The sequence below is a fragment of the Pantoea sp. Acro-807 genome (genome assembly GCF_011752675.1).
Classification (GTDB): domain Bacteria; phylum Pseudomonadota; class Gammaproteobacteria; order Enterobacterales; family Enterobacteriaceae; genus Pantoea; species Pantoea eucrina.
Genome location: NZ_VWXE01000004.1, coordinates 283,615 through 398,957, shown reverse-complemented (window position 1 = coordinate 398,957; position 115,343 = coordinate 283,615). Strand labels below are relative to the sequence as shown.

General features: G+C 53.5%; 106 protein-coding genes and 2 pseudogenes (2 of these 108 only partly in view). 49 read left to right on the top strand and 59 right to left on the bottom strand.

Annotation, left to right across the window (positions count from 1 at the left end; translation table 11 throughout):
• Together fhuE (F3J39_RS12635) and F3J39_RS12630 are read right to left on the bottom strand one after the other, a co-directional pair.
• A protein-coding gene (gene fhuE, locus F3J39_RS12635; RefSeq protein ID WP_166714285.1) for a ferric-rhodotorulic acid/ferric-coprogen receptor FhuE crosses the window boundary here: on the bottom strand, positions 1-24 show its 5' end (the start). It extends 2,133 nt beyond the left edge of the window; the window shows 24 of its 2,157 coding nt (coding positions 1-24); its start codon is at positions 22-24; the stop codon falls past the left edge of the window.
• 369 nt (positions 25-393) lie between these two features.
• Positions 394-1,134, bottom strand: coding sequence for a sulfite exporter TauE/SafE family protein (locus F3J39_RS12630; protein WP_166714264.1), 741 nt, complete (start codon positions 1,132-1,134; stop codon positions 394-396).
• Between the two features lie 112 nt (positions 1,135-1,246).
• Here F3J39_RS12630 and F3J39_RS12625 point away from each other — a divergent pair, with 112 nt between their 5' ends.
• Positions 1,247-2,137: a LysR family transcriptional regulator gene (locus tag F3J39_RS12625; RefSeq protein WP_166714263.1), complete on the top strand. Its 891-nt coding sequence runs from the start codon at positions 1,247-1,249 to the stop codon at positions 2,135-2,137.
• A gap of 240 nt (positions 2,138-2,377) precedes the next feature.
• Entirely contained in the window at positions 2,378-2,617 is a 240-nt protein-coding gene (locus tag F3J39_RS12620; RefSeq protein WP_233499571.1) for a hypothetical protein, read from the top strand.
• A gap of 234 nt (positions 2,618-2,851) precedes the next feature.
• Here the strand turns inward: F3J39_RS12620 and F3J39_RS12615 are convergent, their stop codons facing one another.
• The gene (locus F3J39_RS12615) at positions 2,852-3,232 is read right to left on the bottom strand and encodes a helix-turn-helix domain-containing protein (protein WP_166714261.1); all 381 of its coding nucleotides are present in this window, start codon (positions 3,230-3,232) and stop codon (positions 2,852-2,854) included.
• Positions 3,233-3,404: 172 nt separating this feature from the next.
• Here F3J39_RS12615 and F3J39_RS12610 point away from each other — a divergent pair, with 172 nt between their 5' ends.
• The gene (locus tag F3J39_RS12610; protein ID WP_108569756.1) at positions 3,405-3,869 is read left to right on the top strand and encodes an ester cyclase; all 465 of its coding nucleotides are present in this window, start codon (positions 3,405-3,407) and stop codon (positions 3,867-3,869) included.
• Positions 3,870-3,989: 120 nt separating this feature from the next.
• Here F3J39_RS12610 and F3J39_RS12605 read toward each other — a convergent pair whose 3' ends face one another.
• Positions 3,990-5,222 carry an MFS transporter gene (locus F3J39_RS12605; protein WP_166714260.1) on the bottom strand — a complete coding sequence of 411 codons (1,233 nt, stop codon included), beginning with the start codon at positions 5,220-5,222 and terminating at the stop codon, positions 3,990-3,992.
• A gap of 133 nt (positions 5,223-5,355) precedes the next feature.
• Here F3J39_RS12605 and F3J39_RS12600 point away from each other — a divergent pair, with 133 nt between their 5' ends.
• Entirely contained in the window at positions 5,356-6,129 is a 774-nt protein-coding gene (locus F3J39_RS12600; protein ID WP_166714259.1) for a helix-turn-helix transcriptional regulator, read from the top strand.
• A 37-nt stretch (positions 6,130-6,166) separates the two neighbouring features.
• On the opposite strand, the gene F3J39_RS12595 is transcribed toward F3J39_RS12600, so the two are convergent.
• Complete coding sequence (locus tag F3J39_RS12595) at positions 6,167-7,096, bottom strand: LysR family transcriptional regulator (RefSeq protein WP_104085703.1); 930 nt, start codon at positions 7,094-7,096, stop codon at positions 6,167-6,169.
• 66 nt (positions 7,097-7,162) lie between these two features.
• On the opposite strand from F3J39_RS12595, the gene F3J39_RS12590 reads away from it, so the two are divergent.
• Positions 7,163-7,780, top strand: a complete 618-nt coding sequence (locus F3J39_RS12590; protein ID WP_104085704.1) for a LysE family transporter — start codon at positions 7,163-7,165, stop codon at positions 7,778-7,780.
• Between the two features lie 153 nt (positions 7,781-7,933).
• Here the strand turns inward: F3J39_RS12590 and F3J39_RS12585 are convergent, their stop codons facing one another.
• From F3J39_RS12585 to F3J39_RS12565, 5 genes and pseudogenes are all read right to left on the bottom strand, one after another.
• A complete protein-coding gene (locus F3J39_RS12585; protein WP_247648264.1) occupies positions 7,934-8,185 on the bottom strand; it encodes an NIPSNAP family protein in 252 nt (83 codons plus the stop codon).
• Between the two features lie 305 nt (positions 8,186-8,490).
• Positions 8,491-9,006, bottom strand: a pseudogene (locus F3J39_RS18990) (cupin domain-containing protein).
• A 580-nt stretch (positions 9,007-9,586) separates the two neighbouring features.
• On the bottom strand, positions 9,587-10,468 hold the full coding sequence (locus F3J39_RS12575; protein ID WP_108569758.1) for a permease: 882 nt from the start codon (positions 10,466-10,468) through the stop codon (positions 9,587-9,589).
• Positions 10,465-11,913 carry an FAD/NAD(P)-binding protein gene (locus F3J39_RS12570; RefSeq protein WP_108569759.1) on the bottom strand — a complete coding sequence of 483 codons (1,449 nt, stop codon included), beginning with the start codon at positions 11,911-11,913 and terminating at the stop codon, positions 10,465-10,467. Before F3J39_RS12570 ends, F3J39_RS12575 begins: the two co-directional genes overlap by 4 nt.
• A gap of 241 nt (positions 11,914-12,154) precedes the next feature.
• On the bottom strand, positions 12,155-13,000 hold the full coding sequence (locus F3J39_RS12565) for an MBL fold metallo-hydrolase (RefSeq protein ID WP_166714258.1): 846 nt from the start codon (positions 12,998-13,000) through the stop codon (positions 12,155-12,157).
• 154 nt (positions 13,001-13,154) lie between these two features.
• Between F3J39_RS12565 and F3J39_RS12560 the strand changes: the two genes are divergently transcribed.
• Positions 13,155-14,045 (top strand): LysR substrate-binding domain-containing protein, encoded by an 891-nt coding sequence (locus F3J39_RS12560; RefSeq protein WP_166714257.1) that lies wholly within the window; start codon positions 13,155-13,157, stop codon positions 14,043-14,045.
• Positions 14,046-14,234: 189 nt separating this feature from the next.
• Here the strand turns inward: F3J39_RS12560 and arsC are convergent, their stop codons facing one another.
• The 3 genes from arsC to F3J39_RS12545 all read right to left on the bottom strand — a co-directional run bounded on the left by arsC (position 14,235) and on the right by F3J39_RS12545 (position 16,430).
• Positions 14,235-14,663, bottom strand: coding sequence for a glutaredoxin-dependent arsenate reductase (arsC, locus tag F3J39_RS12555; protein WP_166714256.1), 429 nt, complete (start codon positions 14,661-14,663; stop codon positions 14,235-14,237).
• A 47-nt stretch (positions 14,664-14,710) separates the two neighbouring features.
• On the bottom strand, positions 14,711-15,994 hold the full coding sequence (locus F3J39_RS12550; protein ID WP_104085710.1) for an arsenic transporter: 1,284 nt from the start codon (positions 15,992-15,994) through the stop codon (positions 14,711-14,713).
• An 82-nt stretch (positions 15,995-16,076) separates the two neighbouring features.
• Entirely contained in the window at positions 16,077-16,430 is a 354-nt protein-coding gene (locus F3J39_RS12545) for a metalloregulator ArsR/SmtB family transcription factor (protein WP_065647628.1), read from the bottom strand.
• Between the two features lie 482 nt (positions 16,431-16,912).
• On the opposite strand from F3J39_RS12545, the gene F3J39_RS12540 reads away from it, so the two are divergent.
• The 3 genes from F3J39_RS12540 to F3J39_RS12530 all read left to right on the top strand — a co-directional run bounded on the left by F3J39_RS12540 (position 16,913) and on the right by F3J39_RS12530 (position 20,564).
• Positions 16,913-18,391 carry a SulP family inorganic anion transporter gene (locus F3J39_RS12540; protein WP_186368991.1) on the top strand — a complete coding sequence of 493 codons (1,479 nt, stop codon included), beginning with the start codon at positions 16,913-16,915 and terminating at the stop codon, positions 18,389-18,391.
• 18 nt (positions 18,392-18,409) lie between these two features.
• Positions 18,410-19,237 carry a universal stress protein gene (locus F3J39_RS12535; RefSeq protein WP_166714255.1) on the top strand — a complete coding sequence of 276 codons (828 nt, stop codon included), beginning with the start codon at positions 18,410-18,412 and terminating at the stop codon, positions 19,235-19,237.
• Between the two features lie 109 nt (positions 19,238-19,346).
• Entirely contained in the window at positions 19,347-20,564 is a 1,218-nt protein-coding gene (locus tag F3J39_RS12530) for an MFS transporter (RefSeq protein WP_166714254.1), read from the top strand.
• Positions 20,565-20,666: 102 nt separating this feature from the next.
• Here the strand turns inward: F3J39_RS12530 and F3J39_RS12525 are convergent, their stop codons facing one another.
• From F3J39_RS12525 to F3J39_RS12515, 3 genes are read right to left on the bottom strand one after another with little or no spacing between them, the layout of a single operon-like run.
• Complete coding sequence (locus F3J39_RS12525; RefSeq protein WP_104085712.1) at positions 20,667-21,527, bottom strand: SMP-30/gluconolactonase/LRE family protein; 861 nt, start codon at positions 21,525-21,527, stop codon at positions 20,667-20,669.
• Between the two features lie 57 nt (positions 21,528-21,584).
• The gene (locus F3J39_RS12520) at positions 21,585-22,052 is read right to left on the bottom strand and encodes a DMT family transporter (protein WP_199181696.1); all 468 of its coding nucleotides are present in this window, start codon (positions 22,050-22,052) and stop codon (positions 21,585-21,587) included.
• A 5-nt stretch (positions 22,053-22,057) separates the two neighbouring features.
• Positions 22,058-23,464: an amidohydrolase family protein gene (locus tag F3J39_RS12515; RefSeq protein ID WP_166714253.1), complete on the bottom strand. Its 1,407-nt coding sequence runs from the start codon at positions 23,462-23,464 to the stop codon at positions 22,058-22,060.
• Positions 23,465-23,593: 129 nt separating this feature from the next.
• On the opposite strand from F3J39_RS12515, the gene F3J39_RS12510 reads away from it, so the two are divergent.
• Positions 23,594-24,511, top strand: coding sequence for a LysR family transcriptional regulator (locus F3J39_RS12510; RefSeq protein ID WP_166714252.1), 918 nt, complete (start codon positions 23,594-23,596; stop codon positions 24,509-24,511).
• A 93-nt stretch (positions 24,512-24,604) separates the two neighbouring features.
• On the opposite strand, the gene F3J39_RS12505 is transcribed toward F3J39_RS12510, so the two are convergent.
• Entirely contained in the window at positions 24,605-25,795 is a 1,191-nt protein-coding gene (locus F3J39_RS12505) for an MFS transporter (RefSeq protein WP_104085716.1), read from the bottom strand.
• An 86-nt stretch (positions 25,796-25,881) separates the two neighbouring features.
• On the opposite strand from F3J39_RS12505, the gene F3J39_RS12500 reads away from it, so the two are divergent.
• From F3J39_RS12500 to F3J39_RS12480, 5 genes are all read left to right on the top strand, one after another.
• Positions 25,882-26,676, top strand: a complete 795-nt coding sequence (locus F3J39_RS12500; protein WP_104085717.1) for a helix-turn-helix transcriptional regulator — start codon at positions 25,882-25,884, stop codon at positions 26,674-26,676.
• A 174-nt stretch (positions 26,677-26,850) separates the two neighbouring features.
• Positions 26,851-27,156, top strand: a complete 306-nt coding sequence (locus F3J39_RS12495) for a YciI family protein (RefSeq protein ID WP_166714251.1) — start codon at positions 26,851-26,853, stop codon at positions 27,154-27,156.
• A 63-nt stretch (positions 27,157-27,219) separates the two neighbouring features.
• Positions 27,220-27,822 carry a tyrosine-type recombinase/integrase gene (locus F3J39_RS12490; protein WP_104085719.1) on the top strand — a complete coding sequence of 201 codons (603 nt, stop codon included), beginning with the start codon at positions 27,220-27,222 and terminating at the stop codon, positions 27,820-27,822.
• Positions 27,823-28,186: 364 nt separating this feature from the next.
• A complete protein-coding gene (locus tag F3J39_RS12485) occupies positions 28,187-29,161 on the top strand; it encodes an alpha/beta hydrolase (RefSeq protein WP_199181700.1) in 975 nt (324 codons plus the stop codon).
• 331 nt (positions 29,162-29,492) lie between these two features.
• Complete coding sequence (locus F3J39_RS12480) at positions 29,493-29,783, top strand: hypothetical protein (RefSeq protein ID WP_104085721.1); 291 nt, start codon at positions 29,493-29,495, stop codon at positions 29,781-29,783.
• Between the two features lie 105 nt (positions 29,784-29,888).
• Here the strand turns inward: F3J39_RS12480 and F3J39_RS12475 are convergent, their stop codons facing one another.
• Positions 29,889-30,326: a VOC family protein gene (locus tag F3J39_RS12475; protein WP_108569767.1), complete on the bottom strand. Its 438-nt coding sequence runs from the start codon at positions 30,324-30,326 to the stop codon at positions 29,889-29,891.
• A 570-nt stretch (positions 30,327-30,896) separates the two neighbouring features.
• Positions 30,897-31,454: a histidine phosphatase family protein gene (locus tag F3J39_RS12470; protein ID WP_233207435.1), complete on the bottom strand. Its 558-nt coding sequence runs from the start codon at positions 31,452-31,454 to the stop codon at positions 30,897-30,899.
• A gap of 638 nt (positions 31,455-32,092) precedes the next feature.
• Here F3J39_RS12470 and F3J39_RS12465 point away from each other — a divergent pair.
• The 6 genes from F3J39_RS12465 (at position 32,093) to F3J39_RS12440 (ending at position 39,061) form a co-directional block, all read left to right on the top strand.
• Positions 32,093-33,079, top strand: coding sequence for an autoinducer 2 ABC transporter substrate-binding protein (locus F3J39_RS12465; protein ID WP_065647618.1), 987 nt, complete (start codon positions 32,093-32,095; stop codon positions 33,077-33,079).
• 249 nt (positions 33,080-33,328) lie between these two features.
• Positions 33,329-34,849: a sugar ABC transporter ATP-binding protein gene (locus F3J39_RS12460; RefSeq protein WP_104085722.1), complete on the top strand. Its 1,521-nt coding sequence runs from the start codon at positions 33,329-33,331 to the stop codon at positions 34,847-34,849.
• Positions 34,842-35,831, top strand: coding sequence for an ABC transporter permease (locus tag F3J39_RS12455; RefSeq protein WP_104085723.1), 990 nt, complete (start codon positions 34,842-34,844; stop codon positions 35,829-35,831). The genes F3J39_RS12460 and F3J39_RS12455 overlap by 8 nt, the downstream gene beginning before the upstream one ends.
• A gap of 1 nt (position 35,832) precedes the next feature.
• Positions 35,833-36,786, top strand: a complete 954-nt coding sequence (locus F3J39_RS12450; RefSeq protein ID WP_071668180.1) for an ABC transporter permease — start codon at positions 35,833-35,835, stop codon at positions 36,784-36,786.
• Positions 36,787-36,815: 29 nt separating this feature from the next.
• Positions 36,816-38,456, top strand: coding sequence for an FGGY-family carbohydrate kinase (locus tag F3J39_RS12445; protein WP_071668179.1), 1,641 nt, complete (start codon positions 36,816-36,818; stop codon positions 38,454-38,456).
• Positions 38,453-39,061, top strand: a complete 609-nt coding sequence (locus F3J39_RS12440) for an SIS domain-containing protein (RefSeq protein WP_071668178.1) — start codon at positions 38,453-38,455, stop codon at positions 39,059-39,061. Before F3J39_RS12445 ends, F3J39_RS12440 begins: the two co-directional genes overlap by 4 nt.
• Positions 39,062-39,202: 141 nt before the next feature.
• On the opposite strand, the pseudogene F3J39_RS18985 reads toward F3J39_RS12440, so the two are convergent.
• The 3 genes and pseudogenes from F3J39_RS18985 to F3J39_RS12425 all read right to left on the bottom strand — a co-directional run.
• A pseudogene (locus F3J39_RS18985) lies at positions 39,203-39,444 on the bottom strand (MFS transporter); the annotation flags it as partial.
• A 157-nt stretch (positions 39,445-39,601) separates the two neighbouring features.
• Positions 39,602-40,180, bottom strand: a complete 579-nt coding sequence (locus F3J39_RS12430) for a DUF4142 domain-containing protein (RefSeq protein ID WP_071668176.1) — start codon at positions 40,178-40,180, stop codon at positions 39,602-39,604.
• A 429-nt stretch (positions 40,181-40,609) separates the two neighbouring features.
• Positions 40,610-41,704 (bottom strand): NADH:flavin oxidoreductase, encoded by a 1,095-nt coding sequence (locus F3J39_RS12425; RefSeq protein WP_104085724.1) that lies wholly within the window; start codon positions 41,702-41,704, stop codon positions 40,610-40,612.
• A gap of 102 nt (positions 41,705-41,806) precedes the next feature.
• Between F3J39_RS12425 and F3J39_RS12420 the strand changes: the two genes are divergently transcribed.
• Together F3J39_RS12420 and F3J39_RS12415 are read left to right on the top strand one after the other, a co-directional pair.
• Positions 41,807-42,691: a LysR family transcriptional regulator gene (locus F3J39_RS12420; protein ID WP_071668195.1), complete on the top strand. Its 885-nt coding sequence runs from the start codon at positions 41,807-41,809 to the stop codon at positions 42,689-42,691.
• A 303-nt stretch (positions 42,692-42,994) separates the two neighbouring features.
• Entirely contained in the window at positions 42,995-43,927 is a 933-nt protein-coding gene (locus tag F3J39_RS12415; protein WP_247648256.1) for a sugar phosphate isomerase/epimerase, read from the top strand.
• Between the two features lie 6 nt (positions 43,928-43,933).
• Here the strand turns inward: F3J39_RS12415 and F3J39_RS12410 are convergent, their stop codons facing one another.
• The 5 genes from F3J39_RS12410 to zigA form a co-directional block, all read right to left on the bottom strand.
• Positions 43,934-44,914, bottom strand: coding sequence for a LacI family DNA-binding transcriptional regulator (locus F3J39_RS12410; RefSeq protein WP_071668173.1), 981 nt, complete (start codon positions 44,912-44,914; stop codon positions 43,934-43,936).
• Positions 44,915-45,011: 97 nt separating this feature from the next.
• Positions 45,012-46,163, bottom strand: a complete 1,152-nt coding sequence (locus tag F3J39_RS12405; RefSeq protein WP_108569773.1) for a Gfo/Idh/MocA family oxidoreductase — start codon at positions 46,161-46,163, stop codon at positions 45,012-45,014.
• Between the two features lie 12 nt (positions 46,164-46,175).
• Positions 46,176-47,231 (bottom strand): sugar phosphate isomerase/epimerase, encoded by a 1,056-nt coding sequence (locus tag F3J39_RS12400; RefSeq protein ID WP_071668171.1) that lies wholly within the window; start codon positions 47,229-47,231, stop codon positions 46,176-46,178.
• Positions 47,232-47,247: 16 nt separating this feature from the next.
• A complete protein-coding gene (locus F3J39_RS12395) occupies positions 47,248-48,486 on the bottom strand; it encodes an MFS transporter (RefSeq protein WP_104085728.1) in 1,239 nt (412 codons plus the stop codon).
• A 335-nt stretch (positions 48,487-48,821) separates the two neighbouring features.
• Positions 48,822-50,042 carry a zinc metallochaperone GTPase ZigA gene (gene zigA / locus F3J39_RS12390; protein ID WP_071668169.1) on the bottom strand — a complete coding sequence of 407 codons (1,221 nt, stop codon included), beginning with the start codon at positions 50,040-50,042 and terminating at the stop codon, positions 48,822-48,824.
• A 277-nt stretch (positions 50,043-50,319) separates the two neighbouring features.
• Here zigA and F3J39_RS12385 point away from each other — a divergent pair, with 277 nt between their 5' ends.
• The 4 genes from F3J39_RS12385 to F3J39_RS12370 all read left to right on the top strand — a co-directional run bounded on the left by F3J39_RS12385 (position 50,320) and on the right by F3J39_RS12370 (position 53,391).
• Entirely contained in the window at positions 50,320-51,348 is a 1,029-nt protein-coding gene (locus F3J39_RS12385; RefSeq protein ID WP_104085730.1) for an ABC transporter substrate-binding protein, read from the top strand.
• A complete protein-coding gene (locus F3J39_RS12380) occupies positions 51,338-52,372 on the top strand; it encodes an iron chelate uptake ABC transporter family permease subunit (RefSeq protein WP_083429487.1) in 1,035 nt (344 codons plus the stop codon). Before F3J39_RS12385 ends, F3J39_RS12380 begins: the two co-directional genes overlap by 11 nt.
• A complete protein-coding gene (locus F3J39_RS12375; protein WP_094110827.1) occupies positions 52,369-53,124 on the top strand; it encodes an ABC transporter ATP-binding protein in 756 nt (251 codons plus the stop codon). Before F3J39_RS12380 ends, F3J39_RS12375 begins: the two co-directional genes overlap by 4 nt.
• Positions 53,125-53,214: 90 nt before the next feature.
• Positions 53,215-53,391 (top strand): DUF1289 domain-containing protein, encoded by a 177-nt coding sequence (locus tag F3J39_RS12370; RefSeq protein WP_094110826.1) that lies wholly within the window; start codon positions 53,215-53,217, stop codon positions 53,389-53,391.
• A 192-nt stretch (positions 53,392-53,583) separates the two neighbouring features.
• Here F3J39_RS12370 and F3J39_RS12365 read toward each other — a convergent pair whose 3' ends face one another.
• The 4 genes from F3J39_RS12365 to F3J39_RS12350 are packed head-to-tail and all read right to left on the bottom strand — an operon-like array spanning position 53,584 to position 57,463.
• Positions 53,584-54,525 carry a sugar phosphate isomerase/epimerase gene (locus F3J39_RS12365; protein ID WP_071668165.1) on the bottom strand — a complete coding sequence of 314 codons (942 nt, stop codon included), beginning with the start codon at positions 54,523-54,525 and terminating at the stop codon, positions 53,584-53,586.
• A 27-nt stretch (positions 54,526-54,552) separates the two neighbouring features.
• Positions 54,553-54,981: a PTS sugar transporter subunit IIA gene (locus tag F3J39_RS12360; protein ID WP_145339733.1), complete on the bottom strand. Its 429-nt coding sequence runs from the start codon at positions 54,979-54,981 to the stop codon at positions 54,553-54,555.
• A 36-nt stretch (positions 54,982-55,017) separates the two neighbouring features.
• Positions 55,018-56,028 (bottom strand): Gfo/Idh/MocA family oxidoreductase, encoded by a 1,011-nt coding sequence (locus tag F3J39_RS12355; protein ID WP_166714250.1) that lies wholly within the window; start codon positions 56,026-56,028, stop codon positions 55,018-55,020.
• 25 nt (positions 56,029-56,053) lie between these two features.
• Complete coding sequence (locus tag F3J39_RS12350; protein ID WP_145339731.1) at positions 56,054-57,463, bottom strand: sugar porter family MFS transporter; 1,410 nt, start codon at positions 57,461-57,463, stop codon at positions 56,054-56,056.
• 663 nt (positions 57,464-58,126) lie between these two features.
• Between F3J39_RS12350 and F3J39_RS12345 the strand changes: the two genes are divergently transcribed.
• Both F3J39_RS12345 and F3J39_RS12340 read left to right on the top strand, forming a co-directional pair.
• Positions 58,127-58,996 carry a helix-turn-helix domain-containing protein gene (locus tag F3J39_RS12345; RefSeq protein WP_145339730.1) on the top strand — a complete coding sequence of 290 codons (870 nt, stop codon included), beginning with the start codon at positions 58,127-58,129 and terminating at the stop codon, positions 58,994-58,996.
• Between the two features lie 117 nt (positions 58,997-59,113).
• Positions 59,114-59,998 carry a sugar phosphate isomerase/epimerase family protein gene (locus F3J39_RS12340; protein WP_247648255.1) on the top strand — a complete coding sequence of 295 codons (885 nt, stop codon included), beginning with the start codon at positions 59,114-59,116 and terminating at the stop codon, positions 59,996-59,998.
• Positions 59,999-60,093: 95 nt separating this feature from the next.
• On the opposite strand, the gene F3J39_RS12335 is transcribed toward F3J39_RS12340, so the two are convergent.
• The 5 genes from F3J39_RS12335 to F3J39_RS18945 form a co-directional block, all read right to left on the bottom strand.
• On the bottom strand, positions 60,094-60,651 hold the full coding sequence (locus tag F3J39_RS12335) for a histidine phosphatase family protein (protein ID WP_247648254.1): 558 nt from the start codon (positions 60,649-60,651) through the stop codon (positions 60,094-60,096).
• A gap of 232 nt (positions 60,652-60,883) precedes the next feature.
• Positions 60,884-61,222, bottom strand: a complete 339-nt coding sequence (locus F3J39_RS12330) for a cupin domain-containing protein (protein ID WP_071668158.1) — start codon at positions 61,220-61,222, stop codon at positions 60,884-60,886.
• A gap of 173 nt (positions 61,223-61,395) precedes the next feature.
• A complete protein-coding gene (locus F3J39_RS12325) occupies positions 61,396-61,671 on the bottom strand; it encodes an antibiotic biosynthesis monooxygenase (protein WP_071668157.1) in 276 nt (91 codons plus the stop codon).
• A 165-nt stretch (positions 61,672-61,836) separates the two neighbouring features.
• Entirely contained in the window at positions 61,837-68,799 is a 6,963-nt protein-coding gene (locus tag F3J39_RS12320; protein ID WP_166714249.1) for an autotransporter outer membrane beta-barrel domain-containing protein, read from the bottom strand.
• A 30-nt stretch (positions 68,800-68,829) separates the two neighbouring features.
• Positions 68,830-68,952: a hypothetical protein gene (locus F3J39_RS18945; protein ID WP_282097886.1), complete on the bottom strand. Its 123-nt coding sequence runs from the start codon at positions 68,950-68,952 to the stop codon at positions 68,830-68,832.
• A gap of 277 nt (positions 68,953-69,229) precedes the next feature.
• On the opposite strand from F3J39_RS18945, the gene F3J39_RS12315 reads away from it, so the two are divergent.
• The 3 genes from F3J39_RS12315 (at position 69,230) to F3J39_RS12305 (ending at position 74,005) form a co-directional block, all read left to right on the top strand.
• The gene (locus F3J39_RS12315; RefSeq protein WP_166714248.1) at positions 69,230-69,853 is read left to right on the top strand and encodes a response regulator; all 624 of its coding nucleotides are present in this window, start codon (positions 69,230-69,232) and stop codon (positions 69,851-69,853) included.
• Positions 69,853-73,293, top strand: a complete 3,441-nt coding sequence (locus F3J39_RS12310) for an ATP-binding protein (RefSeq protein WP_166714247.1) — start codon at positions 69,853-69,855, stop codon at positions 73,291-73,293. Before F3J39_RS12315 ends, F3J39_RS12310 begins: the two co-directional genes overlap by 1 nt.
• 97 nt (positions 73,294-73,390) lie before the next feature.
• Complete coding sequence (locus F3J39_RS12305; protein ID WP_166714246.1) at positions 73,391-74,005, top strand: LuxR C-terminal-related transcriptional regulator; 615 nt, start codon at positions 73,391-73,393, stop codon at positions 74,003-74,005.
• 352 nt (positions 74,006-74,357) lie between these two features.
• Here F3J39_RS12305 and F3J39_RS12300 read toward each other — a convergent pair whose 3' ends face one another.
• Positions 74,358-75,383 (bottom strand): NAD(P)-dependent alcohol dehydrogenase, encoded by a 1,026-nt coding sequence (locus F3J39_RS12300; protein WP_071668149.1) that lies wholly within the window; start codon positions 75,381-75,383, stop codon positions 74,358-74,360.
• A gap of 104 nt (positions 75,384-75,487) precedes the next feature.
• On the opposite strand from F3J39_RS12300, the gene F3J39_RS12295 reads away from it, so the two are divergent.
• Positions 75,488-76,408, top strand: a complete 921-nt coding sequence (locus tag F3J39_RS12295; protein WP_166714245.1) for a LysR substrate-binding domain-containing protein — start codon at positions 75,488-75,490, stop codon at positions 76,406-76,408.
• A 668-nt stretch (positions 76,409-77,076) separates the two neighbouring features.
• Here F3J39_RS12295 and F3J39_RS12285 read toward each other — a convergent pair.
• The 3 genes from F3J39_RS12285 to F3J39_RS12275 all read right to left on the bottom strand — a co-directional run bounded on the left by F3J39_RS12285 (position 77,077) and on the right by F3J39_RS12275 (position 79,986).
• Positions 77,077-78,063, bottom strand: a complete 987-nt coding sequence (locus tag F3J39_RS12285; RefSeq protein ID WP_233207439.1) for a LysR family transcriptional regulator — start codon at positions 78,061-78,063, stop codon at positions 77,077-77,079.
• A 175-nt stretch (positions 78,064-78,238) separates the two neighbouring features.
• Complete coding sequence (locus F3J39_RS12280) at positions 78,239-79,042, bottom strand: SDR family NAD(P)-dependent oxidoreductase (RefSeq protein ID WP_071668147.1); 804 nt, start codon at positions 79,040-79,042, stop codon at positions 78,239-78,241.
• Between the two features lie 59 nt (positions 79,043-79,101).
• On the bottom strand, positions 79,102-79,986 hold the full coding sequence (locus F3J39_RS12275; protein ID WP_104085739.1) for an NAD(P)-dependent oxidoreductase: 885 nt from the start codon (positions 79,984-79,986) through the stop codon (positions 79,102-79,104).
• Between the two features lie 380 nt (positions 79,987-80,366).
• On the opposite strand from F3J39_RS12275, the gene F3J39_RS12270 reads away from it, so the two are divergent.
• Complete coding sequence (locus F3J39_RS12270) at positions 80,367-80,633, top strand: hypothetical protein (RefSeq protein ID WP_071668145.1); 267 nt, start codon at positions 80,367-80,369, stop codon at positions 80,631-80,633.
• Positions 80,634-80,833: 200 nt separating this feature from the next.
• Here the strand turns inward: F3J39_RS12270 and F3J39_RS12265 are convergent, their stop codons facing one another.
• The 3 genes from F3J39_RS12265 to F3J39_RS12255 all read right to left on the bottom strand — a co-directional run bounded on the left by F3J39_RS12265 (position 80,834) and on the right by F3J39_RS12255 (position 84,349).
• Positions 80,834-81,307 (bottom strand): hypothetical protein, encoded by a 474-nt coding sequence (locus tag F3J39_RS12265; protein ID WP_094110818.1) that lies wholly within the window; start codon positions 81,305-81,307, stop codon positions 80,834-80,836.
• A gap of 268 nt (positions 81,308-81,575) precedes the next feature.
• Positions 81,576-83,756, bottom strand: coding sequence for a ferric-rhodotorulic acid/ferric-coprogen receptor FhuE (fhuE, locus tag F3J39_RS12260; protein WP_233207440.1), 2,181 nt, complete (start codon positions 83,754-83,756; stop codon positions 81,576-81,578).
• Between the two features lie 326 nt (positions 83,757-84,082).
• Complete coding sequence (locus F3J39_RS12255; protein ID WP_071668142.1) at positions 84,083-84,349, bottom strand: YdgH/BhsA/McbA-like domain containing protein; 267 nt, start codon at positions 84,347-84,349, stop codon at positions 84,083-84,085.
• A gap of 621 nt (positions 84,350-84,970) precedes the next feature.
• On the opposite strand from F3J39_RS12255, the gene F3J39_RS12250 reads away from it, so the two are divergent.
• Entirely contained in the window at positions 84,971-85,591 is a 621-nt protein-coding gene (locus F3J39_RS12250; RefSeq protein ID WP_166714281.1) for a LysE family translocator, read from the top strand.
• 68 nt (positions 85,592-85,659) lie between these two features.
• Here F3J39_RS12250 and F3J39_RS12245 read toward each other — a convergent pair whose 3' ends face one another.
• Both F3J39_RS12245 and F3J39_RS12240 read right to left on the bottom strand, forming a co-directional pair.
• Entirely contained in the window at positions 85,660-91,530 is a 5,871-nt protein-coding gene (locus F3J39_RS12245) for an autotransporter outer membrane beta-barrel domain-containing protein (RefSeq protein ID WP_233207441.1), read from the bottom strand.
• A gap of 585 nt (positions 91,531-92,115) precedes the next feature.
• Positions 92,116-93,366: a sensor domain-containing diguanylate cyclase gene (locus F3J39_RS12240; RefSeq protein ID WP_104085834.1), complete on the bottom strand. Its 1,251-nt coding sequence runs from the start codon at positions 93,364-93,366 to the stop codon at positions 92,116-92,118.
• Positions 93,367-93,789: 423 nt separating this feature from the next.
• Between F3J39_RS12240 and F3J39_RS12235 the strand changes: the two genes are divergently transcribed.
• Both F3J39_RS12235 and F3J39_RS12230 read left to right on the top strand, forming a co-directional pair.
• A complete protein-coding gene (locus F3J39_RS12235) occupies positions 93,790-95,193 on the top strand; it encodes a PLP-dependent aminotransferase family protein (protein WP_040113834.1) in 1,404 nt (467 codons plus the stop codon).
• A gap of 67 nt (positions 95,194-95,260) precedes the next feature.
• A complete protein-coding gene (locus tag F3J39_RS12230; protein ID WP_040113832.1) occupies positions 95,261-95,725 on the top strand; it encodes a YlaC family protein in 465 nt (154 codons plus the stop codon).
• A 68-nt stretch (positions 95,726-95,793) separates the two neighbouring features.
• Here F3J39_RS12230 and F3J39_RS12225 read toward each other — a convergent pair whose 3' ends face one another.
• The 5 genes from F3J39_RS12225 to F3J39_RS12205 all read right to left on the bottom strand — a co-directional run bounded on the left by F3J39_RS12225 (position 95,794) and on the right by F3J39_RS12205 (position 100,307).
• Positions 95,794-96,414, bottom strand: coding sequence for a pyridoxamine 5'-phosphate oxidase family protein (locus tag F3J39_RS12225; RefSeq protein WP_104085741.1), 621 nt, complete (start codon positions 96,412-96,414; stop codon positions 95,794-95,796).
• 241 nt (positions 96,415-96,655) lie between these two features.
• Positions 96,656-97,687 (bottom strand): methionine synthase, encoded by a 1,032-nt coding sequence (locus F3J39_RS12220; RefSeq protein ID WP_071668139.1) that lies wholly within the window; start codon positions 97,685-97,687, stop codon positions 96,656-96,658.
• A 24-nt stretch (positions 97,688-97,711) separates the two neighbouring features.
• Complete coding sequence (locus tag F3J39_RS12215; protein ID WP_040113825.1) at positions 97,712-98,695, bottom strand: DUF1852 domain-containing protein; 984 nt, start codon at positions 98,693-98,695, stop codon at positions 97,712-97,714.
• A 352-nt stretch (positions 98,696-99,047) separates the two neighbouring features.
• Positions 99,048-99,623, bottom strand: a complete 576-nt coding sequence (locus F3J39_RS12210; RefSeq protein WP_071668138.1) for a pyridoxamine 5'-phosphate oxidase family protein — start codon at positions 99,621-99,623, stop codon at positions 99,048-99,050.
• Positions 99,624-99,647: 24 nt separating this feature from the next.
• Positions 99,648-100,307: an NAD(P)-binding oxidoreductase gene (locus F3J39_RS12205; protein WP_104085742.1), complete on the bottom strand. Its 660-nt coding sequence runs from the start codon at positions 100,305-100,307 to the stop codon at positions 99,648-99,650.
• Between the two features lie 143 nt (positions 100,308-100,450).
• On the opposite strand from F3J39_RS12205, the gene F3J39_RS12200 reads away from it, so the two are divergent.
• The 5 genes from F3J39_RS12200 (at position 100,451) to F3J39_RS12180 (ending at position 102,496) form a co-directional block, all read left to right on the top strand.
• A complete protein-coding gene (locus F3J39_RS12200; protein WP_040113820.1) occupies positions 100,451-101,068 on the top strand; it encodes a TetR/AcrR family transcriptional regulator in 618 nt (205 codons plus the stop codon).
• Positions 101,069-101,195: 127 nt separating this feature from the next.
• Positions 101,196-101,399 (top strand): hypothetical protein, encoded by a 204-nt coding sequence (locus F3J39_RS12195; RefSeq protein WP_040113920.1) that lies wholly within the window; start codon positions 101,196-101,198, stop codon positions 101,397-101,399.
• Positions 101,400-101,449: 50 nt separating this feature from the next.
• A complete protein-coding gene (locus F3J39_RS12190; RefSeq protein WP_071668136.1) occupies positions 101,450-101,701 on the top strand; it encodes a hypothetical protein in 252 nt (83 codons plus the stop codon).
• Between the two features lie 314 nt (positions 101,702-102,015).
• A complete protein-coding gene (locus F3J39_RS12185) occupies positions 102,016-102,243 on the top strand; it encodes a YgdI/YgdR family lipoprotein (RefSeq protein ID WP_175540442.1) in 228 nt (75 codons plus the stop codon).
• 22 nt (positions 102,244-102,265) lie between these two features.
• Positions 102,266-102,496 (top strand): YgdI/YgdR family lipoprotein, encoded by a 231-nt coding sequence (locus F3J39_RS12180; protein WP_040113814.1) that lies wholly within the window; start codon positions 102,266-102,268, stop codon positions 102,494-102,496.
• A 54-nt stretch (positions 102,497-102,550) separates the two neighbouring features.
• Here the strand turns inward: F3J39_RS12180 and F3J39_RS12175 are convergent, their stop codons facing one another.
• Positions 102,551-103,315 (bottom strand): SDR family oxidoreductase, encoded by a 765-nt coding sequence (locus F3J39_RS12175; protein WP_104085743.1) that lies wholly within the window; start codon positions 103,313-103,315, stop codon positions 102,551-102,553.
• Between the two features lie 980 nt (positions 103,316-104,295).
• Between F3J39_RS12175 and F3J39_RS12170 the strand changes: the two genes are divergently transcribed.
• From F3J39_RS12170 to ycgZ, 4 genes are all read left to right on the top strand, one after another.
• Positions 104,296-104,556 (top strand): hypothetical protein, encoded by a 261-nt coding sequence (locus F3J39_RS12170; protein WP_071668134.1) that lies wholly within the window; start codon positions 104,296-104,298, stop codon positions 104,554-104,556.
• 234 nt (positions 104,557-104,790) lie between these two features.
• The gene (locus tag F3J39_RS12165) at positions 104,791-105,441 is read left to right on the top strand and encodes a hypothetical protein (RefSeq protein ID WP_040113810.1); all 651 of its coding nucleotides are present in this window, start codon (positions 104,791-104,793) and stop codon (positions 105,439-105,441) included.
• A gap of 520 nt (positions 105,442-105,961) precedes the next feature.
• Entirely contained in the window at positions 105,962-106,270 is a 309-nt protein-coding gene (locus tag F3J39_RS12160; protein ID WP_040113808.1) for a hypothetical protein, read from the top strand.
• 228 nt (positions 106,271-106,498) lie between these two features.
• Positions 106,499-106,741: a regulatory protein YcgZ gene (gene ycgZ, locus F3J39_RS12155; RefSeq protein ID WP_040113806.1), complete on the top strand. Its 243-nt coding sequence runs from the start codon at positions 106,499-106,501 to the stop codon at positions 106,739-106,741.
• 17 nt (positions 106,742-106,758) lie between these two features.
• Here ycgZ and F3J39_RS12150 read toward each other — a convergent pair whose 3' ends face one another.
• The 7 genes from F3J39_RS12150 to F3J39_RS12120 all read right to left on the bottom strand — a co-directional run bounded on the left by F3J39_RS12150 (position 106,759) and on the right by F3J39_RS12120 (position 113,407).
• Positions 106,759-106,956, bottom strand: a complete 198-nt coding sequence (locus F3J39_RS12150) for a hypothetical protein (protein WP_040113804.1) — start codon at positions 106,954-106,956, stop codon at positions 106,759-106,761.
• Between the two features lie 102 nt (positions 106,957-107,058).
• Positions 107,059-107,322, bottom strand: coding sequence for a hypothetical protein (locus F3J39_RS12145; protein WP_040113802.1), 264 nt, complete (start codon positions 107,320-107,322; stop codon positions 107,059-107,061).
• A 242-nt stretch (positions 107,323-107,564) separates the two neighbouring features.
• Positions 107,565-108,725 (bottom strand): diguanylate phosphodiesterase, encoded by a 1,161-nt coding sequence (locus F3J39_RS12140; RefSeq protein WP_071668132.1) that lies wholly within the window; start codon positions 108,723-108,725, stop codon positions 107,565-107,567.
• Between the two features lie 307 nt (positions 108,726-109,032).
• Positions 109,033-110,961 carry a methyl-accepting chemotaxis protein gene (locus tag F3J39_RS12135; protein WP_104085744.1) on the bottom strand — a complete coding sequence of 643 codons (1,929 nt, stop codon included), beginning with the start codon at positions 110,959-110,961 and terminating at the stop codon, positions 109,033-109,035.
• 459 nt (positions 110,962-111,420) lie between these two features.
• The gene (hchA, locus tag F3J39_RS12130; protein ID WP_104085745.1) at positions 111,421-112,269 is read right to left on the bottom strand and encodes a glyoxalase III HchA; all 849 of its coding nucleotides are present in this window, start codon (positions 112,267-112,269) and stop codon (positions 111,421-111,423) included.
• A gap of 121 nt (positions 112,270-112,390) precedes the next feature.
• Complete coding sequence (locus tag F3J39_RS18860) at positions 112,391-112,651, bottom strand: hypothetical protein (protein ID WP_071668189.1); 261 nt, start codon at positions 112,649-112,651, stop codon at positions 112,391-112,393.
• 78 nt (positions 112,652-112,729) lie between these two features.
• Positions 112,730-113,407, bottom strand: a complete 678-nt coding sequence (locus tag F3J39_RS12120) for an SOS response-associated peptidase family protein (RefSeq protein ID WP_104085746.1) — start codon at positions 113,405-113,407, stop codon at positions 112,730-112,732.
• A gap of 163 nt (positions 113,408-113,570) precedes the next feature.
• On the opposite strand from F3J39_RS12120, the gene F3J39_RS12115 reads away from it, so the two are divergent.
• Positions 113,571-114,059, top strand: a complete 489-nt coding sequence (locus F3J39_RS12115) for a MarR family transcriptional regulator (RefSeq protein ID WP_040113792.1) — start codon at positions 113,571-113,573, stop codon at positions 114,057-114,059.
• Positions 114,060-114,381: 322 nt separating this feature from the next.
• On the opposite strand, the gene F3J39_RS12110 is transcribed toward F3J39_RS12115, so the two are convergent.
• A complete protein-coding gene (locus F3J39_RS12110) occupies positions 114,382-114,618 on the bottom strand; it encodes a hypothetical protein (RefSeq protein WP_104085747.1) in 237 nt (78 codons plus the stop codon).
• 349 nt (positions 114,619-114,967) lie between these two features.
• Between F3J39_RS12110 and F3J39_RS12105 the strand changes: the two genes are divergently transcribed.
• Together F3J39_RS12105 and map are read left to right on the top strand one after the other, a co-directional pair.
• A complete protein-coding gene (locus F3J39_RS12105) occupies positions 114,968-115,213 on the top strand; it encodes a ParD-like family protein (protein WP_104085748.1) in 246 nt (81 codons plus the stop codon).
• Positions 115,207-115,343: the 5' portion of a type I methionyl aminopeptidase gene (gene map, locus F3J39_RS12100; RefSeq protein WP_071668125.1), read on the top strand. 649 nt of this gene lie beyond the right edge of the window; the window shows 137 of its 786 coding nt (coding positions 1-137); the start codon lies at positions 115,207-115,209; its stop codon lies beyond the right edge, outside the window. Before F3J39_RS12105 ends, map begins: the two co-directional genes overlap by 7 nt.

Below are 115,343 nucleotides of genomic sequence, written 5' to 3'. Positions count from 1 at the left end.
AAACGTTTTGGTCATGCCTGGCATGGCAATGGCGCGAATAGTAGAAATCTCTTTGAAAGACAATTAAATACCTCATTTATTATAGTTAATGCTTTTGACTTACCAGCCTTATATGCCATTCAGAAAGTGCATATATATGCCAGACACAGGTCATGCACTCGCTATAGTAAATGCAAATGATATTGATTGTCATTTAGTTTATTATCAAAACTCGCCCTCCTCTGCTGCAATGCGCGCATGCTGATGTGCAACTGCAATGACAAACCGGTGACGTTTAAAAATGGATAGCTATCAGAGCCGTTTACCTTAAGTCCCTGCCGGGTGAATGTGACGAGGATGCTGCAAATAGCCGGCGCGTTGTCATCATATTGATGGGGTCTGCTTTGTGGTAAATCAGACCAGGGAACGGGAGATAAGCTCTGCTCCCAACACCATCAGGAGCAGGAGAAAACAGCGTCTGAAAAGCCGCGCGCTGATATGCATCCGCAGTTGCTGTCCCAGCCACATACCCGCCAGCGCAGGTAATACGGACGTCAATGAGAGTGAGAGCTGCTCCGTTGTAAAGGAGCTGTGCAAATAAAGCCCTGCAGAGAGCCCTATCGTCGAAACGGTGAATGAGAGGCCCAGCGCCTGGATAAGCTCATCTTTACTAAAGTGAAGCGACTGAAGAAATGGCACGGCCGGCATAACAAATACGCCTGTTGCGCCGGTAATCACGCCGGTTATGCCACCAATAATGGGTGACAGCCATTTCTCCGTGGTCAGTGAAACCGCAAAAGCAGGTGAAGCCAGTGCAAAGAGAGCATAGATAATTAACATCCCGCCCAGACCACAGGCTGACCAGATGGGATCAACGCTGACAAGCAGCGAAGAAGCTGCGATTGTGCCCGTTAAACTAAGCAGCATCATCAGCCACAGACGGCGGATAATCGGCAGCGCTGAAGGGCCGGTAAAGAGCTGCAGCACATTGGTGACAAAAGAAGGAATAACCAGCAGAGCCGCTGCGGCTGGCGGAGACATAAGCAGGCCAAGTAATCCCATAGCCACCGTTGGTAAGCCCATTCCGGTTACGCCTTTAACAAAGCCGGCGAGTATAAAAATGATAAAAAAAGTGAGATAAAGTTGTTCGCTCATAAAACCGCCCCGCCTGATGATTGCAGTGATTCAACCATCCCGGCGATCGGTGGACAATCTGGTTTAAGCGCATCATGCTTCGGATAATCCGAAGGCTGAAAATGAGGTCACTATGAAGCTGGATTTTTCTGACCTGAAACTTGTCGTCTCCATTGCTGATGCAGGCAGTATTACCCAGGGGGCGCGGCATGCCTGCCTGGCAATCGGCTCAGCCAGTGAAAGACTCAGATCCATAGAAGCCGATATCGGGGCAAAGCTGTTTACCCGCCATCCGAGAGGGATCATTCTTACTGAGGCTGGCGAAATCCTGATCTGTCATGCACGTGAGCTACTCTTCCGCCAGGAGAAGCTGAAAGCTGAGCTGGGCGCTTACATTACTGGCGTAACCGGAAAAATAGGGTTGTATGCCAACACCTCAGCCATGACCGGGTTTCTGCCCGGCAGGCTTGCGCGATGGCTGGCAGAATATCCGGATGTGACTATTGAGCTGGGAGAGCGGAGCAGCGCAGATACCATTAACAGCATACATAATGGCACCGCTGAAGCAGGCCTCGTCTCAGATGCGGTTGATGCGCGCAACCTCACGCTTGAACCCGTAGCAGATGACAATCTTGTTCTGATTGTTCCATCCTCTCATGCGCTTGGTTCGAGAAAGCATGTCTGTCTCGCCGACGTCTATGATGAGGCTTTTATTGGTTTATACCCCGGAAATGCGTTGCAGGATCATATCAGCGGACATGCCAGAGCGTCTGGCCACTCACTGAACTATCGCATCAGAATGAGCGATTTTGAGGGAATGTGCGAAATGGTCAGTAACGGTATCGGCGCAGGCGTTCTTCCTTTATTGACTGCTGAACGTTTCAGTAGCAAATTCCTTTACCGCATAGTGCCTCTCACCGACCCGTGGGCGCAGCGGCGGATCTGCATTTGTTATAAAACGCCGCAATCGCTTAGTCCCGGCATGGCCAGACTGCTCGCTTTTCTCAGAATAAAGGAAATGTAATTCTCTTGTTAAGCCGTTTTGAATTATTCCGTTAGCTTTAAACAGTCTTAAATTCAGCGTGCCAGCGTTAAAAGCATGCGGCAGGCTGAACGCTTTTTATTATCAGAGGTACTGATGAAAACGCTGGTTATGTCTCTGCTCTTCATTCCATTCATATCGGATGCTGCCCTGACCGCACCTGATTATCCTGGCTGCAATGTCAACGTACAGCGTCAGATTACAGGCGAAACGGGAGGATCAATGTCCGACCCGCTGCAGGCTCATATCTCTGTACGCGCTAATATCCTGCAGGCAGATATCGGTACTGCCCGCAAAGCGCGTGTTCTGACTCAGTTGCGCGCCGATAAACTCTGGCAGCGTGTTGAGGTCGTGCGGCGTGATACTGACAGGTTAGTACAGAAACAAGGTTTTCTGAGTGCAGCTGAGCGTGCAAGTTACGATCGTGAACTGGATGATGTGGCCGCAGTGCTCTGTAGATAAATTGCCGGCTGCTTGTCTGGGGAACAGTACCAGGCAAAGTCATACGCGCGTTCAACAGCCAGGAGCCGTTACAACAACAGGGCATGACAGCGGCCGGAAATGACGCTCCATCGGGCGCTCAGGATTCATGCGGCAGACCTTCCCTGCCAGCATTGTGTTGCCAGGGTTTCCTCCCGACACAGATCCTGTTCAGCATACAGATATACCTGAGGTCGCAAACAGGTATGCCTCGTGCTATACCTTACGCTGCCGGTGCATTTTTCGGGATCGACAGATACTGGCGTGGTTTTGTTCTGCCCAGTAAATAAGCTGTTGCATCGGTACCAGAAAAGATCTTCCGAGGTTCGTCAGCGCATACTCAACGCGGGGAGGAATTTCTGCATATACTGTCCGGCTGATATAACCATCTGTTTCGAGACGTTTTAGCGTTCGGGAAAGCATTTGCCGTGAAATATCTTCAATTTCCCGATTCAGCTCATTAAACCGTATTGTACGTTCTGCCAGCGCTTCGAGAATAAGTAAACTCCACTGATCCCCTATCTGATCCAGCACATCGCGTATCGGACAGAGCTGCCCGTATTGAGTGATAATTTCATCATCATTTTCATTTCCCATTTTTTGATATTGCCTCGTATTTGTCAGTCACTTTTCTGTGACCAGGTAAGAAAATTGTGACCTCTTGTTGAGGGCCAGAAAGCAAGGTAACCTGAATTTGTTCTACGGTCTATTTTTGTGACCACCTTTATATATCAATTCATCCAGAAGAGTTTTTGACAGGAGATCAATAATGAAGAAACGTATTCAGGCCGTGGTATTTATTACCGGAATGCTTATGGCCGGTTCTGCCCTGTCGGCTCAGACAGAAGCCGAACGTACAGATGAAGAAGCAAACCGCAGGCTGGTAATAGATTTTTATGATCGGTTTTTTAATCGTCATGAGACCAGGGAAGCAGCCAAAGTCGTGGCTGATAATTACCGTCAGCACAACCCGGAAGTCCCGGACGGGAAAGCACCGTTCGTCGACTATTTTACCGGTTTTTTCAGGGACAATCCGCAGTCGCATGCACGCATTGTACGCAGCGCTGTCGATGGCGACCTGGTATGGTTGCAGGTTCATTCGGTCAATAACAATCACGATCGCGGTCAGGCTGTGCTTGACATATTTCGGGTCAGCGAAGGAAAAATAGTAGAGCACTGGGATATTATTCAGAATGTACCGGAGCAGTCGGCCAACGGTAATACAATGTTTTAATTCTACGGCGGGTTAATTCAGCGCTTCCTCTTTTGATATATCTTCGGGCTTTTCTGACAAACCCGAAGATACACCTTGCCGCAACCACGTTATGTGTTAAACGATATACCGGGATTATGTTTACCGGCGTTGTTTTGTATCTGGCATAAACAGCGTAGCGAAGCCCAGCAGCGGCAGAAAAGCGCACAGGCCATAAACCCACTCAATACCGTATATATCTGCCATCTTGCCAAGACCGGCGGCGGCGAGCCCGCTGACGCCAAACATGGTACCAAACATGATCCCGGCGACCATCCCTGCACGACCCGGGACAATTTCCTGAGCGTAAACCACCAGCGCAGAGAAAGCTGAAGAGAGGATCAGGCCGATAAAGATGGTGAACACAATGGTCCAGACCAGGCCAACGTGTGGCAGTAACAGTGAAAACGGAATAACGCCTAAGAACGAGATCCAGACCACCGCCTTACGACCGATGCGATCGCCTATAGGTCCGCCGGCAAACGTCCCGACCGCCACTGCCGCCAGAAACGCAAACAGGCAGAACTGCGCGTGCTCCAGCGGCATGCTGAAGCGGTGGACGAGATAAAACGTAAAATAGTTACTCAGCGAAGCGATATAAGTAAATTTCGCGAACATCAGAACGCTGACCACAGCCAGCGCCTGAAAAACTTTTGCTCTGGAAAACGTCTGCAGTGGGGTGCTGCCGTGGCGCTTCATGTGCGCCTGACCGTGGCGGGCAGACCACTGGCTAAGCCGGGTCAGAATTACAATCGCGACCAGCGCACACAGCATTAGCCAGGCAACAGAGAGCTGGCCATGAGGAATAATCAGCAGCGCGGCCAGCAGAGGGCCAAACGCCGATCCCGCATTTCCGCCAACCTGAAAAGCGGACTGCGCGGTGCCAAACCGCCCTCCCGACGCCATGCGGGCGATGCGCGAGGCTTCCGGATGAAAGACGGACGATCCAACGCCAATCAGCGCAGCGGCAACTAAAATGACTAAAAAATTGCCGGCAACCGCGAGCAGCCCGATCCCCAGCAAGGTGACGCCCATGCCCGCAGGCAGCAGAAAGGGTCTGGGGTGTTTATCCGTGTAAAGCCCGACCCAGGGCTGAAGCAGGGACGCCGTTATCTGATAGACGAGAGAAATCAGGCCAATCTGCGCGTAGGTAAGCGTAAAGTTCGCCTTAAGCATGGGATAGATTGAAGGCAGTACGGCCTGAATCATATCATTACAGCCGTGCGCGAGCGCGGTAGCGCCTACGATACTGACCAGGAACCCCTGAGCGGGACTGGCTGTTTCCGCGGCAGGGATCGCCGGAGAAGGTTCAGATTCTGTAGAGTGTGAAGCCATAGTCATGTCTCTTTGCGGGTGAAGGTAAGTCGGTTTTAATTGTCTGGTTTTTGCTACAGTTTGCCGTAATAGCGGCGTTTAGCCAGTCAGGATGCCCAGACGGATAATCATACATGCAGGGCTTTAATCTGAAATGCCAGACAATATAGATAAAAAGCCAGGAGACGATAAGACAATCGAATGGTCTGCGCTTGCCAAACGCTGCCAGCGGGGAGATATCGATCCGCCTCATTACCACGTTGAGGGACAGCTGCTGTATGCAACTCAGGGAGTGATGCTGGTTGAGACGGGCGATAAACACTGGGTAATTCCCCCGCAGCGGGCGCTCTGGCTCCCGGCGCTTCAGGAACATAGCTACAGCCTGCTTTCACATACCGAACTCCGCACGCTCTATTTCAGCCGCAGTCTTATTGATGCATGCAGCCGCTTTACCAAAAGTGACGCCGTCCACGTCATCACAGCGACGCCTCTGGTTAAAGAGCTGATAGCCGGACTGTTCAGCACCGGCTACCAGGCGGGCAGCCAGCGGACAATGGCGCTGTTGTTAATGGAAATCCTCAGTGAAGCAGAGCATCAAATGACCGAACTGCCCATGCCGCAGGACGAGCGCCTGTCCCGGGTCGCCACCGAGCTGCTGGTAAACCAGCGCTGGGCAACGTCAATGAGCGACATGGCGGATCTGGCGACGATGTCAGAGCGTACCTTCTCCCGGCTTTTTATCCGTGATACCGGGTTCAGCTTCAGAAACTGGAAGCAGCGGGCGCGGATCTGTATCTCGCTGGATCTGCTCTCAGCGGGTACGCCTGTTAAACAGGTCGCTTATCAGCTCGGATTCTCCTGCCCGGCTGCGTTTACGGCAGCCTTTCGTTCAGTGCTGGGCGTCACTCCGCACGGTTTTTTGACCTGAATGATGTCCTGGCCTGACGCAGGTCGGGTGCCAGCGCTTAAGGGAGAACCAGAGTGCGCAGCCACGCAAGCAAGTCTGCCTGCAGGCTATCAGGCTCAAACGGTTCAGGTGACAGCAGGTAATAGCGGGAACCATCCTCAATAAACCCCTGCGGAGCCGCGAGGACACCGCTTTCGAGATCGTCACAGACCTGATACCAGGAACCAATCGCTACGCCAAGCCCTGCAACAGCGGCCTGCAGGCTGAAGTAAAAGTGGTCGAACGTTTGTCCTTCCGTCGCTGCGGCGGGCATTTCTTTGGCACGGGCCCATTCCTGCCATGCATCAGGGCGGGTGCGGGTGTGCAACCGCTTTGCGTCCCGGGCAGGCAGAAGACCTGCATCTGTGGCGTTAAACCACCGGCTGATCCTGTCAGGGCGGCATACCGGCCCGACCTTTTCCTCAAACAGTAACTCAGCATGATAATTTTCTGGCCAGGCAAAATCATTACGGCGAATAGCCAGGTCGGGGCCGCCGGTGAAGGAGACAGGTCCGCCACCGGCCGCAAGGTGGATCTCTTTACCAGCGTGCATTGCCTGAAAGGCTGGCCAGCGCGGCAATAACCAGCGCATCAGTAACGTCGGCTCACAGGACAGCACCCATCGCTGCTGCTGACGTGCGTCTGAGCGGAGCGAATCGACAGTCTGCCGTATGATATCGAACCCCTCATTTGCCGCACGGGCCAGCGTGCGTCCGGCATCAGTTAGATAGACGCGCTGGCTACGTCGTTCGAAGAGCAGTACGCCCAGATCCTCTTCCAGCAGACGCACAGCCCGGCTGACCGCGCCGTGCGTAATGTGAAGCTCAACCGCCGCTCTGCTGAAATTTTCCAAACGTGCAGCCGCTTCAAAGCTACGGAGCGCAATGAGCGACGGCAATCTTGGTGTAGATAGTGGTGAATCAAACTCACCATTTTTGTCAGAAAACATCGTTATCTGCCCCGCATAAAGAGACGGTAGAGTCTGATTAATAGACTTATTTAACTGGAGATAATTATGACTGAACTGCTAGCTGTAATCACCATCACTATTCTTGCCGTAATCAGCCCGGGTCCCGATTTTGCCATGGTTTCACGCAATAGTCTGATGCTATCCCGTCGGGCAGGCGTGTTCACGGCAATGGGGATCGGGCTGGGCGTACTCATTCACATCTCCTACACACTGCTCGGTCTGGGCCTGTTGATTCAGCAGTCACTCTTGTTATTCAACGCTATCAAACTGGCAGGTGCGGTTTACCTCATCTGGCTGGGCTTAAAAATGGTCCGCACAAAATCCGGTAGTGCAGTCACTGATAATCGGGTCGCTGCCCTGTCCGATCTGGCCGCACTCCGCATCGGTTTTCTGACGAACGCGCTCAATCCTAAAACGACCATTTTTGTTGTTAGCCTGTTTATGCAGCTGGTTAAGCCGGAAACGCCGCTGGCAGTGCAGATTGGCTATGGCCTTTTTATCGCCATAACGCATATCATCTGGTTCAGCCTTGTAGCACTTTGTTTTTCTATAGGAAAGGTGCGCGAACGCTTAATTAATATGCGTCACTGGATAGACAGAACGTTTGGCGCGCTTCTGATGATGTTTGGTGCCCTGCTGGCTGCAGCCAGCCGTATGCGTTAAATATGCTGCGTGCCGGCAAAGCACACCTTTACCGGCAGCAACGATTGTTGCCTTCCGTGTATAACCTGTATCAGGCTGGTCTCCGTCCGCCTTGTATCAGAAGCGGACGGAGACCAGGTAAAGTGATTTATCTGGCTCTGCGCCAGGGTATTTTCAGTGACTTAAAATAATCAGCTGACGTTGTTTACCAGACAGTAATGGCTTCATGAAACTGCGTTCATAGCTAAGGATGAACGTTTTCTGATTAGCTTCATCGAACAATTCAGCACATCCAGCCTTGCTCAAAATGGCTACTCTGTACTCTTCGTACTGCGCCAGACTCTCAAAGCTAAATAAACAGTCGGCTATGTTGTTTGCACCTTCCGATGGAAGGCAGTATCCATGATGAGTGCCCCATCGATTCAACAATTTCTATCCATTTTGAAGCGTAATTCCCGAAATCGGCCAATTGATAGGGGTCAATAATATATCTGACGTGACAAGTGATCATTCTCTTCCCTTAACTGTGCTAACCTATTTTTTGTATCTTACTCAAAGCGACTACCGCAATAACTTGAGCAAATTCTTATTTACCTGTTCTGAATGTCCGCGCCTCGCGCATAACAGACCAAATCTATATGTCAGCCCGCCCTGTGCCAGGAGCGGACTATTCAGTTTTGTCTCAACCGATCGGCGTCTGTAACTGTAATTCAGGCACAACCTTTTTCTGGCTACTTTATCACCGGGGTCTTTTTCAGAGACAGATTGTTCATAAACTCATCATCCAGGTGCAAATGTTGCCGGACACGTTCAGACGGCGTATTGGCCAGATACTGGTTAAGCGAAATATCGGCGTAATAATCGCTTTTAAGCAGCTCAGGAAAATGCAGCGTCCCTTTACCGGTATTTTCAATGTAGTGCCCCATCGCAAAAAGAATATAGCCAGCATCTCCGGCGCGGTAATCAAAACTCCTTGCCTGACCTGAAGAGGCAAATACCGCCCTTCGCCTTCAAGGTAGTATTGCCATTCATCATTATTAGGATGCCAGTGCAGCTCGCGTATACGTTCCGCTATCAGCCTCAGGCGGATTTACGATATCCGGATTCTCTGCTTCGCGGATAGGATCGTGTGGGCCAGGATCCCGCCCGCCGCTGCGGGTACCGGCAGGAAACGTCCTGACACTATTGTTATGCACCATCAACTGACCTGCCGCAAGCGCGACCGTACCGCCCGCTGCATAAGCCATAAAATGTCTTCTTATAAATGTTTTTCTCAGTCATCCCCTCTTCAGAAAGACATGTATCAATAGTCGTCTTTTTTTTACGCCATAAAGTTATAAATGCGCTTTGAAAACAGAGAGCAAAATTTTTGTAAAAAAGCAGACAGCAAAACGATGCCGCAACCTGCCAGAACCAAAGAATGCACCTGAGAAAATAACTTCTGTTTAATTGTCTTACATTTAAAAAGCAGATATCATTTTAATAATCGCACAAATAAACAAACAAAGACCACCCCTTGCCCCTCAATTATGCTGACCACCCGTAACAAAAGAAAATATCCTTACTAATTGTGGTATTCAGCAGCATTTGGTTAATTAAGTTGAGTGGAATCCCCGCTCGCGTTATTTATAGAACCCATACAAAAGAGCGACATGTAGTTCCTGAATGGCTTTAAAGGCCGCTTTCATTGTACATAATAAGTACAAGTGGGAGGTAAAAGAGGGATGAAGCACACTTAGCCAGTAAGATGGCTGGCAGGAAGCAGAAACCGGCTACGATAAGCAGGTATCGATAAGCCTGGCATCCTGTCCTGACAACCCCTCATCGTTAATTTATTGCTGCGCTCCAGGCGTTGAAACCCAGAATAGCCGCCGCGTAGAGACTTATCGCAATAATGCTTACACAAGTCCCGTATGTGATAGGTTTTGCTGAATTGCCAGTTCCCAGGTAGTGCGTTTCCAGCACGATAATATTTGCTGCGGGTGGCAGCAGGCAAAACAGATATAACGTTGCCGGATTATCAGCTATGAGCCTGAAGTTAAGTAATATTGCGAGGATAAACAGTAACGATATCAGCACGGCCATTACGATCGACCTGAGCAGAAACGGCCTGACCTCCTGCAAAACATCGCTGAACGAGAACCTGATTTTTGACAGCCAGAGCCCGAGCACGGCCATACCCAGAAAACTCATCATAAATTTCGCTACGCTATAGAGGTCTGCTCCCCAGCGGTTAACGTCGTGACTTAAGGGAATCAGCGCAGCGCCAATAAATAGCGCCAGCACCGGAGGAGTCTGAGCCAATTGCAGTAGGTTAAACCGGTTTCCTGATAGCATACCGGCCCCCACTGAATTTCCTACGATTGAACTGCCGACGTAGGCTGCAATGATTATGGTCGCTGCGTCATTACCAAACAGTGCGCTGGCAACAGGCAGCCCCAGCCAACCAATATTGAGGTAGCTGAAACAAAGACTTCTTACCGGATCGCGCAAAATTCGCTGGCAAGTAAAGAGCATAAACAGCATAGATACTGCCGCTGCAATGATAATGGTACTCATGCTATCAAATCGGGTAGATATATTAAAAATGATCACAACGGGGATAGCAACACGCGTCAGAATCCACGACGCCGCCGTTTTGAAATCCAGTGCAGTTTGTCCTACAAGCCAGCCGGCTAATAGATAAATCAGGGGAAAGAAAATAGTCACAATGCTTCCTTTGCGTCTGCTGAGCTGAATTCTATAGCCCACTGTTTAGCCCAGGTCTCCGCACAGCGTGCGTTGAACCAAAAGGCATTGGTTGAAAACAAACTTCCTTTATTGAGCGGCCCGATGTTAAACAAGCCAGAGACCTTACGGTTGTTTACCCTGCAATGAAAAGTCAGCGGGTCGATATTAATGCCGCCGCAGGGATGTTCTTCAATTAATGACTGGCTAAGCAGGTCATTCAACAATGGCTGTGTTGTTTGACCAATATCAAGCCTGCCTCCTGTTGCATCCCAAAAATGACGGAATGAAAGCGTTTCTGACCGGGTTTGCAATACATAATGGCTGTCAGTATGTTCCGGAGCAGCAAGCGCCTGATGAAACCTTACCCTCCCATGAGCAGAAGCCTCGATCAGTTCACCAAACACCTCCTGAGGTACCGGATGGCGCCAGGCGGCCCACACCGCACCGTACATTTTCATAAATCGCAGCTTTTGTTCGGATGTGAATGCGTTCCAGAGCTTGTGCATATACGGCCGTGTTGAAACCAGAACATCCTGCCAGGGCAGATCACCATTCTCCGCACGCGTAAGCAGCATGCGGAAATACCCGGTCTGCCGCTCCTCACGTAACAGGTTCATAGCAGGCCGGAATTCCCCTTTTTCTCTTAGAAGGTGAAACTCTTTGCGGAGGAGGCGGGAAAACACGTTCAGCATGTCTTCACTTTCCGCAGTAGCAGACATGATATTACGCCAGGTCAGGTGAACGGGTATGTAGCGAGCACTGCTTGTCAGGCAGGTCGGAACATAGCCGCTGCGTGAAAAGAGATGGATTTTTACCTGACTTTTGCCGAACGCATAGCGAAACGCATCAACAGCCGTGAGACCGCTACCGGCGATGATTAGCGGCGCAGAAGAAGACTGATCAAACTGCGTATAATGCGAAATAAAACCTGGCTTTCCAGCGAACGCCGGAAAGGCGCTTTCAGATAATGCCCCCAGGCACATCACAACGTTACGAGCGAAGAGTGTGTTACCGTTGTCATCGCACAGGGAGAACAATTCTCCCTGCTTCCTGATGCTCACCACGCTGTGGTGGAATTCATCAATTTTCAGTATCCCGGCCTGCTTAACGTCACGGTAAGTCTGGCGGATAAAATCTGAGTATCTGAGGCGCGATGGCCAGCGTTCACGGGAGTTAAAAGTGGTATGTAACCAGTGACCAAACAGTTCCGGTTCAGTTGATGTCACCGACATCAATCCCGGCGGGGTATTGACCTTATGCATGGCATCAGCATCACCAAAGGCTTTTCCTTTTGCAAAGCTGGCTGGGGGATTGAAAACGGCAATTCGCGGTTGAGCCGTTCTGATGTTATAAATTTCATCCTGTAGCTGGCTGAGTAAGCATGTTCCTGTCGCCCCCAACCCTACAATTGCAACGTCATACATGACTAATACGTCCTGTTAATCATTTGAAGTGCTTATATAACAACAAACCCCGGCCAAGGTAAATAAATCTCATTTAATGTAAATTTACGCAAAAACAACATTTAACTTTATGATTTTAATGATAATAATATCAGCATAGAAAGTATCGACTGTAATAATCTGCTATTTCGGAGTTTCGCATTGCACCCATTATTGATAACTTTTTCTTCTTTTATGAGCGCCTCCGTACAAACCTATACTTTTATTCCTGATGTAGCCTGCAAAGCAGATAGGCATCTCCAGACCACTGGAAACAGCAAAATCCTGTCTGGTCCAAATGCATACCGGCAATAACCAGTTTTTCATCCACAGCCTGTTGCAGCACTTTTTTTCGTGTCTCTTCAGCCTGCACAGGATCAACATCAAACATGATTGAAACGGCGGGAAGTGCTGACTGAATATAGGGAAAATGAACGATATCTCCCCATATTAACACCGCTTTTTTATCGGAATGAATATGAAATCCGGTGTGTCCTGGGGTATGGCCTGGCAGCCATACAGGGCGAATGCCCTGCACAACTTCATTTTCATTAAGCAGGCGTATCTTCCCGGCATAGGCGGCCAGGACTTTTCGGAACAGTGCAAAATTATGTTTGCCGCGCTCACTGGCTCTCTGTAGTTTTTCATTATCCTGCCAGTGCGCAATTTCAAGGGGATGAATATAGAGATCGGCTTTTTTATATACCGGCTCTCCGTTTTCATGCAGCAGACCGCCGATATGATCGGGATGACCGTGCGTCAGTAATATCCTGTCTACGTCATCAGGCAGAATGCCGAGCATCGTCAGCTTCTCCTTAAGCCTCCCACCCACGTTGTTTTGCCCGCCAGCGCCCGCATCTACCAGAATAGTGTGTCCATATCCACGGATGAGATAACCGTTAATATGGATATCACCCTGTCTCTCAATCCCGGCAGCGCACTGGATACTTGCAGCCTTTGCGACGTCAATACCTGAAAGAAGATCAAGCGTGGCCGCCATAGTGCCATCGCTCAGCGCAATAACCTGATAACCGCCAACCTGACAGGTCGGGAAACTATCACCGTGCATACATACCTCATAATAGTGCTGGCAGGCACCCGCTTGCCTGATATGTTTTCATCATGCTAAGCAACTGTTTTCCCAATTTAAATCGAAATTAATTCACTGATTAATGATATTTTGTCACTGTAAAGAATTTTGTATCAATAATCAGGCCGTATTAATGCTAAGAAAAATTCCCAGCAGTCGAGCCATGCTTGCCTTTGAAGCCGCAGCAAGGCATGGAAATTTTGCGCGGGCAGCGCAGGAGTTATCACTTACCGAAGGCGCAATCAGTCGACAAATAGCCCGCCTTGAGTCCATGTTAAACTGCAGATTGTTTGATCGCAGCGGAAGTCGCGTTACGCTCAATTCAGTTGGCGCCCGCTATGCAGATCAAATACGCGAATCGCTTGACCGGCTGGAAAGAGATACGCAATCGGTCATAGGTGTGCCAGAAGGCGGTAAGACTCTGGAGATTGCTGCCCTGCCAACGTTTTCATGCCGCTGGCTAATCCCGCGTCTGAAAAGCTTTTATACCCTGTATCCGGAAATTAGTGTGAACATCGCCGCCAGAACAGATCCTTTTATTCTTGCTGGCAGTGGTTTTGACGCGGTAATACATTTCGATCATCCGGCATGGGCAGGTATGTATATGCAGTTTCTTTTTCAGGAAACGCTGCTGCCTGTATGCCATCCGGCACTTCTGAAGAACAAAAAAGAGAGCGTGCCGCTTAATGAGCTGCCTCGCATTCACCGTCTTCAGAATCCGCAGGCATGGCAGTACTATGCGCAGGAAACCGGAATTGAACTTGATAACCCGGCGCAGGGAGTCCGCTATGATCTGCACGAAATGTCTATCGCCGCAGCGCTGTCAGTACAGGGCGTTGCACTGGTGCCGCGGATATATGTCGAAAAAGAGTTAACTAACGGCGAGCTTATTGCTCCCTGGCCTGAGTCTGCTTCACTCAGCAAAAAGTTTCATTTAATAAAACCGGCTTCAACAGGCATAAATGAAACGGCGCTGCATGCTTTTGAGCAATGGCTGATGACGGAAATTAATCCGAAAGCATAACGTCGCCGTTATTGATAAAACCAACTTCTGACGCTGATAACGCTCCGGACACGTCTCCGACCGTTGCAGAACTGCGCGTGCGGGTGCTCTGGTCGGAAGCAAGATGAAGGCACAGACTGACCCCTTCCCGCCGTCGTTTAAGGCCAGCTGTTTTTGCCTCTCCCGCTCTGTTGGCGGAATGCCAGGGTGTCAGTGGCCGATGCGGTTTCCGTGCTCATCGATAATCTGTTCACCATCTTCTTTCATCAATGCCCCTTTCTGTGGATCAGGCAGAATATCCAGAACGGCTTCAGACGGACGACAGAGCGCTGTACCGAGCGGCGTTACCACTACCGGACGGTTAATGAGAATGGGGTGAGCCAGCATAGCATCCAGCAGTTCGTCATCGCTGAACCGATCATCTGCCAGACCCAGCTGCTCAAACGGTTCCGTATTTTTGCGCAGCAGTGCGCGCACGCTGATTCCCATATCTGCAATCAGCGTCTGCAGCTCAGCGCGTGTCGGCGGCGTCTCCAGATATAAAATCACTGCTGGCTCCACGCCACTATTGCGGATAAGCGCCAGGGTGTTACGGGACGTGCCGCAGGCCGGGTTGTGGTAAATAGTAATGTCAGTCATCAGTCATACTCCATACAGGCGCTGCATGCACGCAGCCCGGATCACGTTTAAACAGACAGGCGCAGGGCCAGCGCGGCCAGCGTCACAAAAAGCACCGGCAGGGTCATCACGATGCCAACACGAAAGTAATAGCCCCAGCTAACAGTGATATTTTTTTGCGCCAGAACGTGCAGCCACAGCAGGGTTGCCAGGCTGCCAATCGGGGTAATTTTCGGGCCGAGGTCGCAGCCAATGATGTTCGCGTAAATCATTGCCTCTTTTACCGTGCCCTGAGCGGTACTGCCGTCAATAGAGAGCGCCCCGACCAGCACGGTGGGCATGTTATTCATGACCGATGACAGAAATGCCGTCAGAAAGCCCGTACCCAGCGTTGCCCCCCAGACGCCGTGCTCTGCAAAGCGGTTCAGAATGGCTGAGAGATCATCCGTCAGGCCGGCATTACGCAGACCATATACCACCAGATACATGCCCAGCGAGAAGATAACGATTTGCCAGGGTGCACCTTTCAGCACCTTACGGGTATCGATAACGTGTCCTTTGCGTGCAACCAGCCAGAGAATGAAGGCCGCCGCTGCCGCAACCAGGCTGACCGGTACGCCAAGCGGCTCCAGCGCAAAAAAACCGGCCAGCAGCAGAATCAGCACCAGCCAGCCGGTTTTGAAGGTCCGCCTGTCACGGATAGCGTCACGGGGCATTTTTAGCTTTGTCAGATCATAACCTGCCGGAATATCTTTGCGGAAAAACAGGTGCAGCATTACCAGCGTAGCCACTACGGAAGCCATATTCACCGGCACCATAACGGACGCATATTCGCTAAAGCCCAGTGTAAAGAAATCCGCCGTTACGATGTTGACCAGGTTCGATACGATGAGCGGCAGGCTGGACGTGTCTGCGATAAACCCAGCCGCCATCACAAATGCCAGCGTGGCACCTGGGCTGAAGCCCAGCGCCAGCAGCATGGCGATGACAATCGGCGTGAGGATAAGCGCCGCGCCGTCATTGGCGAACAGCGCCGCCACCGCCGCGCCCAGCAGAACAATATACGTGAACAGCAGCCTGCCTCTGCCGCCTCCCCAGCGGGAAACATGCAGTGCCGCCCACTCAAAAAAGCCGGATGCATCCAGCAGCAGGCTGATGATGATAACCGCGATAAACGTGGCCGTGGCGTTCCAGACAATCTGCCAGACCGCCGGAATATCCCCGATATGCACCACGCCCGTCAGCAGCGCCAGCGCAGCCCCGATAACAGCACTCCAGCCAATACTGAGTCCTTTCGGCTGCCAGATAACCAGCACCAGCGTCAGAACAAAAATTGCACCTGCCAGAAACATAGTCCCTCCTTCACCTCACAGAATAAGCACAGCGCAACCAGAAACGTTAAATATGGAAAAGCATATATGTATAGGTAAATTTTTAAATGCAGACAGGTTTGCCATTGGTCGTAGCGTTGTCCCGCTCAGCCTGCCGGCTAAGATGCTGGATGTCATCCTGCTGACACAGATAAGCCTGTTCAATCACGGCTGCAGCCCAGGCGGGCATGTGAGGGGACAGCCGGTAATGGATCCATTTGCCGTCACGCCTGTCGATAAGCAGGCCGCTGTCTCTGAGTAGCGCAAGATGCCGGGATACTTTGGGCTGGCTCTCTTTCAGTATCAGCGTCAGCTCGCATACACAGAGTTCACCTTTTTCACGCAGAAGCAGGACAAGCTTTAAACGCGTTTCGTCAGACAGCCCCTTGAAAAGCTGAAGAGGAAAAAGCTGAGGCATGATAACTCCGGGTAGCTGGCGTAAAAAGCCAGTGTGACTTTACGCGCAAATGCCGTCAACACATATGCATAAATTCATATATAAATACCAGGCTGATTCCATGTATGTTTCTGCGGTGACATGCGCAGACATGGTTAATATACACGCTGGTACCGCTGTTCGCAGCCCTGTTCCGCTTGCTGAAACGTTGACCTCTCACCGTTTTTGTTTATAGTTTAGTGCCTGTCCTGAGAGGGGCAGGCTTCGCCGTCAGCGCCCCGCCCCGGGTTTCGCTGGCTTATTGCAGTCCTGAAGGCACCCTTTTGCCGTAAAGGAGAACTCAAAAATCATGCGTCTTACGCCACCCTGAGTCGTCACCCTTCCCTGTCGCACTGAGTAGTTTCAGTCGCGCACTCAAAAACATCCCGTCTGCGGATGTGCTTTTTCGTCCCTGAATTTTTTGCCCTCACGGGCTGACTGTATCTAAAATCTGAGAAATTACTATGCTGCTGTCCTCGACGCGTAAGGACTGGCTGGGCAACGTCCGTGGTGACGTGCTCGCCGGTATTGTCGTCGCGCTCGCGCTCATTCCTGAAGCGATCGCGTTTTCCATCATTGCCGGAGTCGACCCGCAGGTCGGCCTCTACTCGGCCTTCTGTATTCCCGTGGTTATGGCCATCTTTGGCGGACGTCCCGCCATGATTTCATCGGCTACCGGCGCCATGGCGCTGCTGATGATAACCCTGGTGAAAGATCACGGCCTGCAGTATCTGCTGGCGGCATCAGTGCTAACCGGCCTGCTGCAGCTGGTCGCCGGCTACCTGAAGCTTGGCAGCCTGATGCGCTACGTGTCGCGCTCGGTCGTGACGGGCTTCGTCAACGCGCTGGCCATTCTGATTTTTATGGCACAGTTGCCGGAGCTGACCAACGTGACCTGGCACGTGTATGCGCTCACCGCCGCAGGCCTGGCAATCATCTACCTCTTTCCGTACCTCAATAAAACTATTCCCTCCCCGCTGGTCTGCATCGTGGTGCTGACCGCCATCTCCATGTGGCTGCATCTGGACGTGCGCACCGTGGGCGACATGGGCAAGCTGCCCGACAGCCTGCCGGTGTTCCTCATTCCGGACATTCCGCTGAACCTGGATACGCTGCTGATTATCCTGCCTTACTCCGCCGGCCTTGCCGTGGTGGGACTGCTGGAGTCGATGATGACCGCCACTATCGTGGACGACATGACCGACACCCCGAGCGATAAAAACCGCGAGTGCAAGGCGCAGGGCATCGCCAACGTCTGCACGGCGTTTATCGGCGGCATGGCGGGCTGCGCCATGATTGGTCAGTCGGTGATTAACGTAAAATCCGGCGGGCGCGGGCGTCTCTCCACCCTGACGGCCGGGCTGGTGCTGCTCTGTCTGATTATTTTCCTCCGCGATCAGGTGTCGCAGATCCCGATGGCGGCGCTGGTCGCGGTGATGATCATGGTCTCCATCGGCACCTTCTCCTGGCGATCCATCACCGACCTGCGCCGCCATCCGCTCTCGACCAGCGTGGTCATGCTGGCAACCGTGGTCGTGGTGGTGGCCACCGACAACCTGGCCTTCGGCGTGCTGACCGGGGTGCTGATTGCTTCGCTGAACTTTGCCACTAAGGTAGCGCGCTTTATGACGGTCAGATCGTCACGGGAGGGTGAGACACGGATCTATACCGTGACCGGCCAGGTCTTTTTTGCCTCCGCCGATCGCTTTATGAGCCACTTTGACTTCAGAGAAGCGGCAGAGCGCGTGGTCATTGACGTCACGCACGCCCACTTCTGGGACATCACCGCCGTTAGCGCACTGGACAGGGCGGTAATTAAGTTCCGCCGCGAAGGCGCTGAGGTAGAAATACCGGGCATGAACGACGCCACCCGTACCCTCGTTGACCGCTTCGGCGTGCATGACAAGCCGGAAGAAGCGGAAAAACTGATGGGCGGTCACTAACTGACAGGAGTTACAGCTATGAACAATACCGTTGTGGCCTGCGTGGATGGTTCGCCGTCAACCGGGCCAGTCTGTGACTACGCGGCGTGGGCCGCCGCCGGCCTTTCCGCGCCGCTGGCCCTGCTGCACGTGCTGGAAAAAGACGGTCATCCGGCCGTCTCTGACCTGAGCGGCAGCATTGGCATCGACAGCAAAGAGCTGCTGACCGAAGCGCTTGTGCGCGTGGAGGGTGAGCGCAGCCGCCTGCTTATGGCGCAGGGGAAAACTATTCTGGCTGGCTGTGCTGAACGGCTGGCCCGGGCGGGACGCCCGGAGGTACGCCAGCTGCAGATGCACGGCGCACTGGACGAAATCCTTGCCGGGCTGGATGACGTCAGGCTGATGGTGCTCGGACGACGGGGCGCAGAACATACGGTGGGCAGCCAGCTGGAAAGCGTCATCCGCCTGCAGAAAGCGCCCGTGCTGGTTGTGCCGGAAACGTTTATTGCGCCATCCCGGGTACTTTTTGCCTGGGATGGCAGCGAGGCCAGCCGCCGAAACCTGACCCGGCTGACCGTGAGCCCGCTGCTTCGCGGCCTGGCCTGCCATGTTGTGATGGTGAACGGCGACGATGCTTCACTCCATGATGCGCAGCACATCCTGCAGGCAGCCGGCATTGATGCAGAGTCACGGCTGATACAGGATGAATCCGTCTCGCGCGGGCTGTGCCGTTACGCGCAGGAGAACGGAACGGACCTGATCATGATGGGGGCCTGGGGACACTCCCGGCTGCGCCGCTTCTTTATCGGCAGTCACACCACGGCGATGCTGGCTGAAAGCCGTTATCCGCTGCTGATGCTGCGGTAAACGTTACGGGCCTGCAATCGCAGACCCTTTTCATAACGAGCCTCCGGAACACAAGTCCCGGAGCAGTTCATTTGTGCGGCGCCTTTGTCAGCCGTGCTCAGGGAATACCATGCGTCAGCTGTTTCGCTTTATGTATCAGCACGGCAGTCATCTCGCCTTTGGCGCGATACTGATGGCCATGTCGAGTTTTGGACAGACTTACTTCGTATCGCTTTACGGGCAGGACCTGCGTCAGGCATTCGGGCTCAGCGACGGCGGACTGGGCGGCCTTTATGCCGCGGGCACCGTGATGAGTGCCGTCACCCTGACATGGGCGGGCCGGCTGATTGACTACACCACTACCCGTCGATTCACCCTGACCGTTACCCTGCTGCTGATAACGGCGTGCCTGCTCGTCTCCGGTGCGCAGGCGGCATGGACGCTCTGTGCAGGCTTTTACCTGCTTCGCCTCGGCGGACAAGGCCTGATGGTGCATACCGCTCTGACGGCGACTGCGCGCCAGTTTCCGCTTGATGCTGGCAAGGCACTGGGTGCTATCGCACTGGGCCTGTCGCTCGCACAGGCGCTGTTTCCGTTGGCTGCCGTGCAGATTAACGCTCTGACGGGATGGCGCACTGCCTGGCTGATAAACGCTGCGGTTCTGGTGGCCGGCGTTGCGCTGGCTGTCAGCTGCCTTTCGCGCGCTGCCGAAAAGCCGCTGCGGACGTTCAGAAAGCGGGGCGCAGAGAAGGTTCGCGAAGCGTCAGTATGGAAGAACCGGAATCTGCTTTTTGCTCTGCCCGCAGTGCTGGCGTCACCTTTCATCACCACAGGGTTCTTTTTCCATCAGGCGCGTCTGGCAGAGGAGAAAGGATGGGCGCTGTCGTGGGTTGCAGGGTGGTTTATTGCTTACGCGATAACGCAGGCGGTTTCCCTGTTATCATTTGGTCCGCTGATAGACCGGCTGACGCCACGCCGTCTGTTGCCGTGGTTTCTGCTGCCGCAGGGCGCTGGCATGCTGACGCTGTGGCTCAGTAACAGCGTGTGGGTCACGCCGTTTTATCTCATCATGACCGGTATATCGTCAGCCATTGCGTCCACACTGGCGACTGCGCTATGGGTACAGCTGTTTGGCCCCGCGCAACTGGCAAAGGTGCGCTCGGCTGTTGAGGCGGGTACCGTGCTTGCCAGTGGTGCCTCTCCGGTCATCATGGGCGTTCTGATTGATAACCATATTGCCCTTCGGGTGCAGGCGCTGTTATGCCTCGTCTTTATACTCGCGGCCAGTCTGGTGGCAACCCGTGTCAGAGCTGGCGTACCGGAAAATGAAACTGATATTTCTGGCTGATCGGAACACGATACGTGAGGCAGGAAACACTGTCCGCTTTGTGCCAGAAGCGGACATTTTCTTTGAGCCTGAACTGGCAAAATTCTGTCAGTATCAAAACCGTTAAACTGGGTGTGCCGCAAAGCGCTTTTCAGGTAAGCCGGGGCTGACATCAGATTCAGCCTTGAGCATTGCACCGTCATATTCAGACAGCGCAGTAAGCCCCACAGAAGCAGTGGTGCAATAGAGACGGGTAAAACCCTCACCGGCAAGTGCCGGACAGGTGCTCTGCATTCCAGGTGATGTCAGAATAGCAGCGATGGTCCCATCCGGGCGGTAACGGACAACACGGCTCCCTCCCCATTCAGCATTCCACAGATATCCCATCGCATCCACGCAGCAGCCGTCAGGCGCGCCGCTGCCTTCGGTTTCTGCGAACACGCGCTGGTTTCGCAGCGAGGGATAATCACAGCACATTATCCGGCCCTGCATCGAGTCACAGTAATAGAGCGAGCCACCATCGGGGCTGAAACAGATGCTGTTCGGGATAGCCACATCGGGCAGTGCAAGCGTCTCAACAGTCAGCGTCGCCGCGTTGAGCCGGTGAAATCTACCGATGACTTTAACGGGATAACCGTCATCCATCGTTCCGAAGACAAAATTACCGGTACGGTCACACCGTCCATCACCTATGCGGGTGCCGGTGTCTCCCGGTGAAGGGGCCACCGGGGTAAGCAACCCGCTGTTGAGATCATAGAAAGCCAGCCTGGATGCAAATCCCATCAGCAGAACGTTGTTTTGTTCAGTCAGGGCAAAAGAGCCGAGACGTTCAGGAAGCGACCAGCGCATCACAGCGCCAGTGCCTTCTTCCAGTGCGAGCAGTTCACTGGCTTCGATGTCAGTCCAGTAGAGCCTGCGGGTTCTTTCACACCACAGCGGGCACTCTCCCAGCGTATTCCTGACATCAGCTGCGATTGATAACATGTTAAGCCTCCGGATTATTTAGGGTTTTACCGTTCGTCGGCAGGGTGGGTAACGCCGTTACTGCAGAAAACGTGCTGAGAGCCGCTCGCCGAAAAGCATGACGGCGAGTCCGGCCAGCATGACAACCAATCCCCCCAGCCTGAGTAACGAAACCGGCCGACGCACAGCCCCCAGCAGGCCAAAATGGTCAATCATCTGCGAGGAAAGTAACTGTCCGACAATAGCCAGCCCGAGCAGGGCTGAAAACCCGATTTTCGGTGCAAGCACGACATAGCTGAACAGAGCACATGCGCCAATCAGACCGCCCGCCAGACTCCATAGAGGCTGCGATGGGATTGCTGCTAACGATGTTATCAGCCCACCCCGCAGCAGGGCGTAAATACCCAGACTGAACGCGCCCGCCGTAAAGGAAAAAAGCGCAGCAGTGACCGGGTCGCCGCCCAGTCCTTTTGCCAGCTGGCTGTTCAGGGTCGTCTGCAGGGTGATCCCCAGACCTGCGGCAAAGGCGATTACGTAATAGATCATGCTTTTCATCCCGGCCAGTCTGACTGCTCCAGCGGCAGGAAGGTGTCAGCAAACATGTCAGGCTGGTAGCCAGAGGCGGTAAACAGGTGCTCACGTGACTCATCAATTGCCGCACGCAGTCGCGAGCTGTCCACGCCCAGCACCTTGCCGTTCTGTTTAAGGATTCGCCCGCCGATCATGACGGTATCGATGTTGCTGCGCTCGGCGGCATGAACCACCGTGCCAAAGGCATTGCCGGACGGGTAAAGGTTGAGGTCACTGGCGTTAATCAATACCAGATCGGCTTGTTTGCCTGGCGTCAGGCTGCCCACTTTGTCCCCTAACCCTGCACAGGCTGCGCCATCGAGAGTCGCGGCTTTAAGGAGTTGCGCCGCCGGAAGTGTTTTCAGCGCATGTTCAGAATCGCAGCAATGCTCCTGATGCATCCCCATCACCCGCTGAAGGTAAAAGGCAACGCGCATCTCCATAAACATGTCGGTGCTGTACGACGTTTCATTGTCTACGCTCAGGCCAGGACTGATGCCATGACGCTGCGCGGCCTCAATGGCGAACATTCCGCTTTCGATGCCATAGTGCGAATCTGAGCGTGGACAGACGTTCACCCGGACACCCGCTTCCCGCAGGATTTCCCATCCACGGTCAGGCAGCGCCGTGCAGTGATTGAAAATATTGTCCGGTCCCAGCAGCCCCTGCTGATGCAGCGACTCAAGTTCAGACCCCATCTCAGCCCCAAAGAACTCCGTGACAATCGGCAGTCCCAGCCTGCGAGCCTCGGCCCACAACGCTGGCTCCAGCTGCGCCATGACGGCGAGGGAGACCAGGCTTTCAGGGTCGCTGGTGAAATACTTCTCCTGCAGGCGCTGCCAGTTTCCCGGCCAGTGCGCTTTATCCCATTCGCCGGCTACCGGTGCGCCGGAAGCATGAATGGCACGAATGCCGGTATCAAGCAGGGCCTCGACGGCGGCATCGGAATGCGCTGCGGTGCGGCTGTTATGTGAATTATCAATCATCGTGGTAATGCCCGCGTCAATCGCACCCAGCGCCGTCAGAAGGTTACCGACATAGATATCTGCAGGGCGGTAATATTTAGCAAACGAGAAGTGCGTGGCGTTGCTGTAGTCGTCCAGACACGTGGCGTTAGGGTTAATGCGGCGCAGCTGACCTTCCCAGGCGTGACGATGAGAATCAACCATCCCCGGCATGGCAATCATATTTTTGGCATCAATGACGTGCGCATCCGGCGCGTCAAGATTCTGGCCCACAGCGGTAATCGTTGAACCGTTGATGAGAATATCACCGCGCTCAATGTTGCCGACGCTCTCGTCCATGCTCAGTATCGTCGCGCCACGAATCAACGTAGCCTGTGAAGTGACATTCTGATTATTAACAATATTTCTGATGTAACCGCTCATTGACTTGTCTCTTTCCTGATTCATGGGCAAACAATACGCCACACCATTAACCTGAAAAAGATGCTTAAAACGTTTTCATAATTCATAATTCGCGAATAATCAGACTCATATTTATTGCGGAACATAACCATGGACAGGATTCAGGCTATGCAGGTTTTCATGCGGGTTGCTGAAGCCGGAAGTTTTGTGCGCGCGGCCGAAACACTATCACTGCCCTCATCCACCGTCACCAGCACGATTAAAAATCTGGAAAAATATCTGCAGGTGCGCCTGCTTAACCGGACGACAAGGCGGGTCAGCCTCACGCCTGAAGGCCTTCAGTATCTGGCGCATTGCCGGGAAATCCTGTCGCTGATTGAACACACTGAATCCAGCCTGACCGACTTCGTACGGCGCCCCCGGGGACGGCTGCGTGTTGATATGCCCGGGGGTATCGCCCATTTTATCGTTATGCCCCGCCTGAAAGATTTTTACCGGCTCTATCCGGAAATTTATCTGATGATTGGGGTCAGCGACCGGCAGGTCGATCTTGTTCAGGAAGGCGTGGATTGCGTTATCAGAACCGGCGAATTAACGGACTCCACGCTGGTTGCGCGTCCGCTTGGCCGGTTTCGCTGGGTGACCTGCGCCTCGCCGGACTATTTAAGGGAATACGGTATTCCTGAGACGCCGGAAGCGTTATCGCAGCACAGAGCGATCCATTATTTTTCCGGTTCGGGAAGACGCACCAATGAACTGCGCTTTACACAAGGCACGGAGGCATTCTCCGTTCAGGTCGGGGGAAATGCGGCCGTTAACGAAACGGGACTTTACATCAGACTGTGTCTGGAGGGCTTTGGGCTGGCGCAGCTTGCTGAAAATGTGATTTCGGCGGACCTGCAGCAAGGCAAACTGACTGAGGTCCTGACGGACTGGCAGCCTCCTTCAGTGCCGGTGACGATGCTCTATCCGCATCAGCGTTTTCTCTCTCCTGCCGTGCGTGCTTTTGCTGACTGGGTCGCCGGGCTTTTTGATGATAGCGCGGCGGAGAATCGGTCTTCCCGGTAAAAGATGGCTCTGATAGCAGGAAGATGCTTCAGCACGATATTTAACCGCACCCACAGCAGAGGAGCCTGTTGTCCCCCTGCTGTGTCAGCAACTTCAGCCCGACTGCTGCGCAGGCTCCAGGTGCGCATTTCGTCCGGCAGCCATTCCGGTGCAGGCACCTGCGACCGCGATTGCTGCGGTCATCAGTAACGGTACCGTCCAGCCTCCGGACAGCTCCTGTACTTTACCCAGCAACAGTGGCCCCATTGCCGCCATCAGATAACCGACACTCTGTGCCATGCCTGACAGCGCGGCAGCATCACCGGCGTTTTTGGTACGCAGCCCGATGAAGGTCAGACCCAGCATCATACTGGCGCCAGAGCCAAAGCCGAGAAGCGCCGCCCACAGCATCGCCAGACTCGGCAAATACAGGATGCCGATACAGGACACTGCGGTTACCAGGCTGACGCCAGCAGCAGCTAATTTCTGATCGTTAAGACAGCGCAGCGTGGCGGCCAGAATCAGGCCGGGAATGGCGGTGGTCAGCTGAAGGATGCCGTGTACCTCACCAGCCTGAGCTGAGGAGAGTCCACTGTCCGTAAGAATGGCTGGCAGCCAGCCGACCGCAACATAAAACGGCATCGCATTCAGGCCCATAAACAGGGTGACCTGCCAGGCCAGAGGCGAGCGCCAGACCGCGACGGTCGCCGCTTTTTTCTCCCCCACAGCTGGAAGCTGATGCTTTTCCTTCAACTGGGGCAACCATAAAAGCAGCGCCAGCAGAGGCGCAATCACCAGCATGGCTAACGCGATGTTCCAGCCCCAGCTCTGCGTCAGAGGAATGACAATGGCTGAACCAATAGCACCAGCCGCGCCCATGGTGATGGAATATGCACCCGTCACGGAAGCCACTTTGCCGGAAAAGTCACGCTTTATAAGGCCAGGCAGAAGGACATTACCTAGGGCAATCCCGATACCTATCAATAGGGTTCCGCCATAAAGCGCCCAGACACTGCCTGTGGATCGAAGCAGAATGCCGGCTGAAATCACGGCGAGTGCACCAAAAAGGGTGCGTTCCAGACCGTACTTCCTGGAGATGGAGGCGCTCAGGGGTGAAAAGGCGGCAAAGGCCAGTAAAGGCAGTGAGTTAAGTAACCCAGCGGCAGTAATACTTAGCCCAAAATCTTGGCGGATGGACTCTAAAACGGGTGCAATAGCGGTAAAAGGAACACGCAGGTTAATAGCGATAAAGAGGATGCCGGTCACAAGTATGACTGAAGACCCCTTGTTCGTAGTGTGGGACATAAACTGTGCTTTCTCTGAAAAAAGAAAGACTTTAAAGTACGCATGAGTCACAGAATACAGATAACCTGACAACATATAACTAAATCATGCCAGCTCATAAGAAACCGGTGACCTCGCCGGAAGAATTTACAGCCGATGCATTCAGTCAGGCTGCTATCGCCCTGCATGTATCTTCGTCTGGCGAGTATGCCGGGCAGGGTCCGCACGCCCATCGTAAAGGCCAGCTTATTCTCTCTTTGCGCGGTGCAGTAAGCTGTGAGGTTAAAGACGCGCTGTGGCTTGTTCCACCGGGACATGCTGTCTGGGTACCGGGTGAAATCCCTCACAGCTGCCGGGTCACAAAGAATGCAGAGACCTGCTTTCTGTTTATCGAACCCGGCGCGGCAGCGATGCCGGAAACCTGCTGTACCCTGGCGATTAGTCCTCTGGTCCGCGAGCTTGTTCTGTATCTGGCAGAGCAGGAACATGCTTATTCGCCTGACAGTAAAACCGCGAGGCTGGCAGCGGTGCTGCTGGAACATATACCGGACGTGCCGGTTAAAGCGCTCCACCTGCCTGTATCCGGCCATCCTAAAATCAGAGCTATGGCTGAGAGACTTTTTAAGGATCCTGATGACCGGAGGACGTTAAAAGAGTGGGCTGTACACCTGGCAACCAGCGAGCGATCGCTGGCCAGGCTGATAAAAAATGCCACAGGACTGAGCTTTGGTCGCTGGCGTCAGCAACTGCATTTAATGGTTGCCCTGAACCATCTGGCTGAAGGGCTGTCTGTGCAGCGCGTAGCCGGTATGCTGGGTTATGATTCGGTTAGTGCGTTTATCACCATGTTCAGAAAAGCGCTGGGGAAGTCACCGACTCAATATTTTTCATCTCTAAACTAATCCAAAACGACACCAACCGGAATTTTATAAACAACGCCAACGTCCGCTTCTCGCTCTTACCGGACGTTCATCTGATTCCGCCCACTTTGTGCCAAAAACGGACGTCAACGCTTGATAAAAAGTCATCTTCAGTGCTTATTAATTTTCAGGAATCGCCATCCAGAATGCTGAAAAATGGGAGAAGGAATGCTTTTCGCAATAAGGTTTACGGATCACCCAAGTGAATACAATGTCAGAAAACAATATCTCAATCCTCATTTGGACTGGTTAAAGCAAAAACGAGGTGTGGTTCTTGCTGCTGGTTCATTACGTGAAAAACATAACGATCAACCTGTCGGAGCTCTATGGGTTGTGAAGGCTGACCATGAAGAAGAAGCCTTATCCATATTTTCCGATGATCCTTTTTGGATCCATGGTTTACGAGCATCGGTTGAGGTTTTATCGTGGAACCTCGCTTTTGAGGACATGCTTAACGGTTAATGTCTGCTTTTCGCTCATATGGGACAACCATAATCACATCTCCTAACCCTAAGGAGATTGAGCATGACAACATCCCCCTGGAACAAGGGCCGTATTATTGGCCAGAAACGGCCTCTTCAGATCTCTCATATCTGGGGAATCCGTATCAGACTTGAGCTGGAAGGAAAAGTACGCGATTTAGCTCTGTTTAACATGGCTCTGGACAGTAAACTTCGGGGCTGTGATCTGGTTAAGCTAAAAGTTTCTGATGTGGCCTATGGGCACTCTGTCTCGGGCAGAGCGACAGTGCTGCAGCAAAAAACGGGAAGCCCCGTTCAGTTTGAACTGACTAAGGGAACCAGAGAGGCTGTGGCAGCGTGGATCAAAATGGCTCATCTACGTAGTAGCGACTATCTGTTCCAGTCCCACGTCGATTCTTCACGACATATCTCAACCAGGCAATATAACCGTATTTTTCATGGATGGATTGATAAGCTGAGTCTCGACGAGACTCTGTACAGTACGCATTCTATGCGAAGAACCAAGCCATATCTGATCTATAAAAAAACGAAGAATCTTCGAGTGATCCAGCTACTGTTAGGTCACAAAAACCTCGAAAGTACAGTCCATTATCTCGGTATTGAAGTGGATGATGCTCTGGAGATAGCTGAGTCTATTGAAGTTTAATTTGTGAGGGCTGCAACAGCAGCCCTGTGCCAGAAGCGGACGTTGACAGCCCGGCACTGCAGTGGCTGCCCTGAAGCTGGACGCAAGTGATTCTTCAGTTTCAGGCCTGACTAAATTTGGCTCCGCAATCCAAAATATATAAAATATTTTCATTTAATTTGTGACGTTCATCCTCTCCATGTTTTCATACCCTCAACAAAAAAACACCTTAAAATCAGGCTCCGTTTAGCATTTAAACTATAATCAGGTTTCATCATCTGGATTCGTACGGATGCTTTTTCACTGACCTGATACAGTTAATGGTTAAGGATATATCATGAATAAAGTGACCTTTGCCCTGATTAGCAGCAGTATTTTTCTGGCGATGAGTGCGGCCGGTGCGGCCTCAAACGATGTTCATCTGGAGCATCACACGCAGTCTTTCGTTGACCAGCTGAACAGCGGTAACGGAAAACCCATCGAGAATCTTTCACCGGAGGAAGCCCGCAAAGTACTGTCCGGGGCGCAGTCTTCAGTTAAGGTAGATCTTTCCGGCGTGGCAACCTCCAGTAAAACCATTCAGGTAGATGGCAAGCCTGTGGAGCTGACCATCGTCAGGCCTGAAAATGCCTCAGGAAAGCTGCCGGCCTTTATGTTTTTCCACGGAGGAGGATGGGTTCTGGGAGATTTCCCGACGCATCAGCGCATGGTCCGGGACCTGGTCCTTGCGTCCGGTGCGGTTGCCGTCTTTGTAAACTATACCCCCAGCCCGGAAGCACACTATCCGGTTGCCATAAACCAGGCCTACGGTGCCACAAAGTGGGTCGCTGAACATGGCGATGAAATCAGTGTCGACGGTAAGCGCCTCGCGGTCGCGGGAAACAGCGTTGGCGGAAACATGGCGGCAGTGGTAAGCCTGATGGCAAAAGAAAAACACGGACCTGACCTGCGTTACCAGGTGTTGTTCTGGCCGGTAACCGATGCCAAATTTGACACAGCCTCCTACGAAAAATATGCGACAAAGCGCTTCCTGACCCGGAATATGATGAAGTGGTTCTGGGATAATTACACAACCAGCGATGCGCAGCGCAATGAAATATACGCTTCACCGCTCCGTGCTTCAGAAACTCAACTGAAAGGCCTCCCGCCAGCGCTTGTACAGACGGCAGAGAATGATGTGCTGCGGGATGAAGGTGAAGCTTACGCCCGTAAGCTTAACGCAGCCGGCGTGGACGTGGTTCAGGTGCGTTATAACGGCATGATACATGATTACGGACTGCTGAATGCTCTCGCCGAAGTTCCTGAAGTTCAGGCCTCACTGACTCAGGCGGGTAGTCTGCTTCGCGAGCATCTGAAATAGTTTTAGCGGGCTGCTCAGAATGCTGACCAGCCCGGTTTTACTCTTCCTGAACCCTTCTTCATGCCGTAGATCAGTGCGATTATGGCAATCACAGATATAACACCAAATCAGACATTTCATCCCGAAAGACTATTACGCCGGAAAATAACGTCTGCTGTTCGCTCTTTGCGGACGTTAAGGTACGCAGCGGGCTGAGTTCTCCCGGAGTTGATCGGGACGGGGCTCAGAACAGTAAGCGCATTTGCTTAGGACATATCTCAATTGCCCGTTATTTGTTCAGAAACACCTATAATTTAAGTTATCTTAAATTACACATCTGTCAGGTATCGCTATGGCCAGTTATACAGTCCGGATTGAGCTAAAGGAGCAGACCGAAAAAGCGCACATTGAGCTGATGTTTGCCATGCTTGAGAACGGTTTTTCACGAAGCGTCGTCTGCAGGCGGGGGTTCACGTATGCCCTGCCGACGGACGAGTTCGTCTACGTGGGTTCTGAAAAGATTACGGATTTAATGAGCCGGGTATGCACCCTGCTGAGCAGCTTCAGTGAGGCGCCCGTCGTGCTGATAACCGGTGCCGGAGAGCGGTGCTGGTCAGGACTGCGTGTGATTGACCTTGAATAGTCCAGCCCTGTTCAGCAGCTCCGGCCGTCGCGCTGCAGAATGATGCCTGGCCCGGCGACCGCCTGCATGTGCGTCATACCAGTACGCGGTGACACGATGTGGACTTTATTGACCCTGCTCCATCAACTCTAGTGTCTGTCCATCGGGGCTTTGTAAATAGATTACTCTGGTTCCCTGCATGGGGCCTGATAAGATTGTCTGAGGTTTACCTGGTGTCTTCCAGCCATACTCAGATGCTTTACTCAAGAGCGTATCAATATCCTCAACTATAAATGCAAGGTGAGCATAGCCAGGGATATAAGGTACTGAAGGTTCTTCTGGCTGTTTGATGTTATCGTATTGCAGTAATTCAATTTTGATGCCAGCCAGTTCAAGCAACGCCATTCGCACATCAGCGCCCCTTGCGCCTGTCACTTCATCAATGATAGGCCCAGACATTTTTCCTTCGCGTAATAACTTTGCGCCAAGAATATCAGTCCAGAAAAATAATGACTCTTCAATGCTTCTGACTGAAAATCCGACGTGATCTGCTTTTTTTATCATACAATTACCTGCTGTGCGCGACTGCATCGTAAACCAATATCAATTATAGAAAACCTGAATGTTCGCTGTGAGCAAACATATCTGAATGGCTTAATTGAACATACTACTGTCCGGACCCGGGTACTGCTGTTGCAGTCAGAAAAGATTCTATTCCTGTATGCTTAGACACCCTGGACGACGTGCTCCGGAGAACAGAAAAACCGTTGAGCTGATTTCTATGTCAGAACTACGCGGTCACGGCCCGGCGTTGGGTAGAGCAGCTCTCACCGGTCCGGCCGTAAAAATGACGATGCAGGTTATCTTTGTGGTTGCGGATTCTGAGCGTGCATATGCAGGTATAGCGCGTGCTAAGGCATCAGGAAGGTGATCCTGACGTAGAGAGCATATGTGTTTCTTAACATTCAGAAGGGGCAGAAAGCATACATGTCCCCAGACAAGCAGCACAACGACTGATAGTATAATTTTCAATCAAAACGAACCGTAGCGGTTGTATCTGTTTGTTGTGTGCCGGAAACGAAACGACTCATTTCCAATGTCTGAACAGGCCAGATATGCCCTTTCCATATTTACTTACTGAAGCCTGTAGCTACTTGCGTTCCAGTAACCACTACCCTGACAACGATATTCTTTAAAACCCAATGACCTCAGTTCCCTTGCAATTAGCCGATTCATTACTCCATGTCCCATAAGCAGCACGGGACCGTCAGATCTTTTTGCAAACGCTGCAAGGATACCCGCAGCCTGAATAGCACGTTTCTTTGCTGTTCCGACGCGCTCTACGTCACGGGATATGCCGCATAACCACATGACGCGGAAAAAAACAGCCCATACGGTCGGTGATAGCCTGAAACCGGGCATAGGAAATACCGGCAGATCTGCTTCCCTGAAAACCTCATCAATGACATCCGGTTCAAGGTCTAATGCTTTCAGGGAAGAAAGTGCTCTGGGAAGAGGGATACTGAGGATTTGCGATGCGCTGAACGCCAATGATTCACTGGACTCAGGCGGTATATCTTCTCCTGTATCAGAACGATCATAATCTGCAATCCAGTTGGACATTTCACGGCTCGTTACTTTCGCAGAGCCTGTAAAAGCGGGCTTTCCATGACGCATTAAAATAATTTCCATACAACGCTTCTTGCTTATGGTCCTTCCAGGCGGTCAGACTAACGCGATAAACATATGACGCACCACTACTTTGTCCAGGATTGATACTGATCGATGAGATGATATGATATGTCAGGTGATAATCACTGTATGAAAAAGTAAATACCTTAATACACACCTCACACCGTCATGATGTCCGCTTCTCGCCCATAGCGGACATCAGCCCGATGTCAGTCCGCTTAGCGCCACAACCGGACGGTTTACGTCGCTTCCCGGTTTGCCGCAAGGCGAAACCGGGGTCTGCCCGCTGCCTTCGTGACCCTGTTCACACTCTGTTCAAATAAAAAGCATAGCCGCTACCAGAATGATGATAAAAACACCGCCGATGGTCCGTTAAGTTAATTTATTGTTAATATATTGATTAATTTATGTTAATAAAATGCAGGTTTTCGGCCCCGTAGAATAGCAACCCGACTCAAAACGGATTTTTATAACTTATTTTTTACATAAAAAACCATTAAATTTAACAAATGTGGGCATTGCTCACATTTCGCTCAAGGGCGAGCGAAAAGCGATACCCCCTTACGTTAATCTCAGAACGTGGATGTGAAAGCTGTCGCCTGTCCCCTTTATCAGAACCTCATAAGAAAGGTACCGAAATGAAATTTAACCTCGCATTAGTCAGTGCATGTGTGGTTTCAGCATGCATGTTATTTACAACACCTTCATTTGCCGCCAAACCTTACGATATCGCCGTCGTTGCCAAAGTTACGGGCATTCCCTGGTTTACCCGTATGGAGGTCGGCGTAAAAGAAGCCGCGCAGAAACTGGATGTCAACGCATACCAGGTCGGTGCGTCTACCCCGGATCCGGCCCAGCAGGTCAAAGTTATTGAAGATTTGATCGCTAAAAAAGTTAACGCAATCATTGTGGTACCCAATGACGCTAAAGTGCTGGAACCGGTGCTGAAAAAAGCCCGCGATCAGGGCATCGTGGTATTAACGCATGAATCGCCGGATCAGCAAATTGGCCAGTGGGATGTCGAAACCATCGACAGCCAGAAATATGCTCAGGCCAACATGGATGAGCTGGCAAAAGATATGGGTGGCAAAGGGGGTTACGCCATTTATGTCGGCTCTCTGACCGTGCCATTGCACAATGCGTGGGCGGATGCTGCGATTAAATATCAGAAAGAGAAGTATCCGGACATGCATGAAGTGACTTCACGTCTGCCGGTGGCCGAAAATATTGATAAGTCATACTCCACCACGCTGGATTTAATGAAAACCTACCCTGACCTGAAGGGGATTATCGGTTTCGGCTCGCTCGGTCCTATCGGTGCCGGTCAGGCTGTTCAGCAGAAACGTGCAAAAAACAAAATTGCAGTTGTCGGTATCGCTATGCCAGGCCAGGCGGCTCCTTACCTGATGCGCGGTGATATTAAGAAAGTTCTGCTGTGGGATCCGAAAGATGCCGGTTACGCCCTGGTGACAGTTGCCGATCAGCTGCTTCAGGGTAAAGAGGTGACTAAAGAGCTGAGTATTGAAAAATTGGGCAAAGCCGATGTAGATATGGACAAAAAAGTGATCCGCTTTAATAAAATTCTTGAAGTCACACCAGAGAATGCGAAATCACTTGGCTTCTGATGGGCCATTTTAATTATTTTATTTTCCGGAGATATATTATCTCCCGCGCTACACCAGGCAAATAGAAACAGATACGGCGTTGTATGCTGTGCTGTATCTGAATTTCTACTGAGAGATTGAAAACCTATATCCTGTATAACCCGGATTGGGTGTGCATTAATTCCTGCGATCACATCCGTCAGTGATCCGCAGGAGTAAGTGCAGCCAAAGCCCCAGCCCGAATATAACCGGTATGCTTAAGGACCTGTGATGGATATGCTCAACGCGCCCCCTGCCCCTGCTGAAGCCTTTATCAGCCTTGAGAAGATCAGTAAAAAATTCCCCGGCGTATTAGCACTGGATAATGTCAGCCTGACGCTTAATAAAGGCGAAGTACATTGTCTGGCCGGTCAGAATGGCTGTGGTAAAAGCACGATAATTAAAGTTATTTCCGGCGTCTATCAGCCGGAAAAAGGTGCGACGATTACGCTGGACGGAAAACTATTTCATACCCTGACGCCGCAGCTCTCTTCCTGGTACGGTATTCAGGTTATTTATCAGGATCTGTCCCTCTTTCCAAATTTATCGGTAGCCGAAAATATTGCTATTAACCGTTATCTCCCGGGCGGTGATTTTTGGGTACATCGTGAGTCAATGCGCAAAAAGGCTGTGGCGGCGATGCAACGGGTCGGCGTTTCTCTGGATCCGGATCGTAAAGTAGAAAAGCTTTCAATCGCCGACCGCCAGTTAGTGGCAATATGCCGCGCCATCGCCGCTGATGCCACGCTGGTGATCATGGATGAACCCACGGCCTCACTGACCCGAACCGAGGTCAATGGCCTGCTGCGGGTAGTAAGTGAGCTGAAAGCCGCCGGTATCTGCGTGGTGTTTGTCAGCCACCGTCTGGATGAAGTAATGGAAGTGGCTGACCGTATCAGCGTGATGCGCGACGGCAAACTGGTCGGCACCTGGCCGGCGAGCGAACTCGACAGCAACGAGCTGGCGTTCCTGATGACCGGTCAGCGCTTTACCTACAGCCACCTGCCGCACCGGGCACCTGCCGAAGTTACGCCGTTACTGGAGATCAGCCATCTGAGCCGCAAGGGTCAGTATCATGATATCTCGCTGTCGCTGCACCAGGGCGAGATCGCATCGATTGTTGGTCTGCTCGGTTCAGGGCGTACGGAACTCTGCCTGAGTCTGTTTGGCATGAGTCAACCAGACAGCGGCGAGATCCGCATCAACGGTAATACGGTGAAATTCCACTCTAACCGCGATGCTATCCGGCACGGTATTGCCTATGTGTCAGAAGACCGTTTGACGCAGGGGCTGATAATGGAGCAATCCATTTACGATAACACGCTGGTATCCATTTTCGACAAGCTGCATACCCGCGCAGGATTGATGGATCATCACAAAGCCGCCCTGGTAGTAAAAGAGCTGATCCGCGATCTGAACATTAAAGTTTCGGACAGCAGTTTACCCGTGAAGACGCTTTCCGGCGGTAATGCACAGCGTATCGCCATCGCCAAATGGGTGGCGACGCAGCCACGTATCCTGATCCTCGATTCGCCGACGGTCGGTGTGGATATTGCCAACAAAGAGGGAATTTACCGCATCGCACGCGATCTGGCGGAGTCCGGCATGGCGGTGCTGATGATTTGCGATGAGATCCCGGAAGCGTATTACAACAGCCATCGCGTGCTGGTAATGCGCAAAGGTAAACTGGTAGCGGAATTTGCGCCGCATCAGAGCAGCGAAGCGCAGATTGCGGAGGTGATTAATGGGTAATAAATCGCTCTCAAAACTGTTTTCACAGCACGAATTCTGGCTGGGATTACTGGTTCTGCTGTTGGTGATTGGTCTGAGCGTCCGCACCAGCGAATTTATGACGCTGGGTAACCTGACGGACGTCGCCACCAGCTACGCCATTCTCGGCATTCTGGCCTGCGGTCTGTTTGTGGTGCTGATCGCCGGAGGTATCGACATCTCCTTCCCGGCCGTAACCTCCATCGGCCAATACGTTATGGCGAGTTACATCATCCATCACGGTGGCAGCTTCCCACTGGCATTTGCTCTGTCGATGGGTACCGGTTTGCTACTTGGGCTGGTCAACGGTTTTCTGGTTTACTGGCTGCGCGTGCCGGCCATCATCATCACCATCGCCACACTGAACCTGTTCTACGGTTTGCTGGTGTATCTCACTAACGGCACCTGGCTGTACGGTTTCCCCGACTGGTTTATGAACGGCATTAACTGGTTCTCCTTCACCGCCGCCGACGGCTACGACTATGGCCTCACTCTGCCGCTTCTCAGCCTGCTGGGGGTGATCATCGCCACCGGGGTACTGATGAACCGGACCCGCGTGGGTCGCCAGATTTACGCTATGGGCAGCAATCGTGATGCTGCTTCGCGTCTTGGTCTGAATATTTTGCGGCTGCATTTCTACGTCTACGGTTTTATGGGTTTGCTGGCGGGAATTGCTGCCGTGGTGCAGGCGCAAATCACTCAGTCAGTCGCGCCTAACTCCCTGCTCGGTTATGAGCTGACGGTCCTTGCCGCTGTAGTTTTAGGCGGTACCAGCATGACCGGCGGGCGTGGTTCGCTGACCGGCACCATTCTGGGCGTGATGCTGCTGGCCTTCCTGCAGAATGGTTTGACCTTACTCAGCATTTCAGCTTACTGGCATCAGGTATTCAGCGGCGCAATCATTCTGGTCAGCATCAGCAGCACCGCGTGGAATGAAAAACGCAAACTGGCAAAGGGAATGTGACATGACAACCATAAACCGACTCTTCCCCGGCGACCGCATCATTCGTTTGCAGTTACTGATTATCGTAGCCGTTGCCGTACTGTTTTCGTTCACGCTGGGCGGCAGCTTCTACAGCGTCGGCAATTTCCAGTCAATCGCTTCACAGTTACCGATTCTGGGCATGCTGGCGCTGGGGATGGGCATTACCATGCTTACCGGCGGTATCAACCTTTCGATCATTGCCGGTGCCAATGCCTGTTCGCTGGTGATGGCGGCCATTCTGGTGGCCCACCCTGACCAGCCGCACTATTTCGCACTGGCGATGCTCGCCGGACTGGCCGTAGCGGTAGTCATTGGCGTGCTCAATGGTGCGCTAATCGCATATATCGGCGTTTCGCCGATTCTGGCGACGCTCGGTACTATGACACTTATCGCCGGGCTGAATATTCTGCTGACCAACGGCACAGTGCTTTCCGGTTTTCCAGCGGCCATTCAGTATCTCAGTAACGGTAGCCTGATGGGCATTCCGGTTGCGCTGCTGTTATTCCTGCTGGTAGCACTGCTGCTGTGGGTCCTGCTGGAACATACCACGCTGGGTCGCAGCCTGTATCTGATGGGCTCCAATGAACAGGCTACGCGCTTTAGCGGTGTTAATACGCACAAAGTCACCATCGCAGTGTACGTGCTTTCGGCGCTGCTCGGATGGGGTGCAGCACTGCTGATGATGTCCAAATTTAACTCGGCGAAAGCGGGTTACGGCGATGCCTATTTACTGGTGACCATTCTGGCCTCTGTGCTCGGCGGAATTAACCCTGACGGCGGTTTTGGCCGGGTCCTCGGGCTGGTGCTGGCGCTAATCGTTCTGCAAATGCTGGAGAGCGGCCTGAATCTGATGGGCGTCAGCAGTTACCTGACCATGGCGCTGTGGGGATGCGTTCTGATCCTGTTTATCGCTCTGCAAAACAGAAAATCATAAGCGAAAGCTTTCTAAAAAAAGGAAAGAACATGGCGAGTTATTTTATCGGCGTAGACGTAGGAACCGGCAGCGCCCGCGCAGGGGTTTTCGATATGAGTGGTCGTATGCTCGGTCAGGCCAGCCGTGAGATCACATTATACCGCCCGAAAGCCGATTTTGTTGAGCAATCTTCCGACGAGATCTGGCAGGCCGTTTGTAACGCGGTAAGAGACGTAGTCAGTCAGGCGGATATTAACCCGATTCAGGTGAAAGGCATCGGTTTTGACGCGACCTGCTCGCTGGTGGTGCTGGATAAAGAGGGCAATCCCCTGACTGTCAGCCCATCAGGACGCAGTGAACAAAATATTATTGTATGGATGGATCATCGCGCCATCACTCAGGCAGAACGCATCAATGCCACCGGCCATCGCGTACTGGAGTTTGTCGGCGGGATTATCTCTCCGGAGATGCAGACACCCAAACTGCTCTGGCTAAAACAGCACATGCCGACCACCTGGAGCAACGTCGGACATCTGTTCGACCTGCCTGATTTTCTTACCTGGCGCGCCACGCAGGACCCCACGCGCTCGTTATGTTCCACCGTCTGCAAATGGACATATATCGGTCACGAAGACCGCTGGGATCCCGGCTATTTTCGTCAGATCGGTCTGGACGATTTGCTGGAAAACAACGCATCAAAAATCGGTAGCGAAGTGAAAGCTATGGGTGAGCCGCTGGGGCATGGGCTGACACAGCGCGCTGCCGCAGAGATGGGACTGATAGCGGGTACCGCAGTCAGCGTCTCGATTATTGATGCTCACGCAGGCAGTCTTGGCATTCTTGGCGCCAGTGGTGTATCCGGCGAATCAGCGGATTTTGACAACCGCATCGCACTCATTGGCGGCACATCTACGGCGCATATGGCGATGTCGCGTAGCGCGCGCTATATCGGCGGCATCTGGGGGCCGTATTATTCGGCAATTCTGCCGGATTACTGGTTGAATGAAGGCGGACAATCCACTACCGGCGCGTTGATTGATCATGTGATTCAGTCGCATCCCTGCTATCAGGATCTGCTTAAACAGGGTAAAGACAGCGGTAAAAACATCTATGAGGTTCTCAACGGCATTCTGCGCAGCATGGCGGGCGAATCAGAGAATATTGCGTTTCTGACTAAAGACATTCATATGCTGCCCTATTTTCACGGCAATCGCTCACCGCGCGCCAACCCGACGCTGACTGGCACGCTGACGGGCCTGAAATTATCACGTACGCCGGAAGACATGGCGCTGCATTACCTCGCCACCATTCAGGCGCTGGCGCTTGGCACTCGCCACATTATTGAAACCATGAACCAGAATGGTTACTGCATTGATACTATGATGGCGTGTGGTGGCGGCATCAAAAACCCAATCTTTGTGCAGGAGCATTCCAATGCGACGGGCTGCGCGATGCTGTTGCCGGAAGAGAGTGAAGCGATGCTGCTTGGCAGCGCAATGATGGGCACCGTCGCGGCGGGCGCTTATGAATCGTTGCCAGAAGCGATGGCTGCCATGAGCCGCATTGGTAAGACCATCACGCCACAGACAAACAAAATCAAAGAGTATTACGATCGTAAGTATCGCGTCTTCCATGAGATGTATCACGACAGTATGAAATACCGGCATCTGATGCAGGGGGAAACGCAATGAATGCGGATGAAGAATTTGCCCTGGCGTGTCAGGGCTGGCAGACCTACAGTCAGGAGTTACTGGCGCTGCAGCTTCATCTCAATGCCGCGACCTGGCAGCAGCTGCTGATGCTGATCACCGGCTGCAAGGGAAAAATTGCCGTGACGGGCGTTGGCACCTCGGGCATCGCCGCCCGAAAAATCGCCCACATGCTGGCATGCGTCGAGCAGCCGGCAGTGTATCTCAGCGCTACCGATGCGGCCCATGGCGATCTGGGCTTCATGCGCAGCAACGACCTGATGATCCTGATATCGCGAGGCGGCAACTCTGAAGAACTGACGCGCCTGCTACCGACGCTTAAAACCAAAGGCGTGACGATTATTAGCGTGACGGAGAACCCGGACTCAGCCATTGCCCGCGCCGCCACGCTGGTGGTTAAAACACATATCCAGCGTGAAATCGACCCGCTTAATATGTTAGCCACTACCTCTATTGTGCTGGTGCTGGCGGTGTTTGATGCGCTGTGCGGCAACATTATGCTGCGTAACGGCTTCGATCAGAAGCGGCTGCTGAACGTTCATCCGGGTGGCAATGTTGGTAAAACGTTGCGCGAACAGGATGTGTGAACAGGACGTTAATTGTTTTATCTCATCTGGTCCGTCAGCCATACCCGCCAGTAGATATGCCGCGTGCGAGCGGTTATACCAACGATAAAACCGGGTAATAGCCCGGTTTGTCCCTTTGTCAGCAATCTCGCTTATAGGGTATTACCGGCTGCGCTTTTTATCCGGCATAAACAGCCCAGCAGCGGCAGGAAAGCACACAGGCCATAAACCCACTCAATGCCGTATATATCTGCCATCTTGCCAGGACCGGCGGCGGCGAGCCCGTTGACGCCAAATATGAGCCCGGTGACCCTCCCTGCACGACCCGGGACAATTTACTGAGCGTAAACCACCAGCGCAGAGAAAGCCGATGAGAGAATCAGGCCAATAAAGATGGTGAACACAATAGCCTGCAGGTGAGTGTCAGCATGGGACTGCAGCCAGGCGGATATCAGGCGGCGACTTAACGAATAAGCGCCGCGCCTGCTCTTCATAACTGACACTCATCAGCGCTTTTTTCCGCAACGCCATCAACGCAGGTTGCGGGAGCGCGCAAGATAGTTATTTACCGGCTTGTGACATCTGTTCGGCAGACTTCAGATGCTCTTCAACAACCGGCGTGTGTGCGTCAGCCAGTGCTTTGACATCGGGATCCTTAATCATTTTGGCGTCACTCTGCAGGGTCGACAGCACCATCTTGTGATCTTTCGTGCCGGCGTTAGTCATATACATCTTGTCAAATGCGGCACCGCTCTGTTTTTCCAGCTGAGCGGCCATCGTTTTGTGCTTCGCATCCGGTTCAGTCGGCAGCGTTACGCCTTTTTGCCCGGCGACTGTCTGAACTTTGGTCAGCGCAGCGCTGTGATCGTCTACCATTTTTTGTGCATAGGCCTTCACTTCGCTGCTTTCCGCTTTTGTCAGCGCAATTTTGCCGGCAGCGACTTCATTGATATTGGCCTGCGCCATATCCTTCAGCGCTTTTTCATCGCTGGCGCTCAGTTTGCCGCCCGCTGCGCTCTGGCCTGCAGCACCATCCTGCACGGTGCTGGCTGGCGTCTGAGCATATACGCCAGCTGTGCTGAACATGGCGACAACTGCTGACAGAACCAGTACTGTTTTCAACGTTTTATTCTTATGCATATTGTTCTCCGGAATATCGATGAGGTAGCTGACGTCTGGCCATTAACCGCACGCAGCCATGCAGGGAAATCAGAAGTGCATTAATCAGTATAGACAGTGATAAAGAGAGGGGATTTTACCGCGCTAAATTCCGCGCAATCTATTGGAGACAGGTCACGATAAGATCATTTAAAGCGAGCCGCAAAAAAACCAGCTCGTGTTAAAAATACAATGAAGATATTTTATATTAATCAACTGAACAGGCAGGTTTTATATCAGTCCGGGCCTCCCTGGTAATAAGACCCGGACTTTTCAGACAGAACGTTTACTCATTCAGCAGGGGCAACCTGCTCACGGACGCTTAAAGATGCCATGCATCTCAAAAAAAATAGTTTTCTTTGTTCCGTCATCCACTATTTATCTTCTGATATCACCTGCGCAGATTGAATATCAGATCTGTTCTTTTTCCTTTATGTCCGCAACTGGCGAAAGAATATCCTCAGGCAGACTCTCAAGCGGTAAATTGCTCTCAACTTTGTGAGGCCAGTCAGGATTAGCCAGCGCAGCCTTACCGATAGCAACAAAATCAGCGCCCATACCGAGCAGTTGTTCTGCCAGCTTACCATCATCAAGGCCGCCATTAGCGATAATCACAGTATCCGGAGCCGCTTCCCGCGCAATTTCAACAAGACTTCTCTGACCATCTTCAAACGCAGGCAACCACGATTTGTATTCAGTTATATGAATGTAATCGACGCCGGCTGCGGCAAGCAGAGTAAAAATTGTTCTGGCTCCGCTCTCACCCTCTTTCCATTTATGATGAAAATCATTTACTTTTCCCTGCGAAATTCTGACGCCCAGCACGCTATCCGTACCGATTTCTTTGCGCACCGCGCGGATAACGCTTAGCGTAATAGCCAGACGATTTTCGAGTGTCCCACCCCATTCATCGCTGCGCGCATTGGTATAATCTGTCAGGAACTGGTCAAGCAGATAACCATTAGCCGCATGAATCTCCACTCCATCGAATCCGGCCTTGCTCACGGCCCGCCCGGCGCTATCAGCAAAACTGGTGATAATTGCCTGAATCTGCTGTTCACCCAGTGCCTCAGGTATGCCGTACTCACCAGAACCATGATAGAACTCCAGCTGCTGACCTTTAGGTTTTATGGCTGAAGGCGCCGCGGTACCAGGGCGATAAATATTGTGCTGAGACAGCGCGCCAGCATGGATCAGCTGAGCAATAATGCGCGCACCGGCGTTATGAGAATGCCTGACAATCTGTTTCCAGCCTGATATCTGCTCATCATTAACTATGCCCGGCTGAAACGCATAGGTCTGCGACCATGCCGTATCGATATAGATACCCTCAGTAATCAGGGCGCCAAATCCACCACGCGCAAACCGGGTGTAGTAATTCAGCATCTTTTCTCCCGGCACACCGCTTTCCGAAGCGGAAATACGCGTCATGGGAGCGACCATAATCCGGTTTTTAAATATGACATTTCCAATAGAAGCAGTATCGAACAGTGAAGTATGTGGCATGGAAAATACTCTCAGTTAATTATAATGAATGCCATTATAATAGAGACTGAAGGAGAATATAAACGCGACTTAAAGCATCACTGTATAACGGAATCAGATATAATGAATGTAAAGCATATTGAATTATTCATCGTTCTTGCTGAAACCTGTAACCTGAGCCGGGCTGCGCGAAGACTGGGCATGAGCGCAATGACCGTTTCCCGGCACCTTGCTCAGCTTGAAAAGGATCTGGGCGTACGGCTGTTTCAGCGCACAACCCGTGCTGTGTCGCTAACCAGTGAAGGTGAAGAGTTTCTTCCCTACGCCAGAACTATCACCGAGGCGGAACAAAGCGCCCGGGTCATGTTCAATAATGAAATTGCCGGGGCATCAGGCTTGCTAAAGATGTCGGCTCCGTCAGGTATTGGCCGGCGCAACATTCTGCCCCTGCTTCCGGAATTGATGAAAAAAAATCCAAAATTGAAAATCGATCTCAACCTTAGCGATGACGTGGTTGATATTGTAGGGCAAGGTTATGACGTAGCGATAAGAGTGGCACCACTCAAAGATTCCAATCTGATTGCACATAAACTCAGTAATAACCCGCGTATCCTTTGTGCATCACCAGAATATATTTCGCAATATGGCCAGCCTGTAATTCTGGCAGACCTTTCTGATCACTGGTGTCTCAAAACGGCAATGGTGGCGCAATGGACGTTTATACAGAATACCGCAACCATAAATTATGTTTTTGACCCACGATTCACCTGTAATAGCGTTGAGGGTGTACGATCAATGTGTAAAGCAGGGGCCGGAATTGCTCAGCTGACAAAAGTTGATGTTGAGCAGGAGCTGGCGAAAGGCGAGCTTATCGAAATACCGCTGAAAGATGCAGAGCCACACATGCTGGCAATTTGGGCACTATTGCCAACTAAACGCTATCTTCCCTGCCGCGTAACTCTTTTTCTTGAAGCATTAAAAGTTTCACTGAGCGGGTTATCATCCTGAAGCTAACAGGATTAGCGGCGAAAGAGTGCCTGAAGGTAAAATAGAGCCTGTTATACAGGTGTACAGCGGCACACTATCGAACTATTTCTGAGCAGGCAGACGCAATGCTCTGCCAGATAACCAGGCCCCGAAAGGCCTGTTCAGATTCTGTGGATTCAGGAACATGGATGGAAGGCCTGCCATTCTCCGAAAAATCTGGATAAAAACGATGTGATGACGCGCAATTTTAAATACCGGAAAATCACGCTGCCGCAAATTTCCAGGAGCACCCTGCTTTAGAGATATGAGTTCAGTCACAAATTTTTGTATCCGTTGCGCATTCTAAAAGTAATCGATTACTTTTTGCGTTACTTTTGTAATCGATTACTTTTTGGAAACGGGAAAATTATGCTTCGTCACTTAGTCTTTAGCACCTGCCTTCTGGCTTCAACAGCAATGACTTCCACTGCTGCTTTGGCAGTGAATGTGGATGACAGTATCGCTCTGCAGATGTATACCCTGCGCAATGCCGGTCCGGCAGAAAAACAATTTGCCATGGCGCATGATGCCGGGTTTAAGCACGTAGAAATAGTCGGAACGCACGACCTCAGCGCTAAACAGTTAAGCTCCCTGCTGAAAAAGAACGATCTTACCGTTACCTCAGCGCACGTGCAGCTTTCAGCACTGGAAACAAATTACGCCGAAACGGTCGCCTTTAATAAATCAGTTGGCAATAGCACTATCGTTGTCCCATGGATTGAGCCGCAGGATCGTCCTGACAGTTCTCAGGGCTGGATCGACTTTGCCAGACGTCTGGATGCGATGGGAGCAAAACTGCGCCATGATCGCCTGCAACTTGCTTACCACAATCATAACTTTGAAATGAAAAAATATGGGGGTGTAACGGCACTGGAAATTATCCTGAATCACTCTTCACCGGATAATCTCAAACTTGAGATGGACGCAGCCTGGGTATCGCGCGGTGGTCAGGATCCGCTTCGTTTTCTCAACGCCTATCCGGGACGGGTTTATGCCATTCACGCTAAAGACAATGCCTCAATCGGCATCCGGGACGATGAAATGAACTTTGCGCCCTTGGGTGAGGGATTACTGGACTGGTCAGCCATTCTGCCTGCAGCCAAAAACAGCGGCGTAAAGTGGTTTATCATTGAGCATGACAAACCAAAAGACGCGTGGAGCATTATCAGCACGTCACTGCGTAACCTCCGGGCCGCACTGCAAAAACAGCCGCATTAAGATTGTTTATGCGCTGGCTCGCTTAATCAGGTGGCCCTGCAGAATGACGCGTTGCGCCGCGGAGTCAGGCTGGTCTATCTTCTGCTGAATCAGCCTGAAAGCTTCACGGCCAATATCCCTCGAGGGCTGTGCCAGCGTGGTCAGCGGCGGCGAGATCATCTCCGCCAGCTCAGTGCCGTCAAACCCGGCTACCGCTATGTCACCGGGCACGCTATAACCAGAGGCCTGTATTGCCGCCATTGCACCCGCTGCCAGCGTGTCTGATACCGCAAATACCGCATCAGGGATCTCATCAGCGGCAAGCAGAGTCATCATTGCCTGCCTGCCTGCACTGAAACTCAGTTCACTGGCATAGCTGATGCCCTGCCAGTCCAGATTGTGCTCGTCCAGTTGAGACAGATATCCCTGCTGGCGCAGGCGCGCATATTTATAGCTGAGATCGTGATTTATCAGGGCTATACGTCTGCGACCCTGATCCGCCAGATAACCCACCACCTGCTGTGATGCCTCGCTGTCGTTAATGCCGACGCAGGATATGTCACCGGCATCAGCATACTCTGCGCACTGAACCCAGGGCGTATCAGCAATCAGATGGCTCAGCTCCGGCAGCTTGCTAAAAGCGTCCATGGTAATGATACCGTCAACCATTTTCCCCGACAGCAGCTGCAGGCTGGAACGGGAGCGCTCAATGTCCGAACCGGAATTGCACAGAAGAATGCGGTAACCGTTCTTCTCTGCCTCTTCTTCGATGCCTTTGACCACCTCGGCACAAAACGGATTCGAAATGTCGGACACCATAACCAGAATCATTGAGCTGCGCGCGGTGCGCAACTGGCGTGCCAGCAGGTTAGGCTGATAATTACTCGCTTTGATGGCCTGAAGCACTTTTTCGCGGTTGGCGTCTTTAACCGTATCGCTGTTGTTTAATACGCGTGACACCGTTGCAACGGAAACACCCGCCAGACGGGCGATTTTTTGAATGGACATGGAAGGATCCGGACCGAAACATATAGCACACAGGCTACCATAAAACCGCGCGAACAATAAGTTAACCCGGTCTGTGCAGGACGGACCGGGTTGTGTATCAGCAATTAACGCTGACCCAGCGTTGTTCCCTGTGACTCTGCACGATGGCTTCAACGATCGCCATCACCTGAGCACCATCGCGAAAGGTGGCATAGGTGGTATCCTGCGGAGCAGGCGCTCTTCCCTGCTCCACTGCCTGATAAAACTGCTGCATCATGGCGCGGAACGCATCCGGCCAGCCTTCGATGTGTCCCCCGGGAAAACGTGCGCGGCGGGCCACGTCAGGATTCATCAGGGCAGGATCGTCTGACAAAAGCTGGTTAGCCTTATGCCGGTATCCCAGCCACAGCTGCTGGGGCGTTTCCTGATCCCAGGCCAGCGACGCCTGGCTGCCATTCACTTCCAGGCTGAGGCGATTTTTGCGACCGGCTGAAACCTGCGAGACGCTAAAGCTCCCTTTACTGCCGTCATCAAAGCGGAACAGCACAAAGCCCATGTCTTCTGTGGTGACCTCGCGGGACTCATATTGTGCCTCCTCGTTCTGCGTGCCAAAAGTGCCGGCGGCAGCCAGGCTGGCTTTGCGCGTGGGCCAGACTATCGATAAATCGGCCATCACCTCCACGATTTTACGTCCGGTGACAAACTGAATGGTATCGCACCAGTGCGAACCGATATCCGCTACGGCCCGCGAGGCGCCGCCCTTTTCTGCATCCACGCGCCAGTTATAGTCGGTCTCTTCCAGCATCCAGTCCTGCAGGTAGCTACCCTGAGCCGAAAACAAACGCCCCAGCTGCTGGTAGCGCACCATACTGGCTGCCTGCTGTACCATGGCAAACTGGCGATAGACAAAGCTGACCCCGTTTACCACGCCCGCCTTTTCAGCCAGCTCAACCAGCTCACGCGCTTCATCCATGGTCATGCACAGAGGCTTTTCAGAGAAAACATGTTTGCCGGCGCTGATGATTTGCCGGTTTATTGCTGCATGGAGATGATTTGGCGTACAGTTATGCACAGCGTGCAGCCCTTCATGCTGTAAAAACGCCGCGACGTCGCTGTAGGCGTGCGGCACGTTCAGCTCTGCTGCACGCGCCTCGGCCGCGCTCTGGCTGGTATCACAGATGGCCACCACGTTAATGTTGCCGAGACGGCGTAACGCCTCAATATGCGCCGGTCCGATAAAACCGGTGCCGATAATCCCTGTGTTAATCACTTAAATCCCCTCTTATTTCAGACCCAGCTGGGCGCGTACCCCGGCGGTATCCTGTTGTCGTGCGGCGAAGTCGTCAAATGCGCGATCGGCAACCGGAATAATGTGGCGCTGAATAAATTCGGCTCCCTCAAGTGCGCCGGTGTCGCTCTCTTTCAGGCAGCACTCCCACTCGAGCACCGCCCAGCCGTCGTAGTCGTACTGCGCCAGCTTGCTGAAGATCCCTTTGAAATCAACCTGACCGTCGCCCGGTGAGCGGAAACGCCCGGCACGATCGATCCAGCGCTGGTAGCCGCCGTACACGCCGCTGCGACCGTTAGGCAGATACTCGGCGTCTTTCACGTGAAACGCTTTGATGCGCTGATGATAAATATCAATGAACTGCAGATAGTCGATATGCTGCAGCAACAGATGGCTGGGATCGAACAGGATGTTGCAGCGTGGATGATAATTCACCGCCGCCAGAAAACGGTCAAACGTCACGCCATCGTGCAGGTCTTCACCCGGATGAAGCTCGTAACAGAGATCAACGCCGTGACGATCAAACTCTTCCAGAACCGGCAGCCAGCGGCGCGCCAGTTCGGCGAACGCCTCTTCCAGCAGAGCCGGATTGTGCGGCGGCCAGGGATAGACATAGGGCCACGCCAGCGAACCGGAAAAGGTTGCATGCGCGCGCAGCCCCAGCTTTGCCGAAGCCGCCGCAGCCTTTTTTACCGTCTCAATAGCCCAGGCCGTGCGCTTTGCGTTATCTCCGCGTACGTGTTCCGGCGCAAAGCCATCAAATGCCGCATCATGCGCAGGATGAACCGCAATCAGCTGTCCTTCCAGATGCGTTGAAAGCTCGCTGATTTCCAGACCGTATCCTGCCAGTAATGTCGTGACCTCATCGCAATAGGACTGGCTGGCTGCAGCACGCTCAAGGTCAAAAATGGCCGGATGATTACAGGGGATCTGCAATGCCCGATATCCCAGGTCTGCAGCCCATTTCGCCAGCCCCTCCAGCGAATTAAACGGGGCCTGTTGTCCGATAAACTGCGAAAGAAAAATGCCAGGTCCTTTTAACGTTTTCACGTACACCTCCGGTTAATCAAACCGCTTCATCCCGGTATTTAAAGGAGAAGAGGAAAAGAATGGCGATCGCCGCTGCTGCAATAGCCGGGACCCACCAGAACGTTGCCCAGTTTTCTGCCGTGCCCTGGCCGGCAACCAGGTTGTTGTAAAGTGCGCCAGAAATCTGTGAGCCCAGCAGCATGCCAATGCCGTAGGTGAACATCACTACCATGCTCTGCGCCTGCCCCTTGACCTTTTCGCCAGCGATCCTGTCGGTGTAGATGAACCCCACCACGAAAAAGAAGTCGTAGCAGACACCGTGCAGCAGAATGCCCAGGTAGATCAGCGCGCGGCCCTCATCGTTCATACCCATCGCAAACAGCGCATAGCGCACGAACCATGCCAGCATCCCGACCAGCAGCATGTATTTCACGCCGAGGCGGCGGAACAGTAATGGGATCACCAGCATGAAGAAAATTTCAGACATCTGACCGAAGGACATCGCGGTGCTGACATTTGACACGCCGGCGTCTGCCAGCCATGAGGCGGTATAGGCATAGTATGTGCCCAGTGGAATAGAGATCAGGGTGGCGCACAGCGCGAACACAAAAAAGTGCCGGATTTTAAGCAGTGCAAACGCATCCGCGCAGAACAGATCGCGGACCTTTAGCGGTAACCCTTTGGCGGGTGCCGGGGTATGGGGTAGCGTCAGGCTATAGATCGCGAGTGCCACAGAGCAGACCGACGCAACGGTGAAGATCGACGTGCTGGCAGAAATGCCGGCAAACCCAATAAAGATGCCGGCCACAATCCAGCCAATCGTCCCGAACACGCGCACCACCGGAAAACTTTTGTCGCTGCGGGCCAGGCTGTGAAAGGCAATGTTATTGGCAAGCGCCAGGGTGGGCATAAAGCACAGCGTATAACCAAATAACAGGGCGATGAGCAGCGCACCGTTCCCGGCCACCAACGCAGACGGGATAAACCACAGGATCACCGCGCCGGCAAGATTCATTACCGCCATGACTTTTTGCGAAGGAAAGAACCGGTCTACGAGCATGCCCAGCACAAAAGGAGACAGGATCGAGGCTATCGGCCCTGCTGAAAAAGCATCACCAATCAACAACGACATATTATGCTGCGCCATCACCAGCCCGAGCGTAACGGACCAGCTTCCCCAGATAAAAAACTGCATGAACATCATCAATGAGAGGCGAGGGATCAGTAAACGCTGTTGTGCCATTGCCTCCTCCCTGCCTGTTGCTGTAGTAGTCATACTCTCCTCACACTTTAAAGTAATCGATTACATTTTTGAATATGCATAAAGTAATCGATTACAAATGGAGTTTCCGTCTACCTGATCACACATTACATTTAATTACTTCCTGACCCGTTTCGTTAAGATGCTGAGTTTCTGACGCAGCGCCTGAGGCAAACACGTTGTTATTCAAAATAGTCAAAACTTGTCTGACAGGCGCAAATTTTCCTGACCATCCTTCGCACTGGATCAAACCAGTAGCACTCAATCGCGATCAAATTACAGACCAAAAACCATATCCCCTTAGGGCAGCAGCAAATCAGAAGAGCTGGCCCTGAGCCAGCTTTCTGTAATCAGTTGAACCAGGGCTGGAAAGGATCGTGAAGCGTTGCCCAGCTGTCAGACCCGGCCTGCATCTCTTCGTCGGTTAACAGCGCGCTGTTCAGTTTCAGCCGAAGCTGAGGTTCATCCATACCGATGCCAATGAAGACCAGCTCCTGTCGCGCATCACCGGTATCCTCAGCCCAGTTTTGTATGATGTAATCACGTGACTCTCTATCTTCCGGCCAGTGCTGTTGCGGCACGTTGGCCCACCACATGCCTGCCAGCCCCTGACGACTCACGCCTCCCGCCTGAGACCAGGAGCCGGCATATCCGGGCCGGCTGGCAAGCCAGAAAAAGCCTTTCGATCGCACAATGCCTTTCATATCGTTTTCAATCACGTTCAGGAAACGGTCCGGATGAAACGGACGACGGGCGCGAAAGACGAAGTTATGAATGCCATACTCTTCTGTTTCAGGCGTGTGTTCGCCCCGTAGCTCCCTGAGCCAGCCCGGCGCCTGAGCCGCCGCGTCAAAATCAAATAATCCGGTATTTAGTACGTTATCCAGTGCGACCCTGCCAAATTCGGCGTTAACGATTTTGGCTCGGGGATTAAGAGAGTGCAGAATCGCCATCAGACGCGTTTTATCTGCTTCGCTGATCAAATCTATCTTGTTCAGGATCAACACATCGCAAAATTCGATCTGGTCGACAAGCAGATCCACGACCGTGCGCTCATCTTCCTCACCCAGCGACTCGCCGCGAGCCTGGATGCTTTCATCAGACTCATAGTCGCGAAGGAAATTGTAGCCATCAACAACCGTTACCATGGTGTCAAGCAAGGCAACTTCGGAGAGGCTCTGGCCGCTGTCATCGGCGAATGTGAAGGTTTCCGCCACCGGCAGCGGTTCAGAAATACCGGTGGATTCAATCACCAGATTATCGAAGCGCCCTTCCTGCGCCAGCCGGTTAACTTCCAGCAGCAGATCTTCGCGCAGCGTGCAGCAGATACAGCCGTTACTCATCTCTACCAGCTTTTCATCTGTGCGCGACAGTTCTGCGCCGCCCTCTCTGAGCAGCGCTGCGTCAATATTGACCTCTGACATGTCATTGACGATAACGGCCACGCGACGGCCTTCGCGATTATTCAGAATGTGATTCAGTAACGTCGTTTTCCCTGCGCCCAGAAATCCGGACAGAACGGTAACAGGTAACTTTTTAAACTGGCCAGCGTGTGGCGTGCAATCAGACATGACATGCTCTCCTGAAATGAACTGCTGAGTTCGTGGTCGCCAGCGAGCTGACAAACAAGCCGGACGACAGATTTATTTATTGTTATGTTATAACATAACCTTCGCGCTTGTCATTGACTCAAATGCGTATTGAGTTAACGCCAGGTATTTCAGAGCGTTTTTTACACGCGCTACCTGCCGGGAAAACAGATACTGCAGCAGGCTACAAAGCTCGCCGGTGATTGACAAAAGCCAGATAAAAATCTGATAATGTTATGTTATAACGTTACTTTGGCAGATGATGATGAAATTTCCTTTTAAAATGCTCGCTCCGGCGTTCATGGCTTTCTCGTGCACAACCGCATTCGCCAGCACCTGGCCACTGACCGTTGAGAACTGCGGCGTTTCTGAAACATTCAGGCAGCCGCCCGCTCGCGTCGTTACGATTGGACAACACGAAACTGAACTTCTGCTGGCGCTGGGGCTGGAAAAAACGATTGCCGGCACCTCGGTCTGGTTCGGCAAGCTTCCGCCCGAGCTTGAAAGCAGGGCCGCAGACCTGAAGCGCCTTGCTGATAATTCGCCCGGGTTTGAAACGGTTGTGGCGCAAAAGCCAGAGCTGGTACTGGCGCAGTACAGCTGGCATGTCGGTCCACAGGGTGAAGTGGCCACGCGTGAACAATTTGAGCAACTGGGCATCAGAACATGGATATCCCCTGCTGACTGCACGGGCAAAACCGTCACAGAGATGTCGAACGGCGACGGCGCGCGTACTACGCCTTATACGCTGAACTCCGTCATGAATGAGATCACTCAACTGTCACAAATTTTCGATGTCGCCGATCGCGGAGAGGCGCTCAAAAAAAATCTGGCGGATCGGATCGCTTACGCACAGCAGCAGGCAGACGCGCAGACAGGACCTCCGCTTAACGTCGTTTTCTGGTTTTCCAGCAGCCGGCTGAAAGGCGATCCGTGGGTGGCGGGTAATGACGGCGCGCCGGGCTGGATAAGCAAGACCCTTGGCCTGCAGAATATCATTCACTCTTCAGAGGAGTGGCCTGCGGTGACGTGGGAGCATATTGCTCACTCTCAGCCCGACGTGATCGTTATCGCCAGCATGGACAGACGGCTTTATCCCGCTGATGACGCCTCGGTAAAAAAGGCCTTTCTCCAGAATGACCCTGTCACGCGCGAAATCAATGCGGTCAGGCAAGGCCACATCATCGTCGTACCGGCAATGTCGCTCAATCCCTCACTGCGCAACGTGGATGCAGTAGAGCTAATTGGCAAACAACTGTCCGCATACAGAAACGAACATGGCAAATAAGATCTCTTCGCCAGCGCAGACAGCGATAGTCATTCTGGCAGGCTTGCTCAGCCTGCCTGTGACGATGGTGTTAGCCGCTTCAACAGGCGACATGCCCGTTTCTTTTACCGTTACCGCTCAGGCGATCGCCAACGGGCTGGGCCTGTCACATTATGACCTCCCGCCGGTTGAGGCGGGCATCGTCTGGCAGTATCGAATGAGCAGAGCGTTAATGGCGGCCAGCAGCGGTGGCGGACTGGCGCTGTGCGGGCTGGTGCTACAGTCCGTATTGCGTAATCCGCTTGCTGAACCTTATCTGCTGGGGATTTCAGCCGGTGCTTCAACCGGTGCCGTCTGTATTATGCTGTTAGGCGTTGGCGGCGGGATTGTCACTGTCGGCGCCGGCGCGTTTACCGGTGCATGCCTGGCGTTTGGGCTGATTTTGCTGTTATCTGGCGGCATACAGAATCACACCGGAAGAATCATCCTCGCTGGCGTGGCGGGCACTCAGCTGTTTAATGCACTGACCTCTTATATTGTCAGTACCGCCGCGAATGCCGAGCAGTCGCGCGGTGTGATGTTCTGGCTACTGGGTAGCCTCAGCGGCGTGCGCTGGCCTGATGCCATACTCTGTTCTCTTGTTTCACTTGCCGGTTTAATGCTGGTTATTGGCCATGCACGATCGCTGGATACGTTTACTTTTGGCGTTGAGATATCGGCCACACTGGGCACGCGTGTGCTTTTTGTCCGCATAATGCTACTGCTGGTTACCGCTCTGGTCACGGCCGTTATCGTCAGTTCGATTGGCGCTGTCGGATTTATCGGCCTGGTCATTCCTCATATAACGCGGATGCTGGTGGGCCACCGGCATCTGGTTAGCATTCCCGTAACGTTTATTGCTGGCAGTCATTTTATGATCCTCGCCGATCTCCTATCCAGAACGTTGATAACGCATCAGGTCTTACCTGTCGGCGTGGTGACTGCTCTGGTCGGTGCACCTGTTTTTGCCGTTATTCTCTATAGCAACCGGGGGAAGTCGATATGAGTATTGTGGTCACTCATCTTGATGTTGAATTGCAAAACAACACTATCCTGTCAGACATCTGTTTTAGCGCCGGACCTGCGCAGACTGTTGGGCTGCTTGGGCCGAACGGCTCCGGTAAATCAACGCTGATCAGGTCGCTGGCGGGTTTGTTTCCCGCTTCCGGCAATCGTATTCAAATCGCCGGTACGTCGCTCTGCCAGTTTCCACGCCGCCACCTTGCACGGAAGCTGGCCTTTGTGCCACAGCATGCAGAAGCTGATAACGAACTGAGCGTCATTGATATTGTGCGTCTGGGGCGTACGCCACATCGCAGCGCATTCAGTCGATGGCGGGATGCGGATAATCATGCGGTGCAGGAAGCGCTTACACAGATGCAGTTAAACAGTCTGGTCAGCCGGCCGTGGCAGCGCTTATCAGGCGGTGAACGACAGCGCTGTCAGATTGCACGCGCGCTGGCGCAAAAGCCCGATATCCTCCTGCTTGATGAGCCGGTAAATCATCTGGATATTCAGTTTCAGCTCGAATTAATGCGGCTTATTACTGCGTTGCCTGTAACGGTGGTTATTGCGCTGCACGATCTGAATCTGGCCGCCAGGTATTGTCAGCATCTGGTCGTTCTGCAGCAGGGCAAAGTTATTGCAACAGGCTCTCCGGAGAGCGTTCTGACGCCAGCGCTTATTCATTCCACATGGAAAGTTCACGCACTGGTTAACCAACCGGGAAACGGTGCCATAAACATACAATATGTTTAACCACTCTATTTATAAACGACCTGCCTCTCTTTCCACTGCTTACTTATGAAAGTGTACTGAAGACAGGCAAGAAACTTTTGAGGAACCGGTATGGCCATTAAATCTCCCTGCACCGACGTTTGCATCTTTGAACAGTCGAAAGGCTGGTGTAAAGGATGTGGCCGCACGCTAAAAGAGGCAAAAGAATGGCGCAAGCTTTCTCCTTATCATCGTAAACAGATTGAGCGAGCGCTTCCTGTGCGGCTGAACATTCTAATGAAGAGTTAAACGCCACCGGTTTTGTCGAATCCGCGCTGACGCGCCTGACGCGCCCCTGTGAGGTTACCACCCTGGTTAATTTTTGAACTTCCATGAGTCTGCCTGCGCTGAGCAAAACCTTACAGGAGGCTATTCCTTCTGAACAGAATCACTTTGCGGCGTCCGGTGACGTGCCTGCCTTTACTGACAGGCACTGCGCTTCTAGCGACTCAGGGTGGCGAGTAAGGCATCAATAGACGTCTGCAGACCAGCTTCAACACTCATCGTCAGATCTTCCATTTCAAGTGACACATCACCGTTATAACCAGTCATACGCAATACTGAAAAAAACTCTTTCCACCATTTCAGATCCTGCCCGCAACCTACGGCGACATAGTTCCAGGTACGGGTTTTAGTATCGGTAACGGGCTGGTACTCCATCAGTCCATCAATGTCGGCGAGACCCCGCTCGATTCGCGCATCTTTACCATGAACATGAAAAACCGCGCCTTCCAGCTTACGCGCTGCTGCTATGGGGTCAGCGCCCATAGCTATCAGATGAGAGGGATCCAGGTTGATGCCAATCATGTCATCTACGGCGTGACGCAGACGCAGTAAGGTGGATGGGTTATAAACCAGCTGGCTGGGAAACTCTTCGATAGCAATTTGCTCTACGCCATGGTGCTTTGCGTGCTGCACAAACTTTTTCCACCATGGAATGGCGACATCGTTCCATTGATAGTCAATTACACCCGGCATGTAATCCGGCCATGAAACCGTTGATGTTATCCAGTTCGGCACGCGATCTTCTGGCCCGCCGCCGGGCAAACCGCTCATCATCACAATTTTTTTAACACCCAGCTTGCCTGCTAACTCTACTGTCCTGTAGCTGCTTTTAGTATGGGTTTCGCCCAGTTCACCAGGCGCTAACGGGTTGCCAGAACAGTTCAGCGCGACAATACGCATCTCCCGCTCAGCCAGTTCCTGTTTGAATTGCTCAAGCTTTTCAGGCGAATTTAATAACGCTTCAGTTTTAACATGTGGACAGGGTGACCAGCCGCCTGCGGTCATTTCAACCCCACTGATCCCATAACTTTTAACTTTGTCCAGCATTGCCGGAAAAGGTAAATCCGCCAGAACATCAGTACACAATGCAAGTTCCATTCTATTATCCTCAATATTTCGCGTGAGTTACGCTCTTCCGAACTGATCGATAAACCCGGATTTAGTTCTGGCGTTCGCTAATAGGGTGGTTTTGACTTCATCACCCAGTAAATCTGCAATATCCGCCAGAATCTGAATATGTTCATTTTTCGTTGCAGCTACAGCGACAACAATAAAAACAATTTTCCCTTTACCCCAGCTAACGCCATCGGGAAATTGAAATACCTGAAAGCCAGATTGAATGACCAGATCGAGGTTTTCCTTTGCGCAATGGGGAAGCGCAATACCTGCTCCAATGTAGGTTGAAACGCTCTTTTCCCGCGAGAGCATTGCCTGTTCAAAGCCGGGTTTGACATAACCCGCTTTTTCCAGAGCACTGGCGGCAATATGTATTGCCTCATTTTTATGCGTTGCCCGGCACTGCAAATGCAGCGCGTCTTCCGTTAAATTCAACATGATTTATTCCTCACTGATGGCGCAAGAGTGCATTAATCAACGGTAGAGCGCGGGCTGCGGTGGAATAATGACATCGTGTTTTTCGCCATCTTTCAGCGAGGCTAAACCGGCATCACAAACCAGCGCCACTACGTAACCATCCCATGAGGAGGGGCCGCTCATCTCGCGCCCGTTACGCACGTTATCGACAAAATGCTGCACTTCCCGATCGTATGCCGTGGCGAAACGTTCCATACAGGATTGTGCAATATGCTGTGCGTTGCCGTTCAGCGAACGCGTACTAATCAGCTGCTGTTCAGTCAGCGCGACAATCGCGTTTTCGCCAATCACTTCGCAGCGAATGTCATAGCCGTAATGGCAATTTACAAACAGCTCATCATCGATGCGCACACCAGATTCGGTCTCGAAAATTATGATTAAAGGATCCTGTAAATGCGGCAGCGCACACCGGGTTTTCTTACGGGGTTTGTCCACGCGCACCGAAATAATATTCTCATTAAGCAAATAGCGGATGATATCGATTTCGTGCGTGGCGGAATCATTCACCGCCATTTCCAGCGTATAGCTTTCCGGCACAGAGGGATTTCTGTGCGCGCAATGGATCAGCAGGATATCGCCGGGTTTCCCGTCATCGATTGTCTTTTTCAGCGCCTGATAACCTGGATCGAAACGGCGCATAAAGCCAAGCTGAAGCAGACGCTTACCGGTTCTGACTTCAGCATCAATAATTTCTGCTGATTCATCAGCAGTTGGTGTTAATGGCTTTTCACAAAATACCGGTTTGCCGGCATTAAATGCCGCAAGGATTTGCGTTTTATGAACCGGACCTATTGAGCAAATAAACACTGCATCGACCAGCTCCGAATTAATCATCTCTTCAGCATCATAAAACGCCGTAGCGTTAAATTCTCTGGCCGCCACATCGGCTGTCGTATGGTTTATATCGCAAACAGCAGTAACCTGCGCGCCAGTAATTGTATTTTGAAAACGTTTCAGGTGATCCTGGCCAATCATGCCCAGACCAATCAGGCCAATTTTGACAGTCATTTATTTACCCTCAGTTACTAAAGCGTTAGAAACGAAATTTCTTTTCGATTTGTTCTAATGTCAGACCGCGTGTTTCCGGCAGATATTTCACCAGCAGAATCAACATAATGATGTTAGTTGCCCCGAAGAAGCCAAAGGTCAGGCCGCCTCCGTAATGGTTCAGCAGGAAAGGGAAAATAGACTGGATTATGAAATCGAATATCCACAAACCGAATACCGCAAAGCCCATACCGATACCGCGCATTCTGAGAGGATAGATTTCTGCCAGCATCAGCCAGAACACCGGTGCTATCCAGCCCTGCATGAACACCAGAAAAACCAGCATCAAGCCAAGGATCACATAGGGTGCGCTGGCAAAATTCGCATGCAGAATTTCTGCACCATCCACAACTTCAGTGTGAAACAGGAACTTAAACGCTAAACCAATCAGTAGCAGGCTCAGCGTGACGCCGGCCTGTCCGGTAAAAAACATTTTCCGGCGTGAGTGTTTGCCAATTAACGCCATGCCAAGGAGGGTAGCCAGTACAGAGATAATGCCATTGGCTACTGCGCCAGTGACAGCTGCCGCATCGCCCAGGCCCGTGGCTTTCAATACCGTTGGCGCGTAGTACATGATGGTATTGACCCCGGTAACGCGCGTTGCGAGTACGATCATTAAGCCCGTTAACACCAGTTGAATCACCCAGCGTTTTTTTAGTTCGTCAAACAGGTTTAATTTCATCTGATCGGCTTTGACGATTTGCTGGATATCTTTCACTTCGCGGTCAACTTCTTCCGGCAGGCGAAGCGTTTTCAATACGCTTATGGCCTTTTCAGTTTCACCGCGACGAATAAAGAAACGCGGTGATTCCGGCATCATAAGCATACCGATCCACAATAGCGCGCCAGGCAGTGCCGGAATAGCCAGCATAATGCGCCAGTTGTGCTGCAACTCGGGATAGACATTCACAAGCGTTGCATTAACGGAATACGCGAGGAACTGGCCGGTAACAATCATTAGCTCATTGACGGTGACTAACCGCTCGCGCTGATCGGCTTGTGCCAGTTCGGAAATATAAATGGGTACGGTTACAGAAGCGCAGCCCACCGCTAAGCCCAGGATAAAACGCGCAACAATCATTGATGGCACATCCCACGCAAACGCCGTGCCTAACGCGCCGAACATAAAAACAGCTGCCACCCAAAGCAAATTTTTACGACGTCCTTGCTTATCTGATAAATATCCACCAAATAGCGAGCCCAGCGCGGCACCAAACAGCAGAAATGAAGTGATCAATCCTTCCTGAGCCGGTGTCAGATTCATATCATATTTCATGAATATTAATGCGCCGGAGATAACGCCGGTGTCATAACCGAAACATAAGCCGCCAATGGTTGATACAAGCGTAATCAAACGCATGCGCTTAGGATTTTGCAGGTGAGTTTTGTTATACATAGTTTTTCCATCTGGTTGTAAGGTAATACCGTTGCAAGCCGTTTATAGTCAGAATAAAGCTATGTTGTTTTAAAACGTTAAAAAGAGCAGTTAACTTACTGGCTATGTAAGTATGATTTTAATTTCAGCGTGAAGAGGCTGCTGTGACCCTCAAACGTTACGACAACGTTATATCAAAGTGAAAATCAAAAGCCAGACACGTCTCTCCGTACTATTTACCAGCGTGCTGGCGATCAAATATTTTTAATTACATTCGTGAAAAGCAGTGATAATCATCACGCCGTCAAATATGAACGTTGACATAGCAAGATTGAAGAGAGTTTGAAAAGTCAATTTTTACCACCACTGTGGTGGCTTACTTGTAAGAAATAAAATAGCAATTTTGATGATTATTGACCGTTTAATGAAAATACCCCTCTTAACAGAGTTAGCTTGTTACTGTCTTTATCTGAATGAGTGCATCAGGCTGCTTTTTAAAGAACGTGATGACAATCATGTCTCCTTGCGTGACCAGAGCGGTCATAACAATTAAAGAGAGTTAAGGATAAAGGAATTTCATTCTGGCATTATATATCAGTGGGTTAGTCAGGAAGAAAAAGCAAAGTTGATGATTACCAGCGCGTAAAGTCGTGTCAGAATAGCGCCATCACGACAGGAGACATTATGATCACCTTCAGTCTTAACGAGCATCCTTCCGCACGCGGCTTCGACAGTGGCCTGCGACCGCGCCTGAGCTTCATCTGCAAAGCTGAAGGCAAAGAGGAAGCGATTCCTCGCGTAATGCACAAACATGATGAACGCTTTGAATTGATGTTTATCCGCTCAGGCAAGGGTATTTATAATATCGACGGCCGTAGCTATGTCGTTAAATCTGGCGATATATTACTGTTCAATGCCAGCGTGCTTCATGATGAATGCCCGGAAGCCTCAGATGACCTGCTGATATTCAGCTGTGGCGTTGAGCAACTGAAGGTCGATGGTTTGCCACTGAACGTCCTTACGCCTCGCTCGCAAACCGCGGTCATGCCAGCCGGCAATTATTATCATGAAATTTGCCAGTTGTTTGAACAGATGTGGTCGCATGTCAGTAATAAGCGTCTGTACAGCACAGAAATTGGCGATAGCTTACTCAGCGTGCTGTTATTATTGTGCCGGAATATCTGGATAGAAAGCAAACCGCAACAGGAAAACGCCAGCGTATTATTAGGGCAGCGCGTGAAGGACTATATCGACAACCATTATAAAGAAGATATCTCCCTGAGTTCGATTACTGCAGCGATGAATATGAATCAGTTCTATCTGGCGCATGTCTTCAAAGCCTATTCGGGTTATTCCCCAAAACAGTATCAGACCCGCCGCCGTATCGGCGAGGCACAAAACTTATTATTAAGCACTGACCTGGGAGTCATAGATGTAGCAAGTGCTGTAGGCTACGATAACGTAAACAATTTCCACCGAATCTTTCATAATCTTGTCGGCATTCCGCCTGCCCGTTATAAAAAATTCTGGATAACCGGGCAGATAAAAAGATAAGTTACATGGATACTTTGTGTGCGGCACGATCACCCTGCCCCTGATCTGTTCTGAGATGCTTCCGGTTTTCTTTTTCTCATACAGTTTAAGACGCATCCGGTAATATTGCGTGACCGTATGCAGGCTTTCTATCTCCTGTTGATTCCCGCTATATTAAATTCTGATGCAGAGGAAATTATGCTCAAAGCTCTTCACGGTATTTCAACCCATTACTGCAATGTGGTTACTGAAGCACGTATAGCTGCGGAAGCGGGCTATGATGGTCTGGAGTTTTTGCATGATAAATTGCTGCGTTATCTCGATCACGGCGGCAGTACTGCACAACTTAACACGCTGGTGCGGGGTCATGGATTACAGACCTTGTGTCTTAATGCCCTGATAAATATTGAACGCTATCAGGGCGCAGAAAAGCAGCAAATGCTGGCTGAAGCCAGGCGACTGACGCAGATTGCGGCGGATTTGGCCTGCCCGACCATTCAGATTCTGGCGCAGCACGGCATTGATCATCTGCCAGAGAGGCAAATTCTCGATATTATTACCGAAAATATTGCTGAGATTGCCACTATTGGCCAGCAATATGGGGTGCGCTATCAGATTGAGGTTATCGCGCATACGCGATTCAACACGCTCAATCAGGCACTGGAGGTGATTCAGCGTATAAATGCACCTAATATCGGTTTAGTCATCGACTTCTGGCACCTCTTTGCGACCGGGCATACTACGCCGGAGGATATTCAACAGCTCGATCCTGCCCTTATCTACAGCGTGCACTTTTGTGATGGCCGTAAGCCCCGCCCTGGTGAAGAATGGAACGAAACGGTGCTGCGCGCTTATATGCCCGGCGAGGGGGATATTGATATTCAGGCATGGAGCAATGCGGTAAAAACCACCGGTTTTGATGGCGTGTGGTCAGCAGAATTATTCAGCCCGGCACGCTGGGAAATGGACCACGCTATCCTGGCAAAACAGATCATTGATAATATGAAATTCTATTTAGGTTAGGTTAAGGCTTTGGCTGTCCGCTTTGTGCCGAAAGCGAAACTACTAATTTTCAATGTCTGGAGACTCCGGACGTGCCCCCAACCCGATATCTTTAATTACTGAAGTCTGTAGATGCTCGCGTTCCAGTAACCATTACCCTGACTACAATATTCTTTAAAACCCAAAGACCTCAGTTCCCCTGCAATTAGCCGATTCATCACCCCATGTCCCATAAGAAGCACAGGCCCGTCGGATGCTTTTGCCAACCCGACGAGGCTATTCGCAGCCTGAGCAGCACGTTGCTTAGCTTTTCCCACACGCTCCACATTACGGGACAGGCCGCTTAGCCACATAACGCGAAAAAAAGCAGCCCACACGGCTGGAGATAACCTGAAACCGGGCAGGTGAAATACCGGCAGATCTGCTTCCCTGAACACCTCATCAATAACCTCCGGTTCAAGCCCTAATGCTTTCAGGGAAGAAAGTGCTCTGGGAAGAGGGCTACTTATGATTCGCGATGCGCTGACCGCTAATGATTTGCTGGAATCGGGCGGTGTATCTTCTCCTGTATCAGAACGGTCATATTCTGCAATCCAGTTGCACATTTCACGGCACGTTACTTTCGCAGAAGCTGTAAAAGCAGGCTTTCCATGACGCATTAAAATAATTTCCATACAGAACTTCTTATTTATTGTCCTAATGTCCGCTTCTCACTCAAAGCGGAGATGACTAAACCTGAATGCACTCATCAATGGCGAGCCGTTGACAGTGCATAGCCATGTACTCCATCGGAATCTTCAGGCTGTTTTTCATCGGATGGCAAAGGTGCCGGAAATGCCCTTTACGCCTTTAAAAGGCTCCGGGGCGTTTTGAGTAGCGCAACCAGAAACGTTTTTTAAGACACAGTCAGGTAAGGTCTGTTCGATCTCCGCGCGGTGTTGGATGTGAAATGACGATAAATTCGATTGCGGAATCCGTGTCATTTCTGGCCTGATGCTTTGACCCAGGGGGGATCTCGATGCCCTGCTGAGCGACAATTCGATGCGCTTTTCCTTCCAGCTCCATGGTCAACACACCATCCAGAACGAAAAAAAACTGTCTGGATACCGAATGGTAGTGTCGCTTTTCACATGTTTCCGGCGGCATCTTTTCGTGAATAATCAGCATGTCTTGCCGGTTTACCAGATACCAGCCATCGCACTTATCACCCCATACATAATGCTCAGCATTAGCCTTAGAAATCATTGGTTTTTACCTGTTGACCGCGTAAGAATTCTGAACCTGATGCGTTGTTATACTTTGAGAGCTCTTTGATTCGCAACAGCGATGTTATGTTTGATGCGGCTCTATCTGCAGATGTAAGAAAGCCGCTGGGTAGCGGCCTTTTATAAACGTATCGTGATTCGGTTTCGGTAAAGTTACTCACTCTCTGAGATTTCATACTCTCTGGCGATCGCGCTGGTTTCTCTTCCCCAGACCGAAGCCCTGGTTCTTTTCTGATGGGCGTCAAAAGTAGCCTGGTTTGTAAAAAGCTCTTCAACGGTCCAGACCAGGGGGTCTGCTGTTTCAGTAACCTCAAATGATACGCATCCGGTTTCTTTCCTGGTTAGTTGCTTGTGTTCAGGAAGGTACTGGCGAACAAGATCCGCTTCTTCTGCACTTTTACACACCAAACGACCCGTCAGCTTAATCATTATCATCCTGCTATTTTCATGCGGTTTTATCGAGTATCCCAGCGACGAAGTTACACCAAACCGTTGAGGAAAAGAAACCGGTCGGTATCAGCAGCACTGCGATTAGTGTCTGCCGTTACCACATGAAAAAGGCGCCCGCAGGCGCCTTTTAAACGTAATCAGCTGTCAGAAGCTGACCTTCAGACCAAGCATAGCGCCGGTGTCCGAGTAGCCGCTGCCGCCCATCTGCTGCGCCACGTTGCCCCAGAGTTCAACGCCGGGCTTGATCTGACCCTCCACGCCGAGCTTCAGCTCACCAACGTTACGCGTCCCCTTCTGGCGCACGTCGACGCCGTTCAGGTTCACGCCATACGGCTTCGTGTTCGCTATCCAGTTCGCCTCAATAAAAGGCTGGAACGTCTGGTTTTTGCCCTCATCGATGGCGCTGTGGCCTTTGATAAACGCCCGCACCCCGAGCCGGGTCTGTACGTTGCCTTCACCCGTACCGCTGACCCGCGTGCCGTTGCTTTCGCGGATATCGTCCGCCTTCACGCCCGACCACGTCACCTGCGCCTTCGGCTGAAGGTAGTAGCTCTCGCGCGCGTTCTTCTCGCCGATTTTCCAGGTGTAGCCGCTCTCCACGGACGCCGTAAAGCCTTTAGCCTTATAAGACTCTGGCGCCAGCGAGTCACCCTGCACGCTGCCGTCAAACCAGCTGTACTGCGCCCAGGTGTCCACGTACGCGCCGGTTTTCTCCGCGTTGTCCTGCAGCCAGGTGCCGTACAGGCCCGCGCTGTAGCCGCGGATGCTACCCTTCGCCGACTGGCCACTCACATGGTTCTGCGTGCTGCTGTGCTGGTTTGCGTAGCCGGCCATCACGCCCAGGTGGTAGCGATCGGCGCCGTCTGAACTCCACTGCGCCACGTCACCGCCGAGCTGCATCACGTAGCGGTTCGCTTGGGTTTTCTGCTGGCCGCTGCTGTCTGCAAAGCGCGTGTGCCCGCCGGTATTACGCAGCCACATGCTGGTCACCTTCTTCTCGCCGGTAAGGGCGTCCGTGTAGTGCGTTTCGCCCAGGCGGTCGTGCAGGCGCGTGCTGAACAGCATGTTTGCCGCCGCCAGGTTCGCAATATAGGCGCCCGCTTCCGGGCGGTAAACGCGCACAACGTCGTCGTCATTGCCCTCCATGGTGCCGCCGCCCCCTTCGCCCTCCGCGGTATTGCGCAGGTACCAGTTGGCGCTGTTCTCCGCGTCGCCGCGTGCCAGGTGATACTCATAAGCCCCGGCCACGATGCGGCCCTGCTGCGTGAATTCACCCTCAGATTTGCCCCGGACCGTGATGACCTCGATGCCGTCGATGGTTTTTGCGCCGCTCCCGCCAGCGTTGTTTACCGTCACCGCGGTGGTGCCGCGCGTGTCGCCGTCAACCAGCAGGCGGTCGGTGAGCGAGCCGTCGCCGCCGAGCGCGGTGTTCAGCACCAGGCGTCCGCCGTTACCGGTGTAGTCGCCCTTCACGTGCAGCAGGCTGCCCGCCACGTCCGGCTGCGCTACCATCAGCGTGCCGCTGCTGGTGAGATCGCCGCCAACCGTGAAGTCCGTGGCCCCGGCCGCCGCGCGCGTCGCCGGACCCAGGGTGCCCAGCTGCAGGGTGCCGGCGTTGTTTACGTTGCCCGCCGTGCCGCCGAAGCCGCCGAACGCCGCGCCCGCCGCCACGTCAGTGCTGTCCGAGGCCAGCGTCACCGCCTGTCCGGCGGTGCCGAGCTGCAGTCCGCCCGCATTCACCCTTGTGTCGCCGGTGTAGTGCGCCGCGGCGTTGCTTAAGGTCACCACGCCGCTGCCGTTCTGGGCCAGTGCGCCGGCACCCGTGATGCTGTTTTCCAGCAGCCAGCTGGCGGCGCCGTTCAGGTTCAGCTGCCCTTCATTTGTCACTGCGGCGGTGCCGAGACTGTGTTCACCGGTGGCGGTGAGCGCGCTGCCCTTCGCAACGGTAAACCGCCCGCCGAAGTCGCGATTGTCCCCCGTCAGCACCACATCGCTGCCGTCATCAAGCGCTACCTCACCACTGCCGCTCAGGCGGTTAACCAGCTTGCCGGCCGCGCGTTTCAGGGCCAGCAGCCCGTCGTTCACGATGCCGCCGCTGCCCAGCCCCTGCACGTGGTCAAGCTCTGCCGCTGCGCCGCTGGCAATGGAAGTGGTGGCAGTAAGTCCGGCGTTGCTGCCTTTTACCGTCAGCGTGCCGCCGGTAACGTTCAGTGCGCCCGCGCCCTGCAGGCGGCCATCCGCCGTGCCGCCCTGGCTCAGCGTCAGGCTGCCGCCGTTCAGGTCCGTCAGTGAGCCTGCCAGCGTGTTAAGCATGCCCACCGTCTGGCTGTGGCCGTTCATATCAAACGTCGTGCCTGCGGCCAGCGCCAGCTCAGACGTCTGTCCGAGCACGTTATTGTTGCCCATCTGCAGCATGCCGCTGCGCACGTCCGTGCGTCCGGTGTAGCTGTTGCCGGCGTTTGAGAGCGACACGGTCTGGCCCGCGCCGGTGTCAATTGCCAGGTCGCCGCGGCCGCTGAGCACGGCGCTCATGTCCGCCGCGCTGCCGGTCAGGCCGCGCGCGTCCAGCACCAGCGCGTCGCTGCCGGCGGTCAGCAGTTCCAGCGCCGTCAGGCCGTAGTTCGCGTAGAGCCCGTCAGAGGCCGCGCCGCCGGTCAGGCGGTAGTCGTAGGTGGCGTTCGCCACGGCCTGTCCGTTCTGCGTCACCTGCGTGTGCAGCGCGTTGCTGATGACGTTGCCGTTCTGGTCCTTCAGCACCAGGTTGCCGCCGCTGCCGGTGACCGCGCCGTCGCTGCCCGCCAGCTTCAGCAGGGTGTTCGCGTCGTCCTGCGCCATCAGCGGCAGCGTGTCCGGTGGCAGCACCGGCGCGTTGTCCACGGTGCCGGCATTAACCTGCACCGTGCCGCTGCCGCTCAGGTCCAGCAAGTTCGCGGTCTGCACGCTGCTTTTCGCCGCACTTTCGCCCGGCGTGCCGGTGTTGAAGGCCAGGGTGCCGCCGTCAAAGGCGAGCCCGCCGGTGCGCTGCACGCCGTCCGCCACGCTGACGATGCTGCCCGCGCCCGCCAGCAGACGGGCGGCGGCCAGCGCCTGCGCGTTCAGGCCACCCAGCGCGAAGGTGGCGTCGGTGAGCGCCAGGGTGCCGGTAAAGTCCCGGCCTGCCGCCGCACTGTTGTTAGCGGTAAAGTCAAAGGCCCCGCTCGCCGCGTCCGCCGCAACGGTCCCCGCACCGCGCAGGAAGCTGTTAAAGGCCGTACTGCCCGCGCCCAGGATGCGCAGCGTGCTGTCGCCGTTGATGTCGTAGCCGGTGCCCGACGCGTCGTTCTGCGCGTCCCCGAGCGGCAGCAGCGTGCCGTCGAGCGTGAACTCAGAACCGCGCAAAAGCGCCACCGTTTCGAAGCCCGTCAGGGTCGCCGGATCGGTAACCGTCAGAACGGAGTCACTGAGGTTCAGCGTGTCCGCACCTGCGCCGGCCTGCAGCGAGCTGTAGAGCCCGGTATCAGACGGGCGGATGCCGCTCAGGTAGAAGTTGTCGTTGCCGCTGCCGGTCGTGACGTCGTCCGCCGTGCTGCCGCCCTCCAGCGTGACGCTGTTGTTGCCGTCCGCCAGCGCCACCCGCCCGGTAATGTGGCCGCCGCGCGCGTTGGTGAAATTAAGGTAGCTTCCGGACGCCACGCGCAGGGCGTCATAGGCCGCTCCCGCCGCCTGAATAACGCCCCGGTTAATAAAGCTGCTGACGCTGCCGCCGGAGACGTCCACCACCGCCGAGGTCAGGGACTGCGAGGTCAGCGTGCCCGACTGCTCCACGTTGCGGGTGCTGCCCTTTACCACCAGCGCCGCGCCGCCCGCGGCGTCGTTCACGTTAACGCTCGCGCCCGACTTCACGTCCCCGCGGGTGTTGGTCACGACGCCGCTGCCCTGTGCGCTGTCCACGTTAATGACCAGGCCCTGCGATTTGGATGTATCAACATCCTTATCCGATTCCGAGCCGTCGGCGCGACCGAAGTAGAGGCCGGCGCCCGCGCCGCTCACGGTGATGGTGCCGCTGTTCTCCTCTGCAAGCGTGGCGGCCGTGCGCACGCCGTAGCCGTCGCCCACGGTGATGGTGGTGTCCTTGAGCTGAATGCCTTCGATTTCCGCAGCATTTTCAATCGCGTTGCCGGTGCCGCCCGCCGTCATCTCGATGGTGGCGCCCTCTACCGTCAGGCCGGTTGCGCCGCTGTCCAGCAGCACGCCGTGGGCGCTGCCGCCCGCGCGCACCGTGCCGCTGCCGCTGAGGTCGAGGGCCGCGCCGTCGCGCACGCGGAAGGCGGCCGTGCCGTCTGTGGCCTCCACCGTGCCGCTGTTGGTGATCACCGAGTCTGCGCCCGAGACGTCCACGGCCGTACCGTTCACGCGGATGCTGCCGCTGTTGTCCAGCACGCCGCCCTCAACCTGCACGCCGGTGGTATCCGATGCGGTAAAGTCGATGGTTCCGCGGTGGTCGAGCGTGCCCCCGTTGCGGGCGATGTAGCCCACGGCGCCCGGCGCCGCGTTGGCGCTGTTCAGGGTGGCAAAGCTTGTGAGCGTGGCGCCCTGCACCTGGCTCTGGTTGCCGCTGATATCGGTGTAGGTGTTCTCCACAATACCGGCTGAGCTGCCCGCGCCACTAAGGTTTATGGTAGTGTCCGCCGCAAGCACGCCGCGGGCGTCGCCCGCCACGCGAATGCCGGTGGCGCCCTCGCCGGTAACGTTCAGGTTCATGTTGCCGGTGTCCAGGCTGCTGCCCGCGTCCTGCGCGCCGGTGACCAGCAGGCCGGTGGCGTTTTTACCGCTCACGCCCACCTGCGTGCCGGTGCCGCTGCCGTCAAAGCTGGCGCCGCCGTCGATGCGGTAGAGGGTTGAACCCTCGGTGCTGACGTCCTGCATGCCGGTGCTGTTGTCGGTGATGCCCGAGCTCACGCCGAAGACGTAGTAGCCGGTCTGGTTTTTGTCGCGGAAGTTCACGGCCGCGCCGTCCTCCACCAAGAGCTCACCGCCGCTGCGCGCGTGGGCGGCAATAGCGCGCTCGCCCTCCAGGTTGATGGTGCCTGCGTTGGTAGCGGTAGCCATAGCGCCCTCGGCCCACAGGCCGTAGTTGGCGGTGCCGGTCACCGGATCCACGCCGGTCTCTACCTCAATGGTACCCTCATTGCGTACCGCCGAGCCCGCACGATCGGTCATTTTGCTGATGGCCTGCATGGCCACCGCGTTGATGCCCTTCAGGCTGATGAGGCCGGGGTTGACGACGTTCACCGCTCCTTCCGTTGCCACCATGCCCGCGTTCTGCAGCGGGGCCTGGCCGTTCACGCCGGGCGCGCGCCCGAGAATGGTCAGGGTACCGGCGTTCTGCGCAACAGCGGCTGAACCGCGCGCGACCATGATACTGGCTCCCTGCACCAGGCTGCCCAGCGTCATCGTGCCGCCAGCGTTATTGCGGAACGTACTGCCGCCGCTGACGTCGGCCAGCCGGTTGCCGCTGGTTTTCACGCTGACGTCGCTGACGGCCTCATTCAACGCACTCTGTGCCTGACGGCCCATGTACATTTCACCGTCATTATTGAATACAGAGTTATCCTCCATCAGTACGCCGCGGGTGTAGATAGAGGCGTTTGCTATTCCGCTGGGCTCTTCAAGGGTAACAACATTAATATTGCCGGTATTGCTGAATGTACTGCTGCCCCTGAGGGTAATCCCCTGGTTACCGCCCAGGCTGCCGCGCGGACCAACGTTAACGATGCCACTATTATTGACGGTGGAATCCAGGGCGTAAATCGCCTGGTTTATACCCTGGCTTGCATTAGGTAATGTACTGCTGCTGCCCGCATTGATGGCGCCGCGGTTATTGACAACCGCGCCTCCGGCTGCGTACACGCCCATGCTGCCACGCGTTGTGTTCACGTGCGATTCAATCGTTCCGTCATTGTTAAGCGTTGCGCCGTCGTTCAGGCGAACCGTTGTAGTATCCGAGTAACGGGCAAGTATGTTCGCGCCGGCCCTGATATTGACCTGCGCACCCGCGCCTTCTGCCAGTATATAAGCGACTCTATAGAAGTTTATGTCCTGCCAGACCGCGTCGTCCTGCGGGATTGGGTTATTGGTATAGTCAATGTAGGTATATTTTAAAAGCTGCTCAAAGGCCTTGCTGAACTCGCTGCGATAAAGGCCCGGATCAAGCGTGCCGTTCTGTACGGCATCAATCAGTGCCTGGTTATAATCTTTAAGCTCGTCGATATTGCTGACGGTTCTGGTGCCAATGGCGCTGCTGAAAGTGCCGGTATATCCGGCTTTAAATGAGCTGTAAGCCAGGGTTTCCGGACGCGCCACGTTTCCGTTATTGCCAAGAAAAATAACGGTTTTGGAATCATAATTCAGCGTCGCTGGCGCAGAAGGATCGGCAGACGTCAGTTTGAATATGGAGGAGATGAAATCAGGGTTTGCCTTACTGCCCTTCAAAATAGCCTGCAGGAAATTAAGCGGGTCATAAAACCAGTCTGAAGATGTCTTACTTCCCACGCTGACTGTTGCTTCACTGTTGGCAGAAAGCTGAATAAGATTACGATCAACATAATGTCCATCTTTGCCTACTGCGTAGGAGATGGGTACAGAGTTATTACGACCATCAAACTCGCTGATGTTGTCATTATTGTAGGCTTCGAAAGTTTTTACTGTGCCGGTCTGCTTATCGTAGTAGTCAAATCCGGCCAGAACTCCGGTCTGTACCTGCTGATCCAGGTAATTTATTCCGCTGCCTTTGAGGTAGCCATTTTTCACCGCGTCAGCGAACGTACTATATGTAAATCCTGACTGACCCGTAGTAATGCTACCCCAGCTGGCTGCTGTAAGCGTATTCAGCGGCCCGCTGATGGTCTGGATGTGCCCGCCATCTTTCGGAGCGAACGTATCCAGCATAACGTCGGCTGCCACCGCCGCGGGGCTGATTAACAGGGCACCGGCTACAGACAGCGCGCCCGCAGTGAAACGCAGGCCGGTACCGGAAACGGACGATTTTGTTTTCCCCCGCGCAAATTCCGAGGTGACATCATAACGCTGGCAGGCGGCATTCCATTTTACTTTAAATATTTTATTCATGGTGTTGTGCTCACGGTAATTAAGTCAGGGTCAGAAAATTATCTGAATAATGACACCGGCCAGGCACCACGCGCCGAGGGAAAAGGCGGTGATAAATATCCAGGCGGCAGGGCGCAGCAGCTCGCTGCTCATCACAGAAGATGTTGTTTTCATTTTTTGCAGGCTCATGATGTAAGGGGCTCAGCGCAGGTGTGAGCACGTCCGGACATGATTCTGTCACTTTATGACCACGGCCAGAATCAGACGGCGGGAGGCACCCTGTAAGCCGCGGACTACACGGAGGCGTTTTTATTCTTAATTTTAAAATTGCCCCTGACGCAATCAGGAATATTGTCATCCGGCTGTAGGAAAATGACTACGCAAATATATTTTTTGCATCCGGTAATTCTGCAGAATATGATTAATTCATGTTTAACAGAGCAGATGAAATATGGCCGCGTTTATTGTTATCGACGACCATCCGCTGGCGCGCCTGGCCATCCGGATGCTGCTGGAAAAAGAGGGGCACACCGTGGTGGCCGAGTCCGACAGCGCTGACCGCGTCGTGGAGATGGTCCGTGAGCACGGCGCCGGCGCGCTGATTATGGATATCGACTTGCCGGGCATCAGCGGCACCGAGGCCATTGCGCTGCTGCGCGCGGCGGATATCCGCGTGCCGGTTATCGTAATGAGCGGCAAAAACCCCGCCTACTATACCCAGCTCAGCATGAAGGCCGGCGCCAACGGTTTTATCAGCAAGCAGAATAGCCTGGGCGACCTGTCTCAGGCCGTTGGCGCGGTTTTTTCCGGCTACGGCTACTTTCCGCTCAGGATGCATGAGACCTGGGAAGAGAGCGTGGCCGAGCCGGACGCGGACCGGCTGCGCCGGCTCTCTAAGCGCGAGTTCGAGGTGCTGCGCTATCTGGGCGAGGGGCGGGAAATCATCAGCATTGCCGCCCGTATGGAAATCAGCAACAAAACCGTCAGTACCTACAAGGCGCGCCTGATGGAAAAGCTGGGCCTGAAGAACCAGCGCGACCTGCTGGATTTCACGCGCCGGAACAATATCTCCTGATGCGCCGTTTTCTGCTGCTGTGCACGCTGCTGCTGCCGGCCGGTGCCGGAGCGGCCCCGGTCGCGCTCAGCTATTCACCTGCGGCTCTGCCGGACGTGGCGTCCCCGGCGCTGTCCGACGCACAGTGGCGCTGGCTCGGTCAGAAGCGCGAGCTGACGCTGGCGCTTTATGGCACATCCCGCCCGCCGGTGGTAAGAACCGATCCGGCGCGCCGCCTCACCGGCTACCTGCCGGACTTTATCTGGACCGCAGCGCGAAGCCTCGGCCTGACGCTGCGCGTGGTGCACTACGGATCCGCACAGGAGGCCTGGGCGGCGCTGGACGCGGGCCGCGCCGACGTGGTGTTCAGCCCTGCCGGCGACGCGGTGCCTGCACACTACGGCGAGAGCGGCATCGTCACCCTGGCGCCGGCGCTGCCGGTCGAGGTCACGCGGCGCGGTGCTCCCCGCTCTGACGGCCCGGCGCTCGCTGGTACAGACATCAGCCCGGGCAGGCAGCTGGCGCAGCTTGACGAGGGGGCAGCCGCATCTGCGATCCTGCCCGCCGGCGAGGCCTGGTACCTGACCGGACGCAACTACGTCAACACGCTGGAGGTCAGCCGCCTGTCGCCGGCGGCCATGACGCCCTACCGTCTCGTCACGGACGGCCGCGCGCCGCAGCTCAGCGGAGCCCTTCGCGCCGCGGCAGAGAATCTGCGCGACAGCCCGGCGGGAGAAATGCTGGCGTCGCGCTGGGATCAGAACGATCTGACGCGCTTCGTTGCCGCGCCGCCTGGCCTGACTCCTGAAGAAAAAGCCTGGCTGCGCGCTCATCCCGAGGTGCCGGTAGCCGGCTCAGCGTTCAGCGCACCGTTTTTCGTGACCGGGCCCGGCGGCGCGCCTGCCGGCATCGGACCGGAGCTGCTTTCGCTGGTCAGCCTGCGCACGGGCATCCGGTTCCGCTATACGGACATCGGTGACAGCCGGGACCTGCCGGACGCGCTTGCACAGGGACGGGTATTGATGACGGCGCCACTGATATGGAGCCGCGAGCGGAGCCGCAGCCTGCTGCTGAGCGCCCCGTTTATGTATACGCCGGTGGTGATGGTCACGCGCAGCGGCTTTGACGGCCCCGTACAGCGCGCCGACCTGGTACCAGGGCAGGATGCCTCTGCCTGGTTCACCGCCGCGTGGCCGCAGGCGGAGATTACCTGGACCGGGAACCCGGGGCTTGCCCTGCGTCGCGTCGCAGACGGCGACACGGACGCCACCCTCTCGACCCTTACCAGCGCCCGCTATCTGATACAGGGCCTCTACAGGGACCGGCTGACCCTGCGTGAAAACCTGCCCGTGGAGGAGGCGGCGGTAGTCTTCGGCGTGCGTCGCGCCGATCCGGAGCTGCTGAGTATCCTGAATAAAACGCTCGCCCTCGTTCCGCCCGGCATCGTTACCGCCATTCTCGCGCACTGGCAGTCCACGTCGGCTGCGCGCTTTGATACGTGGCAGGTTTATCGCACCGAGTTTTACGCCGGCGCCGCCGGCGCGGGCGCGCTTATTCTTCTTACCGCCGCCTGGGCCGTCTCGCTGCGCCGGCAGGTGCGGCGAACCCGGCGGGCAAAGGCCCTGCTGCGCCAGGAGGTGGCGTTTCGCGACCGGCTTATCAACGGACCGCCCCGCCCCGTTTACGTCACCAGCCGCGACGGTAACATTACCCACAGCAACGCGGCGTTCGGCCGCTACTTTACCGGCGCGGCGGCTGAACACCTTCCGCTTCCGCTCTGGGACAGCCGCCACCCGCTGTACGGGGTGTGGACAGCGTGTATGCGCACGCCGCCGGCGGGCGGGGAGCCGCTGGAGGCGGAGTTTGTGCTTGATGCCGGAGACGGAACGGAACAGACCATCCGGCACTGGATGACCAGCTTTCAGGAGGATGACGGAACAACCGGCGGCTATATCGGAGGCTGGCAGGACGTTACAGCGTATCTGAGCATGCAGGCTGCGCTGCAGCAGGCGCAGATCGAGGCCGAGCAGGCAAGCCGCACCAAGAGCCGCTTTCTTGCCACCATGAGCCACGAAATCCGCACGCCGCTCAGCGCGGTTATCGGCCTGCTGGAGCTGCAGGTGCAGGAAGGCCGCGCCGATACAGAGCTTATCAGCGTGGCCCATGAATCGTCACTCAGTCTGCTGGCGCTGATAGGCGACGTGCTTGACATTGCGCGCATCGAGTCCGGAAAAATGACTCTGCAGCCGCGCTGGAGCCCGCTCAGTGCCGTGGTGCAGCCTGTCACGCAGGCGTTCAGCTGGCTTGCCCGGCAGAAAGGGCTGACGCTCTCCCTGTCGCTTCCGGAGGGGGAGACCAGCGTGTTTGCGGATGACAACCGGCTGCGGCAGATCCTGGCGAATCTGACGGGCAACGCGGTGAAGTTTACGCAGCAGGGGCAGGTGCAGGTGCAGGTTACGCTGACGCCTGAGAGGCTCCGCGTTGCCGTGGAGGACACCGGGCCCGGCATTACCGAAGCTGACCAGAGGCGGCTGTTTTTGCCCTTTGAGCAGGCAGACGGCGCCGCGGGCGGCAGCGGACTGGGGCTTGCCATCAGCCGCGAAATCGCCAGCCTGATGGGTGGCACGCTGACGCTTACAAGCACACCCGGGCGCGGCAGCACCTTTACGCTGGACGTGCCCGTACAGATCCGGTCCGCCGCACTGCAAAGCGAAACCGCCCCCGCGCCCGCACGGGGCCAGCCGCGCCGGGTGCTGCTTGTGGATGACCATCCGGCCAACCGGCTGCTGATCTCCCGGCAGCTGGCGCTGCTCGGGCATCAGGTGATCACGGCCGAAGATGGCCGCGACGGGTTGCAGAGCTGGCGGGCATCGCGTCCGGAGATCATCCTGACCGACTGCAGCATGCCGGACATGAACGGCCCGGAGATGGCCCGCCTCATCCGGCAGGAGGACGCGGACGTGATCATTATCGGCATCACGGCTGACGCGCAGGCCTCCGCCCGGGCGCGCTGCCTGGAAGCAGGCATGAACGACTGCCTCTTCAGGCCCGTGGAGCTGCCGCGCCTGGCGCAGGCTATCCGCGCGTATGACCCGCCGGACGCAGAGCCGGATAGCGATTTCGACAGCTGGATCGATCGGACCGTGCTGGAGACTTTTATTCCGGACAGCCCGGAGGAGGCAGACCGGTTCATCCGCACCGTCATCAGCGAGAGCCGGGGCGACCTGCAGGCCGCGCGACAGGCGCTGCTTGATGACGACCTGTCCGCCGCCCGGCGGATTTTCCACCGCATGGCCGGCACGCTGCGGGTAACGGGCATCCGTCGCCTGGACGAGCAGTGTGCGCAGCTCGAGGAACTGGCCGACATGGAGGAAGAGTGCGCGGTTATCCTGCACCATGTCGCAAAGGCGGCAGACATGCTGGAAGCGTTCGCGCGCGCGTATGCCCGGCTCGGGGACTGAAACCAGGACAATGCCTACAACCCCTACCGACACTGTCTGATACTTCCCGCTCCCCGTCTGCGGTGTAATAGCGGACAGGGAACGCGAGGAGAGAAACATGTTCACAGTCACCGTGATAGACAGCGACAGATGGATTGCGCAGGGCATCACCTGTTACTTCAGTGAAAAGCATATCCGGGTCCGCCTGATTGACCAGACGCAGATTGACAGCGCGCTGCGCATCGCCGCCGGCTCGGATGTGGTCATCAGCGAGCTCTGCGCGTTCGGCCGCGACGTGCAGGCGCTGACCGAACTGCTGGTTACCCTGCGCCGCGTTTCGCCGGCCACCCGCCTGATAATCCTGACCGACCTGCGCGAGAAGGCGGTCATCAGCCACGTGCTGACCCGTCTGCCCGGCGCCTGCGTACTCTCCAAGCGCTGCGACATCACGCACCTCGCCGGCGAGGTGTTCGGCTGCCCCGCCGGGATAACGCCGCCCCCGGAGACGCTGACGGTCGGGTATGGTAAGGAGGCGCTGACCGCACGGGAATTCGGCCTGCTGCGCCTGCTGGCTACCCAGCGCACCCTGACCGATATCGGCCACCGGCTGCAGCTGAGCGTCAAGACCATCAGCCAGCACCGGAAAAATATTATGCAGAAGCTGGGCTGCCGCACTCTGGTGGATCTGCCCCCGCGCCTGAGGCGCATGGGGTTCGGACGCCGCCCCGCCTGATTACCTTTGCTGTGCTGGCGGGCGGCGCCGCGTGAAGCCGTTCTGCCGGGGGCCGTGATCCGTGGCCCCTTTTTTTATTCCCGGACGGGCGAGATAAAAGGCTGCTCAGGCGTCCCGACCGTTAACTGACGCCCGGCGTCGCTCAACCCTCTACCCTCAGGAAGCAGGCCTGACCGCCTCCTGTGCTGGCAGAAGCCCCGACCGGTTCACCGCCGGGACCTTGCTGCAACGGGCCCGTTCCCCCGGGCACCGTCTTTTTAGCACCTGCGCGCGCCTGACTACCCGTTCAGTCAGCACGGAAGGAATGCCAGCATTGCAGGCCCTGAATACATTTTTAACTGAAGCCCGGTTTTTAAATCACGTTAATCACAACTTTCCCGAATGCACCCTGTTCCAGGTGTTCCAGCGCCTCCGGCAGCTGGTCGAATGAATAACTCTTATCGATAACCGGCTTTAAGTTAATCTCATCAACGGCCCTGACAAAATTTTCAAGGGCCCGACGATGCCCTACCCCAATGCCCTGCAGCGTCGGAGATTTCAGCAGAAGCAGAGCGCCGGATGCAGAAACATCGTGCGTGTCCATCATGCCAATCAGCGAGATACGACCGTGCGAAGCCACTGCGCGAACTGAATCGGCAACATTGCGCCCTCCGACCGTATCGATAACGTGATCTATTCCCCTTTCACTGGTCAGGCGGTATACGGCCTCCACCCAGTCCTCTTTCTTCCGGTTAATCCCGCGATCTGCGCCCAGCATTTTTGCGGCTGCAAGCTTCTCATCGCTGGATGAGGTGACAAACACCTGCGCCCCCATGGCTTTTGCAATCTGCAGTGCAAATAGCGACACGCCACCCGTCCCCTGAACCAGCACGCTTTCACCGGCGCGCAGGCCGCCACGTTCAACCAGGGCAACCCAGGCCGTCAGGCCTGCACAAACCAATGTGCTGGCTTCAGCATCAGTAAGCGTCCGGGGCGCGCGAACAAGCCACTCCTCATTCATGACCACATACTCAGCCATTACGCCCTGAAGAGCGTAGCCGAGCGAGTTGTATTCAGGGTTTTTAGCATTATTGACTGGGCGACCCTCGATCCACTCTGCATTGAAAGATGAAATAACTCGATCGCCTGCGCTGAAACGGGTAGCCCCCGTCCCCACGGCTTCAACCACACCCGCCATATCAGACCCTGGTGTGAGCGGCATCGTCATCTCATTACCCATTTTTCCTTCGATAATGGCGTTATCGCGGAAGTTCAAAGAGAGGGCCTCTACACGCACCAGCACTTCATACGGGCCTGGCTGAGGAATATCTGTGTGCGTGAGCTTCAGGTTCTGACGCCCTGTTTTGTCCAGGCTCCAGCATTTCATTAAGCGTTTCATTGCGACTCCTTTTGGGTTAGAACGATAGAGCTTCATTATTACATTGCCTGTGCATTGACAGTGGCGATAATATTTCCCTCTATTGATTCCTGTCAGGCGACAATATGAAAAGTGAAATGAGCGGCATTCCGGTTTTTGTGGCTGCTGCTGAGTCGGCAAGTTTTTCTCAGGCCGCCGAAAACTTGCACCTCACGCGTTCGGCCGTAGCAAAAACCATCGGCCGGCTGGAAGGCAGGCTGGGCGTTACGCTTTTCAGCCGCACAACCCGTCGTCAGACCCTGACGGATGAAGGCGCGCTCTATTATGAATTCTGCCGTCGGGCGCTGGATGAAATCAGAATGGCAGAGGAGATGCTGGAAGGCGGCAAGCTGCAGGCAAGCGGTAAACTAAGAGTCTCTGTGCCGGTTTTGTTCGGACATTTTTGTGTGGCACCGCTATTAGCCGCGCTGGCAAAAAAGCATCCCGGGCTGGCACTGGAAATTTCTTTCAGCGATCGCCAGGTTGACCTGCCAGCAGAGGGTTTTGATATGGCTGTCAGGATTGGCATGCTGGATGACAGCAGTAGCCTGATAGCCCGCCAGCTAACCTCTCACGCCATGGTTTTATGTGCATCACCGGCATATTTGCGTGAAGCGGGAGAACCTGCCTTACCGGAGGATCTGCAGCAGCATGCCGCGATTGCCTACCTCAGTGCAGGACGCATTCTTAAATGGCGTATAAAAAATGGTGATAAAGGGATGTATGAAATGACGCCATCCGCCCGGCTGATAATGGATGACATGCAGGGTATAAGAGATAGTGCCGTTGCAGGAGGAGGGATCGCCTGGCTGCCTGACTGGCTTGTGCGGGAGCAGCTTATCAATGGCAAGCTGGTACAGGTGTTAAAAAACTGCTCTTCTGAAAGACAGCCGGTCTATGCCGTATGGCCGCAAATGCCTTATCTTCCTCTTAAGGTCAGGCTGGCGGTAGATAAACTGGTGAGCGAACTGCCAGCTATGATCTCTGGTGCTGAAGACCCGATCTGAGATTCGCTCACGCCGTCTGTATGTCTGGTTTGTGGCAGAAGCGGATGTTAGCCTCATTAAGTCCACAATCAAATTGCGCCACAGCAACGGTGACAGAAAAGAATTTTGGTCAGTAAAACTCATCTTTATGTTGATATCTGTATTCTTGCGTTATCCCGGTATAACCATATGAAGCCGCATTATAATCAACAACATGCACATTTGACTGCGGATATAGCGGGCAACTTGCTGCCCGCGTCGCAATGATTCAGGCCACGTCCAGACATTTCGGTACGAACAACATGGTGCTGACCCTGCAGCCCCGGCCGACTTTTCCGCGCTAAAGCCCCTGGACAGGATCTGAAAGTGTTTTTTGCCCTCAAATCCCGGCACGACAAAACAGGCGCCGTTGCTGATGGAAAAATACTCCCGGTATCCCCCCGTCCAGTCTTTAGAGTGAGAACGCATCCAGTGAGTCAGTAAACGCGGCGCTTTCGATGCCAGATAACCAATAAAGCCCTCAAAAAAGTCAGGCGCAGGCCCTAACTCCGGAGGGATCGGGCAGAGCCGGTTAGCGGGGGTGAGGCTGAAGATCCGGCAACGCCGAAGAGCCGGAGGGGGCCATCAGTTTTTTGATACTAATGACCGCTTCGTACCAGGAGCGGACTTACCCATAGCAATAAATCAGATTATTTATCAGCTACTCTCTTTTCATTTTTTATCTCTTCTCTCAGCACCGCAATCAGCTCCTTCAGCCCTTGTGGAACCCGCCGGTGACCGGGATAGTAAAGATACATAGGCTCTTCAACGGGTGCCCATTCCGGGAGCACAATCCTCAGGCTGCCGTCACGAATGTGGTCACGAACCCTGTCTTCAAGGCAGTAGGCAATGCCGGCGCCTGACAGGGCCAGCTCAATTGCCAGCGCCGTTTCGCTCACGCAAAGCTGTCCCCGGACATCGACTACGCGATAGTCTTCATCCTTCCGGAATTCCCATTTGTAGATAACGCCCTGCCCGGTGCGTAACTGAATACAGTCGTGGAAGCGAAGATCTTCAGGTATGGCAGGAAGAGTATGTTGATAAAGATAGCGTGGCGATGCTACCGCCACCCACCTGAGCTTTTCGCCCAGCCGAACTGCAACCAGATCTTCAGGGACGGTGCCGCCAAAGCGAATTCCGGCATCAAATCCCTCCTGCACGATATCGACCATCCTGTCATCAACGCTGATTTCGATCTCCACTTCCGGATACTTGCTGATAAAGCGCGGAAGATGGCGTGCCATGATGAGGCGGGCGCCGTCACTCAGCACGTTAAGCCTGAGTCTTCCCACAGGCCGATCGCGCATGCGGTTAATTTCCTCAAGCGCGTCGCCAATTTCTTTAAACCCTGTTTCAAGACGTAATGCCAGGCTTGCGCCTGCTTCGGTTGGAGAGACCGTGCGGCTTGTTCTGTTTAACAACCTGACGCCCAGGCGCGTCTCGAGATTACGTATGGTATGGCTCAGCGCAGATGTCGTGATCCCGAGTTCTATGGCGGCTTTGGTAAAACTGCGCATTTTCTCAGTAATAAGAAACGCGTTGAGCTCAGCCAGATCGCTTCGGGTGAGCCTGGTGGAAAGTCTGGTAGGCATGAAGTTAAACCGTTGATTAAAATTCAATGCTATATCAAAGGACATTGCACGGAATCGCGCCAGAAGGATGTTGAGTGTAGAGTGATTCAACAAAACGTTGCAACCCGACGCCACGGCAGACGAAAAGTCATCATTTCGCGGGGGATCTTCGCGTAACTCATCTCTGGACGCTTATCCCTGTTGAAAGAGGCGCCAAGCTTGTGCCCGGCGCCGTGTGAATTTACTTTTTCGTGGCAGAATTGGGTTCAGAAATAATGCGATGACGCTGAGCTTTGTGTGATTCACTCATCATTCTGTTCATCACCTCGCCCTCGTACTCGGCATACTCGCTGCCGTAGACAAATTCATGCCCTGTCATCAGGGCATACCAGGCGCGTCTGGCTACTTCTTTCGGATCGTCCTTTTTCATGGATCCTACCGTCGTACTTGCCTGCCCTGCATTTTTGAAGAAGTTTGTCTCCGTTGCCCCGGGCATCAGAAGCGTCATCGACAAACCGCTTCCCATCAGCTCGTTACGTATGGCGTAAAAGAAGGAGTTGACGAAAGCCTTCGACGCCCCGTAAACAGCTTCAAAAGGTATCGGTGCCGAGCCGGAGAGCGAGGAGGTGATAAGAACGTGCCCGTTGCCTTTTTCAACGAGCCGCGGGATAAATATTTTAGAAAGATGAACCACAGCATCAACGTTAAGCCGGATTAACCTGAGCTCTTTTTCAAGATCGGTACCATCAATAAAGGCGCCGCCGAGGCCTTGGCCGGCGTTGATAACCAGCGCGCTGGGGTTTAAACCGGCCGCATCTATTCTGGTCTGCAGGCCGATTATCTGATCATACTCACTAAGGTCAGCACTGAATGAGTGTACGCTAACTGAAAAGTGTTTTTGCAGATGTTCGCGTGTAGCTGATAGCTTTTTATCATCCCGGGCCACGATGGCAAGATCGTATCCGTTAGCCGCAAATTCTTCCGCAAGCGCCAGGCCAATACCGTTACTTGCGCCGGTTATGAGAGCCAGTTTTTTCTCACTCATATCATTCTCCTGTTGAGACGGTTTACCCGGCCCTGTACAGGCCGGTAACAAAGGGATCATCAGATACTGTCGGTCCAGCGGTAAGCCGGATGATAACCCAGGATGCGCATTGCCTTTTCGCTGCTCAGCACCGATTCATTGCCTGCAAATTGTTTACGCTGCTCAACTTCAGGATAGTAATGGTCGAGAAGTTCCTTTGTGGGGATTCGCATGCAGGTGACATCACTGGTAATAAAGAACTCATCTTTGCCCCTGACGTCATATTCGAGAGCTTTTTCAATCGCCTGGGCAACGTCACGAACGTCAACGTAGGTCCACATATTCCATAACCTGACGGCCGGATCGTCCTGCCAGCTTTCAAACCGGGCGTATTCATCCGGCCCCATAACATTAGAAAGCCGGAGACAGGTAATACGCATATCAGCGTTATTAAGGCAGAACTGACGGGCCATTTCCTCACCCAGCACTTTCGTCAGCGCGTAAATGCTAATCCCCCGTACCGGGTAGTGTTCATCAATCGGCACATATGGGGGCGCCCACCGATCGTAAGGCACGCCGGTAGGAACCTCGCTCGATGACCAGATGATATTTTTAATCCCCAGACGCCTGGATGCTTCAAATACGTTGAAAGTGGCCAGCATATTGTTTCTGAACTCGTCAGAGTCGGGGATCATCCGGGGATGGGGGATACTGGCGAGGTGAACCAGAGCATCAAAAGCTGCAGGTTCGGGTCGTGAATAGATGTCTTCCCCGACGGAGGAAAGGGCGTCAAGTGTTGCACCAAAATCCTCTAAATCCGCAATCATCGCCGGATGTTTGCTGGTTGACGGTTCTTTCTTATCAATGAGGAACAGGTCATACCCTGCTTTTTCAAGCCACTCTACTGTGACCCTGCCAATTTTTCCTGACGCACCGGTAATGGCTATACGTTTCTTATCTGACATACTTCGTCCTTATGGTTGAGGTGCAAATCAACCCTAAGTTTTGATGACAACAGAAAATTAGCGATGAGCCTGGCTAAAAGCTACGGTTACTTTAATTCATCGATCTAGTTTTATTTACAGAACAGGCGGAATCCATCAATCGGCAAGGGTGCTTATAAGGCTTCATAATTAAAGGCCCGCTTTTCGCTCATAGCGGACGTCATAAGCCTCTCTTAGTGTTCAAAACTACCGCAGAGTAAACAACGCTTAAGCAGTGCGGCTTTTAAGCGACGTGAAGCCTGCGGCCTTAAGCGGTCGCGTGTTCGGACAGGCATCGTATTCATTTTGGGACTACAGTTACCGGTGAGGTTGTCATTGACTCGTATCAGGAGGTGTATTCAGTGTTTGATCACGACGACGATCAGGAGAAACCTGTCATCGGAGAGGCAGCACTCAACCTTGCAATGGCGGGACAGGACATTAACCAGCGAACCCTGACGGCGGAGCTGGATTTGATGGCTGGTAACGCTACTAACGCGGTCAGGGCGGAGAAAATCAGAAAAGCCAGACACTGGCTCAATGGTTTCTCTCAAACTGATATGCGCGACAAGGCTGGGCTGCACTTAAAGATGAAAGCAGACCCGGACGACGACGGAAAACATCACTAACCGTTGCCCGGCCCCGGCCGGAAGACGACGAAGATAAGCCAACCTCATAACGGGCGCGTCCGACGCGTACCGGCCGGAGAAACTGTCAGGGATGACACCCGGTTGTTAACTCAGGCAACACCAATCAGAACGGGCAAAAGATAAATAACCTGCCCCACCCCCATCACAAACTTCCTGTTCTGTCAGGCTGGGGAAGGCGTTTAGTGACGGTCAGAACGCGTGGCAAAGAAGACCACGGCGGCTCCAAGAGCGACAACCAGCGTATCTTCAATCAGGCCGCTTCGGGTCTGTCCGATTTTTGTTATCGCCTTTTTGCGGGCTGCAAGCGTGGCATAAGCCAGTGGCACCGCGGCAGAAATAGCCACCGCGGCCCCGGTCTTCTCTTCGCCACGAGGTGCCAGCGCGGCACCGGCAATCCCGGCACTGGCCACGCGCGCCGAGAGGCCAGGAAACACAGTGCGGTCCGGTGCTGATTTCATTTTGTCGCCATACAGCTCCCCTGCTCCCATCGCTAACGCCCCATATTTAAAGAGCGGCCGATCCAGCAGCAGCAGAGCGCCTGACGTATTACGCTTCGCAAGACGTGCCGCAGCAAGAGCCGCCATCGGCGTCATTGAACGGCAACTGGCGACCACGCCAATCAGGGCAGAATAAACAAAACGCGTTATTTTCATTATTGGTTTTCCGGATAGTGAGAGATCTATTTGCTCTTACGCTCCGCCGGGATATAAGGCAGGAACGCGCTATTTAACAAGCACATTTACATGGTCACATTATCTGAGTGTTGGGATCTATACTGCCAGCAGCATGCCTGCTGGAATAATCAGTATAGATGAGCGGTTTGAGCGTGCAGAAAGAAGAGAAGCGGGCGGGTAATAGTGGAAGCATTCAGGCATGTCAGCGTGTTGCATGCCTGAATGTGAATATCGACTATTCGATCTGTCAGAACTGCCAGGAAACGCTGACGTTCATATTTCGTGGCTCACCATAGACGTAACTGTTCATATAGCTGTAGTAGTGGCGATCAAAGAGATTATCGAGGTTGGCCTGTACCGCAACCTGTTTATTCACCTGATAGCGCGCAAACAGCGATGCCAGCGGATAGCTGCCCTGATATACCCGTACGCTCTCACCGCTGGCGTTGGTCACATCCTTAAATACCCGATTCTGCCAGTTAACGCCGCCGCCAATAGTCAGGTCAGGAATAGCGGCCAGCTGATAGCGGGTGAATAGCTTAAAGGAGGTCTGCGGCTGGTAACTGTTAAAGCGGCCACTTTTGTCACGCGCAACATAGCGGGTGGCACCAAATGTCAGTTGCAGATTATCAGTCAGTGCACCATTCAGTTCAAACTCGGCGCCTTTACTCACGGCACCTTTAGCGGCGACATAAGCCTGCTCGCTGCCATTCAGGTAGACACCATCAAGCGCCTGACCGACATCATCCTCTTCGATACGGAATATCGCCACGGTGGCGGTGAGCAGGCCATCGTTCCAGGCAGATTTCAGCCCGGTTTCGTAGCTTTTTCCGGTTACGGGTGACAGGTAGCCGCCTCGGGTATCGCGATAAGTCTGCGGCAGGAAAATAGCAGTGTAACTGCCATAGGCGGACCAGGTATCGTTGATGTCATACACCAGCCCTGCATAAGGCGTGGTGTTATTTTTAGTCGCCTCTCCGCTGCTGCCGGTGGTGCTCCACTGGGTATAGCGCGCGCCAACAATCAGTGACAGCGGATCGGCCAGCGACAGACGTGCTGCGCTGTAAACGGATTTCTGCCGCACCGTGTCATTGGCGTTGCGATACCAGCCCTGCCACGCCGGCTCCGCTACATTACCGCTCCAGTGGTTATCAAAAATACCCATATCGGCTGCCGTGATCTCACGCGCTTCTGCATCGCTGAAACCATCCTGGCTATACGTTGCATTGTGCTGCCGGCTGTAACTGGCACCCGCCATTAACAGATGCTGACGACCAGCCAGCTCAAACGGGCCGCTGGCGAAGCCATCGACAGAGTCCAGTTTACGTTTGCCGCGATCCATACTGCCGTAGCCGGTCGTACCCTCACCGCTCTCCCGATCGGGATTGCCCATCACATAGAGCAGCTTATCGCTGAATGTGTTTTCAGCGTGCGTGCCGTTAACATGAACATTCCAGCCGTTATCAAAGTTATGTTCAATATCGGCAAAGACTTTACGGGAGTTGGTATTATACCGCGCCCAGTTGGCTGCTGAATTCAGGCTGCGATCGTAATGGGTGGTGGCATTGTTACTGTAAAACATCGGCAAACCGCCCCAGGTTGGGTTGCCGGTGTTGTTATCTTCGTAGTCATATCCCAGTGACACGGTGGTGCTTTCAGAGAGATCGGCATCAATGACGCCGTAGATAAACTTTTTGGTCTTCTGATAGCGATCCAGCCAGCTCTGCTGGTCAGTGTAGCCACTTACAATGCGGCCACGCAGGCTGCCATCCCCGTTCAGCGGAGAAGAGAGATCGGCCACATAACGCTGCTTATTCCAGCTGCCATAGCTGGCACTCAGCGTTCCGGTGGCGGTTTTGCTGTCGGCATGTTTGCGCACCATGTTGATTGAAGCCGCCGGGCTACCTGCGCCGGTCATCAGGCCGGTTGCACCGCGCACGATCTCAATGCGGTCATAAATAGCGGAGTCGGAAGCCGCATCGCCATAATTCCATGCGTCGTTGACTAAAGCCGGAATACCATCAAACGTAAAATTGCTGACTTTGAAGCCGCGCGAATAGTACTCAGAGCGTTCACTGTCGACAAGATTAGTGGATATGCCGGTAACGTTGGTTAATACATCATTAACCGACTGCAAATCCTGATCCTGCATGCGCTGCTGTGTCACGACGCTAAGAGACTGCGGTACATCGCGCGGTGTCAGCATCAGCTTAGTGCCCGCACGGGTGGTCTGCACCGCATAGTTCTGGTTACTGAGCGCACTGTTAACGGCCGAATCAGTGCTGACGATCATCTCCTGCGCATCCTCCTCTGCCGCCCGGGCGGGAGTGAGAAGGGAATGCACGGTCAGTGCCAGTAATGAGATGCTGAAGAGGTTATTGAACCCTGATTCCCTGCTACAAAAAGCCATAAACTCTCTCTTAAACATTGGTATTAGGTTAAGCAGTGATGCGCTGTTTTTATATTTATCCGTTCAGCGCAGGCAGGCAGAGGCCCGCAATATATGAGAAAGACAATGATAATCATTTGCTTTAGCAATTCTCTAAAAGATTCCATTGCAAATGTAACTTTATGTAAACATCATAATATTCAGTGATATAGGGAGTTAAAACCCGGAAATAGCGGTGGTTTAGGTTATACCGATTTAGAGAAAGGCAGAGTGCAGGAGGTGATCAGCGATGATTACGGGAGAGATCGCGGTGCCATTCAGGCAGGCCATCCATAGCCTGCCGTTTGCATACAACAGACCCGCTGTTATTTATAGACGGTAGCGGTAGCTGACATCTTTGAACCCTCTTTTGCAGAGGTGATGACGTAGTATTTGCCGCCCAGTTCATCTGCCTTTTTGGAGAGATCGGCTTTGGCATCTGAAGGCGCAGTCTGCTCTTTCATCGAGCTTATCTTGCCCACTTCCTGATACTGGCTGGCCTGTTCTTTAGTGATCTCCTGCGCGGCTAAAACAGAGCCAGAGGCAAGTGTTCCCAGAAACAGAGCAGCAGCGACCATTATTTTACGTTTCATACATTAGTCCTCGTGAAATAAAAAATAACCGGATATCCCTATAAACAGATAGTTCAGAATAAAAATAAAGCAACGTTCTTTCAGGAGATTTTTTAATTATGCGGGCAGACAGCTTTTACCCGCAGCCGGCTGTCCGGTCCGGTGATACGTGCGTGATGTCGAAACGGCCACTTTCTTCCTGAATACAACGGCCTGCCGGGCGATTCACGGTAGCGCGAGCGCTTCCTGCGAAGCAGCCGCACGTTATAGCCAGCGGCAGGCGTCGCCGCGCGTAAATATATATATACTGCCTTCAAACCACCCGCCGGTTTTATTATCACAGGCAGCATTTCTACTTTTCCACAGCAGATCGCTGCATCTGATATTTATTTCTGTATGACGGCCGTTGCCAGGATGATATTTATTTTTCCGGGTCGGGTAACGCAGCAGGTGCGTGTTGCTCTTTGGCGATAATTGAGCGTTTATCGTAAACGCTATATGCTGTATAAGCCGTTCGCCCGTCGGCCGAAAAGCTGCTGCTGCACTCGTCCGTTGCTCAGCAGCCCGGATTAGCCTGAGTAAAGGTTTGCCTCAGATGGATGCCTGCGACCAGAACAACCTGTTGCCTGAAGGAGAGATATGATGACCATAATGGATGCGCTGCTGGCATTCAGCTTTGCCGCGCTGTTACTGACTCTGACGCCGGGCCTGGATACCGCGCTGGTATTGAGAACGGCAACGGTTGAGGGACGAAAACAGGCGGTTCACGCGGCGCTGGGTATCAGCACCGGCTGTCTGGTCTGGGGAGCCGCCGTGGCGTTCGGGCTGGGGGCGCTCATCGCAGTGTCAGAACTGGCTTACGACATCCTGAAGTATTGTGGCGCGCTCTACCTGAGCTGGCTGGGCATTAACATGCTGCTGCGTCCGAGAAAGCAGCTGACGCTGGCGGATAATACCGCTAAAAAAGGCTCAAACTGGTTTTTGAAAGGCGTGCTCGGCAATGCACTCAACCCTAAGACTGGCATTTTCTATGTCTCCTTTTTACCGCAGTTTATTCCGCAGGGTCACTCACCGGTACTCTGGACCTTTATTCTGGTCGGTATCCATATTGTGATCGGGACGAGCTGGTCGATGGCACTGATAAGCGCCACGCGCCCGCTGGCAACGATACTGCGAAAAGAGAAGGTCATTCGCTGGATGGATCGTACAACCGGCGCCATTTTTCTGGCCTTTGCTGCCCGTCTGGCCCTGAGCCGTCGCTGAACAGCGCGGCTGCGGTAAACCTGCCGCAGCCGGCCTGAAACGCTGCTCAGGCCGGCAATGGCCGCCGCTTAAAACGACCAGCGAACACCGGCATTGTAGTGCCAGCCGTGCGCGCCGTTCCCGTTAACCTCTTTGCGATAATCGGTTTCGGCATAAAGTGACACATCCCGGGTGAGCGTCGCGGTGCCGCCAAGGCCGACATCCCACATCTGACCAAACTTACCGCTGTCAAAACGCTGACTCTCCGTGCCGTCAGCAGAGCCGGCCCGGGTTTTCGCCGTTCCGCCCCAGCCGCGATAGTAGTTTGCGCGCAGATAAGGCGTGTACTGCCGCAGGCTCTCATCCTGCCACGTGCGGTCCAGCCGCGCCCCGAGCCGGCCAACGGTCTGCTCATAACGATCCCAGGAAACCCGCGTCTGGTCCCGATCGGTCAGGCTGTCCATATCGAGACGCTGCCAGGTCAGCTGCGCCTGGGGTTCGATACGCCATCCCTGCGTCAGCTCAATGGCGTAGCCTGACTCCAGTGAAGCCGCCCAGCCGCTGCCTTCCGGCGAAGCCACCGCTTTTTGCCGCATGATGTCAGTTTCGCCACGATAGCGGTTCCATGACAGCGAGCTGTCAACATAGAGGCCGCTGCTATGCTGCCAGGTGCCATACAGCGCCACGCTGTCGCTGTCGAAAGCGGTTGAGCTGTAGCCATCCACCGCGTGCGGACGAATACGCGTGTTGCCGCGCGTCCAGGCGATACCGCCGCGCAGGCTATCGTCTGCGCCATCCAGTCGGATGACGTTACCGCCGAGCTGCGCCGCGCTGTAGTCAAGGTCAGCGTCATAGCCGTAGTGACTCAGGCCGCGGTTGCTCTGATAGTGCAGGTTGGCTCCCAGGTAGCGAACAAACATCTCACCGCCCGCTGCATCGGGATCGTGCTGCTGGCGCAGCTCGCCCAGCCGCTTGTGCAGATCGTCCGTGATCGCCAGCGTATAGAGTGCCAGGCCAACCGGCGCTGAGATATATGACGGGAGCTGCGGCGTTACCGCCCTGCGCAGGCCGGTTTTGCCATTGCCTGGCTGCGGCTGACAAAGCTCGCCGTCTGCGCAGACAAACGTGTTAGCCAGACGGTAGTCGCGGAAATCATTACCGCTGCCGCTAAGCTGACGTTCACTGGCGGCGCTGCTGCCTGGGGCAAAACTATACAGGCTGTATTGCCACGGGCCTGAAGCGACATACCCCTGCTTCAGAACAAAACTCTGCGGAGCGGCTCTGCCCGACACCTGCGCAAGCGAAACCCCCTCCGCCGGCCCGATGATTCCGTCACCGTTGCGATCCAGCTGCGGCGCGCCGCGCAGAACATCATCAATCAGCGTCGTGCCGCTGACGTTACCGTTAACGCGCAATATATCGCTGCGGGTGGCCGCCGAGTTAAGCCGCAGCGTGCCGTTTGCCGAAGCCAGATCGCCGTTAAGCGTCAGCGAGTTACCGGCCTGGCTGCTGCCATTGGTCAAATCCAGCGTACCAGCGTTATTCACCTGCAGCGAGGTGGCGCTACCGCCCTGCAGCAGCGGCTGAACACCATCTCCCGCCAGCAGGGTCGAATCCGCGTCAATATTGATGGTACTGTGCGCCAGCCGAAGGTTGTCCGTCAGCGTCCAGCGGGTGCCGGAAAAATTCAGCGTGCTCCAGCCGGCGCCGATATTGGTGCCTTTTACCGGATCGTCACTGGTAAAAGATCCGCCACGCGCCGTAATGTCATGGAGGTTGAGAGTACTGCCTGCGCCACCAGCCGTGGTGATGTGCCGGGTATTTTCCAGGCTGATGTTCTGTACGGTGGCGCGGTTATTTACGCCGCTGCCCATTGTCAGACTGCCCTTCAGCGTGCCGCCGGTGACAATCAGCGTATCCTCTCCGTTACCGGTATGCACATCGCCGGTTACCCTGCCGTCCAGCAGGGCAACAACATCCCGGGCCGCTCCACCCGCCACCACCACAGTCTGCGGATTGGGTGCCGTCACGGTGCCTTCATTGATAAAGACCGACGCACCGCCGCGCAAATCGATGATGGGTGCCACCAGGCTTTGTGACGTGATACTGCCCTGGTTAATCACCCGCCTGGCGGTGCGCGTCACTACGGCGGATCCGCCGTTAGCGGACTCAATGGCAATCGTTCCTGCGGTGACAACATCTCCGGTTGTATTGGCACGTATGGCGGTGCCCTTACCGGGCACCGTGATGGAATAGCCCTGCCCGATAAACAGATCGTTACGCGTTGCTGAACCATCTTCATTCGCAAACAGATAGCCGGTTCCGCCTTCGCCTGTGACAATCTGCGCACTCCCTTCGCCGTCAAAAGAGACGGCTGAACGGATACCGGCTCCGCGCCCGGTTTCCAGCCGCACATTTTGCAGTGAAATAGCGGTAATTCCGGCACGGTTATTGATGACGCTGCCACGACCATAAGCGCCCAGCGTGATATCGCTGGCCTGGAAAAACTGCGCCCCGTTATCCAGCAGCACGCCATCGGCGCGTCCGCTGGCGGTAATGGTACTGTAGCCCTGACCATCACCCTGAACCGCCAGACCGCCACTGTTGCCGACCCGCAGCGCGGCGATCCCGTCATCTACCTGCAGACGACTGCTCTCGCGCGGATAGTAGTAACCATAACCACTGCTGGCATCGATGCCGGTGCCCGAGGCGATACGCACACTGCCAAAGTTAAGAAATGACGCGTTGTCGTGCACGCGCGCGCCCGTACTCTCAGGGCCGGTTAAATTCACCAAGCCCTGATACTGATTGAAGATCGCTGAATAGTAACCCGCGTCGAAAGCGGTGATCTGCCGGCCGCGCCCGGTAATGTCAGAAGCGGCATAGACGGTTGCCCGATCGCCCGACGCTATTACGCCGCTGGTATTGTTGCCGTTAAGTGCAATGGGACTGGTGACAATCCCCTCGCCCAGTTCATAGACGCGCAGCGCCGCAGCCCCTCTGCCGTTCACGTTATACCGGTCAGTGCGGTAGGCGTAGGACGTACTGCCGGAGACCGAGACGCCGGTCGTATCAGCTCCGCTCAGCGTTACCGTACCGGGCTCACGCGCATAGACATCGCCTCCGTTGCTGGCCTGGTAAAGCGTTGAGCCGGCTGTACTGACGTCTGTGCTGCCTCCGCTGCTGAAAATAATACTGTCCGTGTCCGTCGCCTGATAGCCGACCTGGTTAGCATGATGAAACACCACGCGACTTGTTGCCCCGCTGTTGATAATGGCGTTCTTTTCGGCGCGGGCACCAACCACATTAGCCCCGTACAGATTGATAATGCCGTTCTGGTTCAGCACCGCCTGCTCGCCGCTGGCGATCGCGCCCAGCGTTGTCTGCTGGCTGCCCGATCCGCCATACACATTTAACATGCCGCGGGTGGTTATTTCTGTGGTCGGGAGGTTCTCCCCGGGAGTGGCGAATCCCCCGGCGTATAAGCCGGTTCCTCCGCGCGTCACGCTGATATCGCCCTGGTTGATGACTTTCGCCCCCAGGCGCGCGAGGATCCCCACCGATCCTTCTCCTCCTGAAGTGATGCGACCGGTATTCACCAGCTGCGCCTGGTTTACTGCCGCCAGTCCCACCTGCGCATCCGCCAGCCCGCTGATAGCGGCATGGCTGGTCAGCAGCGTGCGGCTATCCGGCAGGTAATCAGCGCTGATATTGCGGCCGCTCAGATCATATTTATACCCGTCAACCGTTGCGGCACTGGCGCCTTTGCCCGTCAGGCGCAGCCGGGTGGCAGCACTGAGTGTACCCTGCGCACCGCCTTCTATCCGCATGGCGCTGGCGCCAGCACCTACATTGAATGTTGCATCACGCGTCACAATATCGCTGCCCCTGCCGCTGCCCACGATACCGGTGGCGCCCGGTGCGTTGAGCGAGAGCGTAGTACCGCTGGCGCTGAAGTCTGCGCCATCCGCGAAGCGAAATAGCGTACCGTCGGGGCTGGAGGTGGCGTAGCGGCCGCTGGCGGGCAGCCGGAGACGTGCGTCCGGACCACTGATAAAGAAACTGATCTGATTACGGCCCTCTCCGGCGCGCGGCACCGCGCTGGCGGCCACCTCCACCCGGGCGTTTCCATCTGCACGCACACCGATAGCCGCATCGCCCTGTAAATTGATCCGTCCGCCCAGCGCGGCGTGCGCCTGAGCGCCCTGTTCGCCGGTTACCCAGACGGCGGTATTCTGCGTGCCGCCAGGGAGGTCAGCATGACCCCTGACATTGATGGTGCCGGTAGACCAGGCGCTGGCGCGATGGTTCTGCATGGCAAGGATGCGCAGGCCGGTACTGTTATCACCGTTAAGATTGATTGTTCCTGCGTTGCCCACCCGCCCGTACTGCCCGGCATTCAGCACCAGCATGCCGATGTTTTCCAGCGGCTGAGGCTGTGCCCGTCCGTTGATATCGATAACGCCGTTATTCAGCGTCAGCGCAGAGGGTGCATTTTCCACGCGCATACCCACGGCGTTCTGCACGCGGGAGCCGATGACAATACGGCCATTATTGATCGCGCTGCTGTTGTGGTGTTGCTCAATAGCACTGACGCCGCCGCTCAGCGTAACCGCGACATCCTGCGTTCTGTCCGTTTTGCGGTTTTGCGGCGAGCGCCCGATGGCGATGGTGCCTTGTGCCGTGTTAATAAAGTGCCCTGCAGCGCCTAACGTAACCCCTGCCGCTGAACTGTTATTGACCACATCCGTGACGCCGACGTTGATGCTGCCGCGGTTAATCGCACTGCCCTGATTAATCCAGATGGCGCTGCTTTCCTGGCCTTCAGGCGCATCGCCGGGGGCAAGATTAATCACGCCATTATTGGTAAAACGGCTGCCGTTTTTTACCGCAACGGCCTTACCGATATAGCCCAGCGTGCTTCTGTCGACACCCGTGCCGCTGGCGTTATTCAGGAAGCCGGCGTTCAGCGTGCCATTGTTGATTCCGGTGCTGCCCGAGAGAAGTGCCAGCGCCCTGCTCTCAGCAATCCCGGTGGCGGTCACGGCGAGCTTGCCATCAATGATTGCGGTCGCGCCGTTGCTGGCCTGCATCGCCGTGCTGGCGTTGATGACCTCAAGCGTACGCCCTGCAGAAATTTTCACGCTGGCGTCACGACCATTCGCACTTAGCACTATCCGGTCGCCCGCCGGCAGCCTGACTTCATCGCGGCGGTTGCCGGCACCGGTGCGATAAACCACGCGGCCTTCATTAAGCGAAAACGCTTTATTAAACGCGTTGCCATACTCTTCCTGCGTAATATTGTCATTCAGCAGCTGATTGATTAACCAGTCATTATAATTTCTTAATTCCGCAAGGGAGGCTACCGTGAACGTGGTGACTTCGCCATCCCGCGTATTTACGCTGAAAGGCCCGGTATATCTCACCACGCTATCTCTGCTCAGCGTCAGCTGATTATTTGCGGGAGGTGCCTCAACGGCGGTGAAAGTAACACGATTATTACTGTTCCAGTTCAGATGGCCGCGCTGTGCCGTGGTAAAAAGCTGGCTTTGCCTGGCCGCCATTGACCAGCGGTTTGTGTCCGAACCTGCGATTTTGTCAGGTCGCCCGATATTAATATTAAGCGTGCCGCGCGTAACTGAGGCGATGCGGGCATCTATATATTGACGATCGTTTACAGCATAAAAGTCCTCTGCCTGTGTCTCTGTATTAATTTCTGGTAAATCTGTAAAGGCTAAGCTGTCATAAACATGAAAGGATTTATAGCTGTTGTTTTCGGGATCGGGAATAACGATATTCAGATTTTGCTGCCCGACGTTAATACGGGGTTGCCCCGTGAGCGTATCGGTAACGATCCGGCCCGCGCGCTGCAGCTCACCCAGCGTTGTGCGGGTTACGCCACTCACCCCCGGCGTGAACTGCGGCAGCCCGGTCAGCGTCCGCACTGAACCATCACGCAAATACAATGCACCCGCTTTATAATCATTATTTTCAGGCGTATAGGGCTTTAATATCTCCGCCGATGCATTTAAAACCGGAAACATCATACCTTGTGCTGCAATAAGGGCCAGAAGTACAGGATTTAATTTAAACACGATATTTTCCTCAGCTGAGAAAAAAGCAAAACCTGAAAACAGAACACGGCTTTCAGGCATCGACAGAGCGTATTTATTTTGGAAATGTCAGATAAAAGTAATCAATGCGCAGACAATAACATCACGTTACTAATGTATTGTCCAGCCTGGCTTACGCTTCGTTAGCGCATAAATCATAAATTAAGATAAAAGCCTTTCACATAGATTTATTTCGGCGGAGCTAAAAAATTCATTAACCAATTAGTTATTAAAAAGAATGAAAAGAATAAAAGTACCGTTTATTAACATACATTATTAACCCGACACTCAGAAAAATCACAGCCACACCGATTAGCCAAATGCATAAACCAGCGAAAGCTGCGAGCTGCTTTATCGTGCGCGTAACCCTTTCAGCCACCAGATCGGGGGAGAGAAATCGCGATGTAATTCTGTTAGCCAGCCTGATGCCCGTCACAGAGGCGAGGGCAGGCAGAAAAACTGGTATGCGACGTCACGGCGGGCTTTTGCCTGGTACATGGCGGTGTCAGCCTGCTGAATCAGTAATTTAGCGGATAATGTCGCAGGTCGCGCCTGGCTTATGCCGATGGCGGCCCCGATGCTTATCGTCCTGCTGTTGATGCTGAAAGGAGCATTGAAGCTGGCAATCAGACGTTCAGCAAGCGCAGAGGCCTCCCGGCGATCGCGGCATCGGGCTGCTACCACAAACTCATCGCCGCCGAGTCGGGCAACCGACTCATCCGGCGCCAGGCAGCTCTGCAGCCGCTCGCTTATCTGTAACAGCAGCGTGTCACCTGCCGCATGGCCCATTGAATCGTTAACGGCTTTAAATCCGTTCAGATCGAGAAACAGCACCGTGACAAGGCGCTGCTCCTGCTGCTGTGCGAGCAGGGCGTCAACCTGCTTATAAAACCAGGAGCGGTTTGGCAGGCCGGTCAGCGCGTCACGCATCGCCTGCTGCTCCAGCTGCAGCATTTTCTCTTTGTCGCGGGTGATATCGCGCGATACCAGTACCGCACCGATGTTCTTTCCCGTGGAGGGATCGGTCACGCCGCAGGCTTTTGTGCCAAGCGTAATATAGTGGCCATTGCGATGACGTTTGTGCACCTCCACCACGTCCGGCTGCTCCCCCCCGGCGAAAATAGCACTCAGCACCGCGGCTGCAGGTGCGCGATCGTCAGGGTGCAGAAAGTCCGTCACCCGCTGGCCCAGCATCTCTTCGGCTGACCAGCCAATCATTTCGCTGTAGGAGGGAGAAATTGAGACATACCGCCCTTCGGCATCGCAGTGAGCGATAAGATCCGTGCTGTTTTCAATCAGCAGGCGATATTCAGCGGCCGTGCGCAGCGCCTCCTCCAGCGCCTTACGCTGTCCGGTGACATCCAGTACGAAACCGCTGTACTGCAGGTGTGGCGCTTCCGCCCGCTCGCCAGGCAAGCCTGACACGATGACATGGCGCAGGGTGCCATCCAGGCAGTTGATCGGCACTTCAATATGAAAAGGCTGTACGCGCTCCAGGGCCGCAGTCAGCAGCAGCGCAATTTTTGCATCCTCATCAGCCTGGGCGATGCTCAGCCACTCCCGTAGCGTGACGCCTTTGAGCGCAGGTATCAGGCCGGCAGGGCACTCCTGGCTGGTGACGCAGATCCCCAGGGCGTTGGTGGACCAAACGGCGGATAAGATAGGTTTGATCGTTGTGCTCATGATAGCTGGACCTGGTTTATTCTGACGATACTCAAAGAGCATAAAACGTATTGTGGCAGATATCCCGATCGCCCGGCTTGCTATCCTGCACGCGCGCAAAAGAACGATGATAGTCAGAGAATCATTTTACGCCTGCCTGATTTGGCAAAACGTCGCTGTTTCTCTGACCCGATACAAAAACTGACGCAGCACAGAAGCGTTATCGGCTGACCCGCCTGCAATCTTTAATCGGTAAAGCGTTATTCCCCGCGGCGGGCAGCGAGAGCCTCCTTTTACGGCAATCTGCCCCGTCCTGTCGCTGTACAGATAACACGCAAAGTGAGTCAAATGGAAAAACTGATGCAATCAACCATGCAATCAAGTTACGCCTTGATTATGGCTGTGATATACCTGTCTGCGTAACGTCCTGAGACAGGATTTAATATGATTACGCCGCTTTTTACGCGCTGGGCAGCCCTGCTTCAGCAGCAGACGCAACGTCCGGCCTATCTGCGCATCGCGGATTTCATTGCAGAGGGCATCAGTACAGGCGAGTTGCCTTCACGCTACCGTCTGCCGCCGCTGCGTGAACTGGCTGAAACGCTGGGTCTGAATTACACCACGGTAACGCGCGGTTATGCGGAAGCGCGGCGCAGAGGATTAATTGACTCACGCCCCGGACTCGGCAGTTTTATTCGTGCGCGGGCATCAGCCTCTTCAGCTCTGCCTGCCAGCACTTATGAAATGACCATGAATGCGCCGACAGAACCTGCCGGTGCCGCCGTTGAGGAAGCGCTGCGCGCAGGAGCCATCAACCTTTTTAACCAGACCGACATGCTGAGTCTGCTGCGCTATCAGGATTTTGGCGGGACGGCAGAGGATAAAGCAGCAGCGATGCGCTGGATCGGGCGCAAACTTCACGTAGAGAGCGAGGCCGACGTGCTGGTTTGTCCGGGCATTCACAGCGCTCTGATGGGCATCATGACGCTGCTGAAGCGCAGGAAAGGTGCGGTCTGTGTCAGCAGCCTGATTTACCCTGGCATGAAGGCGATTGCCAGTCATCTGGGCGTGCGGCTGCAGCCGGTGCTCTGTGACGCGCAGGGGCCCGATCCGCTGGCGTTTGAGGCGCTGTGTCGCAGCGGCGAGATCGGCGCATTCTATATCAACCCGACGCTGCAAAATCCGACCACGATGACGATCCCGGAAGCGCGCCGGCGGGCGCTGGCTGAGTGCTGTCAGCGCTATAACATTACGGTCATTGAAGATGACGCTTATGCGGCGCTCAGCGATGCGCCGGTGCCAACGTTTGCCGGATTAATACCGGAACTGACCTGGTATCTTACCGGCCTGTCGAAGTGCTTTGGCCCCGGATTGCGGATCGCGTTTGTGAAGGGCCCTGACAGACAGATGATGCAGCTGCTTTCCGGCGTGCTGCGGGCGCTGACGGTGATGTCCAGCCCGCTCACTAATGCGCTGGCGCGGCAGTGGATCAATGACGGGACGGCAGATCGCATGCTGATCGCTATCAGACAGGAGGCGGGCATCCGCCAGCAGATTGCAGCGGCCTGCCTGACCGGATACCCGTTTGAGGCTGACAGCGCAGGCTATCACCTCTGGCTGCCGCTGCCCGGTCTGGTCAACGCCAACGCCTCCGACATCGCGGCAAAGCTGCGTGAAAAAGGGATCAGCGCCGTCTCCGGTGCCGCGTTTTGCACTGGTAATCTTCCTGCTGACGCGCTGCGCATCTGTCTGGGCGGTTCTCAGTCGCGGCAGCAGTGTGAAGAGGGCCTGAAAATTCTGGCCGCCATGCTGGCCGATCCCATCCACTTTTCCGGTATGGCGATTTAGCAGCGTGACGCTAACAACAGCCAGTAAAACGTTAACTCCATCATTATGGGCAGATAAGGTTTAAAACATGAGCAATCAACTTAATGCGCTTCTGCAGCAGGAGCTGGACAGCATCAACCGCGCGGAAAAACGCAACGATCGACCCTATTTCGACGTATCGTTTATCCGTCAGTACCCGGGCCTGTATGGCCTGATGTGTTTCCTGTTTGTGCTGACCATGGCACTTTTACTCTACTCCGACTCCTTCGGCACAATTGAGTATGTCGTCTGCTGTGCCATTTTTGCCGTCTGTAACTTCTTTTTCTTTTTTCACGTGAACCCGTCTTACCGGGTAAAAGATATCGATAAAGGCGCATGGAAGAACTGCTATACCGGCGACTGGTACATGGAAGTTTACGTTCGCGAAGCCTTTATTCATGACCTGCTCAATGGAGATGTACTCACCGAAAGCGAAAAAGCTACCCTGCAGGCGCAGTATGCCCGTAAAGGCCATCTTTACTTTGCTGATATTTACCGTCTGAGAACCCGGTAGTCTGCGGAACTGAAAACAGCCTGCTGGCAGGCTGTAGAGTGCAGGTTGCTGTGCGGCATCAGGCCGGATTAATAGAGTGTCTCTTTCAGGCGACCAGGGAGTGCCGCATCGTAGGCGCCGGCGTCAATATCCTGCGAAATGCTGTTCAGTATGGAACCGGTGCTTGGCAGCGCCTCCCGCGTAATTTGCGTCGCCGGATCCCAGAGCCGGGAGCGAATGATGGCCCGGCTGCACTGGAAAAAGACGCTCTCAACGGTGATGGTTAACACCGTTTTTGGCAGCTGATTATTCATCGCGAAGCGGGTAAGTAAGGCGGGATCGACGCTTATGGTGGCGGTTCCGTTTACGCGCAATGTCTCCCCGATACCCGGGATCAGAAACAGCAGCGCTACCCGATTATCATGCAAAATGTTGCGCAGGCTATCGATACGGTTATTGCCGCGTCTGTCCGGCAGCAAGAGCGTGCGCTCATCCTCAATATGCACAAAACCTGCCGGATCGCCTCTGGGTGAAACGTCCAGCCCATCCGGTCCGCTGGTGGCCAGCGCGACAAAGGGTGAGGCGGCGATAAAGGGACGATACGCCGGGTGAATATGATCGGTGACTTTGGTCAGCGACGGTTTCGCCACCGCGCCGTAGCACGCTGCAAGCGCGCTTAAATCGGTAATCGTATTGCTTCCATCCGTCATTGCCGGAATCCTGTGTTTAACGGGCCTGCCGCTAGCGTAAGGGATGCATTACGCCGGAAGCAACGCGCGAATGGCATATTGCTGCGCCGCAGCACAGTTATTTTCAGCGCCTGCGTATAAATATATTTGTTTGTCTAATGAACCGCCTGGCCGGGATAGCCGCAAAAGCGTACGGCGCGGTTAAGAATGATAAAAAAAAGGGCCGACGTCAGACGTCAGCCCTGATACACCCTCAGGCGTATTACTGGCCCAGCAGTTCGCGGCGCACGATATCAGCACCGGCGCTCAGCGCATCCAGCTTGCCGCGAGCAACCTGACGCGACAGCGGCGTCATACCGCAGTTGGTGCAGGGATAGAGCTTATCCGCATCGACAAACTGCAGCGCTTTACGCAGCGTTTCCGCTACCTGCTCCGGCGTTTCGACAGTATTGGTTGCCACATCGATGGCACCGACCATCACTTTTTTCCCGCGGATCAGTTCAATCAGCTCCATCGGCACGCGGGAGTTCTGGCACTCCAGTGAGACGATATCGATATTTGAGCGCTGCAGGCGCGGGAAAATTTCTTCATACTGGCGCCACTCAGAACCCAGCGTTTTCTTCCAGTCAGTATTAGCTTTAATGCCGTAGCCATAGCAGATATGTACAGCGGTTTCGCACTGTAATCCCTCAATGGCACGCTCCAGCGCCGCAATACCCCAGTCATTAACCTCATCAAAGAAGACGTTGAAGGCAGGCTCATCAAACTGGATGATATCCACGCCTGCGGCTTCCAGCTCTTTGGCTTCCTGATTGAGGATTTTGGCAAACTCCCAGGCGAGTTTTTCGCGACTTTTATAGTGACCGTCATACAGCGTGTCGATCATGGTCATCGGGCCAGGCAGCGCCCATTTGATCGGCTGAGTAGTCAGCTGACGCAGGAATTTTGCATCATCAACAAATACAGGTTTAGTGCGTGAAACTTCACCTACCACCGACGGTACGCTCGCATCGTAGCGGTTGCGGATCCGCACCGTTTCGCGCTTTTCAAAATCCACGCCGTTGAGATGCTCAATAAACGTCGTCACAAAATGCTGACGCGTCTGCTCACCATCGCTGACGATATCAATACCGGCCCGCAGCTGGTCGTCGAGGCAGAGACGTAGCGCATCGCGCTTGGCATCTGCCAGATCGTCACCCGCCGGTTTCCACGGGGACCATAATGTTTCCGGCTGCGCCAGCCATGAAGGTTTCGGTAAACTGCCAGACGTCGATGTCGGTAATAACTTTTTCACTATAGATAACCTTTTTTCCATTAATCAGTGCGCAAACTCAGCAGACCATTGCTCCAGACGAGTCTGGTAAGGTTTGATAAAATGCTGTTCGGTGAATTTACCCTGCTCAACCGCCAGATGCGTACGCTCTTCACGGTCATAAACGATGCGTGTCAGTGAATAATCCTTGTGTGACAGGCTCGGCTGATACTCCTGTCCGGCCGCTGAGTTCGCGTTGTAGATCTCCGGACGATAGATTTTCTGAAACGTCTCCATCGTGCTGATGGTGCTGATAAGCTCCAGATCGCTGTAATCACGCAGCAGATCGCCGGCAAAATAGAAAGCCAGCGGCGCAACGCTGCCCTGCGGCATGAAATAGCGCGCCTGCAGGCCCATTTTGGCAAAGTAGTGATCGGTCAGCGAATCCGCGTCCTGCCGATATTCAATCCCCAGAACCGGATGATGATTACCGGTACGGTAATAGGTATTTTTACTGGAGACGCTCAGGCAGATAATCGGACGCTTGCTGAAGCTGGCTTTATAGATATCTGAGCTGACGAAGCCTTTGAAGATATTGCCGTGCAGATCACCGAAGTTTTTCGGCGTACTGAAACCGGCCTGGTTTTTATTGTGCTCAGATAACACAACGCTGAAATCGTAATCGCGCACCCAGGAAGAGAAATTGTTCCCGACGACGCCTTCAAAGCGCTGCCCGCTTGTTTTATCAACTACGGTTGTCTTCAGGACTTCGATGACCGGAAACGGCTTTTCATTTCCCGCCGGATCGATATTCAGCTCAACAGAGATGATATCCAGCTCAACGGCATAGCGGTCAGCTTTCGGGTTGTCCCAGTGCGCCAGCGAGTTAAAGCGGTTATCAATCATCTTCAGTGCGTTGCGCAGGTTTTCCTCACGCATTTCACCTCTTGCCAGATTGGCGAAGTTAGTTGTGATACGCGTGTTTGCAGAAGGATTATAGTTTTCGTCAAAACGAAGGCTTTTAATTGAAAAGGTAAATTCTTTGTTCATCGTAATTTCTCACCTCAATTTCTGATGTAAACCTGCTTCTCTGTCTGCCTGTACAACCGACGCTGAATGCTGATTTGATATAACCATTTCCTCAATGGGCTGACTCTTTTATGCCTTACTCCCCTGCTGAAAAAAAGTGATTAAATTTCACCGAACCTGAAGCTTTTTCATGTTCAGATGGGCAGCGGCTTCATTAAGCCCATAACTAAATTGAAATGAAGGCAGGCGTGAACCGAAAGGCGCATAACCTTATGTTTTTTAAGGCGTGATTAATCTGCACCCCGTTTAATCAGGATGAATAAATCTCAACATCCACATTTTCACTTAGCTGAAAATATTTGAGTCAGGCGAGCTAAGGCACCAGCCACCGTCCTGTCCATCCGTTCGCCTGCAGTAAAAACTCACAGCGCTGATGAGGTTCGCTACTAACATCAAGCGACTCAACACGCTCTATCATGATGCGTATCAGCGCAAAATTTTCCGGGGGGTCAGCTAACGAAGCGGAGGCGTGTCCGCTACGCAGCGCATCCGGATCATCAAGGATCTCACCGGGTGAATCAGGCGAGTAAAATAACTGCTGCGCAGCGGGCCGCAGCTTCTGCCAGACGGTACGGCGCAGTTCGCCTTCATCCACGCAGCCTGCCTTACCCTCAAGACGCAGCTGAAAGCTGTTCTCCGCATCCCAGCCCAGCAGCGAAACTTGCGGATTATCTCTCATCTCCTGCACTTTGGCGCTGCGCACGTCAGTGGTAAACAGTAAGGAAGCTGGCGCGAGGCTGAAATCGCGCAGCACTATGGTTCTGATCTTAGGCTGTGCATTCTCTGCCACGCTGGCCAGCTGCATCAGGGTAAAGGGTGAGCGCGCGCTGACCGCATGAGTCAGCTTTTGCCAGATTGCCTGCAGATGCGCATCCGGTAAATGTGCCATAACGTCTCCTCGCGGCTGAACCGGTTAGCGTGAAACCAGCGCGTCTATCGCCTCTGCAATGGGTGTCTCTCCCGCCGTCAGCTCAATAATGACGCGGGATACGGCAGGCTGATGGACCAGCGCCGCCAGGGTGGCTGCAACATCGGCACGGGCAATCGTGCCATAGGCAATTGCCGGTCCGGCGCTGATTTTGCCGGTTGCCGGCTCATCTGTTAACGTGCCGGGACGCAGAATAACCCATTCAAGCGCGCTGGCGGCGAGAACCACGTCGGCCTGTTTTTTTACGCGCATATAGTTTTCAAAAGTGTCAGAAAGCTGCCTGCCACGCCCCGCTTCCGGAAAGGCGGAGACCAGAATAAAGCGTTTAATACCGGCCCGCTGTGCGGCTGCAACTGACTTAGCCAGCCCGTCGCCATCAACGGCATTTGTCATCGCCTCTCCGCCTTTTCCGCCGGCACCAGCGGTGAAGACCACGACTCCACATCCCTGCATCAGTTCGGTGAGTTGCTGTTCATCGAGGGCAACCAGGTCGCCTCTGACAGCCTGGATACCCTGCTGCTGCAGGCTGGCTTCCTGCTCAGCGGTACGACACAACGCCCGTGCCGTCACGCCGGCATGGGTCAGCTGCTGACCCAGCTCACGACCAATCTTTCCTGCACCACCCACAATAAAGACATCTTTCATGCTGATCCCCCTGTCACAAAGGCTGAAATATTTATCGCAATACGATGTAATTTAACCACTTAACTCTAGCGCAAATCTCCGGCGTTGACCGGCCCGGACGCAACCGGGATAATTTGGAAATAATCGCTTCATAAGGGCTGAAAATGCCACCAGTAAAATCCTCTGCCACAGCTCCCCGCGAACGCGGCAGGCCGCGCAATTTTGATATTGATGTTGCGCTTGATAATGCGATGATCATTTTCCGCCAGAAAGGGTTTCACGCTGCCTCTATTGCCGATCTTGGTGATGCTATGCAGCTTACTGCGGGGAGTATCTACAAAGCTTTTCAGGACAAGCGCTCGCTTTTTCTGCGCGTGTTCGAGCGCTACATTGCCATTCGCAATACCGATCTGCGCGAACGTCTGAACGCATTCTCTACGGGTCGTGAACGCGTCGCTGAGCTACTCCAGTTCTATCTCGATTCCGCCAGCGAGATAGAGGGACGGCGCGGCTGTCTGGTGGTGGGCAGCACCGTGGAGCTGCAGACGCTTGATGAAGAGTTATCTCATCTGGTACGCCAGGCAGTGCTGCGCAACCGCGCTTTCCTGATGTCGCTGATTCAGCAGGGCCAGGCTGATGGTTCTATAGCAAGTCATCTGGATGCCGATACGACTGCCGGTTTACTGCTCTGTATTGCGTTTGGTATGCGCGTAGTGGGCAAAATTCAGGATGTGACTAATGGCGAAGAAACTATTAAGATGGCGCTGCGCCTGCTGGATTAACGCTGCTGCGCTATTAGGAAATACGCATTTCCTAATTAAGCTACTGTGCTGTCGTCGCGATTTTCAGTAACAGGCGTCCCTGACATATTACAAACATTAAGCAATTTTAAAAATGGACGGGGGTTATGTGCAGCAAGACGATTCAGAAGATGCGGAAGCGATGTACGCTTTACTGGGTGACGTAATTACACAGATTTTAAAACCGGGTGAAACGCTTTCTTTGCAGGAGATCATCGGCGCGTTATACCGAACAGGCTTACGAGCGGACAGCCCTGAAATGCAGCAGGCGTGCGAAAAAGTTATTCGGTTGCTGGCCAGGAAAATGAATTAATAGTGCTTCAGTGCCGATCCATCAGCCGGTTAAATTAATAAGAGAGAACTATGTGCCAGAATCATTATCTTCCCGTAATGGATAAAGTCAGCGCTGAAGAGCAGGCCAGAATACGTCAGTCCACAGAATTTGAATTGCTGGGTGAAATGGTTAAAGATATTTTATGTTCTGATAAAATTCTTAATCGCAAAGCGCTCTGTATCGCTTTACTTTCCCGGCTGGATAAATGTACAGATGCCAGTGAGAAGATGCATTATGAGAATCTTTTCAATCTGCTTTTAGGGCGTGCAGAAGCGGCCTGATAATATTTATTTACTTTATCTGCGTCAGCTCGCTGCATACTCGTTTTCCTGCGGGCTATAAAGTGCGCCTCCGTGGCGAGCCCTCTCTTTAGCCAAAATTTTCTTAACAAGCCTGTCTCTTTTCTGATGGTTCGCCTGCCTTTATCTGTTTCTCAGGCATCACCGGAAGGATAGCAAAATATATGCTCCGCTACGGCCGTACTCCCCTGCTGTTCACCGCATCAATTGCACAAAAAAATCATCAAGGTCAGACCACCCCCGGAAATTATGGACTATGCTCCTCTTATAACGTGTCCAGAAAATAGGGAAATATGATGAAAAAAATGGTTGTTGCTGCCGCAGTCCTGACATCTCTTTTAGCCGTAACCGGCTGCTCGTCTAACCAGGCGATTAAAACGACTGATGGCCGCACCATTATTACCAGTGGTAAACCACAGGTAGATAGCGATACCGGGCTGGTATCGTATGAAAACGCGCAAACCGGCAAAACTGAGCAGATCAATCGTGATCAAATCACGAACATGAGTGAACTGAATAACTGATCCATCTATCAAGGAGAGTACAATGAAGAAAGTTATTTTACTTCCAGTAGCAGCGATTATTGCCCTGTCCGCCCTTACCGGCTGCACCCGCACCACCTATGCGATTCATACTAATGATGGTCGTACTATTGTCAGCGATGGTAAGCCAAAAGAAGCGGAATCAGGACTGCTGGGTTATGTCGATGCCAACGGCGTTAAACAGCAGATTAATAAAGCTGATGTCAAAGAAGTGTCTGAGATCCCACGCTCATAGTTTGTGTGACGTCAAAGATAAGCCCGCGCAGTTGCGCGGGCTTTTTTGCTGCTATCAGGCCTGTTTTGGCTGACCGTTCGATGCCGTTAAACCGCCATCAACCGGCAGGTTAGCGCCCGTGATATAGCGCGCATCATCGCTGGCAATAAAGACAATTGCGCCCGCAATGTCATCAGCCTCTCCCGCACGGCGTAGCGGAATGCGGTCGTAAAAGCGTGCCAGCAGCTCCTCATCCTGTTTTGCGTTTTCCGTTAAATCAGTAAACGTAAATCCCGGACAGATAGCATTGACTCTGACGCCGTCTGAGCCATAGTCCATCGCCAGTGCGCGCGTGAAGTTGGTCACAGCGCCTTTGGCTGCGTTATATACGCTCATTCCCCAGTCGCCACCAAGTCCGGATACGGAAGAGATGTTGACAACGTTACCTTTGGTTTTCAGCAGGGCTGGCATAAAGTAGTGCGTGCAGTAATAGACGCCATCCAGATCGGTGCCCATCAGCTTTTTCCAGTCATCAGGAGAGACTTCATGGATCTTGCCCTGAACGATACTGCCCGCATTGTTGACCAGTACATCCGCGCGCCCGTAATGCTGGTTCACCTTTTCACTAAGCTGCCTGACCTGCCCGGCATCTGAAACATCACAGGGAACAACAAGATGTTTTCCGGCAGGTAAAACCTCTTTGACTTTCTGCAGCTTCTCTTCAGTCCTTCCCACCAGTACTACTGATGCCCCTTCAGCAGCAAAACGTTGTGCTGACGCAGCGCCAATACCTGAGCCTGCACCAGTAATAACGACAACTTTATCTGCAAACCGTGACATGATTTCTCCTTATCTGATGGAAATGACACTCCTAAGCCTGGCAAGCTCTCGCCAGTCATCAAGCGAAACGTAAGTTTTAGGATGACTCTCAATGGAGCACGCGTCACCCTGTGCTTTTTGTCAAAAGTGACAATCACGCCTCTTTTAAGGCGCATATTTGTATTGGTTTGCAGTCGGTGGCGCACTTCAGATATGAAAGCAAAAGGTGTGCGGTACTGAGTCTGGTTAAAAATCCACCCACAGAAAAGTCGCTACCTGAAGAATAAGATTAGAAAGGGTGATATGAGCAGGTTAATGAAAATATAAGTAAATTCTTAGAAAACGATTTCATCACAAACTAAAGCCATATTATTCATATAGTTAATCAGTAATCATGCTAACTATAAGTTTTGTATGTATAATTTTTTACTAAGCGAGTCGGAAAAACTGACAAATTTCTCTATTCTTAAAGTGTTCAGTGAGAAATCCAACTAAGCACTGAGCTGAGTAACTCCTACCTTGCCTCCTTGCGGAGGCATTTTTTTGTCAATTTCACGGGTTGTTGTTATCTGCTTACCTCTGGCCCGGTTATCCATTTCTGTAAACTGCTTATAGCCTGCCTGATTAGCTTATTGCCCTATTTTATGCTGGTCCGATGAGCAACGCAGATTTTCGTCGGGTTTACAGCTAAAACCCAATTTAAAATGGTTTGTCATCTATAGTGTATGAGCCAGCCTATTCTGGCAAACAACACACAGGATGCGTTTTCAGCGAGAGAAATCCTCTTCAACATTTTGTTAGCCCGCCCTGCGCGGGCTTTTTTTTTGCAGAATTTCAGAAGGGTCGCTGGCGAAAGCCCGCAGAATTTTCATTGGCTAAAAAGCGTTCGATCAAAAAATTCTGCTAGCTGATTTGGGAAATTTCAAAATATATCCGGCAAATTCTGCCGTTACGCCTACAGTAAGTGGTGAGGTTATCATGCAATCGTAAAGGAGGTTTGTTTGTCTATTCAACACGACGAGATAGGTCATGTCATTATCGGCGAAGCGGCACTCAGCCTTGCACTGAGCGAAAAAAAGATCAGCGTTCGTTCACTGATTAATGAGCTCGAATCAATGGCAAATGCGGGTGGCAGCGATGCCCGTCTTATTGAGATCTCAGAGGCCAGAAGCTGGCTGAAAAGTTTCGATAAACCCGAGCACGTTGTTCCGCACGTGCCCTATTTGCAGACACTGACAAGCCTGAACGACGAAAAGAACTGACGCCTATGGACGTAATCCGGCTCCGGCTGGAAGACGACGATAAAGATAACCTTATCGGTTACGCGCAAGCGTTTACCGGCCGGAGAAACTGTCATGGACGACACCTCCGCCCTGCTACGGCGTATCTGAACAGACGCTTATAATCTTATCTCCGGCTACACTTTTTCCTGCTGTACCAGCTTATTACTCATTCAAACTGATGATCAAATCCACTCCGGTTTTCAGGGAGGTCTTTTGGAACGTACGACAGCGGATAACCACATGCCCATCACCTTACCTGATACGCACTTTAATCAGATTCTGAGCCGTGAAGTGCCAAACCGGGACGATACCTGTGCTTTTCTTACAGGTAAGACGCGCGTATTTACGCTGCCAGGCTTTATTATTCCCTTTGGCTATGCGCTCTATGTCTGTCCGGAGGATAAACAATACCGGCTGGTTACCCAGGAACCGAAACCTGAAACGGTCTATGCAGTAAGGCTGGAAGAAACAGAGGATTTTACCTCGCCGTTACGCGCCTGCATTCAGATTATGGTCTGGCGCACGCGTCAGCCGCAGCATGAACAGGCGGTGCATGGCCTGGCTCGTCGCTTTTTTTGTTATTTCCTGCATACGCGTTCAATTATTGTTACCGATAGCGCTCAGACCAATGCGGCAAAGGTGATGTGGGAGAGTATGATTGCCTGGGCACTGCGCGATCGCGATCACTATGTCTATGTGTGGGACGGGACACGTCGCGACAAACCGCTGGTGCCGGTTTCTGACTGGCACGCATTTTGTGAACACTGGATCACCTTTTGCTGGGGCAGCCAGCCTGACAGCCATCTGCTGCGCAGAGTGATCATCAGTACCCTTCCCCTCACTCCTGATAATCCGGAGCATTAACCTCTCACCCTCCTGCATGCGCAAAATTTACTCTGCTGATATAAAGCTAATAAGGTAAGCGCGTGCCATGCTTAACACACGTATAGAGTAAAAGCAGAGCACGCCAGCCAGGGTTGCAGTTATCAGAATAAATGCAGACCCAGGCCTGAGTATAGAGCGGGCAATTGTCCTAAAGCGTGGCTTTTGTTAACCGGGTTCAGGTTTGTCCCCCATGACCAGGCTGTAATCATCAGCAATCAGCGGGCTATAAAAAGTGGCATGCAACGTCTGAAAAAGCGCCAGAGCTGAAACAGACAGCGATGAATAACGTTCAAATTTTTTAAGATTATTCTGCCTTTAGCCGGTTTACACTGCATGAATAGATGATGCTGCACACTATCAGTACGTTACAAACCTGTATCTCAGAATCATCAAATACTTTTTGCATCGGGACTCAGCTGATCGTTTACAGCGTATTGTAGAAGTATTGCTGCTCATTACACTTTAAAATCATTACAAAACTATGATGAGGAGAGCGGAAGTGTTATTTCATGAAAAGGTAGTAGGTCACGTCATTATTGGCGAAGCGACACTCAATCTGGCACTGGGCGATCGGGATATCAGCGTTCAGGCCCTGATCGCAGAGCTGGGTCGCATGGCAGAGAGAGAAGAGAACGATGAGCGTCTGGCACAAATTGCCGATGCCAGAAGCTGGCTGAAAAATTTTGTACAGCCTGAGCGAATTCACCAAACTCAGACAGAGTGGCAGGCCCAGGCACTACGTCATGAACAGGCAGCGTTATCGGCTAAACCGATACGTTTTACCTCAGGTGACGATGAAGAGAGTTAGCAGAATATCAGCGCAACCACGTTGTACACGTCTCAATGCAGAAGCTGTACAAAGAAGAAGTAAAATTTTCACTCAAAAAAATTTCATTTAACTATTTGATATAAAAGAAAAATAATAATGAAAAGATCGCAGGCGATAAATTAGTGGCAGAAAAAGCTGTACAAGTAAAAGTTAGTTGTATAACTTTACCTCTGTCAGTACAACTTACTTATTACAACGAGGCTAACTATGCGTCAGAATATGGTACAGCATCCATCATCCGCTAGTGACATCGCTAACTATTTCAACAAAGCTTCCACTCTGAGCCAGCAGGAAACGCTGGGACAGTTGGTAGTTGAAATTCTGACCTCAGGCAAAAACCTTAACCGTAAGGCGTTATGCACAAAACTGCTTGGTCGTCTTGAAGCAGCAACCAGCGCCGAAGAAGAGCAGCATTATCAGGCACTGATTGGACTGTTGTTTGATCGTTAATACTGCGTGAGCTTTAGTTAGTGCATCTGACGAGCAAGCAAAATGACAGCTTTACGGCAGGCCTCACGAACATCCTGCCCTGTCGCTGTCTCACCCATGTGATGCAGTGCAGTAGTAATCTCATGCAGAGTCAGATGCTGGTCCGGCTTAAGAAGGCGCGCCACAACCGTTCCAATAACGGCGTAGATATCTTCGGCGGCTGCGTCATTTTTCACATGACCTCCGTCCGTAGGTGGATAAGCATACAGTCTAACAGAAATTGTTCCCGGGAAACAATTTAGCGTCAGACCTTAGAGCGTCTTTGATTTAAATCAATTTTAATGCATTTTTCCGCGTGCAGGCCGTATATCAGATTCAGTCCCGATCGCTTTTTCAGACGCCCTAACCTGCATTTCACGTCTGACTTCGTCGATAGCACGCAATCCGGCACGGATGCGATGCTCATCGGTCTCTTTATCAAGACCAGCGCGCAGACGATCAAGTAAAGCGGTCCATGAAATGGCTGCATTAGCATCAAGTAAGTCAGTAACCGCCTCACCGATCAAAATTTCCGTCATCTTTTCTTCAAATTCTTTTTTCATGATGTGTCCGCCTGCAGGTTCGGGGGCGCAAAGTTTACCACAGAATTTTAGTGTGTAACCCTGAACCGCAGCGAGCCTGAGCGTTTCTTATAAATTTCACATATTTATCGCAGCAGTGCTGTCAGAAAAGATCTTTTCTGGTTGAAAAAAGAGCAGAGCCGGAAAGGGTATGACAAAAAACAACCGACCGGCTTTTGATGTGCCGGTCGGTCAGACTGATACTGATAGTGAAAGAGTAAGCGTTACATCGCCGCGCGATATTCCGGCCATGACACGGATGTGCCCTGCGGGGTAAAGAGCGAGCCCTGGAAGTCGATAACACCTGCAGCCTCAAGCCACATCCACTCTTCCGGCTGTTCAATACCAGAAGCGATGACGTTGATTTCGAGCGCTGAACAGCATTTGATAATAGCCTGAATGACAGCCTGCTTTGGACCACTGCGATGAACATCGCGAATAATTCCGGAAGCAATACGCACGCGATCGGGCTGCACATGAGTCAGCAGTGAAAGCCCGGCAGAGCCGTCACCAAAGTTATCAATCGACAGGCTGATGCCTGCCTGTTTTAGCTGCTTAACCGCTTCGGTAAAATCATTCAGGCCCGGGATAACTTCCGTTTCACTGACGCCCAGAATAATCTGTTCCGGCACCAGTCCGGCGTTTTTAATGGCGTCCGTGATAGTGTCAACCGCGTTAGGCACCGCAACCAGCGTCATAGGCAGAATAGTCAGATAGAGCGTCATGCCATCCGGACAGGCTTTGCCCGCCTTCATCAGCGCCATGCGTACGGCGTTCAGATTAGCAATATACTTATCTTCATCTTCACCTGCGCTCTGCGGACTATCGGAAATAGCCTCCAGTGCGGTGATCTCGCGGCCGAGTGGATCCACAACCGGGCGGAAATGAATGCCGTGCTCTTCCTGAAGCGATCCCGTCATGTCGGGAATAAAATCCCACAGATCGGCAGGCAGCACTTCGAAATAGTTTTCTTTTTCCCGCGATTCAACAAACGTGCGCAGGAACTGCAGGCCCCGATCGTCATAGGTCAGCCGGAAGCGTGAAGTACCGCGATCCAGTACCGCCTGAAGTACGGTTGACTGGTCATGTTCGCGCAGGTCAAACAGCTCCATCCCGGAATTACCGAAACGGCGATAAGGGGAGTAGTCACGCATAAGTTCAACCACATTGTGATGACGACGGTCAGCACAGATGCGATTGTAGATCGTCATAACACCCTCTTCAGGTCCCTCAAGGATCTGAAAGAAATGTGTACCGTTAAAGAGCAGAATACCGGTAACCTGGTGTGACTCATTCAGGAGACTCGCCTTCTCAACCATACCCGGCAAAATTTTCACGGGCACATCCGCAGAGATGTGGCTACGGTAAATGATTGTGGTTAGCATTAAATACTCCAGTTTACGTGAGTGTACCTGTCTACTTTATCAGCCGGCGGCAGCTACGTATAATCCTGTCTGAAATAATCTGGCTGAATTACTGTCAATATTAAAGCTACGTTTCCAGTAAAAACCAGCAAAAGTGCACAAAATCGCCTTTTTTCAGAATCATACAGAAGCGCAGTAAATAAGCGAAACGGGGTGGGATTGTAATCCGCTGCAGACAAGTTTTTTGACAAATCGTGTTGGTTCGCAACGATTCTCTGCTTTTTTACTGCGCGAGCAGATGCGGGACGCGCCCGCATCGTCGCAAAGATTACGCCGTGTGGAAAACAGCCACCAGCTGACGCAGACGCGAGGCGCGTTCTGCGAGATCGCCTGCTGAAGAGGCAGACTCTTCAACCAGCGCTGCGTTTTGCTGTGTCACCTGATCCATCTGGTTTACTGCGATATTAATTTGCGAAATCCCGCTGCTCTGCTCCTGAGAGGAGGCAGATATATCGCGGATAAGCTGCGCCGTCTGTCCAATAGCATCTACGCTCTGTTTCACTTTGTCACCGGCATTTCTGGCCATCACCATTCCCTCTTCGGCGTGGCTGACCGAGTGCGCAATCAGCTCTTTAATCTCTTTGGCAGCAGAAGCGGAACGCTGCGCCAGCGAGCGCACTTCTGCTGCGACGACGGCAAAGCCTTTACCCGATTCCCCTGCTCTGGCTGCCTCTACTGCCGCATTGAGGGCCAGAATGTTTGTCTGGAAAGCGATACTGTCGATAACGCTGGTGATCTCTTCAATTTTGGCCGAGCTGCCCCGGATACGCCCCATGGTGTCCATCACTGACGACATTGCCTCTCCGCTGAGCGATGAAGCCTGCGTTGCCGCTTCTGCCATGGTCGTGGCGTGATGGGTATTTTCAGCATTCTGACTGATAATGGATGCCATCTGCTCCATGCTGGCGGCGGTCTCTGCCAGCGATGCGGCCTGCTCTTCAGTCCGGGCTGAGAGATTTCCATTGCCGTTTGCGATCTCTTCAGAGGATGAAGCGATCGTCAGTGCGCTCTCCTTGATATCTGAGACCAGCCCGGCAAGATGCTGCTGCATATACTGCAATGATTGCAGCAGCTGCCCCATTTCATTGCTGCCGGTAATGTTAACCGGACACGTCAGGTCGCCCTCTGCCACGCGACGGGCAGCATTAACGGCTTCTTCCACCGGACGCGTAATCGAGCGGGATATCATAACGGCAACCCAGACAGCCAGTAACGCCACCGCGAACAGTACGCCCAGCAGGCTATATTGCGCATGACGGCGTGCATCAATCTGCTGGCTAAGCATAACCGAAAGCCGATCGGCGCTCTGTGTTCCCAGTGTGGCAAATTGATTGATCGCCTCAGTGAATACCCGGACATATTCTGCCGGCGTGACAGTTTTGGTTTTGGATACAAAAATAGTATTGGCCAGCGCCAGTGCATCCTGCGCCTGCTGCACGGCGGTGGTCTCTCCGCTGGCAAACAGCGCTTTTAGCGCCGGTTCAATAGTAAAAACTTTATCCATATTGTTGCTGAACTGCTCCAGCGCTACGTTGCCGTTTTGCAGCCGGAAGTCCATCTGGCTGAGCGTTGCCTCTGATGCGCCCATGCCAGACGCAATCAGCGATGTGCCGCTTGCTCTGATCTGCCCGAGGGTTTCTGTTAATAGCGGCAACCGGTTGAAAATGCTGACAATAAGCTGATAAGTATTTAAGTCGCTGTCCAGTGACAAGCCGTAAAAATCCAGGATGTCCTGATTGGCTATTAACAATGTCTGAATCAGACTGGCGTGCTGGCTGAGGCTCGCTTCCAGCGAAAGCTGCTTATTGCCCAACTCTGCCTGCAGTTTTTTCCACTCGCCGTCAGCTTTATTCAAACGCGCCAGCGGTTGCGCAGCCTCCGCGTTATCGCCCAGTACAGTCACTACACCGCTGTAGAGCGCATCGGCCTCCTCTGCCAGCGCCACGCGTGACGCTCGGGCTGGATCGTCACTCGCAATAGCAATAGCGCTTTCTGCCCGATGGCGCTGGACCAGGTTAATCAGTGACAGCATCTTCTTTTCAACCGGTATGCCGGTAAGCTCAAGCTTTTTTGCATCAATGGCCTGGTTCCCGCTTTGAATAAACAGACAGGTTGGAAATATAAACAGCCCGAGAGCAAACAGTCCCAGCAAAATAAACTTCGCTGGCAAATTAATCGTGTTAAGTATCTTTTTCATGCAATATTCCTGGGTGAGCCTTAAGTGAGCAATTCTGAATAAAAATTATTGTTATTAAACGGTGCAATCTGCTCATCCATGAGATAGCCACTCTGCATCCGGGCCTGCCGGTTATTGCAGGCACTGATGAAGTGAAAAATTATAGATTGCTCAGGGTTATTTTACAGGAAGTGTATTGACGATATATTCTTGCGTAACTGCCAAAGCCAAATAAACATAAATCATTTAATAACAACAAGATAAAAGTTAAAGCAGGTATGTCAAAAACACCCTGGCTCGTTATATATCGGAAAAGCTTATATTATAATAAAGTGCTAAAGTTTTAGCTAACCTCGCCGATAAACAGCTTATTTTTTATAAAAAATAAAACAGAGAAATACGTTTACGATTTAAATTTTAATCAGGAAGAAATATCAGCCCTGACAAAGATGCCTGTCAGGGCCTGGGAAATCAGACGCCTTAACCGTAAGCTTTCAGCAACGTTTCTGCAGCAAGTTTGCCTAACGCATTTGCAGCATAAGGGCTGTCGCCCGTTATAACATTGCGATCGCGATGTACCGTACCTTTGATATCTTCATTGATAATATGAAGACCCATTGCGCGCAGCTTCTCACCGAAGTACCAGGTAAGATGGCCTGGCATATAGCCTATGTCCGGCGTCTGCTTATCAATGGCATCAGGGAAAGCACAGATTTCATAGCCAGCCAGCGGATTGTCGGACCCGGCGAGTGAAAGAAACGCCGCCGGGCCGTGACAGAGTGAGATCAGATAGCGGTCGTTTTCCAGCGTCCAGCGAAGCAATGTCGCCACCTCTTTACTCTCCGGTAAGCCGATCAGCGCGCCATGCCCGCCCGGGATAAACACTGCCGCGTAGTCGCTATGAGGAGAGAGGGACGCTAACACATCTGCCAGCCTGAGCGGAGAGCGAAAGGCTGACTGGTAGCGCTGATAGAATTGTATTACCGCTTCATCCTCTCCGGGCATGGCCCAGTGTTCAAACTTTGCCATCTGACCAGAGAGCGTTGCAATGTCGATACCGAAGCCCGCCTGATGCAGGTGATACATCGGCAGCAGCGTTTCCACCGGATGATTGCCGGTTGAAAACAGCGTATCGTTCTCCAGCGGCAGATAGCGTTCATCAGCACACAGGACCAGAATTTTTTTGCTTCCGTCGCCGGGCGCCGGATAGTCTGCGCCCTCCAGATCGGATAGAGGAGAGGTAAACCGATCGCGCGAGTAGTCGGAGGGGAAAAATGCGTCTGCCTCGGCACGATCGGCAACGGGTTTCCTGCTGAGTTCGTTCGTCATTTATGCTTCCTCTGTGAATAAATACAGAAAGAAGCGTAGGTAAAAAAACGGCCTGGCTCACTGAGCCAATTCTGAATGCCGCTGCGCCTGTTGCGCCGCAGAGAACATCGGTACGCACAACTTATTGCGTCACAGCGGCAGACATTTCCTCAACTAATACCAGCGGACACCGCCGCACGCGGCAGGCCTGAGAGTAAGCCAGCGCGCAGACTGCGCACAGGTCACGTACGTCAGATTCATACTCATACTCCATATAGTACCGGAAGCGACTGGTGTGAGTAGCAGTACGCCAGAAACGCTGCGGCTCCAGCAGTTCATCAAGTTGCCTGAAAGTCAGGGCTGACGGGTTATGATACCCGACTCTAACGCGATAAGTTGTCATGCTTCGATTATTGAATGGCATACCGCTGGCTGCAACCGGACACCGGTTTTCATTTCAATAGATAAAATGTATCAGCCACTACTTTTCCGGCACGATCTCTTCAATCAGCTCAGCATCCTGCTGACGTACGCTGCCTACCCGCGTGGTCACCGCATGCCAGCAGAATGCCTCTTCCGGCTCAGCAGCTTCATGAGCAATCTCCTGCGCGCGACGCGCAGAGGTGCTGCTGCTCAGCCATTCATGAACGCCTTCTGCGGTCAGAACCAGCGGGCGGCGATCGTGGATATCGACCATGCCTTTATTGCTGGCGGCGGTCACGATGACAAAGCCTTCATGCCCCTGAACGTGATTAAACGGCGCCTTACCGATGGCAGCAAAAAACAGCGGCGTTTTACGCTGGTGATAAATAAAGAACGGCTGTTTTCTCCCCTTCTCTTTTTTCCACTCAAACCAGCCATCAGCCGGCACTATCGCCCGGCCCTGTTCCCAGAGAGGCTTAAACATCCGGCCGCTGGCCGCGGTTTCGCTGCGGGCATTAATCAAAGGCTGCTTATGCCACCACTCTGGTCCATATCCCCAGTAGACCGGATCCAGCTGCAGCGCCTCTTCGCGTTCGCTGAGCAGTAATACCCGGGTACCAGGCGCAACGTTGTAGCGCCCGATGGGCAACGGATCGTACTGGATTTCGTCCGGCGCAATACCCAGCGCCATAAAATAGTCATCTCTGCTGCTGTACTGCGCGAATCGTCCACACATATCGGCCTCCGGCTGTAAGCATAGGCCAGTTTGCCAGACCCGCGACGGCGACAGCGTTTGTGTCAGGTTACATTGACATCAATTTAATTTGATTCAATACTTGTGGCTGCCCGGACGCAGCGTGCGTTTTCCCTGCCGGCCAGCTCACTAAAATGGATTGTGAATGTGTACTGATATAAATGATCAAAGCGGTGAGCATGATGGTGCGCTTTCTGATGCACCGGTCACCGTCGACCAGTTTCTCTGTTTTGCGCTCTACTCTGCATCGCTGGCGATGACCAAGCTTTATCAGTCCAGACTAAAACCGCTTGGGCTTACCTATCCCCAGTATCTGGTTTTACTGGCGCTGTGGGAAAAAGATGAGGTGACAGTATCGGAGGTTGGCGCACGTGTGCGGCTGGACTCCGGCACGCTCAGCCAGCTGCTGAAGAGACTTGAAGCGGCCGGTTTTATTTTGCGCAAACGTGATGCGGGAGGAGACGAACGCCGGGTACGCATTTTTCTGACGCATGAAGGGCTGCAGCTTAAAAGCAAAGCCGCCGGCGTGCCCGCCGATATGATATCGGTAATGGATACCCCCTATGAAGAGTTGCACGATCTTACCGTAAGAGTGGCAGCCCTGCGGGAGAAGCTGCATCGGGCACTGCCCTGAGCGCAAATAAGAAGCACTCTGCTCAGGAATTGATCTGTGCAGAGTATGTAGTGGCAGCCATGAATATCAGAAAACCAGGCAGAAGGATAAAGCGTGAAACTCAGCGTTTTGGATAACAACAGTGCTATTCATGCCGTCATCGGGCGCGCCGTTTCGTTTTTACGTAAATCAGGGCAGCCTTTGAGTACGGATAACATTCTGACGCGTCTGCGCCAGCAGGAAAAAGAGGCGCTGGATGGGATGAAAGAGATCTACGCGAGCGCGGCGCGCGCCCTGACAGCCAGAAAGCAATAAGTCATGACGGAGCGGTACGCCTCAACGTTTAGTGCAAAGTCTGTTCATTTGATGCCACGTTAATCGCCGGGTGCTCTGCTCCCTGGATTTCCCGGATGGCAAAAAACAGTGAACGGGTTTTTGCGGCGCTCTTCTCTGCTGCCAGCATCTCCTGCAATTTGCTGAGCAAAGCATCATAAGAGACGGGTAACTCCTCATTGAACAGAGCCATTACCGCCTCGCCTATTACTATGTCTACCCATTCACTATCATCTGCTTTGTTCATATTTGCGGTCGCCGGGTCAGTTTACATCTGGAGAAAGGGCTTTTCATACCGCTAAAAAGATACTACAAAATTTATGTCCATTCAGAAACAATCCGTCACTAACATCGGACCAGAGCCTTCCCTTCTCTCTAACCACATGAATAATAAAACGTTAAACTGATACTTGAAATTTTTTACTGCATCTCTGAGAGGCTCGCTTCAGGATAAAGAGTAAACAATTAACAGGCCTGATGTGCGTTTTACCACTGCCTTAACGGCTGCGGCTTTGTTGTATTCGCTGCAGGCACCTTGTTTCTTTCTTTATTGCGGGTAGTATATGCTTCATATATAAAACATATAAGGCACAGCGATGGGCATTGTGAAAATTTCCGATATGATGCACGAAAATCTGCGTATCGCCAGCGGCGCATTGAGCCGTTCAGTCAACGCACAGGCGGAACACTGGATGAAAATGGGCATGCTGGCGGAACTCTATCCTGACAAAGATCATCAGGCGCTGGTCCGGCTGCTCATGCGCATAGAGCGCGACGGGGGCAGCGACCTGGCCGCACTCTTAAACCATCCTCTCTTTCTGACTCAGGAGAAAGCATCGTGAATATTACGCTCCATAATGCCGCTGAAATTGAACAGGCGCGCGCCGCGGGCCAGGCCGCTGCTGCCGTACTGGCGATGATTGGGCCTCATGTGAAGCCGGGTATCAGCACCGACGAACTGGATCGTCTCTG

Excerpts from the sequence above, each read along its gene's own strand:
- F3J39_RS12630 (WP_166714264.1), bottom strand. The coding sequence starts at position 1,134 with ATGAGCGAACAACTTTATCTCACTTTTTTTATCATTTTTATACTCGCC.
- F3J39_RS12625 (WP_166714263.1), top strand. The coding sequence starts at position 1,247 with ATGAAGCTGGATTTTTCTGACCTGAAACTTGTCGTCTCCATTGCTGAT.
- F3J39_RS12620 (WP_233499571.1), top strand. The coding sequence starts at position 2,378 with ATGTCCGACCCGCTGCAGGCTCATATCTCTGTACGCGCTAATATCCTG.
- F3J39_RS12615 (WP_166714261.1), bottom strand. The coding sequence starts at position 3,232 with ATGGGAAATGAAAATGATGATGAAATTATCACTCAATACGGGCAGCTC.
- F3J39_RS12610 (WP_108569756.1), top strand. The coding sequence starts at position 3,405 with ATGAAGAAACGTATTCAGGCCGTGGTATTTATTACCGGAATGCTTATG.
- F3J39_RS12605 (WP_166714260.1), bottom strand. The coding sequence starts at position 5,222 with ATGGCTTCACACTCTACAGAATCTGAACCTTCTCCGGCGATCCCTGCC.
- F3J39_RS12600 (WP_166714259.1), top strand. The coding sequence starts at position 5,356 with ATGCCAGACAATATAGATAAAAAGCCAGGAGACGATAAGACAATCGAA.
- F3J39_RS12595 (WP_104085703.1), bottom strand. The coding sequence starts at position 7,096 with ATGTTTTCTGACAAAAATGGTGAGTTTGATTCACCACTATCTACACCA.
- F3J39_RS12590 (WP_104085704.1), top strand. The coding sequence starts at position 7,163 with ATGACTGAACTGCTAGCTGTAATCACCATCACTATTCTTGCCGTAATC.
- F3J39_RS12570 (WP_108569759.1), bottom strand. The coding sequence starts at position 11,913 with ATGTATGACGTTGCAATTGTAGGGTTGGGGGCGACAGGAACATGCTTA.
- F3J39_RS12565 (WP_166714258.1), bottom strand. The coding sequence starts at position 13,000 with ATGCACGGTGATAGTTTCCCGACCTGTCAGGTTGGCGGTTATCAGGTT.
- F3J39_RS12560 (WP_166714257.1), top strand. The coding sequence starts at position 13,155 with ATGCTAAGAAAAATTCCCAGCAGTCGAGCCATGCTTGCCTTTGAAGCC.
- arsC (WP_166714256.1), bottom strand. The coding sequence starts at position 14,663 with ATGACTGACATTACTATTTACCACAACCCGGCCTGCGGCACGTCCCGT.
- F3J39_RS12550 (WP_104085710.1), bottom strand. The coding sequence starts at position 15,994 with ATGTTTCTGGCAGGTGCAATTTTTGTTCTGACGCTGGTGCTGGTTATC.
- F3J39_RS12545 (WP_065647628.1), bottom strand. The coding sequence starts at position 16,430 with ATGCCTCAGCTTTTTCCTCTTCAGCTTTTCAAGGGGCTGTCTGACGAA.
- F3J39_RS12540 (WP_186368991.1), top strand. The coding sequence starts at position 16,913 with ATGCTGCTGTCCTCGACGCGTAAGGACTGGCTGGGCAACGTCCGTGGT.
- F3J39_RS12535 (WP_166714255.1), top strand. The coding sequence starts at position 18,410 with ATGAACAATACCGTTGTGGCCTGCGTGGATGGTTCGCCGTCAACCGGG.
- F3J39_RS12530 (WP_166714254.1), top strand. The coding sequence starts at position 19,347 with ATGCGTCAGCTGTTTCGCTTTATGTATCAGCACGGCAGTCATCTCGCC.
- F3J39_RS12525 (WP_104085712.1), bottom strand. The coding sequence starts at position 21,527 with ATGTTATCAATCGCAGCTGATGTCAGGAATACGCTGGGAGAGTGCCCG.
- F3J39_RS12520 (WP_199181696.1), bottom strand. The coding sequence starts at position 22,052 with ATGATCTATTACGTAATCGCCTTTGCCGCAGGTCTGGGGATCACCCTG.
- F3J39_RS12515 (WP_166714253.1), bottom strand. The coding sequence starts at position 23,464 with ATGAGCGGTTACATCAGAAATATTGTTAATAATCAGAATGTCACTTCA.
- F3J39_RS12510 (WP_166714252.1), top strand. The coding sequence starts at position 23,594 with ATGGACAGGATTCAGGCTATGCAGGTTTTCATGCGGGTTGCTGAAGCC.
- F3J39_RS12505 (WP_104085716.1), bottom strand. The coding sequence starts at position 25,795 with ATGTCCCACACTACGAACAAGGGGTCTTCAGTCATACTTGTGACCGGC.
- F3J39_RS12500 (WP_104085717.1), top strand. The coding sequence starts at position 25,882 with ATGCCAGCTCATAAGAAACCGGTGACCTCGCCGGAAGAATTTACAGCC.
- F3J39_RS12495 (WP_166714251.1), top strand. The coding sequence starts at position 26,851 with ATGGGAGAAGGAATGCTTTTCGCAATAAGGTTTACGGATCACCCAAGT.
- F3J39_RS12490 (WP_104085719.1), top strand. The coding sequence starts at position 27,220 with ATGACAACATCCCCCTGGAACAAGGGCCGTATTATTGGCCAGAAACGG.
- F3J39_RS12485 (WP_199181700.1), top strand. The coding sequence starts at position 28,187 with ATGAGTGCGGCCGGTGCGGCCTCAAACGATGTTCATCTGGAGCATCAC.
- F3J39_RS12480 (WP_104085721.1), top strand. The coding sequence starts at position 29,493 with ATGGCCAGTTATACAGTCCGGATTGAGCTAAAGGAGCAGACCGAAAAA.
- F3J39_RS12475 (WP_108569767.1), bottom strand. The coding sequence starts at position 30,326 with ATGATAAAAAAAGCAGATCACGTCGGATTTTCAGTCAGAAGCATTGAA.
- F3J39_RS12470 (WP_233207435.1), bottom strand. The coding sequence starts at position 31,454 with ATGGAAATTATTTTAATGCGTCATGGAAAGCCCGCTTTTACAGGCTCT.
- F3J39_RS12465 (WP_065647618.1), top strand. The coding sequence starts at position 32,093 with ATGAAATTTAACCTCGCATTAGTCAGTGCATGTGTGGTTTCAGCATGC.
- F3J39_RS12460 (WP_104085722.1), top strand. The coding sequence starts at position 33,329 with ATGGATATGCTCAACGCGCCCCCTGCCCCTGCTGAAGCCTTTATCAGC.
- F3J39_RS12455 (WP_104085723.1), top strand. The coding sequence starts at position 34,842 with ATGGGTAATAAATCGCTCTCAAAACTGTTTTCACAGCACGAATTCTGG.
- F3J39_RS12450 (WP_071668180.1), top strand. The coding sequence starts at position 35,833 with ATGACAACCATAAACCGACTCTTCCCCGGCGACCGCATCATTCGTTTG.
- F3J39_RS12445 (WP_071668179.1), top strand. The coding sequence starts at position 36,816 with ATGGCGAGTTATTTTATCGGCGTAGACGTAGGAACCGGCAGCGCCCGC.
- F3J39_RS12440 (WP_071668178.1), top strand. The coding sequence starts at position 38,453 with ATGAATGCGGATGAAGAATTTGCCCTGGCGTGTCAGGGCTGGCAGACC.
- F3J39_RS12430 (WP_071668176.1), bottom strand. The coding sequence starts at position 40,180 with ATGCATAAGAATAAAACGTTGAAAACAGTACTGGTTCTGTCAGCAGTT.
- F3J39_RS12425 (WP_104085724.1), bottom strand. The coding sequence starts at position 41,704 with ATGCCACATACTTCACTGTTCGATACTGCTTCTATTGGAAATGTCATA.
- F3J39_RS12420 (WP_071668195.1), top strand. The coding sequence starts at position 41,807 with ATGAATGTAAAGCATATTGAATTATTCATCGTTCTTGCTGAAACCTGT.
- F3J39_RS12410 (WP_071668173.1), bottom strand. The coding sequence starts at position 44,914 with ATGTCCATTCAAAAAATCGCCCGTCTGGCGGGTGTTTCCGTTGCAACG.
- F3J39_RS12395 (WP_104085728.1), bottom strand. The coding sequence starts at position 48,486 with ATGACTACTACAGCAACAGGCAGGGAGGAGGCAATGGCACAACAGCGT.
- zigA (WP_071668169.1), bottom strand. The coding sequence starts at position 50,042 with ATGTCTGATTGCACGCCACACGCTGGCCAGTTTAAAAAGTTACCTGTT.
- F3J39_RS12385 (WP_104085730.1), top strand. The coding sequence starts at position 50,320 with ATGATGATGAAATTTCCTTTTAAAATGCTCGCTCCGGCGTTCATGGCT.
- F3J39_RS12380 (WP_083429487.1), top strand. The coding sequence starts at position 51,338 with ATGGCAAATAAGATCTCTTCGCCAGCGCAGACAGCGATAGTCATTCTG.
- F3J39_RS12375 (WP_094110827.1), top strand. The coding sequence starts at position 52,369 with ATGAGTATTGTGGTCACTCATCTTGATGTTGAATTGCAAAACAACACT.
- F3J39_RS12370 (WP_094110826.1), top strand. The coding sequence starts at position 53,215 with ATGGCCATTAAATCTCCCTGCACCGACGTTTGCATCTTTGAACAGTCG.
- F3J39_RS12365 (WP_071668165.1), bottom strand. The coding sequence starts at position 54,525 with ATGGAACTTGCATTGTGTACTGATGTTCTGGCGGATTTACCTTTTCCG.
- F3J39_RS12360 (WP_145339733.1), bottom strand. The coding sequence starts at position 54,981 with ATGTTGAATTTAACGGAAGACGCGCTGCATTTGCAGTGCCGGGCAACG.
- F3J39_RS12355 (WP_166714250.1), bottom strand. The coding sequence starts at position 56,028 with ATGACTGTCAAAATTGGCCTGATTGGTCTGGGCATGATTGGCCAGGAT.
- F3J39_RS12350 (WP_145339731.1), bottom strand. The coding sequence starts at position 57,463 with ATGTATAACAAAACTCACCTGCAAAATCCTAAGCGCATGCGTTTGATT.
- F3J39_RS12345 (WP_145339730.1), top strand. The coding sequence starts at position 58,127 with ATGATCACCTTCAGTCTTAACGAGCATCCTTCCGCACGCGGCTTCGAC.
- F3J39_RS12340 (WP_247648255.1), top strand. The coding sequence starts at position 59,114 with ATGCAGGCTTTCTATCTCCTGTTGATTCCCGCTATATTAAATTCTGAT.
- F3J39_RS12335 (WP_247648254.1), bottom strand. The coding sequence starts at position 60,651 with ATGGAAATTATTTTAATGCGTCATGGAAAGCCTGCTTTTACAGCTTCT.
- F3J39_RS12330 (WP_071668158.1), bottom strand. The coding sequence starts at position 61,222 with ATGATTTCTAAGGCTAATGCTGAGCATTATGTATGGGGTGATAAGTGC.
- F3J39_RS12325 (WP_071668157.1), bottom strand. The coding sequence starts at position 61,671 with ATGATTAAGCTGACGGGTCGTTTGGTGTGTAAAAGTGCAGAAGAAGCG.
- F3J39_RS12320 (WP_166714249.1), bottom strand. The coding sequence starts at position 68,799 with ATGAATAAAATATTTAAAGTAAAATGGAATGCCGCCTGCCAGCGTTAT.
- F3J39_RS18945 (WP_282097886.1), bottom strand. The coding sequence starts at position 68,952 with ATGAAAACAACATCTTCTGTGATGAGCAGCGAGCTGCTGCGCCCTGCC.
- F3J39_RS12315 (WP_166714248.1), top strand. The coding sequence starts at position 69,230 with ATGGCCGCGTTTATTGTTATCGACGACCATCCGCTGGCGCGCCTGGCC.
- F3J39_RS12310 (WP_166714247.1), top strand. The coding sequence starts at position 69,853 with ATGCGCCGTTTTCTGCTGCTGTGCACGCTGCTGCTGCCGGCCGGTGCC.
- F3J39_RS12305 (WP_166714246.1), top strand. The coding sequence starts at position 73,391 with ATGTTCACAGTCACCGTGATAGACAGCGACAGATGGATTGCGCAGGGC.
- F3J39_RS12300 (WP_071668149.1), bottom strand. The coding sequence starts at position 75,383 with ATGAAACGCTTAATGAAATGCTGGAGCCTGGACAAAACAGGGCGTCAG.
- F3J39_RS12295 (WP_166714245.1), top strand. The coding sequence starts at position 75,488 with ATGAAAAGTGAAATGAGCGGCATTCCGGTTTTTGTGGCTGCTGCTGAG.
- F3J39_RS12285 (WP_233207439.1), bottom strand. The coding sequence starts at position 78,063 with ATGTCCTTTGATATAGCATTGAATTTTAATCAACGGTTTAACTTCATG.
- F3J39_RS12280 (WP_071668147.1), bottom strand. The coding sequence starts at position 79,042 with ATGAGTGAGAAAAAACTGGCTCTCATAACCGGCGCAAGTAACGGTATT.
- F3J39_RS12275 (WP_104085739.1), bottom strand. The coding sequence starts at position 79,986 with ATGTCAGATAAGAAACGTATAGCCATTACCGGTGCGTCAGGAAAAATT.
- F3J39_RS12265 (WP_094110818.1), bottom strand. The coding sequence starts at position 81,307 with ATGAAAATAACGCGTTTTGTTTATTCTGCCCTGATTGGCGTGGTCGCC.
- fhuE (WP_233207440.1), bottom strand. The coding sequence starts at position 83,756 with ATGTTTAAGAGAGAGTTTATGGCTTTTTGTAGCAGGGAATCAGGGTTC.
- F3J39_RS12255 (WP_071668142.1), bottom strand. The coding sequence starts at position 84,349 with ATGAAACGTAAAATAATGGTCGCTGCTGCTCTGTTTCTGGGAACACTT.
- F3J39_RS12250 (WP_166714281.1), top strand. The coding sequence starts at position 84,971 with ATGACCATAATGGATGCGCTGCTGGCATTCAGCTTTGCCGCGCTGTTA.
- F3J39_RS12240 (WP_104085834.1), bottom strand. The coding sequence starts at position 93,366 with ATGAGCACAACGATCAAACCTATCTTATCCGCCGTTTGGTCCACCAAC.
- F3J39_RS12235 (WP_040113834.1), top strand. The coding sequence starts at position 93,790 with ATGATTACGCCGCTTTTTACGCGCTGGGCAGCCCTGCTTCAGCAGCAG.
- F3J39_RS12230 (WP_040113832.1), top strand. The coding sequence starts at position 95,261 with ATGAGCAATCAACTTAATGCGCTTCTGCAGCAGGAGCTGGACAGCATC.
- F3J39_RS12225 (WP_104085741.1), bottom strand. The coding sequence starts at position 96,414 with ATGACGGATGGAAGCAATACGATTACCGATTTAAGCGCGCTTGCAGCG.
- F3J39_RS12215 (WP_040113825.1), bottom strand. The coding sequence starts at position 98,695 with ATGAACAAAGAATTTACCTTTTCAATTAAAAGCCTTCGTTTTGACGAA.
- F3J39_RS12210 (WP_071668138.1), bottom strand. The coding sequence starts at position 99,623 with ATGGCACATTTACCGGATGCGCATCTGCAGGCAATCTGGCAAAAGCTG.
- F3J39_RS12205 (WP_104085742.1), bottom strand. The coding sequence starts at position 100,307 with ATGAAAGATGTCTTTATTGTGGGTGGTGCAGGAAAGATTGGTCGTGAG.
- F3J39_RS12200 (WP_040113820.1), top strand. The coding sequence starts at position 100,451 with ATGCCACCAGTAAAATCCTCTGCCACAGCTCCCCGCGAACGCGGCAGG.
- F3J39_RS12190 (WP_071668136.1), top strand. The coding sequence starts at position 101,450 with ATGTGCCAGAATCATTATCTTCCCGTAATGGATAAAGTCAGCGCTGAA.
- F3J39_RS12185 (WP_175540442.1), top strand. The coding sequence starts at position 102,016 with ATGAAAAAAATGGTTGTTGCTGCCGCAGTCCTGACATCTCTTTTAGCC.
- F3J39_RS12180 (WP_040113814.1), top strand. The coding sequence starts at position 102,266 with ATGAAGAAAGTTATTTTACTTCCAGTAGCAGCGATTATTGCCCTGTCC.
- F3J39_RS12175 (WP_104085743.1), bottom strand. The coding sequence starts at position 103,315 with ATGTCACGGTTTGCAGATAAAGTTGTCGTTATTACTGGTGCAGGCTCA.
- ycgZ (WP_040113806.1), top strand. The coding sequence starts at position 106,499 with ATGCGTCAGAATATGGTACAGCATCCATCATCCGCTAGTGACATCGCT.
- F3J39_RS12145 (WP_040113802.1), bottom strand. The coding sequence starts at position 107,322 with ATGAAAAAAGAATTTGAAGAAAAGATGACGGAAATTTTGATCGGTGAG.
- F3J39_RS12140 (WP_071668132.1), bottom strand. The coding sequence starts at position 108,725 with ATGCTAACCACAATCATTTACCGTAGCCACATCTCTGCGGATGTGCCC.
- F3J39_RS12135 (WP_104085744.1), bottom strand. The coding sequence starts at position 110,961 with ATGAAAAAGATACTTAACACGATTAATTTGCCAGCGAAGTTTATTTTG.
- hchA (WP_104085745.1), bottom strand. The coding sequence starts at position 112,269 with ATGACGAACGAACTCAGCAGGAAACCCGTTGCCGATCGTGCCGAGGCA.
- F3J39_RS18860 (WP_071668189.1), bottom strand. The coding sequence starts at position 112,651 with ATGACAACTTATCGCGTTAGAGTCGGGTATCATAACCCGTCAGCCCTG.
- F3J39_RS12120 (WP_104085746.1), bottom strand. The coding sequence starts at position 113,407 with ATGTGTGGACGATTCGCGCAGTACAGCAGCAGAGATGACTATTTTATG.
- F3J39_RS12115 (WP_040113792.1), top strand. The coding sequence starts at position 113,571 with ATGTGTACTGATATAAATGATCAAAGCGGTGAGCATGATGGTGCGCTT.
- F3J39_RS12110 (WP_104085747.1), bottom strand. The coding sequence starts at position 114,618 with ATGAACAAAGCAGATGATAGTGAATGGGTAGACATAGTAATAGGCGAG.
- F3J39_RS12105 (WP_104085748.1), top strand. The coding sequence starts at position 114,968 with ATGGGCATTGTGAAAATTTCCGATATGATGCACGAAAATCTGCGTATC.